The sequence below is a fragment of the Chryseobacterium wanjuense genome (assembly GCF_900111495.1).
In the GTDB taxonomy this organism is placed as follows: Bacteria; Bacteroidota; Bacteroidia; order Flavobacteriales; family Weeksellaceae; genus Chryseobacterium; species Chryseobacterium wanjuense.
This window is the reverse complement of the sequence record NZ_FOIU01000002.1, coordinates 403,701-519,043: the sequence shown is the minus strand read 5'-3', so window position 1 is coordinate 519,043 and position 115,343 is coordinate 403,701. Positions and strand designations below refer to the sequence as shown.

105 protein-coding genes (2 of these 105 cut by a window edge) are annotated in these 115,343 nt (G+C 36.2%); 37 read left to right on the top strand and 68 right to left on the bottom strand.

The window, feature by feature from the left end; all coding sequences use genetic code 11:
• From BMX24_RS14070 to BMX24_RS14040, 7 genes are all read right to left on the bottom strand, one after another.
• Positions 1-470, bottom strand: the 5' end (the start) of a protein-coding gene (locus BMX24_RS14070) for a hypothetical protein (RefSeq protein WP_089793744.1). Its footprint begins 544 nt before the window's first position; the window shows 470 of its 1,014 coding nt (coding positions 1-470); its start codon is at positions 468-470; its stop codon lies beyond the left edge, outside the window.
• A gap of 160 nt (positions 471-630) precedes the next feature.
• Positions 631-1,962: a quinol:cytochrome C oxidoreductase gene (locus BMX24_RS14065; RefSeq protein ID WP_089793743.1), complete on the bottom strand. Its 1,332-nt coding sequence runs from the start codon at positions 1,960-1,962 to the stop codon at positions 631-633.
• An 8-nt stretch (positions 1,963-1,970) separates the two neighbouring features.
• The gene (locus BMX24_RS14060) at positions 1,971-2,672 is read right to left on the bottom strand and encodes a c-type cytochrome (RefSeq protein WP_089793741.1); all 702 of its coding nucleotides are present in this window, start codon (positions 2,670-2,672) and stop codon (positions 1,971-1,973) included.
• A complete protein-coding gene (locus BMX24_RS14055; RefSeq protein ID WP_027381050.1) occupies positions 2,665-3,186 on the bottom strand; it encodes a DUF3341 domain-containing protein in 522 nt (173 codons plus the stop codon). Before BMX24_RS14055 ends, BMX24_RS14060 begins: the two co-directional genes overlap by 8 nt.
• Entirely contained in the window at positions 3,173-4,570 is a 1,398-nt protein-coding gene (gene nrfD, locus BMX24_RS14050) for an NrfD/PsrC family molybdoenzyme membrane anchor subunit (protein ID WP_089793739.1), read from the bottom strand. Before nrfD ends, BMX24_RS14055 begins: the two co-directional genes overlap by 14 nt.
• Before the next feature lie 25 nt (positions 4,571-4,595).
• Positions 4,596-7,655 carry a TAT-variant-translocated molybdopterin oxidoreductase gene (locus tag BMX24_RS14045; RefSeq protein ID WP_089793737.1) on the bottom strand — a complete coding sequence of 1,020 codons (3,060 nt, stop codon included), beginning with the start codon at positions 7,653-7,655 and terminating at the stop codon, positions 4,596-4,598.
• A 22-nt stretch (positions 7,656-7,677) separates the two neighbouring features.
• The gene (locus BMX24_RS14040) at positions 7,678-9,042 is read right to left on the bottom strand and encodes a c-type cytochrome (protein ID WP_089793735.1); all 1,365 of its coding nucleotides are present in this window, start codon (positions 9,040-9,042) and stop codon (positions 7,678-7,680) included.
• A gap of 186 nt (positions 9,043-9,228) precedes the next feature.
• On the opposite strand from BMX24_RS14040, the gene BMX24_RS14035 reads away from it, so the two are divergent.
• Entirely contained in the window at positions 9,229-9,768 is a 540-nt protein-coding gene (locus BMX24_RS14035; protein ID WP_089793734.1) for a sporulation protein, read from the top strand.
• A gap of 182 nt (positions 9,769-9,950) precedes the next feature.
• Here the strand turns inward: BMX24_RS14035 and BMX24_RS14030 are convergent, their stop codons facing one another.
• The 5 genes from BMX24_RS14030 to BMX24_RS14010 all read right to left on the bottom strand — a co-directional run bounded on the left by BMX24_RS14030 (position 9,951) and on the right by BMX24_RS14010 (position 17,147).
• Positions 9,951-11,225 (bottom strand): DUF6080 domain-containing protein, encoded by a 1,275-nt coding sequence (locus tag BMX24_RS14030; RefSeq protein ID WP_089793732.1) that lies wholly within the window; start codon positions 11,223-11,225, stop codon positions 9,951-9,953.
• 83 nt (positions 11,226-11,308) lie between these two features.
• Positions 11,309-12,850: a protein adenylyltransferase SelO gene (locus BMX24_RS14025; protein WP_089793729.1), complete on the bottom strand. Its 1,542-nt coding sequence runs from the start codon at positions 12,848-12,850 to the stop codon at positions 11,309-11,311.
• A gap of 75 nt (positions 12,851-12,925) precedes the next feature.
• A complete protein-coding gene (locus BMX24_RS14020; protein ID WP_089793727.1) occupies positions 12,926-15,301 on the bottom strand; it encodes a penicillin-binding protein 1A in 2,376 nt (791 codons plus the stop codon).
• Positions 15,302-15,307: 6 nt separating this feature from the next.
• Positions 15,308-15,772, bottom strand: a complete 465-nt coding sequence (locus BMX24_RS14015) for a gliding motility lipoprotein GldH (RefSeq protein ID WP_089793725.1) — start codon at positions 15,770-15,772, stop codon at positions 15,308-15,310.
• Entirely contained in the window at positions 15,765-17,147 is a 1,383-nt protein-coding gene (locus BMX24_RS14010; RefSeq protein ID WP_089793724.1) for a PSP1 domain-containing protein, read from the bottom strand. The genes BMX24_RS14015 and BMX24_RS14010 overlap by 8 nt, the downstream gene beginning before the upstream one ends.
• A 274-nt stretch (positions 17,148-17,421) precedes the next feature.
• Between BMX24_RS14010 and BMX24_RS14005 the strand changes: the two genes are divergently transcribed.
• The 5 genes from BMX24_RS14005 (at position 17,422) to BMX24_RS13985 (ending at position 23,379) form a co-directional block, all read left to right on the top strand.
• Positions 17,422-18,654 (top strand): OmpP1/FadL family transporter, encoded by a 1,233-nt coding sequence (locus tag BMX24_RS14005; protein WP_089793722.1) that lies wholly within the window; start codon positions 17,422-17,424, stop codon positions 18,652-18,654.
• Positions 18,655-18,664: 10 nt separating this feature from the next.
• Entirely contained in the window at positions 18,665-20,197 is a 1,533-nt protein-coding gene (locus BMX24_RS14000) for an SGNH/GDSL hydrolase family protein (protein WP_089793720.1), read from the top strand.
• 84 nt (positions 20,198-20,281) lie between these two features.
• Positions 20,282-21,220 carry a ribose-phosphate pyrophosphokinase gene (locus tag BMX24_RS13995; RefSeq protein WP_089793718.1) on the top strand — a complete coding sequence of 313 codons (939 nt, stop codon included), beginning with the start codon at positions 20,282-20,284 and terminating at the stop codon, positions 21,218-21,220.
• A gap of 55 nt (positions 21,221-21,275) precedes the next feature.
• Complete coding sequence (locus BMX24_RS13990) at positions 21,276-21,917, top strand: 50S ribosomal protein L25/general stress protein Ctc (protein ID WP_089793716.1); 642 nt, start codon at positions 21,276-21,278, stop codon at positions 21,915-21,917.
• Positions 21,918-22,158: 241 nt separating this feature from the next.
• The gene (locus tag BMX24_RS13985; protein WP_089793714.1) at positions 22,159-23,379 is read left to right on the top strand and encodes an aminotransferase class V-fold PLP-dependent enzyme; all 1,221 of its coding nucleotides are present in this window, start codon (positions 22,159-22,161) and stop codon (positions 23,377-23,379) included.
• Between the two features lie 722 nt (positions 23,380-24,101).
• On the opposite strand, the gene hemE is transcribed toward BMX24_RS13985, so the two are convergent.
• The 5 genes from hemE to hemA form a co-directional block, all read right to left on the bottom strand.
• Positions 24,102-25,133, bottom strand: coding sequence for a uroporphyrinogen decarboxylase (gene hemE, locus BMX24_RS13980; RefSeq protein WP_089793712.1), 1,032 nt, complete (start codon positions 25,131-25,133; stop codon positions 24,102-24,104).
• On the bottom strand, positions 25,130-25,576 hold the full coding sequence (locus tag BMX24_RS13975; RefSeq protein ID WP_089793710.1) for a hypothetical protein: 447 nt from the start codon (positions 25,574-25,576) through the stop codon (positions 25,130-25,132). The genes hemE and BMX24_RS13975 overlap by 4 nt, the downstream gene beginning before the upstream one ends.
• Positions 25,577-25,581: 5 nt before the next feature.
• On the bottom strand, positions 25,582-26,262 hold the full coding sequence (locus BMX24_RS13970) for a uroporphyrinogen-III synthase (RefSeq protein ID WP_089793708.1): 681 nt from the start codon (positions 26,260-26,262) through the stop codon (positions 25,582-25,584).
• Positions 26,263-26,344: 82 nt separating this feature from the next.
• Positions 26,345-27,256, bottom strand: coding sequence for a hydroxymethylbilane synthase (gene hemC, locus BMX24_RS13965; RefSeq protein WP_089793706.1), 912 nt, complete (start codon positions 27,254-27,256; stop codon positions 26,345-26,347).
• Entirely contained in the window at positions 27,243-28,517 is a 1,275-nt protein-coding gene (hemA, locus tag BMX24_RS13960) for a glutamyl-tRNA reductase (protein WP_089793704.1), read from the bottom strand. The genes hemC and hemA overlap by 14 nt, the downstream gene beginning before the upstream one ends.
• Before the next feature lie 396 nt (positions 28,518-28,913).
• On the opposite strand from hemA, the gene BMX24_RS13955 reads away from it, so the two are divergent.
• The 6 genes from BMX24_RS13955 to BMX24_RS13930 all read left to right on the top strand — a co-directional run bounded on the left by BMX24_RS13955 (position 28,914) and on the right by BMX24_RS13930 (position 35,268).
• Positions 28,914-29,939 (top strand): rod shape-determining protein, encoded by a 1,026-nt coding sequence (locus tag BMX24_RS13955; protein WP_027381028.1) that lies wholly within the window; start codon positions 28,914-28,916, stop codon positions 29,937-29,939.
• A gap of 25 nt (positions 29,940-29,964) precedes the next feature.
• Positions 29,965-30,819 carry a rod shape-determining protein MreC gene (mreC, locus tag BMX24_RS13950; RefSeq protein ID WP_089793702.1) on the top strand — a complete coding sequence of 285 codons (855 nt, stop codon included), beginning with the start codon at positions 29,965-29,967 and terminating at the stop codon, positions 30,817-30,819.
• Positions 30,812-31,318, top strand: coding sequence for a rod shape-determining protein MreD (locus BMX24_RS21360; protein ID WP_089793700.1), 507 nt, complete (start codon positions 30,812-30,814; stop codon positions 31,316-31,318). The genes mreC and BMX24_RS21360 overlap by 8 nt, the downstream gene beginning before the upstream one ends.
• Positions 31,315-33,351 carry a peptidoglycan D,D-transpeptidase FtsI family protein gene (locus BMX24_RS13940; protein WP_089793698.1) on the top strand — a complete coding sequence of 679 codons (2,037 nt, stop codon included), beginning with the start codon at positions 31,315-31,317 and terminating at the stop codon, positions 33,349-33,351. The genes BMX24_RS21360 and BMX24_RS13940 overlap by 4 nt, the downstream gene beginning before the upstream one ends.
• On the top strand, positions 33,348-34,577 hold the full coding sequence (gene rodA / locus BMX24_RS13935; protein WP_089793696.1) for a rod shape-determining protein RodA: 1,230 nt from the start codon (positions 33,348-33,350) through the stop codon (positions 34,575-34,577). Before BMX24_RS13940 ends, rodA begins: the two co-directional genes overlap by 4 nt.
• Before the next feature lie 115 nt (positions 34,578-34,692).
• A complete protein-coding gene (locus BMX24_RS13930; protein WP_089793694.1) occupies positions 34,693-35,268 on the top strand; it encodes a pentapeptide repeat-containing protein in 576 nt (191 codons plus the stop codon).
• Positions 35,269-35,552: 284 nt separating this feature from the next.
• On the opposite strand, the gene BMX24_RS13925 is transcribed toward BMX24_RS13930, so the two are convergent.
• Together BMX24_RS13925 and BMX24_RS13920 are read right to left on the bottom strand one after the other, a co-directional pair.
• Positions 35,553-36,266, bottom strand: a complete 714-nt coding sequence (locus tag BMX24_RS13925; RefSeq protein WP_089793692.1) for a C40 family peptidase — start codon at positions 36,264-36,266, stop codon at positions 35,553-35,555.
• A gap of 340 nt (positions 36,267-36,606) precedes the next feature.
• Complete coding sequence (locus BMX24_RS13920) at positions 36,607-38,802, bottom strand: glutamine synthetase III family protein (protein WP_089793690.1); 2,196 nt, start codon at positions 38,800-38,802, stop codon at positions 36,607-36,609.
• Between the two features lie 629 nt (positions 38,803-39,431).
• Here BMX24_RS13920 and BMX24_RS13915 point away from each other — a divergent pair.
• From BMX24_RS13915 to BMX24_RS13905, 3 genes are all read left to right on the top strand, one after another.
• Positions 39,432-41,123, top strand: a complete 1,692-nt coding sequence (locus tag BMX24_RS13915; RefSeq protein ID WP_089793688.1) for a DUF6909 family protein — start codon at positions 39,432-39,434, stop codon at positions 41,121-41,123.
• A 152-nt stretch (positions 41,124-41,275) separates the two neighbouring features.
• Positions 41,276-41,740, top strand: coding sequence for a DUF1572 domain-containing protein (locus tag BMX24_RS13910; RefSeq protein ID WP_089793686.1), 465 nt, complete (start codon positions 41,276-41,278; stop codon positions 41,738-41,740).
• A gap of 151 nt (positions 41,741-41,891) precedes the next feature.
• The gene (locus tag BMX24_RS13905; RefSeq protein ID WP_089793684.1) at positions 41,892-43,727 is read left to right on the top strand and encodes a M1 family metallopeptidase; all 1,836 of its coding nucleotides are present in this window, start codon (positions 41,892-41,894) and stop codon (positions 43,725-43,727) included.
• A gap of 504 nt (positions 43,728-44,231) precedes the next feature.
• Here BMX24_RS13905 and BMX24_RS13900 read toward each other — a convergent pair.
• The gene (locus BMX24_RS13900; RefSeq protein ID WP_089793682.1) at positions 44,232-44,834 is read right to left on the bottom strand and encodes a hypothetical protein; all 603 of its coding nucleotides are present in this window, start codon (positions 44,832-44,834) and stop codon (positions 44,232-44,234) included.
• 192 nt (positions 44,835-45,026) lie between these two features.
• Between BMX24_RS13900 and BMX24_RS13895 the strand changes: the two genes are divergently transcribed.
• Both BMX24_RS13895 and BMX24_RS13890 read left to right on the top strand, forming a co-directional pair.
• Positions 45,027-45,785 carry a type III pantothenate kinase gene (locus BMX24_RS13895; RefSeq protein WP_089793680.1) on the top strand — a complete coding sequence of 253 codons (759 nt, stop codon included), beginning with the start codon at positions 45,027-45,029 and terminating at the stop codon, positions 45,783-45,785.
• A gap of 34 nt (positions 45,786-45,819) precedes the next feature.
• Entirely contained in the window at positions 45,820-46,404 is a 585-nt protein-coding gene (locus BMX24_RS13890) for a GNAT family N-acetyltransferase (protein ID WP_228404857.1), read from the top strand.
• Positions 46,405-46,502: 98 nt separating this feature from the next.
• Here BMX24_RS13890 and BMX24_RS13885 read toward each other — a convergent pair whose 3' ends face one another.
• The 16 genes from BMX24_RS13885 to BMX24_RS13815 all read right to left on the bottom strand — a co-directional run bounded on the left by BMX24_RS13885 (position 46,503) and on the right by BMX24_RS13815 (position 62,272).
• Positions 46,503-46,934: a nucleoside deaminase gene (locus BMX24_RS13885; protein WP_089793678.1), complete on the bottom strand. Its 432-nt coding sequence runs from the start codon at positions 46,932-46,934 to the stop codon at positions 46,503-46,505.
• A gap of 4 nt (positions 46,935-46,938) precedes the next feature.
• Entirely contained in the window at positions 46,939-47,562 is a 624-nt protein-coding gene (locus BMX24_RS13880) for a hypothetical protein (protein WP_228404855.1), read from the bottom strand.
• A gap of 53 nt (positions 47,563-47,615) precedes the next feature.
• Positions 47,616-48,536, bottom strand: a complete 921-nt coding sequence (locus BMX24_RS13875; protein ID WP_089793676.1) for a helix-turn-helix transcriptional regulator — start codon at positions 48,534-48,536, stop codon at positions 47,616-47,618.
• Positions 48,537-48,609: 73 nt separating this feature from the next.
• Positions 48,610-48,834, bottom strand: a complete 225-nt coding sequence (locus BMX24_RS13870) for a hypothetical protein (RefSeq protein WP_089793674.1) — start codon at positions 48,832-48,834, stop codon at positions 48,610-48,612.
• A gap of 87 nt (positions 48,835-48,921) precedes the next feature.
• Positions 48,922-49,218: a hypothetical protein gene (locus BMX24_RS13865; protein ID WP_228404853.1), complete on the bottom strand. Its 297-nt coding sequence runs from the start codon at positions 49,216-49,218 to the stop codon at positions 48,922-48,924.
• 87 nt (positions 49,219-49,305) lie between these two features.
• The gene (locus BMX24_RS13860; RefSeq protein WP_089793672.1) at positions 49,306-49,791 is read right to left on the bottom strand and encodes a hypothetical protein; all 486 of its coding nucleotides are present in this window, start codon (positions 49,789-49,791) and stop codon (positions 49,306-49,308) included.
• 122 nt (positions 49,792-49,913) lie between these two features.
• Positions 49,914-50,261, bottom strand: a complete 348-nt coding sequence (locus BMX24_RS13855; protein ID WP_089793670.1) for a hypothetical protein — start codon at positions 50,259-50,261, stop codon at positions 49,914-49,916.
• A 438-nt stretch (positions 50,262-50,699) separates the two neighbouring features.
• Complete coding sequence (locus BMX24_RS13850; RefSeq protein ID WP_089793668.1) at positions 50,700-51,113, bottom strand: hypothetical protein; 414 nt, start codon at positions 51,111-51,113, stop codon at positions 50,700-50,702.
• A gap of 19 nt (positions 51,114-51,132) precedes the next feature.
• Positions 51,133-51,660, bottom strand: a complete 528-nt coding sequence (locus tag BMX24_RS13845) for a hypothetical protein (protein WP_089793667.1) — start codon at positions 51,658-51,660, stop codon at positions 51,133-51,135.
• Positions 51,661-51,672: 12 nt separating this feature from the next.
• A complete protein-coding gene (locus BMX24_RS13840; RefSeq protein ID WP_089793664.1) occupies positions 51,673-53,478 on the bottom strand; it encodes a hypothetical protein in 1,806 nt (601 codons plus the stop codon).
• A gap of 72 nt (positions 53,479-53,550) precedes the next feature.
• A complete protein-coding gene (locus tag BMX24_RS13835) occupies positions 53,551-57,342 on the bottom strand; it encodes a hypothetical protein (protein ID WP_089793662.1) in 3,792 nt (1,263 codons plus the stop codon).
• 22 nt (positions 57,343-57,364) lie between these two features.
• Entirely contained in the window at positions 57,365-59,062 is a 1,698-nt protein-coding gene (locus BMX24_RS13830) for a hypothetical protein (RefSeq protein ID WP_089793660.1), read from the bottom strand.
• A 9-nt stretch (positions 59,063-59,071) separates the two neighbouring features.
• Positions 59,072-59,704 carry a leucine-rich repeat domain-containing protein gene (locus BMX24_RS13825; RefSeq protein WP_089793657.1) on the bottom strand — a complete coding sequence of 211 codons (633 nt, stop codon included), beginning with the start codon at positions 59,702-59,704 and terminating at the stop codon, positions 59,072-59,074.
• A gap of 271 nt (positions 59,705-59,975) precedes the next feature.
• Positions 59,976-60,221 (bottom strand): hypothetical protein, encoded by a 246-nt coding sequence (locus BMX24_RS21055; RefSeq protein WP_139176850.1) that lies wholly within the window; start codon positions 60,219-60,221, stop codon positions 59,976-59,978.
• 292 nt (positions 60,222-60,513) lie between these two features.
• Positions 60,514-61,551 (bottom strand): patatin-like phospholipase family protein, encoded by a 1,038-nt coding sequence (locus BMX24_RS13820; RefSeq protein WP_089794704.1) that lies wholly within the window; start codon positions 61,549-61,551, stop codon positions 60,514-60,516.
• 220 nt (positions 61,552-61,771) lie between these two features.
• Positions 61,772-62,272 (bottom strand): M15 family metallopeptidase, encoded by a 501-nt coding sequence (locus BMX24_RS13815; RefSeq protein ID WP_089793656.1) that lies wholly within the window; start codon positions 62,270-62,272, stop codon positions 61,772-61,774.
• A 183-nt stretch (positions 62,273-62,455) separates the two neighbouring features.
• Here BMX24_RS13815 and BMX24_RS13810 point away from each other — a divergent pair, with 183 nt between their 5' ends.
• Complete coding sequence (locus tag BMX24_RS13810; protein WP_089793653.1) at positions 62,456-63,727, top strand: Y-family DNA polymerase; 1,272 nt, start codon at positions 62,456-62,458, stop codon at positions 63,725-63,727.
• A 67-nt stretch (positions 63,728-63,794) separates the two neighbouring features.
• Here the strand turns inward: BMX24_RS13810 and BMX24_RS13805 are convergent, their stop codons facing one another.
• The 4 genes from BMX24_RS13805 to BMX24_RS13790 form a co-directional block, all read right to left on the bottom strand.
• Positions 63,795-64,406, bottom strand: coding sequence for a YdeI/OmpD-associated family protein (locus BMX24_RS13805; protein ID WP_089793652.1), 612 nt, complete (start codon positions 64,404-64,406; stop codon positions 63,795-63,797).
• A 278-nt stretch (positions 64,407-64,684) separates the two neighbouring features.
• Positions 64,685-65,818 (bottom strand): serine hydrolase domain-containing protein, encoded by a 1,134-nt coding sequence (locus BMX24_RS13800; protein WP_089794702.1) that lies wholly within the window; start codon positions 65,816-65,818, stop codon positions 64,685-64,687.
• A 90-nt stretch (positions 65,819-65,908) separates the two neighbouring features.
• The gene (locus BMX24_RS13795; protein ID WP_089793650.1) at positions 65,909-67,450 is read right to left on the bottom strand and encodes a glycine--tRNA ligase; all 1,542 of its coding nucleotides are present in this window, start codon (positions 67,448-67,450) and stop codon (positions 65,909-65,911) included.
• Positions 67,451-67,501: 51 nt separating this feature from the next.
• Complete coding sequence (locus tag BMX24_RS13790) at positions 67,502-67,702, bottom strand: hypothetical protein (RefSeq protein WP_089793648.1); 201 nt, start codon at positions 67,700-67,702, stop codon at positions 67,502-67,504.
• A 489-nt stretch (positions 67,703-68,191) separates the two neighbouring features.
• Here BMX24_RS13790 and BMX24_RS13785 point away from each other — a divergent pair, with 489 nt between their 5' ends.
• Together BMX24_RS13785 and BMX24_RS13780 are read left to right on the top strand one after the other, a co-directional pair.
• The gene (locus tag BMX24_RS13785) at positions 68,192-68,887 is read left to right on the top strand and encodes a pseudouridine synthase (RefSeq protein ID WP_089793647.1); all 696 of its coding nucleotides are present in this window, start codon (positions 68,192-68,194) and stop codon (positions 68,885-68,887) included.
• A gap of 368 nt (positions 68,888-69,255) precedes the next feature.
• Complete coding sequence (locus BMX24_RS13780; RefSeq protein WP_089793645.1) at positions 69,256-70,293, top strand: quinone-dependent dihydroorotate dehydrogenase; 1,038 nt, start codon at positions 69,256-69,258, stop codon at positions 70,291-70,293.
• A 181-nt stretch (positions 70,294-70,474) separates the two neighbouring features.
• Here the strand turns inward: BMX24_RS13780 and BMX24_RS13775 are convergent, their stop codons facing one another.
• Positions 70,475-71,356 carry a hypothetical protein gene (locus BMX24_RS13775; RefSeq protein ID WP_089793643.1) on the bottom strand — a complete coding sequence of 294 codons (882 nt, stop codon included), beginning with the start codon at positions 71,354-71,356 and terminating at the stop codon, positions 70,475-70,477.
• A gap of 27 nt (positions 71,357-71,383) precedes the next feature.
• Entirely contained in the window at positions 71,384-72,628 is a 1,245-nt protein-coding gene (locus tag BMX24_RS13770; RefSeq protein WP_089793641.1) for a DUF445 domain-containing protein, read from the bottom strand.
• Positions 72,629-72,891: 263 nt separating this feature from the next.
• Here BMX24_RS13770 and msrB point away from each other — a divergent pair, with 263 nt between their 5' ends.
• The 3 genes from msrB (at position 72,892) to BMX24_RS13755 (ending at position 74,611) form a co-directional block, all read left to right on the top strand.
• Entirely contained in the window at positions 72,892-73,335 is a 444-nt protein-coding gene (msrB, locus tag BMX24_RS13765; RefSeq protein WP_089793639.1) for a peptide-methionine (R)-S-oxide reductase MsrB, read from the top strand.
• A 129-nt stretch (positions 73,336-73,464) separates the two neighbouring features.
• The gene (locus tag BMX24_RS13760) at positions 73,465-74,229 is read left to right on the top strand and encodes a murein L,D-transpeptidase catalytic domain family protein (protein ID WP_089793637.1); all 765 of its coding nucleotides are present in this window, start codon (positions 73,465-73,467) and stop codon (positions 74,227-74,229) included.
• 1 nt (position 74,230) lies between these two features.
• Positions 74,231-74,611 carry a cupin domain-containing protein gene (locus tag BMX24_RS13755; protein ID WP_089793635.1) on the top strand — a complete coding sequence of 127 codons (381 nt, stop codon included), beginning with the start codon at positions 74,231-74,233 and terminating at the stop codon, positions 74,609-74,611.
• Positions 74,612-74,870: 259 nt separating this feature from the next.
• Here the strand turns inward: BMX24_RS13755 and fabF are convergent, their stop codons facing one another.
• The 11 genes from fabF to BMX24_RS13700 form a co-directional block, all read right to left on the bottom strand.
• Positions 74,871-76,112, bottom strand: coding sequence for a beta-ketoacyl-ACP synthase II (gene fabF, locus BMX24_RS13750; RefSeq protein WP_089793633.1), 1,242 nt, complete (start codon positions 76,110-76,112; stop codon positions 74,871-74,873).
• A 2-nt stretch (positions 76,113-76,114) separates the two neighbouring features.
• Positions 76,115-76,540: a PaaI family thioesterase gene (locus BMX24_RS13745; protein WP_089793631.1), complete on the bottom strand. Its 426-nt coding sequence runs from the start codon at positions 76,538-76,540 to the stop codon at positions 76,115-76,117.
• 7 nt (positions 76,541-76,547) lie between these two features.
• Complete coding sequence (locus BMX24_RS13740; RefSeq protein WP_089793630.1) at positions 76,548-77,816, bottom strand: acetyl-CoA C-acetyltransferase; 1,269 nt, start codon at positions 77,814-77,816, stop codon at positions 76,548-76,550.
• Positions 77,817-77,826: 10 nt separating this feature from the next.
• On the bottom strand, positions 77,827-78,432 hold the full coding sequence (locus BMX24_RS13735; protein ID WP_089793628.1) for a TetR/AcrR family transcriptional regulator: 606 nt from the start codon (positions 78,430-78,432) through the stop codon (positions 77,827-77,829).
• 296 nt (positions 78,433-78,728) lie between these two features.
• Positions 78,729-79,148: an OsmC family protein gene (locus BMX24_RS13730; RefSeq protein ID WP_089793626.1), complete on the bottom strand. Its 420-nt coding sequence runs from the start codon at positions 79,146-79,148 to the stop codon at positions 78,729-78,731.
• Between the two features lie 89 nt (positions 79,149-79,237).
• Positions 79,238-80,104 carry a helix-turn-helix domain-containing protein gene (locus BMX24_RS13725; protein ID WP_089793624.1) on the bottom strand — a complete coding sequence of 289 codons (867 nt, stop codon included), beginning with the start codon at positions 80,102-80,104 and terminating at the stop codon, positions 79,238-79,240.
• Between the two features lie 259 nt (positions 80,105-80,363).
• Positions 80,364-83,051 carry a TonB-dependent receptor domain-containing protein gene (locus tag BMX24_RS13720; RefSeq protein ID WP_089793622.1) on the bottom strand — a complete coding sequence of 896 codons (2,688 nt, stop codon included), beginning with the start codon at positions 83,049-83,051 and terminating at the stop codon, positions 80,364-80,366.
• 84 nt (positions 83,052-83,135) lie between these two features.
• On the bottom strand, positions 83,136-83,468 hold the full coding sequence (locus tag BMX24_RS13715) for a hypothetical protein (RefSeq protein WP_228404851.1): 333 nt from the start codon (positions 83,466-83,468) through the stop codon (positions 83,136-83,138).
• Between the two features lie 55 nt (positions 83,469-83,523).
• On the bottom strand, positions 83,524-84,168 hold the full coding sequence (locus BMX24_RS13710; RefSeq protein WP_089793618.1) for a hypothetical protein: 645 nt from the start codon (positions 84,166-84,168) through the stop codon (positions 83,524-83,526).
• 79 nt (positions 84,169-84,247) lie between these two features.
• A complete protein-coding gene (locus BMX24_RS13705) occupies positions 84,248-84,934 on the bottom strand; it encodes a response regulator transcription factor (RefSeq protein ID WP_027380477.1) in 687 nt (228 codons plus the stop codon).
• Positions 84,935-85,101: 167 nt separating this feature from the next.
• A complete protein-coding gene (locus BMX24_RS13700) occupies positions 85,102-86,649 on the bottom strand; it encodes a sensor histidine kinase (RefSeq protein ID WP_089793616.1) in 1,548 nt (515 codons plus the stop codon).
• Positions 86,650-86,856: 207 nt separating this feature from the next.
• Between BMX24_RS13700 and BMX24_RS13695 the strand changes: the two genes are divergently transcribed.
• Positions 86,857-87,342 carry an SRPBCC family protein gene (locus BMX24_RS13695; protein WP_089793614.1) on the top strand — a complete coding sequence of 162 codons (486 nt, stop codon included), beginning with the start codon at positions 86,857-86,859 and terminating at the stop codon, positions 87,340-87,342.
• A 259-nt stretch (positions 87,343-87,601) separates the two neighbouring features.
• Here BMX24_RS13695 and BMX24_RS13690 read toward each other — a convergent pair whose 3' ends face one another.
• From BMX24_RS13690 to BMX24_RS13675, 4 genes are all read right to left on the bottom strand, one after another.
• Positions 87,602-87,946, bottom strand: coding sequence for a hypothetical protein (locus tag BMX24_RS13690; RefSeq protein WP_089793612.1), 345 nt, complete (start codon positions 87,944-87,946; stop codon positions 87,602-87,604).
• A gap of 49 nt (positions 87,947-87,995) precedes the next feature.
• Positions 87,996-90,038 carry a S9 family peptidase gene (locus BMX24_RS13685; protein WP_089793610.1) on the bottom strand — a complete coding sequence of 681 codons (2,043 nt, stop codon included), beginning with the start codon at positions 90,036-90,038 and terminating at the stop codon, positions 87,996-87,998.
• Between the two features lie 88 nt (positions 90,039-90,126).
• Positions 90,127-90,867: a uroporphyrinogen-III synthase gene (locus BMX24_RS13680; protein WP_089794700.1), complete on the bottom strand. Its 741-nt coding sequence runs from the start codon at positions 90,865-90,867 to the stop codon at positions 90,127-90,129.
• An 11-nt stretch (positions 90,868-90,878) separates the two neighbouring features.
• Positions 90,879-91,640: a DUF4271 domain-containing protein gene (locus tag BMX24_RS13675; protein WP_228404849.1), complete on the bottom strand. Its 762-nt coding sequence runs from the start codon at positions 91,638-91,640 to the stop codon at positions 90,879-90,881.
• Here BMX24_RS13675 and BMX24_RS13670 point away from each other — a divergent pair.
• The 4 genes from BMX24_RS13670 to BMX24_RS13655 are packed head-to-tail and all read left to right on the top strand — an operon-like array spanning position 91,624 to position 94,974.
• Positions 91,624-92,340, top strand: coding sequence for a polyprenol monophosphomannose synthase (locus tag BMX24_RS13670; protein ID WP_089793606.1), 717 nt, complete (start codon positions 91,624-91,626; stop codon positions 92,338-92,340). The two genes, BMX24_RS13675 and BMX24_RS13670, sit on opposite strands and share 17 nt — an antisense overlap.
• Complete coding sequence (locus BMX24_RS13665) at positions 92,337-92,708, top strand: DUF4296 domain-containing protein (RefSeq protein WP_089794697.1); 372 nt, start codon at positions 92,337-92,339, stop codon at positions 92,706-92,708. Before BMX24_RS13670 ends, BMX24_RS13665 begins: the two co-directional genes overlap by 4 nt.
• A 9-nt stretch (positions 92,709-92,717) precedes the next feature.
• Positions 92,718-93,851, top strand: a complete 1,134-nt coding sequence (tgt, locus tag BMX24_RS13660) for a tRNA guanosine(34) transglycosylase Tgt (RefSeq protein WP_089793604.1) — start codon at positions 92,718-92,720, stop codon at positions 93,849-93,851.
• 10 nt (positions 93,852-93,861) lie between these two features.
• Entirely contained in the window at positions 93,862-94,974 is a 1,113-nt protein-coding gene (locus BMX24_RS13655; protein ID WP_089793602.1) for an LptF/LptG family permease, read from the top strand.
• Here the strand turns inward: BMX24_RS13655 and BMX24_RS13650 are convergent.
• Positions 94,968-95,681: a biotin--[acetyl-CoA-carboxylase] ligase gene (locus BMX24_RS13650; protein WP_089793600.1), complete on the bottom strand. Its 714-nt coding sequence runs from the start codon at positions 95,679-95,681 to the stop codon at positions 94,968-94,970. The two genes, BMX24_RS13655 and BMX24_RS13650, sit on opposite strands and share 7 nt — an antisense overlap.
• 86 nt (positions 95,682-95,767) lie before the next feature.
• Here BMX24_RS13650 and rsfS point away from each other — a divergent pair, with 86 nt between their 5' ends.
• The 5 genes from rsfS (at position 95,768) to BMX24_RS13625 (ending at position 100,437) form a co-directional block, all read left to right on the top strand.
• Complete coding sequence (rsfS, locus tag BMX24_RS13645; RefSeq protein WP_027380465.1) at positions 95,768-96,136, top strand: ribosome silencing factor; 369 nt, start codon at positions 95,768-95,770, stop codon at positions 96,134-96,136.
• A gap of 17 nt (positions 96,137-96,153) precedes the next feature.
• Positions 96,154-98,163, top strand: coding sequence for an ATP-dependent zinc metalloprotease FtsH (gene ftsH / locus BMX24_RS13640; protein WP_089793598.1), 2,010 nt, complete (start codon positions 96,154-96,156; stop codon positions 98,161-98,163).
• Positions 98,164-98,300: 137 nt separating this feature from the next.
• A complete protein-coding gene (locus tag BMX24_RS13635; protein WP_170835714.1) occupies positions 98,301-98,882 on the top strand; it encodes an LUD domain-containing protein in 582 nt (193 codons plus the stop codon).
• A gap of 24 nt (positions 98,883-98,906) precedes the next feature.
• Positions 98,907-99,779, top strand: coding sequence for a phosphatidate cytidylyltransferase (locus BMX24_RS13630; RefSeq protein ID WP_089793595.1), 873 nt, complete (start codon positions 98,907-98,909; stop codon positions 99,777-99,779).
• A 4-nt stretch (positions 99,780-99,783) separates the two neighbouring features.
• On the top strand, positions 99,784-100,437 hold the full coding sequence (locus BMX24_RS13625; RefSeq protein ID WP_089793593.1) for a phosphatidylserine decarboxylase family protein: 654 nt from the start codon (positions 99,784-99,786) through the stop codon (positions 100,435-100,437).
• 49 nt (positions 100,438-100,486) lie between these two features.
• Here the strand turns inward: BMX24_RS13625 and BMX24_RS13620 are convergent, their stop codons facing one another.
• From BMX24_RS13620 to BMX24_RS13595, 6 genes are all read right to left on the bottom strand, one after another.
• The gene (locus tag BMX24_RS13620) at positions 100,487-101,119 is read right to left on the bottom strand and encodes a DJ-1/PfpI family protein (RefSeq protein ID WP_089793592.1); all 633 of its coding nucleotides are present in this window, start codon (positions 101,117-101,119) and stop codon (positions 100,487-100,489) included.
• A gap of 8 nt (positions 101,120-101,127) precedes the next feature.
• A complete protein-coding gene (locus tag BMX24_RS13615; protein WP_089793590.1) occupies positions 101,128-101,478 on the bottom strand; it encodes a DUF1801 domain-containing protein in 351 nt (116 codons plus the stop codon).
• Positions 101,479-101,564: 86 nt separating this feature from the next.
• The gene (locus BMX24_RS13610; RefSeq protein WP_089793588.1) at positions 101,565-103,403 is read right to left on the bottom strand and encodes an ABC transporter ATP-binding protein; all 1,839 of its coding nucleotides are present in this window, start codon (positions 103,401-103,403) and stop codon (positions 101,565-101,567) included.
• 202 nt (positions 103,404-103,605) lie between these two features.
• Complete coding sequence (locus BMX24_RS13605) at positions 103,606-104,526, bottom strand: M28 family peptidase (protein ID WP_089794695.1); 921 nt, start codon at positions 104,524-104,526, stop codon at positions 103,606-103,608.
• A gap of 147 nt (positions 104,527-104,673) precedes the next feature.
• On the bottom strand, positions 104,674-105,093 hold the full coding sequence (locus BMX24_RS13600; protein ID WP_089793586.1) for a hypothetical protein: 420 nt from the start codon (positions 105,091-105,093) through the stop codon (positions 104,674-104,676).
• Between the two features lie 76 nt (positions 105,094-105,169).
• Entirely contained in the window at positions 105,170-105,559 is a 390-nt protein-coding gene (locus tag BMX24_RS13595; RefSeq protein ID WP_089793584.1) for a DUF4293 family protein, read from the bottom strand.
• A gap of 146 nt (positions 105,560-105,705) precedes the next feature.
• Here BMX24_RS13595 and rho point away from each other — a divergent pair, with 146 nt between their 5' ends.
• Together rho and BMX24_RS13585 are read left to right on the top strand one after the other, a co-directional pair.
• Complete coding sequence (rho, locus tag BMX24_RS13590) at positions 105,706-107,541, top strand: transcription termination factor Rho (protein ID WP_089794693.1); 1,836 nt, start codon at positions 105,706-105,708, stop codon at positions 107,539-107,541.
• 198 nt (positions 107,542-107,739) lie between these two features.
• A complete protein-coding gene (locus BMX24_RS13585; protein WP_089793582.1) occupies positions 107,740-108,336 on the top strand; it encodes a superoxide dismutase in 597 nt (198 codons plus the stop codon).
• 50 nt (positions 108,337-108,386) lie between these two features.
• Here BMX24_RS13585 and BMX24_RS13580 read toward each other — a convergent pair whose 3' ends face one another.
• Complete coding sequence (locus BMX24_RS13580; RefSeq protein ID WP_089793580.1) at positions 108,387-108,809, bottom strand: DUF6146 family protein; 423 nt, start codon at positions 108,807-108,809, stop codon at positions 108,387-108,389.
• A gap of 48 nt (positions 108,810-108,857) precedes the next feature.
• Positions 108,858-110,048, bottom strand: a complete 1,191-nt coding sequence (locus tag BMX24_RS13575; protein WP_089793578.1) for an endonuclease/exonuclease/phosphatase family protein — start codon at positions 110,046-110,048, stop codon at positions 108,858-108,860.
• 251 nt (positions 110,049-110,299) lie between these two features.
• On the opposite strand from BMX24_RS13575, the gene BMX24_RS13570 reads away from it, so the two are divergent.
• Both BMX24_RS13570 and BMX24_RS13565 read left to right on the top strand, forming a co-directional pair.
• Positions 110,300-113,179, top strand: coding sequence for a carboxypeptidase-like regulatory domain-containing protein (locus tag BMX24_RS13570; RefSeq protein WP_089793576.1), 2,880 nt, complete (start codon positions 110,300-110,302; stop codon positions 113,177-113,179).
• Positions 113,180-113,198: 19 nt separating this feature from the next.
• Positions 113,199-114,596 (top strand): M949_1556 family lipoprotein, encoded by a 1,398-nt coding sequence (locus BMX24_RS13565; RefSeq protein ID WP_089793574.1) that lies wholly within the window; start codon positions 113,199-113,201, stop codon positions 114,594-114,596.
• 128 nt (positions 114,597-114,724) lie between these two features.
• Here BMX24_RS13565 and BMX24_RS13560 read toward each other — a convergent pair whose 3' ends face one another.
• Positions 114,725-115,195, bottom strand: coding sequence for a DUF6702 family protein (locus BMX24_RS13560; protein ID WP_228404847.1), 471 nt, complete (start codon positions 115,193-115,195; stop codon positions 114,725-114,727).
• A 58-nt stretch (positions 115,196-115,253) separates the two neighbouring features.
• On the bottom strand, positions 115,254-115,343 hold the end of the coding sequence (locus BMX24_RS13555) for an LOG family protein (RefSeq protein ID WP_394332541.1). 648 nt of this gene lie beyond the right edge of the window; only the last 90 of its 738 coding nucleotides appear in the window; its start codon lies beyond the right edge, outside the window; it ends in the stop codon at positions 115,254-115,256.

Here is a 115,343-nt window from a genome sequence, read left to right as displayed (position 1 = left end):
ACTCTGTATTGTTCTACGTTGGTGCTTTTAAGTTTTTTTGTTTTGTTGTCGAAAATATACGTGACAATTCCATCGGCATAGCAATTTAACTTGTTATTGACCGTAACATAAGAATTGAAATTACCTTTTAAAGTAATATATTTTGCAGGCTTGTTGTTTTTGATAACGACTGTTTCGATATCTTTTACATTGTCAATAATTTTAATTACATCTTTATCAAAATCAGCATAAGCAAGTGTGGCAACGGGAAAATTATTGTAAACCAGCTGGAATTTTTCCTGTTCCGGCTTTAATGTCTGTTTGTCAATTTTACCATCGATATCCGAATAGGCCAAAATACTTCCGTCTTTTCCGAAAACAGAAACTTTCGGGAGCGGCTTGTTGGTTCTTTCTGAAACGAATGTGATAGTTTGTGCATTAAAGCTGCTAAGAATTAAAACAAATAAGAATAAAAAATAATTTCTCTTCATGACGTTTGTTGAATTTTAATTAAAATCAGAACTTTAATGATAAGACGAATAAAAATGAAAAAGGTTGCCTGAAAAATTTTCTATTATTCACATTATTGCATAAAAAAAGACTGATCATTTTAATAATCAGTCTTTTTCAGTTTTATTTTGTTACAAGTCCTTAGAAAGGATACTCATAAATTTCAGATTCGTGTAAGAATGGGTTTCCTGTAGGAATCAACTTTAATTTTGATAAAGCTGTAAGTACAGTAAACATAAATAATCCCACGATGAACAAGATTGCTCCTAAGATCAAGATAAATACTTCAGGAGTGTTCCAATATGGACCTACTGTTCCAGGCATTACCATGTTGAAGTAATCTAAGATGTGTCCTAAGATAACTACTATAGCCATGGTAGTCACTACTTTATAATTTCTCTTGATGCTGCTGCTTACTAATACCAATAGAGGTAATAAGAAGTTGATGATCAACATCGGTAAGAATGTAGGAGAGTAGTGCTGGAATCTTCCAAAGAAGTAGTTTACCTCTTCCGGAACGTTGGCATACCAATATAGCATGAACTGTGCAAACCATGTATATGTCCAAAGCATACTTGTAGCGAAAAGGAATACTCCTAAATCGTGTAAGTGATTGTCATTGAACTGAGGCAGGAATCCGTTTTTCTTTAAGTAAACACTTAAAAGAATGATTACCGCGATACCACTTGAAAGGCAGCTAACCATTGAATACCAGATATACATTGTAGAATACCAGTGAGGGTCAATAGACATCAACCAGTCCCAAGCCCAAGCTGCAGAACAGAATCCGAAGAATACGATGTATCCTACTGCCCATCTGTAAAGCATTTGATAATCTACTTTAGATTTTGTTTCATCCACTTTCTTAGATTGAGCTTTAAGCTTCCAAGCGAAGAAAGATGCCCCGATTACATATAGGAAAGTTCTAAAAGCATAGAAAGGAATGTTTAAGAACTTTTTCTTTTCAAATAGAATAACGTCGAAATGAGCAGAGTTTGGATCTGTCAAATCCGGATCCATCCAGTGGAAAAGGTGACCATTATGAGTGATATTTAAAATCATCAGAATAATCAAAATTGCACCACCATATGGAATATAAGAAGCGATAGCTTCCATTACTCTTGTAATAATAATTGGCCAACCTGCGTGTGCAGCATGCTGAATACAGTAAAAGAACAATACAGCACAACTAACTCCAAAGAAAAAGACAGCTACAAAGTGCAGCGATGCCAAAGGCTGGTTGTGAACCTGTAGAGTAGCATGCTCAAGGTGAGCAGCTTCGTCCTGAGGACCTACCATTTCGCTTGAATGCGTAGGAGCTGTATGACCGGAAGCATGTACTGCATCCATCATTTCTTTAATTCTGTCTGTACTGATTCCTTTGTTCATAAAGAAACCGATACCGAATAGAACTAAACCTACAACAAGAAGGATTATAGAAGTTGATTTTAATTTTGGTGAAAAACTATACATTTCTTTTCTTATTTTTTAGTTTCGGTAGTAGTTTCAGGTTTTGCTTCTGTTGTCGCCGCTGTAGCTGCTGCCGGTGCTGCTGCTCCTTTTTTGAAGGCGCTCATCACATACATTGCTACTCTCCATCTGTCTCCTGCGTTCAATTGTCCAGCATAAGACCCCATTGCGTTTCTACCGTTTGTTAATACATAATGAACAGATCCTACAGTAATTTCTCTATCAGCATAGTTTGGTACACCGGAGAAAGCTCCTGACTGTACGATTGGTCCCTGTCCATCTCCTCCTGTTCCGTGACAAGCAGCACAAGTTTTGTCGAATAACATTTTTCCTCTCTCGATATCTTTTTCCGCATTAGCAGGATTCAAAGGGGAAGTTGTTATATTTTTCGAAGCGTCATAGCCTGCGTTGTATTCGTCTACATTTTTAGGAAGTAATCCTTCTTCAAAAATACCGTCTTTGTTTTGAGGAACAGAACCTTCTACAGGAGTAAGACCTGTTGCTCCATTATTTTTAACAAAAGCAGGAATTTCGTTTTCATGATCTGAATATGCATCCTGAGCTTTCATCAATGGATCGTAAGCTACGGGAAAGTACATATCCGGGAAATATACTAAAGGTACGTTTTCTTTTGGTCCGCAAGAATTAAGTAAAACTGTTGTTAAACCTAAAATTGCTGTAATTTTTAATACATTCTTTTTCATTTTAAGCATCTTTAACAGTTATTTCTTCAACTCCAGTTTCAATTAGCAACTGTTTTACAGATTCTACATCATCAGTCACAAATTCCATCATGAATTTATCATCCGTTGTTCTCGGATCCGGGTTTTGTGCAGGAGCTCCGGGATACATTTTGTTTCTTACCAAGAAAGTTAATGACATCATGTGAGCGGCACAAAATACCATAAGCTCGAACATTGGTACTACGAATGCAGGCATGTTGTGTCCCCAATCGAAAGCTGGTTTACCACCAATGTTTTGAGGCCAGTCGTGATTCATCACATACCAAGTTAAAGTAGCACCGATTGTTACTCCATAACAAGCATAGATGAAAGCGGCATCAGAAATTCTTGTTTTCTTTAACCCTAAAGCTTTGTCAAGCCCGTGAACCGGAAACGGAGTATAAACTTCGTTGATTGCGATTCCTTTATCGTTGAATGCTTTAACGCCGTTCATTAAATCGTCGTCGTCAGCATAAAGTCCGTATACAATTTTAGTGGTGCTCATCTCCTTCTTTTGCTTTATAAGTTTCACCTGAGATTTTCAAAATCGATTTTAATTCTGCCTGTGCAATTACAGGGAATGTTCTTGCGTACAATAAGAATAATACAGAGAAGAATCCGATAGTTCCTAAATATACACCCACATCAATGATCGTTGGCTTAAACATAGTCCATGATCCTGGTAAGTAGTCTCTTGAAAGGTTGATAACGATGATATCAAAACGCTCAAACCACATACCGATGTTGATAATTAATGCAACAATGAATGTCCAGATAATGTTCGTTCTTAGTCTCTTGAACCAGAATGAAGCAGGAATAATCAAGTTACAAGTAATCAATGCCCAGAAAGCCCACCAGTAAGGTCCAACAGCAGCACCCGGAGAAAGATATGTAAAATCTTCAAATCTAGATCCTGAGTACCATCCGATGAAATATTCAGTTGCATAAGCTACAGTTACCATACCACCAGTCAAGATAATTACGATGTTCATGATTTCGATATGATACATTGTAATATATTCTTCTAAGTGACAAACTTTTCTTGCAACTAACAATAGTGTTTGTACCATTGCAAATCCTGAGAAGATCGCACCGGCAACGAAATAAGGAGGGTAGATTGTAGAGTGCCATCCTTTAATAACCGAAGTTGCGAAGTCAAAAGATACGGTAGTGTGTACTGAGAATACAAGCGGAGTTGCTAAACCTGCAAGAACCAAAGAAAGTTCTTCGAATCTTTGCCAGTGTTTTGCTTTACCACCCCAACCGAATGCAAGGAATGTATAAATTTTCTTAGTCCAAGGTGTTTTTGCTCTGTCTCTGATCATTGCAAAGTCAGGAATCAATCCCATGAACCAGAATACTGTTGATACTGAGAAATACGTAGAGATCGCAAATACGTCCCAAAGTAGAGGAGAGTTGAAGTTCCCCCAAAGAGAACCGAACTGGTTTGGTAAAGGGAATACCCAATATCCTACCCAAACTCTACCCATGTGGATTACCGGGAAGATTGCTGCCTGTACAACCGCGAAGATCGTCATCGCTTCCGCAGATCTGTTTACAGACATTCTCCATCTCTGTCTAAATAATAATAATACTGCGGAGATAAGTGTTCCGGCGTGACCGATACCTACCCACCATACGAAGTTGGTGATATCCCAACCCCAGTTAATAGTTCTGTTAAGTCCCCATGCTCCAATACCTGTTCCGATAGTATAAGCGATACACCCAAATCCATAGATGAATAGAACTAAGGCTGCATATAATGAGATCCACCATAATTTGCCTGCTCTTTCTTCGATAGGTCGTGCGATATCTTCTGTAATATCGTGATAAGTTTTGTGACCAATAATTAGAGGTTCCCTTATCGGAGCTTCGTAATGTCCTGACATTTTTTACCTATTTATTATTTAAACTTTATTTTTCTACTCTGTTTCTTACTTTAGTATGATAGAACACGTTTGGTTTTGTTCCGATCTCCTCTAGTAAATAATATCTTCTGTTAGATGCATATTGCTCTCTAATTGCAGAATCTTTATCATTCATGTCTCCAAATGTCATTGCTCCGGTAGAACAAGCTTTAGAACAAGCAGTCTGGAATTCTCCATCCTTCACTTTTCTTCCCTCTTTCTTAGCCTCAAGAATAGTATTCTGAGTCATTTGGATACACATTGAACATTTCTCCATCACCCCTCTTGTTCTTACAACAACATCAGGGTTTAGTACCATTCTTCCTAAATCATTGTTCATATTGAAATCGAACTTATCGTTTAGGTTGTATGTAAACCAGTTGAAACGTCTTACTTTGTAAGGACAGTTGTTGGCACAATATCTAGTACCGATACATCTGTTGTAAGCCATGTGGTTTTGACCTTGCTTACTGTGTGAAGTAGCCGCAACCGGACATACAGTTTCACAAGGAGCGTGGTTACAGTGCTGACACATTACCGGCTGGAAGATTACATCAGGATTATCGGCAGGGTGGTTCAATGCACCTCCGTCTCCGAACGCAGTTCCGTACAATTCCGGAACAGCCATTCCTTCTTTTAATCCTTCATATACTTCCACTTTTTGTCTTGAAGAGTAGTAACGGTCAATTCTTAACCAATACATATCTCTGGACATTCTGATCTCTTCTTTACCTACAACAGGAACGTTGTTTTCTGCCTGACAAGCAATGATACATGCTCCACAACCAGTACAAGAGTTCAAGTCGATTGATAAGTTGAAGTGAGGCCCATCCGTATCATCGAAAGCATCCCAAAGGTCAATCTTTCTTGCAGGAAGTGCTCCGCTGATCGTATGATATTCCAAAGGCTTATTCCATCCTTTATGTTCGTCGTCGAATGCTACGTTTAAGAAATCAGCCAAAGGAACTTCTTTAGCAATTTCGTAACGTCCCATCAATGTATTTTGAAGCTGGATACCTGCGAATTGGTGATCTTCTCCTGTTTTTTCGATTTTAACATTAGAAACAACTAAGTTAGAACCATCAAATAAAGGATAAGCATTTACACCTGTATCAGCTGTAGCTCCTGAGTTTTTCTTACCATATCCAAGTGCAAGACCTACAGATCCTTCAGCTTGTCCAGGTTGGATGAATACAGGAACATCTTTTATTGTTACTCCGTTTACAGTAAGGTTTACGATAGAACCATCCAACTGCATTCTTGCATTAAGATCGTTTTCAATACCTAATCTTTCTGCATCTTTAGGAGAAATTGTCAAGTAGTTATCCCAAGACATTCTTGTGATCGGATCCGGTAATTCCTGCAACCAAGGGTTGTTTGCCTGAGTACCGTCACCCATTGCGGTTGTAGTATATAATACCAATTCTAGATCAGAAGGTTTGAAACCGCTTACTTCAGCAATAGCCTGTGCAGCATTTCCTCCTGCGTAAGACAATGTCGTAGCATTTGGAGAAACACTAATACCGTTATATAAAGCTTTATTGAAAGAAGTTCCCCCTAAAATAGAAGAAGCACTAGCTTTTAAATAATCATAATAATTATTAGCAGCATTGTTTTTACCATTTTTCCAAACCAATAGAGATTCTTCGATCTGTCTTGATTTGTAGATTTTCTGGATTGTCGGCTGCATTAATGAATATACACCTGTCTGAGGCTCAATATCACCCCAAGATTCCAACCAGTTGGCTACAGGAATTACAGCCTTAGCTGCTTTGTACATTTCATTTTTCTTATCAGCAACAGCGATTACGTAAGGAACTTTAGATAAAGATTTTTTGAAATCTTCTCCTTTGTGGTAAGAATAAATTGGATCTACATTGTTTGCTATTAAAACACCAACCTGACCTGCATTTACCCATCCAAGGAATTCCTGGAATCTTGCTTTATCGAAATCTCTTAGGAAATTAGCTTTACCAGTGAAAGCAACTGATCCTAATTTTTGGTTAATTAAGTGAGCTAAAACCTGAGCACCTTTAGACCCGTCAGCGAATACAACAGCTTTGCTGCCTTTTGCCTGAAGTTCTTTTGCAATTTCAGAAGCAGTCTTGTCTGAAGTACCGCCACCTACGATTGCGTTGTAAACTTCTACTAAAGTTTTGTTTACCTGGCTTGGCTTTAATCTGATTCTTGAGTCAGCATTCGCACCTGTCAATGACATGTTTGATTCCACTTGGATGTGTCTCAACATGTTTTCGCCCGGCTTTCTTGCTGATGCGTAAGATGTTTCTAAGCTTGAAGCATTATAATCTCCTAAGAAATCAGCCTGGAAAGCTACTACCAATTCAGTTCCGTTAAGATCATAAACAGGTAATGCTCTTGTTCCGAAAACTTCCTGAGCGGCATCTAATGCTGCAGCGTAAGGGAACGCATCGTAAGTTACTAATTCAGCTGTAGGATATTTTGCTTTAAATTCAGCGAACAATTTTTTGAAAGTAGGTGAAGCAAAAGAATGTGATAATAACACGATTCTTTTACCTGCTGCTTTAGCTTCATCCAATCCTTTGATAACAAAACTGTCTACTTTATCGAAAGTTTCGTCTTTACCCTCAAACTTAGGTTGTTTTACTTTATCGTTATCATAAAGAGAAAGTACACTTGCCTGAGCTCTTGCGTTAGTTTTTCCTAAATCGCCGGCAGCTGGGTTCGGTTCGATTTTGATTGGTCTACCTTCACGGGTTTTTACTAAAACACTAGCAAAATCAAACCCGTCGAAATATGTTGAAGCGTAATAATTTGGAACTCCCGGAATGATATCGTGCGGTTTTACCACGTACGGAATCGTTTTAATTACCGGAGCTTCACAGGCAGCTAAAGTAACTGCTGCAGTAGAGAACCCTAATAATTTTAAGAAATCTCTTCTTGAAGTACCAGACTCATTCTGTTCCGCATCTCCAAGGAAATCTTCTACAGGAATTTCTTCCTGGAACTCTTTCTGAGCCAGCTTATTGTTTAAAGCCGGATCTTTAAGTTCGTGAATACTTCTAAATTGTATTTTGTTTGAAGCCATTTATACTTCTAATTTTTAGTTATTAATAATGACATTTACCACACTCAAGACCTCCAATTGCATCTACAGTAATCTTACCACCATCTTTAGGGTATTGTTTTTTCAACTTGTCATGTAGATTCTTGAAGTATTCTTTATTATAACCGTTGTTCATATCAACTTCAGTAGTTCTGTGACACTCGATACACCATCCCATTGTGAAGTCATTAGCCATTTGAACAACATTCATTGTGTCAATTTTTCCGTGACAAGCCTTACATACAACATCAATTTTGTTGTTAGGATTCTTTTTGTTGAAAGAATTAATAATAGCCTGCTCACCTGCTACAACGTGTTGTGAGTGGTTGAAGTACACAAAATCCGGCATGTTGTGGATTCTTGTCCATTCTACTGGCTGAGTTTTACCTGTATATTGTTGTTTTGCAGGATCCCAACCTGTAGCAGCATAGATCTTCTGGATTTCTCCGTCATAGAATGCCTTGTCTTTTCCTGGCTCCATGTAATGTGCTGCGTTGTATTCAGAAATTGTTCTGTGACAGTTCATACAAACGTTCATAGAAGGAATTTCAGAAACCTTACCGTATTTAGCACTAGAGTGACAAAGCTGACAGTCAATCTTTTGTTCTCCAGCGTGGATTTTGTGAGAGAAATAAATAGGCTGCTCTGGCTTATATCCTTTGTAAACCCCGATCCACATGATCCAGTTCCAAATTCCGTAAGTCGCTAAAAGAGCAAGGATTGCGATTAATCCTTTACCTACATAATGGTATTTTTGATAGATTTCACTGAAAGATTTTACTCTGGTCTCATTAAGACCTGCTAAGTCTTCAGATTGGCCTAATTTTACTAATTGTCTCAGTTTAATTAAGATCCAAACCAATAACGCTGCAATCGCTAAAAGTGAAATGATTACTACATTCGTTGTTGTAGAGCTTGCCGGAGCTGCCTGAGCATTGTTACCTGCTGGAGCTGCTGTTCCCGCTGCTGGAGCTGGTTCCGGAGCCGGAGGATTAGTTGTGTATGCTAAGATATCGTCAATATCCTTATCTGTAAGATTTGGAAAGACCTGCATCTCAGTCTTATTGAACTTTTCGAAGATTTCATTGGCGTACTTGTCACCAGAAGCTCTTAGTTCTTTGTTGTTTTTGATCCATTTGTGAAGCCAATCTTTGTCTACACCGCCTTCCGTCTTTACCCGTTCTACAACACCCTTCAGAGGTGGTCCTACAACTTGTTTGTCTAGTGCGTGACATGCAGTACAATTCGCTTTGAAAAGTTTCTCACCATTCTTAGGATCGCCGTCTTGCCCGTAAATTGAAGCACTGGTTGATAACAATAAGCCTATTGCGATCAACGTTTGTCTATAATGCTTTCTCCAACTAATCATTTAAATTATCTTATGTTAGTAAAATATTGAACATTCAATCAATTCGGCAAAAATAATATTTTTAACAGGAATTTAACGGTATATCCAAAGGGGAAAATGTCATTTACCGATAATTTGTATTGATTCTAAATAACCATGTTTGGTATAATTTTTTAATTTATATAAATTTGCGGAAACAAAGTTTAAATGAGAAATTTAATCAAAATAATTTCGGTATTATCACTATTTGGGTTTTATAATATTGATGCTCAGCAGATTGTAAAAAAAGATACATTGGCTGGAACAGAACTCGTAATGACTATGGATTCTAAGGTAAACGGTGCCCTGGAAAGCCTTGAGGAGAAATGCTCAAGAACGTCTGGCAGTACGTCTTACAGAGATAATGATGAAGATAATACTTCTACAAAACCGACCAAAATTTACGTTCCGAACAGGGAATTGACGAATGCGGAGATTTGTAGAAAAAATCCAAGAATTTTGGGATACAAAATTCAAATCACAACAGTAAAAAGTAATGAAGAGGCGAATGAAGTGAAGTCATATTTCAGAAAAAGATTCCCAAATCTGAAGGTTGAAACAGATGCTTCCCTAAGACCGAACTACAAAATTCTTGCTGGAAGTTACTTTACGAAGCAAAGTGCAGCGTCTGATTTGGCAAAAGTTCGCGAATATTTTAAATCGGCAATTGCTGTACAATACAGAATTTTCTGTGCAGAGGCAAAATAAAATTTTATTTAAGATAAAAAACAAAAGCTGGGAATTGAATTCTCAGCTTTTTTTATGAAATTAAATCAGAAAAATTCCGAAATTAAATATTTTCAAATAATTACCTCATCGAAAGAGGCGGACTTTAGTCCGTTCCAAAATGTTGAAGAATCAGCTTGGCTTTAGCCAAAACCTGAAAAAAATTAATAATATTTATCCATAAACCAGAAAAATTCTGTCATTCTGAGATAATTATTGGAGACCAAATAAGCGAATAAAATGCAGAAAACAGCAGTCAGCAAACTCAATATTTTAGGTGATTGTCTGTAAGAATAAAACAGCCATCCTAAAAGCAGCGGATAGACAAAAACGAAGTGTCCTCCGTAAATGTAAGAAGTATGCAGTCCAAATTTCATGATGCAATGGATAACAATATCCACCAAAAATGAAATCATGATGACCTGAACCAGTTTGTTTTTAAAATTTTTAAAATAACTCCAAAAAATAAGAACAAGTAAAACTCCAATAAAAATATAAGGTACAACCGATGAATAAACATCCATCACCAGACCTTTATAATTAAAACCCTGCATATTGTGCTTGTCCCGGATGATGAAATTTGAAAATAAAATATTTCCTCCAAAAAAGTAAGAAAGAATCATATCCCAGGTGGGAGTAGATTTTACGTTAGAAAATTTTTCGTACTGTTCATTGGTTTTATTGAAAATATTTTTATACTTAAAATCAATTCGGTAGAGATAGATCGAAACGAAACATACAACGGTAAAAATTGTCCTGAAAACAGCATTTCCGAATTTTTTCCAGCTTTTAAATACATCTTTTTCAAAAGCCACAGGAATGAAAATTTTTGCAATATTGGTAATCGTTATTCCTCCGATGGCAATTCCGGAAAAAGCCAGTGCCAATGCGGGTATTTTCTCTTCTTTTTTTAGTTTTATGGCCGAATAATGATGAAATAATGCCAATAAAAATAGGGTGTAAGTGAAGTTTTCGGGGGTGAATGAAAGTAAAAGGGTCGTTGAAAATGATCCGAAAAATAAAATCAATAATAAATTGAGAATTAACGGAAGCCCAATAATGTTTTTTAAGTATTTAAAAATCTGAAGAACACTCAGACTTATTGCAATATTACTCATCCAGGCTAAAGCAAACCTGAAATTGCCATCCATTTTCCCGTCGGAAAAAAGTAAAGCAAGTTCCCGGATCCAATTGAAAAAATAATAGGAAAAAGGATGTCTTTCGAAACTTCCTCCGGACATGACGATCGATTTATTGTCAAAACTGAAATAAGCATCCCAAGGTATCCTGTTGTCAAAAATAATCTTGTAATGAATGGCAATATAAGATCCCAAATATCCATAACAAACCAAAAAGAAAAGAAAAACGATCAATTCTATTCCGGTTGCCGGGAAAATAAGCTTAAAAAAATAGATAAATTTTGTTTTGAACTTTGACACCTGTTTAAAAGTTTCTGCAAAAATATAATAAAAAACTCACCAATTTTGATGAGTTTTTATGATTGATTTTTAATTTAAAAAAATTAAGAACTGCAGGAAAGCATCGAACATCCCGAAATATCGTCATAATTCGAAGGTCTTTTTACTGAAAAGTCAGGATAAATTTTTTCGTACGGATTTTCTAAGGCATGTGTTAATTTGTTCAGCATGTCTGTTTTTCCTTCATTAATTTCTTCGATGCATTGATACAAAAGATAATTTCTTAAGATAAATTTTGGGTTCGTTTTTCTCATGAGCTCCAAAGATTTTTCCCTCGAAATAATATTTCTCTCCAATCTTGAATGGTAGGTTTTAATGAAATTATCGAGCTGTGATAATTTTTCATCATTTAAAAAAGTATAAGAAACATTTTCAAACTGCTCTCTCAAATCTTTTTGATCATCATATTTTTCAAGTTCATTAAAAAATAAGGTATAATCCAGTTGAAGTTCCTGCATCAATCTCTGCCATTCGATAAAAAACTTTTCATCACTCGTCAGCAGCTGGTCGAATCCGAATTTTTTGCAAAGCATTTTGTCGTGAGATTCCCAGAAATAGCTTCCATAATCATTTAAAATAACTTCCAAAAATTTTTCATCCTGAATCAATGGATGAAGTGCATTGGCGAGCTGCCAAAGGTTCCACTGGGAAATCTGCCCCTGTTTTCCGAAGGCATATCTTCTTCCGGGAAGGTCTGTTGTATTGGGAGTAAAATTCAGATTGTACTCATCCATCATCGAATAAGGTCCGTAATCGATCGTCAAACCAAGAATCGACATATTATCGGTATTCATCACACCATGCACGAATCCGACTCTGTACCATTCAACCATGAGATCGGCGGTTCTCTGGCAAACACTTTCAAAAAAATCTTTGTATTTCTGTGTCCCTTCCGATGTGATTTCCGGATAATAATTTTTAATGGTAAAATCAGTTAACTCCTGTAAGGTTTTGTATTCTCTTTGAGCAGACATCAATTCAAAATGTCCGAATCTGAGAAAACTTTCTGCCGTTCTGATGACCACCGCACCTTTTTCATCCTGCGGATTTCCGTTGTACATCATATCTCTCACTACATTTTCTCCTGTAAAAGCCAGACTTAAAGCTCTGGTCGTCGGAACACCAAGATGAAACATGGCTTCACTCATGAGGTATTCCCGAACAGATGACCTTAAAACAGCCCTTCCATCCGCATGTCTGGAGTAGGGTGTTGCTCCGGCTCCTTTCCATTGGATTTCGGTTTTTTCGCCTTTATTGTTTGTGATTTCTCCTGCAAGAATGGCTCTTCCGTCGCCCAATTGTCCTGCCCAGTTTCCAAACTGATGACCGGCATAAGCGGTGGAATAGGTTTTAATATTTTCTGGAAGCTTGTTGCCTACCAAGAAATCAAGATCTTTTTCTTCAAATTTGCCAAGCCCGATTTCTTCTGAAAGTTTTTCATTAAATGCAATTAATTCCGGCTGATCAAAACCAACGGGAGCAATCGCAGCAAATAAAACCTTAGGAGTTGTTCTCTGCATCGGGTTACCGGAAAAATCTCCGGGAAATATTTTTATAAAAGGTTGTGTGATGTTTTCAATATTCATACTTCAAAGGTATTAATTATAAAAGAAAAGACCTTCCAAATGATTGAAAGGTCTTGTATATTTCTAAAAGAGAATTTATTTATTAAAATCAATTTCTTCCCCTGTATTCAGGTTTTCGTTGACGTTCTCTTCTTTTTTACCTGAATTGTTTTTTGGAGTCGGATCTACCGGTTTCGGATTTTTAATCTCATCGATCGTCTGCAATCCTCCGTCATCACCGTATCCGGCGCCCAGTCCTTTAAGATTGGTACATCCGTCTTTCCATTCCGAAGGTTTTACGAATTTATCATCAGGTGAAATTCCCAGAGTCTTGTCTGCCCAAACTTTTTTCATAAAGATCGCCCAAATAGGAAGTGCCATTTTCGCACCCTGACCTTCACCGGTTCCAAAGAAGTGGGTTGCCCTGTCTTCCCATCCAACCCAGGCTCCTGTAGCCAGTTTCGGAACGATACCCATAAACCAACCGTCTGAGTTGTTCTGCGTCGTACCTGTTTTACCTGCAATTTCAATGTCTTTAGAAATTCCTTTTCTTCCAAGCTCTCCGGAAGCGGTACCATATTGTGCAACACCTTTCATCAATTCGATCATAGTGTAGGCGTACATCGGGTTCATGACTTCTTTCGGCTCTACATTTACTTCCTTAATTACTCTACCGTTGGCATCTTCAATTCTCCAGATCATTTCCGGTTTGTTGTAGTTACCATAGTTGGCAAATGTGCTGTAAGCTCCTACCATCTCGTAGATTGTAATATCTGAAGAACCTAAAGCCATCGGTAAGCTGGTGGAAATTTCTTCTGTTACTCCCAAATCTCTTGCTGTCTGGATAACGCTTTGTGTTCCTGTCATTTCAGCAAGACGTAGAGCAACAGGGTTTTGAGAGTGTGCTAATGCATCTTTCAACGTAAGCATTCCTCCTCTTCCCGGCACGTGATATGTTCCTTTATTAAAGCTTGCATTTGAAACTACGGAACAAGGTGTCATTCCTAATTTCATAATCGCTGTAGCATATACGAAAGGCTTGAATGTAGATCCTACCTGTCTCTTTCCTTGTTTGATGTGGTCGTACTGGAAATGCTGCCAATCGATACCTCCTACCCATGCTTTGATCTCTCCGGTTCCCGGAACCATTGACATGAGACCTGCCTGTGCAATTTGCTTATGATATCTGATGGAATCCCAAGGAGACATTTCAACTTCTTCTTCTCCAGCCCAAGTAAAACGAGATGTTTTAATTGGTTTTTTGAATTCCAGCATGATAGAATCTTCAGAAACTCCTGCTGCTTTCAGCTGTTTGTAACGGCCGGTTCTTTTCATGGCCTGAAGCATCAAGCTGTTAATCTGCTTATCGTTCAGGTAATAGAAAGGTCTGTTTTTTCTGCCTCTCTGTTCTGCATCAAATCTTTTCTGAAGGTCTGTTAAGTGTTCTCTGATCGCTTCTTCAGCGTATTTCTGCATTTTAGAATCAAGAGTCACATATATTTTTAAACCGTCTTTGTAAAGATTTAATTTTTTTCCGTTTTCTTTTTCGTAATCTTTAAGATAAGCGTCGATTTCTTTCTTTAAATAAAACTTATAGTAAGCAGAATAATCATCATTAATATTTTTAATAGGATGATAATCTAAAGTAATAGGAGTAGAAATCGCTTTATCAAAAGTGGCCTGATCGATATATCCCGTTTTCAGCATCTGATCCAACACAACGTCCCTTCTTGCTTTTGCTCTTTCAGGGTTTCTCATCGGGTTGTTTTTCACCGGGTTTTCCAGCATGGCCACAAACATTGCAGCTTCTGGTAACGTGAGTTGAGAGGTTGTTTTATTAAAGTACACTCTGGATGCCATCTCAATCCCGTTTGCATTGTATAAAAAGTCAAACTTGTTGAAATATAAGGTAACAATCTCTTCTTTTGTATATCTTTTCTCAAGACTTACGGCAACTACCCATTCTTTTAATTTCTGGAAAGCTCTCTGCATTTTATTCTGAGAAGCACCACCCGTAAAAAGTAATTTGGCCAACTGCTGGGTAATGGTAGAACCACCACCTCTTCCTCCGCCATAAACAACAGCTCTGGCAACAGATTGCAAATCGATTCCCGAATGTTCTTTAAAACGCTCATCTTCTTTTGCCTGTAAAGCATAGACAAGATAAGGCGGAAGATCTTTATAAATAATAGGCTGCGTTTTTTCTTTTTCAAACTTACCTAATAAAATACCGTCTGAAGAGTAGATTTCAGAGGCAACATAAATGTCCGGATTTTCAAGTTCTTTCACATCGGGCATTTCTCCAAGAAAACCTTGAGAAACAGCAAAGAAAAGTCCTGAAATTCCTAAAACTAAAGCAATGAATCCGACCCAGATGATCTTGACCCATTTTTTCCAAGCGGTATTTTTCTTTTTGGGAGGAAGAGGAAATGTCTTGCCCTTACTTCCTGCGTTTTGTTTGTTTTCTTCCATTTATGGTTACGGTTTAGCCGTTTCTATTTTTACTCCAATGTCTTCGATTCCCGGAAGGTTGTCGTTTCTCATAGCCTGTTTTAGGCCGATTTCATACTTCCCTTTTGCCGGAAACTTGTAGTTCAGTTTATACTGAAATAAAATCTCCTTCGTGTCACCAAATCCTGTACCAAGCCATTCTCCATTCGGTTTTGCCAGCACATAATTTAACGTGTCTGTCTGCTTTTTCTTGCTCTGAAGGTCGGTGAAATTTACAATAAACCTAAGATTACTGTAAGGATATTCATTGTTATTTCTTACAACAAATATAATATTTTTAGGATTTTGCGGATCCGAAATTTCAAGATTATATTTTTGTTCACTTTTCTTATTCCATTTATTATCAACGGAATTCATGATAACTTCTCCTTCCGAAGAAGAATTACAGCTAAAGAAGAGGATAAGTGAGAATAATCCTAAAATTTTACGCATTGTTGTCTTTTTTTGGAGGAAATTTCTTTTTGAATTTTTTCTTATTCGGGGTTGGCTTTTTCTCAGAATCAGAAGGAGCTGCAGCTTCTACCTTTTCCAATTGAGCTTTCGGCTGCTGAGGCTTTTGCTGTTTTGGCTGGTTGTTAGAATTTGCATTTGCCGGTCTTTCCTGTCTTTCGGGTCTGTCCGTACGATTATTATCAGGTCGGCTTTTTTTCTGAGCCTGATTAGGATTGTTCTGATTATTATGCGGTCTGTTCTGATTTTTGTTTTTAGGACCTCTGTTTTTCTTCTCGAATCGGTCTACATTATTCTCCTGAATCAGGTCAATACTTTGGAATGAAGTATCCGGCTGTTTCAATTCTTCGAGAGGAAGTGTCTTTTCGCCTCGTTTGTTTTTTGAGATTAATTTTTTAACCAAATCTATGTCAAAGTCATACCAAGCGATAGAACTTTCTACGTAAGCAAACCACATTTTCTTTTTGAAAACGTCGATTTTTATACAGAAAGCTTTTCCTTTTTCTGTTTCCAACGTGGTTGAAGAAGAAGGGAAATCGCTCAATGCATCGAGATAGCTGTCTAGTTCGTAATTAAGACAACATTTAAGTTTCCCGCACTGTCCGGCCAGTTTCTGAGGGTTGATGCTCAGCTGTTGGTATCTTGCAACGTTGGTATTTACAGATCTGAAATCCGTTAACCACGTCGAGCAGCAAAGCTCTCGCCCGCAAGATCCTATTCCGCCCACTTTGGCAGCTTCCTGTCTGAAACCGATCTGTTTCATGTCGATTTTTGTTCTGAAAGCAGCCGCATAGTCTTTGATCAACTGTCTGAAATCCACACGGTTGTCTGCGGTGTAATAGAAGGTGACTTTCGAAGCATCTCCCTGATACTCAACATCTGTGATCTTCATTTCAAGACCCAGCTTATGAGCAATTTTTCGTGCTTCTATTTTTACATTATCTTCTTTTTTCCGTGCTTCCTGCCAAACTTCCAGATCTTTCTGGTTGGCCAGCCTGTATATTTTTAGGGGAGATTCTTCAGAAAATTTCTTCTTTTTCATCTGAATCTTTACCAGTTCTCCGGTGAGACTTACCACACCTACATCGTGTCCGGGACTTGATTCTACTGTTACTACACTACCTATATGTAATGGGATATTATTTACATTTTTATAAAACGATTTTCTGTCATTTTTAAATCTAACTTCCACATAATCACACCTGTTTGGTGCGGGATTGTTGATGTTAGAAAGCCAGTCAAAAACACTTAATTTATAACTATTACCACAGGTATTTACATTTTCACAGCCATTCGCGGTCTTCTTGGGTCCGCAAGAATGTGCAGAATCGCCGGATGTTTTACATCCACAACTCATATATTATATATTTAATCTTGCAAATTTATGATTTTTATCTTTATCCGGTCGAAAATAATCAAATATTCGGAAACATCGTTGTTTAGTATTAAACAAAAAATAAGATTATTAACTTAAATTTTATTAAAAGTCTCTCAGCTATTGGTTTAAGTCACTTTTCCGGGAAAGTGTTATTTTAAACATAATTTTCTTTGCTGATAATGTTTAAAAATTTATGATTTATTAACAGGCGTAACCAAAATAATTTTATATTTGGGTTATATAATAATAGTCTATGAAAAAAATATTAGTATCAACTGCATTGTTGGCAGGGGTCTTATCTTACGCAGGAGGCTTCAGAGTTTCTCTGCAAGGGGTAAGACAACTGGCAATGGCACATACCAGTGCGCATGCTGAAGATGCAAGTGTGGCATTCTTTAACCCTGCAGGTATGTCATTCATTCCTTCGAAACTAAGCATCGCTGCCGGAGGATTTGGAGCAAGCAATAAAATTACTTTTCAAAACCTGAACACTCTTCAAAGTACTGAAACGGATAACCCTATGGGAACGCCGATCTATGCTGCGATAGCTTATAAACCAATTGATAAATTATCGGTAGGGTTCAGTTTTTCGACACCTTTTGGTAGTACTATTGAATGGCCGAATGATTGGGAAGGGAAAGAAATGGTTCAAAAATTGGAGCTAAAGGCTTTCTATTTCCAACCAATGGTTTCTTATAAATTTAATGACTGGTTTGCTTTCGGGGCGAGCTATATTTATGCAAGAGGAAAAGTAAATTGGGATAGAGCCGTTACCCAATTCGGGGGCGAGCTTAATCTCGATAGCAAAGCAAGCGGACATGGTTACGGATTCGGGTTCTATTTCAGACCAGATCCGAAATTGGATGTGAGTATTGCTTACCGTTCTCCTGTTGACATGAAGGCTAAAAAAGGGAAAGCTACCTTCCAGTTCCCTTCAGCTTCTATTTATCCGCTATTAGGGTTAGATGCATCCGGAACAGACGACTTTAAGGCTACTTTACCTTTAGTAGAAGAATATACGATTGGTTTAACATACAAAATCACTCCGAAATGGTTGGTTTCTGCAGACTTCAACTATCATGGATGGGAAAGATACAGCAAACTGACGTTGGATTTTGCAACAGCTCCTGTTGGAAATCAGGCAGATCCTACAGTTTCAGTTTCACCTAAAAACTTCAGAAACTCTAAAACATTCAGATTGGGAACTCAATATGCATTCACAAATATGATCTACGGACGTCTTGGTGCTTATTATGATGAATCTCCTTATACTGATGAAAACTTTATCCCGGAAACTCCTTCTTTCAATACCTATGTGGTGACAGGTGGGGTTGGATTTAAATTAAAACAATTCGGAGTTGATATCGCAGGTGGATATGCAATGCCTCAGGCAAGAGATGTAAAAAATGCCAATCTTGGTTTCTACGGACAGGCTAAAGCTACGGCATTTTATTTAGGTCTAGGTTTATCTTATAACCCTTTTTAATTGAAAGACTATGAAAAAAATTATAATTTCTACATTCGCTATTTCTGCTCTGCTTTTTACAACGAGCTGCGAAGATGATTTCGATACAGATGTAAAAGATATTGCTGTAACTGCCGGAGAAGCAAATTTTTCCAACTATGTTTCTATAGGAAATTCATTGACATCGGGGTATAGAGATAATGCTTTGTACATCGACGGACAAAATGAATCTTATCCCAATATTATTGCAGGACAGATGAAGCTTGCAGGCGGAGGAAACTTCGTACAGCCTTTAATGGCAGATAACAACGGAGGTTTGATATTGGCAGGAAATGTTATTCAGGCAACAAAACTTTATATTAAATCATTCACAAACGGTTCTCCGGATATCGTAAACGTTAATGCAACGCCTACGACGGATGTAATGAATAAAATTACGGGACCTTTAAATAACTTCGGGGTTCCGGGAGCAAAATCATTCCATTTGGTAGCTCCGGGATATGGAAATCCTGGCGGAATCTTATTAGGAACTGCAAATCCGTATTACGTAAGATTTTCTTCAAGCAATACTTCCACAGTAGTAGATGATGCAGTAGCAAAACAACCTACATTCTTCTCTTACTGGATTGGAAATAATGATGTATTAAGCTATGCAACAAGTGGAGGAATGGGTGTAAACCAAGCAGGAAATACAAATCCTGCAACATATGGCGCTAATGATATTTCAGATCCGAATGTTGTTGCGGGTTCTATCAAGGCTGGTTTAGATAAATTAAAAGCAGGAGGCGCTACAAAAGGAGTGATTGCTAATATTCCTTACGTAACATCGATTCCTTATTTTACAACAGTTCCTTACAATCCTTTGACACCAGCTGCTTTAGGAGCAAACCTTACAACACTTAATACAAGTTTATACGGTCCGTTGAAGCAGGCACTTACGGCTTTCGGGGCAGGAGACAGAATTAATTTGCTTTCTTCTACAGCTTCAAATCCGGTTCTGATTAAGGATACATCTCTTACAGATTTATCGGCTCAGCTTACCGTTGCTTTGACTCCTTCTTTGGGGCTTCCGACGGCGACTGCTTTCGGACAGATTTTCGGACAGGCAAGACAATCAACAGCTGATGATTACATCTTACTTACAACCAGAGCTGTCATAGGGACAACGGCTCCGGGAGCACCTGCACCGGTAAATGTTTACGGAATTTCTTATCCTTTACAAAACCAGCATGTATTAAGCAAAACAGAAGCTGCAGCAGTAAAAACAGCAGTAGACGCTTATAATGCTTCTATTAAGGGATTGGCAGATACATACGGATTGGCATTTGTAGATGCCAACAAAAAAATGGTTGAGCTAAACGGACAATCCGGAATTTCTTGGGATGGTGTAAAATATACCGCAAGATTTGTAACGGGAGGTACTTTCTCTTTAGATGGAGTTCATTTAACAGGAAGAGGCTACGCAATCGTTGCCAATGAGTTTATCAAAGCAATTAATGGTAAATATAAATCTACTCTTCCACAGGTAGATCCTAATAAATATTCGGGTGTGAGATTCCCTTAATATTTAGATAAATAAAAACTTAGAAGCCACAGGAGAAAATCTTGTGGTTTTTTTTTAAATTTGCAAAATCTTTAAAAAGTAAAAATGGCCGATCAGTTAAGTTATCTATTTTGTACAAGGACGAGTAAGGACTTGGCAGAAAAAATTGCCCAATATTATGGGCAGGAATTAGGGAAAATCAACTTTCAGGAGTTCAGCGACGGGGAATTTGAGCCTGTTTTAGACGAATCCGTAAGAGGAGGAAGAGTTTTCTTAATTGGATCTACATTCCCTCCAGCAGACAATTTATTAGAACTTCTTCTCATGATTGATGCTGCGAAAAGAGCTTCTGCTAAAAGTATTACAGTGGTACTTCCGTATTTCGGGCTTGCAAGACAAGACAGAAAAGACAAGCCAAGAGCGCCGATCGGTGCCAAATTGGTTGCAAATCTTTTAACAGCAGCCGGAGCTACGAGAATTATGACGATGGATCTTCACGCAGACCAGATCCAGGGGTTCTTCGAAATTCCGGTAGATCATTTGTATGCTTCTACCATCTTTGTAGACTATATCAGAGACCTGAACTTAGAAAACCTTACCATTGCTTCTCCGGATATGGGAGGTGCAAAAAGAGCAAAAAACTACGCAGGACACCTGGGTGCAGAAGTAGTAATTGCTTATAAAGAAAGAAAAAAAGCAAACGTTGTAGAAGAGATGTTCCTTATCGGGGATGTTGAAGGTAAAAACGTTATCCTTATTGATGACATGATCGATACAGCAGGTACACTTTGCAAAGCTGCAGACATTTTAATGGAAAAAGGAGCAAAATCTGTAAGAGCGATGGCTACTCACGGAGTACTTTCGGGGAAAGCTTACGAGAATATTCAGAACTCAAAAATTCTAGAAGTTATTGTAACTGACTCAATTCCTGTGAAAAATAATTTGTCATCTAAAATAAAAGTGCTATCTTGCGCCCCATTATTTGCGGACGTTATGAAGATGGTTCATGAGCATCAGTCAATTAGCAGTAAGTTTGTTATTTAATTGATTTTCAAAAGTTTGCAAATTAAAATTAAAACAATTTTTTAAATTTTTATAAATGAAATCTATTACAATTCAAGGTACAAAAAGAGAAAGCGTGGGCAAAAAGTCTACAAAAGCTTTACGTGATGCTGAATTAGTTCCTTGTGTTGTTTACGGAGGTGGTGAGCCATTGAACTTCTCTGCTGAAGAGAAAGCGTTCAAAGGTTTGGTATATACTCCTGAAGCACACACGGTATCTATTGAGGTTGATGGTCAAACAATTCCGGCTGTTCTTCAGGATATTCAGTTCCACCCGATTACAGACAAAATTCTTCACGCAGACTTCTATCAACTAGCTGACGATAAGCCAGTTATCATGGAAGTTCCTGTAAGAATCACTGGTCGTTCTAAAGGTGTTGTAGCTGGTGGTGTTTTACGTCAGTCTTTCAGAAAATTGAAAGTAAAAGCTATCCCTGCAAACTTACCTGATGAGGTAGTTGTAGATGTTACTCCATTAAGAATTGGTAACAAACTTTATGTAGGAGGTATCAAAGCTGAAGGATATTCTTTCATGCACCCGGACAACGCAGTAGTAGTTGCTGTTAAGATGTCTAGAAATGCAATGAAAGGAGGTGCAGCAGCAATGGATGATGAAGATGAAGAAGAAGTTGCAACTGAAGGAGCAGCTCCTGCAGCAGAAGAAGCTGCAGCAGAATAAGAATTGCTTATTTGAAAATATTAAAACCTGTCAATTTTGGCAGGTTTTTTTATGCCTAAAAGGTAAATTATAAACACGAAAATGTTAATTTGCTCATCAGCTTTATCTATTACAATTTCATCTATCGAATCTTTCTATCAACTGATAATAATCAACCCTCAACCTGCAACAATCTTTCAAAAAAAAAGCCGTAAATTTGAAGTGTTCTAAATAAGAACGTTTTAATTTAAAAATTTAATAAATGTTTGACATTCAGGAAATAAGAAGTCAGTTTACAATATTAGACAGGCAGGTGAATGGTAAGCCATTGGTTTATCTGGATAATGCAGCGACATCCCAAAAACCCAATTCAGTTTTAGAAGTTTGTCATAAATACTATACGGAGCTTAATGCTAATGTTCACAGAGGAATCCATACATTAAGCCAGTTAGCAACGGAAGAGATGGAACTTTCAAGAAGGAAAATCCAGAAATTCATTAACGCTAAACACGATTTTGAAGTAATTTTTACAAAAGGCACTACAGAAGGATTGAACCTCATCGCTTATATTTTAACCCAAAAATTAAAAAAAGACGATGAAATTATCATTTCTTACCTGGAGCATCATTCTAATATCGTTCCTTGGCAATTGCTTTGCGAAAGGACAGGTGCAAAACTCCGCGTTATTCCGATGGATGAAAACGGAATTCTTCAGCTGGATACATTCGATGAGTTTTTAAGTGAAAAAACAAAAATTGTTTCTGTAAATCAGGTTTCCAATGCATTGGGAATTGTAAATCCTATCGAAGAAATTATTGCTAAAACAAGGAAAAATACAAACGCTTATATCGTCATTGATGGCGCGCAGTCGGCTCCACATTTTACCATTGATGTTCAGAAATTGGATTGCGATTTCTTTGTATTCTCCGGGCATAAAATGTATGCGCCGATGGGAACGGGAATTTTATACGGAAAACAGGAAATTCTTGAAGATTTACCGCCATTCCATGGGGGAGGAGAGATGATTGCAACGTGTTCTTTTGACGGAACAACGTACGCCGGACTTCCTTTTAAATACGAAGCCGGAACACCCAATGTCGGAGGGAATATCGCTTTGGGAGCCGCTGTTGATTTTATTCAGCGAGTAGGGCAGGAGAATATTCAGAATCATGAAAACGCTTTGCTGGAATATGCCCAAAGACATCTCCTGGAGCTGGAAGGCATTAAAATATACGGTGAAAAAGCAAAAAGAACGGGCGTAGTTTCCTTTAACCTTGAAGGTATCGGAATTGCTTCCGACGTAGGAATGATCCTCGACAAAATGGGCATTGCCGTAAGAACGGGACATCACTGTACACAGCCGATCATGGACTTTTTCAATATTGCGGGAACCGTAAGAGCAAGTTTTGCCGTTTACAATACTTTTGAAGAAATCGATGCCTTAATTGAAGGTGTTAAAAAAGCACAGCGAATGCTAAGCTAAAAAAATATTTTAAAAAAATAGTATAAAAATCATCCTGATATTTCAGAGATGATTTTTTATTTGCCTAAATTATTGAAAACGAATATTTTTTAAACCAAAATTCATTTTTAAGTTGAAATAATTACATAAATTTATCTAACCAAAAACAAAAAATGAGCTCAAACAATCGCTCCGATCAGGGCTAGTACAGCAGGAGCGCGACTTCTCTCTTCCTCAGCCATCAAAGGACTCCAGTCTTTAATACAGACTCTAAACATCCAGACAGATTATCATTCTGGAAGGATCCAAGCATAGTATTAGAAAAAGACTATGGTCACAACTAGATGCTTTCAGCCTGACAAACTTTTATGGAAATACATTTAAAGAAAATTAAAATCATTCCAATAAATAGATATTAACGATAAACCAATTTAAAAATCGATACTTAAGAATCGTCATATATGAAGTAAGTGAGAAAACCAAAAGAAGATTTCATTACAGAAATCAACTAATGATTAATTATTTTACTCATAAAAAACTCCCTTTCAATTGCTGGAAGGGAGTTTTTGTTCTATTTTGAACTAAAATTTTTACATAAAGCTTGCGTTAAGTTTGTCATTCCGTAGGAATCTAGGCTTAAAATTTAAATATTATTTTACAAAATACTTTGTTGAGATTCCTCCGGAATGACAAGCATGCTGTAAAATCTGTATCAATCAGTGAAATCTGTGGGAGATGAATAATTAATTATTCGGCTTCCAATCCACCACCGCTCGGATAAACGCTTCAGCATTTTCCAAAGGAATATTCGGCAGAATTCCGTGTCCGAGATTTGCAATATATCTGTCTTTTCCGAAACGGCTGATCATTTCATGAACCATTTTCTTAATCGTTTCAGGAGTAGAATGTAATCTCGCAGGATCAAAATTTCCCTGAAGCGTCATGGTATGATTCGTCAGTGTTCTTGCAAATTCCGGAGTGATGGTCCAGTCAACACCCAAAGCCGAAGCTTTAGACATCGTCATTTCCTCCAATGCAAACCAACATCCTTTCCCGAAAACCACAACATGGGTAAGCGGACTTAATGCTTCTACAATCTGATTAATATATTTCCATGAAAATTCCTGATAATCTGCCGGAGAAAGCATTCCGCCCCAGGAATCGAAAACCTGAACGGCTGCCACTCCTTTTTCAACTTTTCTTTTCAGATAAGCGATCGTGGTATCAGTAATTTTCTGAAGTAATAAATGAGCTGCTTCCGGTTGCTGGAAACAGAAAGATTTCGCTATATCAAAAGCTTTGCTTCCTTTTCCTTCTACGCAGTAGCACAGAATAGTCCAGGGAGAACCTGCAAAACCAATCAATGGAATTTCATTGTCCAGTTTTTGCAAAGTCAGTTCAATGGCATCGAAAACGTATCCTAATGTATCGTTCACATCAGGAACCACAACGTTCTGAACATCCTCCATCGTTCTGATCGGGTTATCCAACCATGGCCCCACTGATTCTTTCATTTTAAAATCAATCCCCATTGCCTGAGGAACTACCAGAATATCTGAAAACAGGATGGCTGCATCCAGAGGATATCTTCTGATGGGCTGCACCGTGATTTCGGATGCGAGTTCAGGAGTCTGACATCTTGTGAAAAAATCATATTTGTCACGAAGAGCAATGAATTCCGGGAGGTATCTTCCGGCTTGTCTCATCATCCAGACAGGTGGTCTTTCTACGGTTTCTCCGCGAAGAGCTTTTAAATATAGGTCGTTCTTAATCATAATTTATTTAAACTGATATTGCCGGCATATTGCTTGCTGACAATAAGTACTTTTGCTGCGCGTGTTGTATAGGAAAGCGTTTCTCCTTCTTTCAATGTGTACGAAAGAACGATATTGCCGTCATCCTTTATCAGGCTGGTGATAGTTAAAATCGGGTTTTTATTGGTCAACGGACCGTATAAGGCAATGGCATAGCTTTTAGTAAAATCGATCTTAGTAGGGCTTCCATTAGGTCCCATTACGGTAGCTGCGCCACACACTTCATCAAATTCTTCCTGAGAAGTTAATTTTTTAAAGGTAACAACATCAGTATTAATGGTATTCTTGATAAAATATCTCTGTGCTTCCGTGTAAGGAACTTGGTGAGATGCATTATTTCCTGTATGTTGTGTGCAGGAAAATGTGATTGTAATCAACAGTAATAAAAGTGCTAATTTTTTCATTTTTTTTATGTTTTTTTAATTGTTCTTCGGATAAGATTCAAAACAGATGCCAATGTATTCTCCTCAGACGTGAAGATCTGTTTTGAGACATATTTTTTTATTTCGCTGGAAGTCGTTTCTCCAATTGAAAATAGCATCATATCATCAAAAGAATTTTGTTTTGCAAAACTACGAACTCCGCTTGGACTAAAAAAAACAGCCGCATGATATTTTTCAGTTATCAGAGGATTGAGTTCTTCCGTATTATAAACGGTAACTTTTTTATACTTAATATTTTGCAGTGGCAGATTTCTGTCCAATACATCCAGTGCCATATTTCCACAGAAGTGAAGAAATTTTTCGTGCTGGCAATGGCTTATAATAAACTTCGAAAGTGTCTCCGCATTTTTCAAAACCTTGAAAGTTCCGAAACCGTGTTTCCTGAGCTCCCGCTTTGTTTTTTCACCGACACAATAGATCTTATTGTAATTTTTTGCTGTAAAATCTTCGTTAGGCTTAAAACGATTTTTAAAAAAGGCATTTACTCCGTTTGCACTGGTAAAAATCAGGGAGTAATTTTTTAAATCAAAAGGATTTACTTTAATAGAATTGGTCTTAATTACCTCAACACAATCAACCAGGATATCTTCTCCTAACTCTTTGGATATGATAGCCTGGTCTATATTTTTGGTAAATAAGATTTTCATGTTTTGTGAACTTGAAGAAGCTTGATGATGAAATGTATTGCAAAAGGCTCATCAGTTTATTAACTCATCAGCCTAAACAGTTTTACTTTATCTGACCTTTAATTTCAGTCATTAATTCTTTTCCTCCGTTTTCAAGAACGATCTTCGCAAATTTTTTGCCATAATTTTCTTCTTCATTATAAACAAAATTTTCGTCGGTTGCGATGCAGTTTTTGCCATCCAGCGAGCAAAGTGCTGCTTTGAAACGGATCTGATCATCAAAAATTTCCGCAAAAGCTCCGATAGGTGCGGTACATCCTCCTTCCAGAGTATTCAGGAAATTTCTCTCAATCTCAACACAGATCTGTGTTTTTTTATGATTAATTTTCCTTACAATATCATTAATCTCCTGTTTGTGAGAGTGCCCTGCAACAGCAATTACACCCTGAGACGGCGCGGAAATCATCATCGGAAGCATTTCATAATCAATGTCCATTTTCATTCTTTTGATTCCTGCCAAAGATAAAATCGTTGCATCAAAATCCTGTTCTTCCAGTTTCTGAAGACGCGTCTGGATATTTCCGCGGATATCCGAAAACTCAGCGTTCGGGAAGTTTCTCAGCCAGAAAGCTCTTCTTCTCAAACTGCTTGTTGCCAGTTTAAGCTCATGAAATTCTTTGTTTCTTGAAGATTCTTTACGGATCAGGACATCCTGAGGGAAATCTCTTTCCAGATGGGCAATCAGTTCAATATTTTCGGGAAGTACGGTAGGTACATCTTTTAAAGAATGCACGGCGATGTCAATCTCGTCATTCAGTAATGCGGTATCGAGATCTCTTGTGAAAACTCCCGTGATTCCTAAAGAATAAAGCGGCTGATTGAGATTTTTATCGCCAGAAGATACGATAGGAACGATATCCGTTAAATAATTATTATTTTGAAGGTGCCTCGCAACTTCTCTCGCCTGCCAAAGTGCAAGTGCGGAATTTCTTGTTCCGATTCTAATGCTTTTCATTGAATTCGTTGTTTGGTTGTTCAACTAATATTTCGTGCATTAATTTACTAATTTCTTCGGCTTTTAACGGATTATCGATAATATATTTTGCAAAACGGTTGGTAATTTTCTGAATCATTTTATCGGAAAGTTCCATGTCCGTGATGTTTATGTATTTATTTTTTTTGTAAAAATTGTGCATTTCGTTGCGTTCCATGTTCTTTAAAACCGCTTTGAAATGGTGAATATTGGGAGCCAGTCTTCTCTTTTTTTCCCATTCGAGGAAGTCTTTTGCAAGCTCTTTAATAATTTTTTCAGCTTTCGGAACTTCTTTTTCCCTTTGCTGGATGGTCTCCTGGATTTGTTTGGAAAGCTCGTCGACATCTATCAATGTTACATTTTCATTTTCGATAACATTTTTGTCTACGTTGTTCGGAATTGAAAGGTCGATCACCAGCGTTTCCTTTCCGTTCGGGAAGTGAGACTTGTTCACGATCGGATGTCTTGCTCCGGTGGCAACAATAAGAATGTCTGTGTTTTTTAGTTCTTGATCAAAATCAGCATAATCAATATGAGGAATATTGTATTTCTCAGAAATTTTCGCTGCCGTTTCCTGAGTTCTGTTGGCAATTTTAATTTTTGGCTGATAAACGTGCTTTACCAAATTTTCAACGGTATTTTGCCCGATTTCGCCAACACCCAAAAGAAGAATATTTTTTTCGGTAATTCTTTTTTGATTGTTTAAAATATAATGAACCGCCGCATAAGAAACGGAAGCCGCACCGTTGGAAATTCCGGTTTCGTTTTTAATTCTTTTCGAAATCTGAATGGCAGAATTAATCGCCCTTTCTAAAAAGGGATTAGAATTTTGTCTCTCTTTTTTGAAACGGTTGTATGCTTTTTTGATCTGTCCGATAATTTCAAAATCCCCGATGATCTGGCTCTCCAGACCGGCTGCCACTCTGAATAAATGGATCAGAGCTTCTTCCTTTGTCAGAATATTGGCAAACTGAAGAAAATCCATCAGATTCACCCCAATCGTTTTACAATATTCTTCGGCTACCAAAAGGTAGTTGGGAGAGGTGGTGTAAATTTCGGTTCTGTTACATGTTGATACCACGAATGCGTCCCCTAAATCTTCATCATGAATTCGGGTAACAAAGTTTTTGATGTTTTCATCAAAGAAGGCAAACTTCCCCCTCGTTTCTACATCAGCCTTTTCGAAGCTAATGGAAAGTACGGCAAAATTCGACGTTTGATGGATGTTGGAATACTGTAACATAAGCAGTCGCAAATTTACGTTTTTTTTCATAAATCGTTTTCTGATAATGTATATGATAATTATCGTGAAAAACTATTTTGGTTTCCTTCTAAATAAGTTTTGAATGAATAAGAAAAGTTAAATTTTTTTGTTAAATTTTAACGGTTCAAGAACATTCGACACAGAAAATGGTTTGTCTTTTATAAATTGTGAAAACTCACACCTTCTATCTTCCCGCTTCCGGCCTGGAAATTAACTTAATTCTGGTTTAAATTAAAGTCTGTAATTGATTAAAGTAAAAGTTAATAAGATCTTGAAAATTTTAATAAAATTTTAACCAAATTATATGCTCGCGGAATTTCTTTGGTTGTCTTAAATTTATATCTTTGTAACTCTTTAAAAAATCAGAAGGAAAATATGAGTTTATTCGATATGTTTACGCAAGAAATTGCGATAGACCTTGGTACTGCCAACACCCTTATCATCCATAATAATAAAATTGTTATAGATCAGCCGTCAATTGTTGCAATTGAGCGTTCTACGGGGAGACCGATTGCCGTCGGTGAGCAGGCAAAACATATGCAGGGTAAAACTCACGAGGATATCAAGACAATCCGTCCGTTGAAAGATGGGGTGATTGCAGATTTCCACGCTTCTGAACACATGATTAAAGAATTTATCAAAAAAATTCCCGGAATTAAAGGGAAATTCATTCAGCCTGCACTTAGAATTGTGATCTGTATTCCTTCCGGTATCACTGAAGTTGAAAAAAGAGCGGTAAGAGATTCTGCTCAGAAAGTAAATGCTAAAGAAGTTCGATTGATTTACGAACCAATGGCAGCAGCTATCGGGGTTGGAATCGACGTTCAAAAACCTGAGGGTAATATGATCATCGACATAGGTGGCGGTACTACAGAAATTGCTGTGGTAGCTTTGGGAGGTATCGTTTGTGACAAATCTGTGAAAATTGCAGGTGACGTATTTACAAATGACATCGCTTACTACCTGAGAACTCACCACAATCTTTACATCGGTGAAAGAACGGCAGAGAGAATCAAAATCGAAGTAGGTTCTGCTGTGGAAGATCTTGATGTTGATATCGAAGATATTCCGGTACAGGGTAGAGACCTTATCACCGGGAAGCCAAAAGAAATCATGGTTGGGTACAAAGAGATCGCTCGTGCATTAGACAAATCTATCATCAGAATTGAAGATGCCGTAATGGAAACTCTTTCTCTTACACCTCCGGAATTGGCTGCCGATATCTACAAAACAGGTATTTATCTTGCTGGTGGTGGTGCTTTATTGAGAGGTCTTGCGGATAGATTACACAAAAAAACCGGTCTTCCTGTATTTGTTGCAGAAGATCCGTTGAGAGCTGTAGTTCGCGGAACAGGTATTGCGCTTAAGAATATGGATAAATTCAATTTCTTAATTAAATAATTCTAACTTTTACGAACACATCTGAATGGGATTTTTGCTGAGATTATTTTCGAAGAATGCTCTTTTTGTCTTCTTTATATTCCTGCAAATTATTGCTCTGGTTCTGATATTCTCTAAAAATGCCATGCAGAAATCCTGGATCGCGGGTCAATCAGCTGCGCTGAACTCTTGGGTTTCCGGATATATTGATGAAGGAGTTTCGTATCTTAAACTAAAACAGATCAATGAAGATCTTGTAGCTCAAAACAAAGCTTTGATGGTCGAACTTTACGGAAGGCAGGGTGCGAAAAACCCTCAGTTCAGAAAAGTTCATGATACATTGGGAGGCGGACAGATCTATACATTTGTTGACGGAGAGATTGTTTTCAACAGCATCAACAGAAGAAATAATTACTTTACAATAAACAGAGGGAGGAGAGACGGCGTATTTCCGCAAATGGGAGTAATGGCTCCTAGAGGTGTTGCGGGAATCGTGATCAATTCTACAGATAGTTACGCGCTGGTTCAGTCGGTTTTAAGTGTCAATAAAATCAGGATCAATGCCGCGCTAAAAAATTCAGGATATTTTGGGACATTGACCTGGAATGGAGACAATTCCAGAGTAATGCATTTGGCAGATATTCCTAAATATGTTGCCTTGAAAATTGGCGATACTGTCGTGACAGACGGGAAGTCGGCAATTTTTCCTAAAGGGGTAATGATTGGTACAATTGCGGGATATTCCGTAGATAATAAAACAGGTTTCTGGGATATCTCAGTAGAATTAAGTGAAAAAATGGGATCTTTGAACAAGGTTTTTGTAGTTAAAAATCTTAAAAAAGCTGAGGTACAAAAGATTCAGGATACAATGCAAGCTGTAATAAAAAAGGAAAATGATTAGCAGAACTTTATTTACGGACATATTGATCATGATTTTCCTGGTTGCATTACAAATTTTTGTACTGAACAGGATCACTTTTTTTGGGAAATACACACCGGTGTTATATCCTGTTTTTGTTATGTTTTATCCTTTTTTTAGAAATAAATTTCAGTTTTTGATTTTAAGTTTTCTGATCGGTTTATCGGTTGACGCGTTCCTCTATTCATGGGGAATCAATGCATTTGCAACAACCCTGATTGCCTATTTCAGAACCTTGATTTTCAGAACATCTACAGATACTTCTACAGATTTCTTTTCATTTCAGTCCCTGCAATGGGCACAGTTTTTACTGTTTTTGTTCTCGAGTATCTTCTTACATCAGCTTTTAGTACAATATATAGAGTTCTTTAAGTTTAGTAGATTTTTTGAAATATTACTTAATGTATCGATAACAAGTATAATTTCATTTATCTTTATCGTTATATATGCATTAATATTTAAAATCAAACAAAAAGTTTGAACACACGTTATTTAAAAATTTTTTCCGTACTAGTAATTGTCGCCTTGATTTTCGTGACGAGACTGGCCTATTTACAATTGTTTACAGATCGTTATGCTTTAAATGCTGCGAATACTTCCATTAAAATCGAATACGTAATTCCTCAAAGAGGAGTGATTTTCGATCGTAATGGGAAAATCCTTGTGGGTAACCAGCCGGCCTATGAAATATCTTTTACCCAGGCTTTGATGAAGCCCGATTTTGATACGCTTGGCTTTTGTAATTTAATGAAAATCTCGAAGACTGATTTCATCAAGAGGATTAATATCATTAAAAAAGAGAAATACTATTCCAAGCTGAATCCGATGACCTTTATGAAGGATCTGAGCAGAGAGGATATTGCACGGGTTCAGGAAATTATCTTTAAATATCCTGCTTTCAGCATTGTGCAAAGACCTCAGCGACAGTACGAAGTTTCCACTTCCGGAAACCTTTTGGGCTATACAAGTGAGGTAAACGAAAGAGAAATTAAAAAAGATTCAACCTATTATTTACCTGGAGATTTCATCGGGAAAACCGGTGTTGAAAAATCCTATGAAAAGGAGCTTCGGGGAGTGAAAGGAATGAAATACATTCAAAAAGACATCAAGCTTCGAAATATAGGTTCTTATAAAAACGGATCTCTGGATAAAGATGTAATTACCGGAAAGGATATTACACTGACTATCGATTACGACCTGCAGAGAATGGCCGAGGAAATGCTGGTGAACAAACACGGGGCAATCGTAGCTATCGACCCAAATAATGGGGAGGTTTTGGTGGCAGCAACCGGACCGGATATCGATCCTAATATTTTCACTGGTCCAAATAAATCTAAAAATTTATATGCTCTTTCAAAAGATACCATTTATGAAAATAAACCGACTTTTGACAGATCGCTTCAGGCAGCTTATCCTCCGGGATCAACCTTCAAATTATTGACGGCTTTGTCAGCAATGCAAATGGGTGTGATGGATGAAAATACCGTTTTCCCTTGTGGCGGCGGATTTTATTACAGAGGATTAAGAATTAAAGGTCATGGTGGTGCAGATCCGCTTATTCCTGCGATTCAGATTTCCAGTAACTGTTATTTTTCTTATGCTTATTTAGCTATTTTAAATAAATACCCGGGAAATCCTTCAAAAGGAGTAGACGAATGGAAGAAGATCATGAGCAGCTTTGGCGTAGGAGAATTCTTAAATAATGACTTTGCCGTTGGTGCTAAAGGCAGAATTCCTTCCGGAGAGTTTTATGAAAAAAGAATGAAGTCTATTCTTAAAGCAAGCGGTTCCAAAAAGGATCCTAAAAACTGGGATCCTTTGGCAACAGGAGCTGTTTTCAACGGAATGGGACAGGGAGATGTTCTGGTAACGCCTCTTCAATTGGCAAACTACGTAGCGGCTATTGCTAACAAAGGTTGGTACTACACGCCTCACATCGTAAAATCAATTGACGGCAAACCAAATCCTGATCCTAGATTTAAAAAGAAACATCAGACTTTAGTTGATAAAAAACACTTCGAACCGGTACTGAAAGGGATGGAAGCGGTAGTTTTGAGAGGTACAGCCCACGGTTTGAAATCAAACGATTTTACCCAATTGGCAAAAACAGGGACAGCACAGGTTCCGCAAGGAAAAGACAACTCGATCTTTGTATTGATTGCCCCTGCTGATAAACCTAAAATCGTGGTGGCTGCCGTGATGGAACACGCCGGATTCGGGGCAACCTGGGCGGGTCCTGCAGCAACGGTAATTGCTGAAAAATATATCACGGGAGATTTGAAGCGTGAGCATCTTTACAAAAAAATGACCTCTTCAAGCTTCATGCCTGAATACAAAAGACAGTGGATTGCCGATTTAAAACGCAAAGGTCTGTATGTAGAACCGAAACCGGATTCTCTGAAACAAAAAAGAATTCAGGATAGTTTGAATTTCATTAAAACGCAGAAAGAAAAACTGCAGAAACAAATAGAAATCGAAACAAAAAATAAAAAATCGAAACCCGTTACGCAATGAAATGGACAGAAGGAATAGATAAATTAGGTCTTGGCTTGTATTTTCTGCTTTGTGTTTTTGCCATTGCAAATATTTACAGTGTTGACCAGAAATTAGGAGAAAAACAATTGATTTTCTTCTGTATTTCTCTGTTTGTCGGGCTCATCATATTTGTCGGAAGAAGTAAATTTTTCGAAAATATGGCGGGGATTATTTATATCGGAGGTGTTTTGCTTCTTATCGGGCTTTTCCCCTTTGGTAAAGAAATTCTCGGACAGAAAAACTGGTACAAATTCGGAAGTTTTACGATGCAGCCGGTGGAATTTGCAAAAATAGGAACCGCTTTGATGGTTGCCAATTATGTTTCCGGACCGGAGTTTAATTTAAGTAATAAAAAATCTCTCTATACAACGTTAGCCATTGTCGGGATTCCTGCAGCGGTAGTTCTTGCCATTCCGGATGTGGGTTCGATGTTGGTTTTTATTGCATTCTTTATTGCTTTGTATCGGGAAGGCCTGAGCGGATTGTTATTCGGAATCGGATTTCTTTTTGCCGGAGTTTTTCTTATTTCATTAGCCATTAATCCAATTTATGTTGCCGCAGCTATTGTCCTGATCATCGGAGGGTGGATCGCCATGAATTATTATAAAATGTCCTGGAATGTTATCTCAATTTCCGGTATTGTTGGTTCTGTGGTTATTTTGTGCGGTCTGGCTTTCGGCTCGCCATACATTTTAGAGAAAATGCCAAAACACCAGAGAGAAAGGATTGAGGTTTTATATAAAGGTGAAAAAGCATTCAGAGATACTTCGGGGTATAACTTATTATATTCTAAAACGGCGATCGGTTCCGGAGGACTTTTAGGAAAAGGCTATCGTGAAGGTTCTGTCACGCAGGGAAAATTCGTTCCGGAGCAGGAAACTGACTATATTTTCTGTACGGTGGGCGAAGAATGGGGCTTTGTAGGAAGTGCGACTCTAATTCTTTGTTATATGATCTACATCGGGCGGATCTATTATCTCGCGGAACAACAGAAATCTACTTTTAATCGTGTTTTCGGGTATTGCTTTGCGTCGATTCTTTTGATGCACTTTACGATCAATTTAGGGATGGTTATGGGACTTTTCCCGACGGTTGGTATTCCGTTGCCGTACTTTAGTTATGGAGGAAGTTCATTGCTGGCCTTTTCGATCATGACTTTTATTTTCTTTAAATTAAATTATTCGGATAAGAACAGTTTGGTGTAAAAAGCTGGAAGCCGGAGGTTGGGTGATGGAAGTTTACAAATATTCTGTTTAATTTTAGCTTAAAATCTGCCTAATCTGCAAAATCAGAGACAAAAAATTTCATCAAAAAAATAGAATGAAACAAGCATACTTCTCAGATCAAACTTTCGAAAACACCGACTTCTCTCAATTTGAAAAAGGCGAATACGAAAACTGTATCTTCCGAAACTGCAATTTTGAGTATGCTGATCTTTCTTTTTCCAGTTTTAATGACTGTGAATTCATCGGGTGTAATTTGAGCATGGCAAAACTCGTTTCAACGGCTTTCCGTGAGGTGATTTTTAAAGAGTGTAAAATGTTCGGGCTTCATTTTGATGATTGCAATGCTTTTGGATTGTCATTTAGATTTGACGGTTGTTCTTTAAACAATTCCATTTTTTATAAAACATCAATTAAAAAAACGGTATTTAAAAATTCAAAATTAATTGAAGTTGATTTTGCGGAATGCGACTTATCCAACTCCATCTTCAATTCCTGTGATCTTTCCGGCGCTGTTTTCGACAATACAAACCTTGAAAAAGCAGATTTCCGAACATCGGTCAACTATTCAATAGATCCTTCTCAGAACAGGCTTAAAAAGGCCAAATTTTCACTTTCCGAAGTCTATGGCCTGTTGCATACTTTCGATATTGAAATTGATAGGAACAGCTAATTTTGCTAGATGCTAAATGCTAGATGCTAGATGCTAGATGCTAGATGCTAGATGTTAGATGCTAGATGTTAGATGCTAGATGCTAGATGCTAGATGCTAGATGCTAGACGCTAGAAGTTAGTATTAGAGATGTTACAATTCCCCTTCTCTGAAGGGGTGGATTTCAAACAAAGTTTGAAAGACGGGGTAGTTACATATACTAATCAAGTAAATTCAAAAACCTCATCACAATAAAAAAACCAGCAAAAAATGCTGGCTTCATTATTTAAATCAATTATTTAAAATTAAAAACTTGTTCCGTTTGATGCGGGAGTTGTAGTTGCAAGGTTGTTGTAAGCTTCTCCGTTCTCATTGATTACTCTTTTTCCGAATCTGTACTTAGGTCCCCAATAAGAGTCATTAAGCGAAGAAATCATTACTCCTCTCGACGTTGCTGCGTGAATGAATTTCACTTCACCGTCTTCAGAAACACTTTCTACAATACCTACGTGAGAAATTCTTCTTCCGTGAGAAAAGAAAATCAGGTCACCTTTCTGAAGGCTCTCTTTCTCGATCTTTTCTCCTTCCTGCGCCTGAGAAGCTGCTACTCTTGGTAAGCTAAGCCCTGCCGCTGCCCCGAAAACGGAAAGTACAAAAGCTGAACAATCGATACCGTTTCTTGTCATTCCTCCATATCTGTAAGGAGTTCCCAGGTACGTTGACGCTTCCGTAAGGATGTTGTCTATGGTTTTATTGTGTCTGATTGATTTTGCAATCTCAGAATTCTTAATGGTATTTTTTGCGTTCGCTAAAGAAGTTGCCTTTTCAGCAAGAAATGAATTGATCAATTGCTGTTTATCCTGCTCCATTTTCTTTGTATCGATAGAAGCTAGTTTGGCATCTGTTTTGTATTCTTTAGTGTAAGTTGCTGGTTTTGATACTACGTAATTGGTAACACACGATTGTAACGATACGGTAGAAACGAAAGCAACTAAATAAAACAAAACTCTTTTCTTCATATATATTTGATTATCCGTGTTAAAAAAGGAATAGTATTTTTCAAAAGCATTACAAAAATATGTATTCCAGCCAAAAGGGCTTGGATATGATTATTATCAGGTTCTATTTTTAACACATTTTAACATATTATTTAAGTATGTTAAAGAAAAACAAACCGCAACCGCCTATTTTTGGTGAGAGTGCGGTTTTTTTTATTAAGGTTTTTTAACATAATAATTGATATTTCCTTTATTAATCATAGTTAAATTTTTAAAACTCCAATTTTCTGCACTGTTAATAAAACAAAAAAAACTCTCCGGAAATACCGAAGAGTTTAACTAATATGGAACTTTACAGATGTTACTTTGTAAATAACATTTCTCTATACTTTGTCATTGGCCAAAGCTCATCATCCACCATCATTTCAAGATCATCAGATGCATCTCTGATTCCATCGAATAAAGGTTTTACCTTGTTACAGTATGCTTCTGCCTGCTTTTGGCTGTCAGATACAGCTTTTGCGGCTTCTCTGGCTTTAATAAGATCTTCAACACCTAATTTGATTTTAGAAACATTCTCAGAAATATTAGTGATCAGGCTCATTTGCTCTTTCGCTAATGTTTTGAATTCTTTGTCTCCGAAAATTTCTTTAAGACCTTTTACATTTTCGATCAATCTGTTTTGATAATTTAAAGCAGAAGGAATAATGTGGTTTCTTGCGATATCACTTAAAACTCTTGCTTCAATATCAATCACTGTAGAATATTTTTCTAATTTGATTTCGTTTCTGGCTTCAACTTCTCTGTGCGTGAAGATTCCCATTTCTTCGTAAAGCGCAAGGAATTTTTTATCCATTTCCTGCTTAAGCGCTTCCGGAGTGGTCTTTAAGTTGTTCAAACCTCTCTTTTTAGCTTCTTTCGCCCAGTCATCAGAATATCCGTCGCCTTCAAACATGATATTTTTACACTGCTTGATGTATTCTCTTAATACGTTGAAGATCGCCTCGTCTTTTTTAAGACCAGTCTCAATTAAAGCATCAACTTCTTTTTTGAAATCGTTTAATTGTTTTGCGGCAATCGTGTTCATTACCGTCATAGATTCTGCGCAGTTTGCAGAAGAACCTACCGCTCTGATCTCGAATTTATTTCCAGTAAATGCAAACGGAGAAGTTCTGTTTCTGTCGGTATTATCCAACAAGATTTCAGGAATTTTTCCAACTACATTTAGTTTTAAATCTGTTTTTTCGTCCGGAGAAAGTTTTCCTTCCGTTACTTTTTCAAGCTCTTCCAACACTCTGAACAACTGGCTTCCGATAAATACCGAAATAATTGCTGGTGGAGCTTCATTGGCACCCAATCTGTGGTCGTTGCTTGCAGATGCGATACTTGCTCTTAAAAGGTCAGCGTATTCATGAACAGCTTTAATCGTGTTAACAAAGAACGTTAAGAACTGTAAGTTTTTCTTAGGATTTTTTCCCGGGCTGAGTAGGTTTTCACCAGTATCTGTAGCTAAAGACCAGTTGTTGTGTTTTCCGCTTCCGTTTACTCCTGCGAATGGTTTTTCGTGGAATAAAATGTGGAAATGGTGCTTGTGAGCAATTCTTGCCATGATGTCCATCAACAAAGAGTTGTGGTCTACCGCAACGTTTACTTCTTCAAACATTGGAGCCAGCTCAAATTGGTTTGGCGCTACCTCGTTGTGTCTTGTTGTTACAGGAATACCCAATTTCATACATTCGATTTCCAACTCTTTCATGAAGTTCATTACTCTTGTAGGAATTGAACCGAAATAGTGGTCATCTAATTGTTGTCCTTTTGCAGGAGAATGTCCTAGCAATGTTTTACCTGTTAATACAAGATCCGGACGAGATTGGTATAATGCTGAATCTACAAGGAAATATTCTTGCTCCCAACCTAAAGTAGGAGTTACTTTTGTTACGTTTTTGTCGAAATACTGCATTACGTTGGTTGCAGCTTCGTCTACCGCGTTCAAAGCTCTTAAAAGAGGTGCTTTATAATCTAAAGTTTCTCCCGTATAAGAGATGAAGATTGAAGGAATACATAATGTAGTTCCCATAATGAAAGCCGGAGAAGTAGGATCCCAAGCTGTATAACCTCTCGCTTCGAAAGTGTTTCTGATACCACCGTTCGGGAAAGAAGATGCATCAGGCTCCTGCTGAATCAATAAGTTTCCGCTGAATCTTTCGATCGCTCTACCACCTTCGATCGGAGTAAAGAAAGAGTCGTGCTTTTCTGCAGTGCTGCCTGTCAAAGGTTGAAACCAGTGAGTGTAGTGAGTCACACCTTTGCTCATAGCCCAGTCTTTCATGGCTACAGCTACCTGGTCTGCAATGTGTCTCTGGATTTTGGTTCCTTTTTTTACCGCATCCATAATAGACTGGAATGCTTCTTTTGTTAAATATTCTCTCATTGTCTCTTCTGAGAAAACATTCTGACAGAATAATTCTGACAATTTTACAGGAACTTCAACGGAGTTATCTCTTCTAAAGTCCTTAAATGGTAAGGTTTCTAACGCTTTGAATCTTAAAGTTGACATAATAAGGTTAATTTTACGGGGCAAATTTACAAAAAAAATGAATCGAAAATATTTTTACCCTAAAAATTTAAGGGGTGATTTTTATTTTAACTAAATTTTAAACAGAGATTTGATTTTTAAGAGGGGTAGGATGGGTTTAAAGTTTAAAATTGAAGGTTTAAAGCTTGAGAATGCTTTGGGATTTATTACTATGTAATATATATATAGTACAATTTACGATTTAATTATACACTTCTATATTAAATAATTGTTTTTTTTGTCATAATTTTTATCTATTTGTCAGGCTGAAAGCATCTCAACAGAATATTTCAAGATCGCCTCGTTCCTCGCAATGACAGTGGTGGGATGAATTCCCCTCCTTTGGAGGGGTGGCGAAAATTTCAAAGAAATTTTTGACGGGGTGGTTTTAAACGGAATCATTTCCTAGTCCCGATTTGTATCCTTTTGCGGTGTTTTCTATAATTGAGAATATTAAATATGAATTTTTAAGATTGCTTCTTCGCTTCACTCATTGCAATGACAAATCAGTAGAGATGACACACAATCATAATATTATGTTAAATCGTTTATTAAAAGATACTTAAAATAAGTTGCAGGGAGATTTTGTATATTTGTGTGAAATTTATTTTATGACAAATTCTAGAGCAAGAGAAACAACGGAAGCAATTGAAAGATTGTATATTTCTATGAGACACCTCTTTTACAGAGGTTTTTTTAAACCTGCCGGTGTTTCGGGGGAGAGCATCAGAAGTTTGTTGAAGACCATCAATCCGGAAATTTATGGAAGCATGAATATTCCAAGTAAATTGGAACTGAATGGTTTGATGTATGTTTTAGACAGGCTTCCGGAGGGAATTGAAGAATGCGCTTTTATTCATCTTACATCAGATGAGGGTTTTGATAAAGGAAGTTTCGAGCCAATTGTACCTAAAAAGAGAAGAAGAAACTGTTACAGAATCGATGAGCACCAGATGAATATCGAAGTTCTTTTGGGACGTTCGGAGATCTATGATATTCTTACTCACTTAACATTTTTATTTATAGAAGCAGATAAAGTTCGCAATCTGGCTTTCATTCAGGATGAAAACTGGAAACCGACACGCGCTTTTAAAATTATCGAAGAAGTAGTAAAAGGCGAAAAAAAATTCAGCAGAAAGGAAAAAGAAGTTGCTTTGATTCATTTATCTTCTTTAATAGGAAGAACTTTTGATGAAACATTGAACGCTTACAATACTTTTGGAGATGATAAGAACCCTGACCGTTTGTTTAAGATCATCTACAACTTAGCGAAAGTAAGTTTGGAAGATGCAAAACAGACAAGAGAAAGAGAAATTCATTTCAGTGCCATATTAAAGGAAAGAGTGGGGCATCACTATTTCGGTGAAAAATGGGCCAATAAAGTGAAAGAAGTTTTATTTGAAAATGATCTTCATATGCGTCCGCTTCATATTATTTCTGCGAACATGCACTCGGTGAAAAATATGCTGTACGCCAACGATGCCTTAAAGAAAAAAGATCCCAAAGAAGTTGATTATAAACTGTACGGGGAAATTTCCGATAAAAAAGAACTTCGCGACAAGGTTTCTAAATATGCCCTTGAAGAAGGGATGATCTATATTAATGACAAGAGTGGAAGTAATATCGATGTACAGATCATTGATCTTAGCAAAACCAATCTTAAGAATACTCCATTCAGCGGAATAAAATTTGGCGGAGACGATGTGATCATGGTTTTCGATTATGCTTTTGGGGAACAGGCCTATGAGGTAATGGACGAATTATTAAGACCTTACGAACATAAAGGTGAAGTTTACATGATGAAAGTAAAATCTGTTTCCATCATGGGTAAAGCGGGAATTCTTGCCGGTGGAAAAGGAGATATTATGATTCCGACTTCGCATATTTTTGAAGGAACAGCTGATAATTATCCTTTTGAAAATGCCTTGAAACTGGATGATTTTAAAGATGATGAATTGAAAGCTTTCGAAGGCCCGATGATTACCGTGTTGGGAACATCGCTTCAGAACAGAGATATTCTCTCTTATTTCATGAACACGTCATGGAAAGCAATCGGTCTTGAAATGGAAGGTGCTCATTATCAGAAAGCTATTCAGGTAGCTTCGAAGATCAGACATCATATTTCACCGGATTTATTTGTTTGCTATGCGTATTACGCTTCGGATAATCCTTTGGAAACGGGAAGTACGCTTTCTTCGGGAGGTTTAGGCCTTACAGGTGTAAAACCGACGTATCTGATTACGTTGAGAATCCTTGAAAAGATCTTACAAAGCGGAAAGAAAGAGGTTTCTTCTAAAAAATAATTTTTAATTTTAATTAAATTGAAAATACAATCCTTCAAGGTTTTTAAAATCTTGGAGGATTTTTTATTTGTAACGGATGGTGAGCCTTGTCAAGGTTTTAAACCTTGACAAGGCTCATTGAAAAATAATTATCTTTAAAAAAATTGAAAACAATGAGTTCAACTTTACAATTAGCCAAAAGATTCAGGGAAGTGTTGCTTGACGGACTTTGGATTGCCAACACAAATTTTAAAGATCAGCTTAAAGACGTCACCTGGGAACAGGCAACAACAAAAATTGGTACTTTAAACACCATTGCCATGCTTACTTTTCATATCGATTATTATATCGCAGGATTGGTGAATGTTTTTGAAGGCGGTAATTTAGAAATAAAAGATAAATACAGCTTCGATCTTCCTCCGATTGAATCTCAGGAACAATGGGAAACACTTTTAAATAAGCTTTGGAATGACGCTAAAAAGTTTGCAAGCTTATTAGAACAAATGCCCGATTCTAAAATGAATGAAGTTTTTGTTGATGAAAAATATGGAACATATCTAAGAAATATCGACGGGATGATTGAGCATGCTTATTATCATTTAGGACAAATTACTTTGATTAAAAAGTTACTGAACTAAACACAAATTACACTACTATTTTCACGAATAACGCGAATTTTATTTGTGTCTGAATTGGTGTGAATATTTGTGATCGTAGTGTTTAAACAAAATAACTCCACATTTGAAGCTATTATTTTAATTACTTATCTTTAAAAAAAATAAATTTTAAATGAAAAAATCGGTTGCAATCTTATTTGCATTTATTATTTCTCAATTTCAGGCCCAGCAAGGAGCTTATTATCAGCAGAGTGCGAAATACAAGATGGATATTGATGTGAACGCTGAAAAATTTACATATCAGGGAAATCAAACGCTAGAATACACCAACAATTCACCGGACGAGCTCAATGTCGTGTATTTCCATTTGTACTGGAATGCTTTTAAACCCAATTCCATGATGGATCAGAGAGTGGCGGGTCAGGGAAAAAACGGTGATTCAAGATTGCAAAAAGATGGAGTTTCTAGATTGGCTTCCATTCCGAAAAACGAAGAAGGAGCGCAAAATATCCACTGGATTAAGCAGAACGGAAAAGATTTAAAATTTGAAATTCAGGAGACGATTATGAAAGTCTATTTGGCAGAACCGATTAAGCCAAATTCAACCACAACTTTCACCATGAACTGGGATGCCGTAATTCCTCAACAGATCAGAAGAAGCGGAAGAAATAACAAGGAAGGCGTTGATATGACCATGACGCAGTGGTACCCGAAAATTGCAGAATATGACTATGACGGTTGGGCAGCTTTTGATTATATCGGAAGAGAATTTCATGCCCCTTTTGCAGATTTTGATGTGACGATTAAAATCAATAAAGATTATGTAATCGGAGCCGGAGGAATCCTTGAAAACCCGACAGAAGTGAAAGGCTATGATGCCAATGCAAAAATTAAAGCCGAAAAAAATAAAGCAACATGGAGATGGACCGCGAAAAATATGCTGGATTTTGCATGGAGTGCAGATAAAGATTATGTGGTGAAAAGTTTTGATGTTCCGCAAGGCCCGAAAGTTTTTTTGGTGTATCAGAATAATGATAAAACAAAAGTTTGGGAGCAGGCTCAGCCTTACATAACCAAATATTTCCAAATCATGAATTCCCACTTCGGGAAATACGTTTATCCGACCTACGCTTTCATCCAGGGCGGTGACGGTGGAATGGAGTACGGAATGTGTACGATGATTTTGGGCGAAGCTAAAGATATTAACGGATTGATGGGTTTAATGGCTCACGAAGGCGCTCACTCATGGTATCAGCAAATGCTCGCCACCAACGAATCGATGAGACCATGGATGGATGAAGGGTTTACAAGCTATGCAGAAACGTATGTCATGTCTCAGCTTTTTCCGGAAGACCTTCCGAATCCTTTTGCCAATTCTTTGAATGCCTACAGAAATTTTATTAAAAAAGGAATTGAAGAACCTGCAGTTTGGCTAGGCGATCATCACGATAACGGAAATTCTTACACCTATGCTTCTTATGTGAAAGGGGAGTTGTATCTGGTGGAGTTGGGCTACATCATGGGAGAGCAGAACTTAGCCGAAACATTAAAGCAATATTATGATCAGTGGAGTATGAAGCATCCTTCTGACAGGGATTTCTTACATATCGCTCAGAAAGTTTCGGGGATGGATCTGAAGTGGTTCCAGAATTATTGGATCAACACTACAAAAACGATCGATTATGGAATAAAAGATGTAAAATATGAAGCCAAATCTACCACCATCACTCTTGTGAATAACGGGCAAATTCCGATGCCGATTGATTTCAGTGTGATGACAACCGATAAAAAAATCGTTACCTATCAGATTCCGATGAATATGACGCATACCTGGAAAGAAAAAGATGCGTACGGAGAATTTAAAACAATGCCTTACTGGCCTTGGACACAGAAGGAATATACCATTACGGTTCCTTATACAAAATCTCAATTGTCCGTTCTGGGAATTGATTTCAGCCAGAGACTGGCGGATGTGAATCTTGAGGATAATTTTGTGGAAGTGAAATGATTAAGTAAAAAGGAGTATGAAAAACATACTCCTTTCTTGTATTGAAAATTGAGAAAGTTTTAACCTATTACCATGGTGAACCGCAATCACGAGCTGATACGATACAATTGACGTTCAGACATGGATTGGCAGGGCAAACAGTTCCCGGACATATTGCTGGGATGCCACTAGGCATGGGACAATATACTTGTCCTCCTTGAATAGCCTTTAAAGATGCTCTCGGTATTTTTTTTAAACTTTTCATAATAAATTATTTAGCTTGTTATTGGTCAATACTGTTCGTATTGTTATCAAATTTATGATTGTATCATATAATTAGATACTATAAATGTGTAAGTGTGTTATTTTATTTAGTAAATGTAATTATACTTCCCATAAATGTGATTAAAGAAACTAATGTGCTAATTTAAATAATACTAAATAGGATAAGTTTTTTTGGTTGCAAACGAACGACTTGTTTTGAAAATAAGAAAGAATTTTCTTTAAAAAAGTTTTAACACCGAATTACTGTATTTCGAATTGCTTTACCATCCAGTGATTGGCGTGGTTTTTAATAAGGTCATTTTTTATTTTTTCATCTTTTGTATTCAGATAGCTGTACACTTTCAATGGAACAGAATCGGGATATTCTTTCAATCCCTGAGCGATCGTTGCTCTTGCCTGATCTTCTTCTTTTCCGCTGTCTAATGCTTCATATTTGTAAATATAAATAATGGCCGGAATTTTTCCGTAAACATCTTTGGTTTCATCTTCCAATAACCTCATCGTTTCAATCTGAAATTCCGGATTAGAAGGTTTTCCCACCATTGCGGTCTGGCTGATGTGCTGCTGATACATGAGGAAAAGCATTAAAATATGAAGGTTTTTCGTATTCTTATCAGAAGCCAGCATTTGGATTTTTTCCACCGTTTCAGCAGTCATTTCATCATTGTCTGCCTGCAAACTTTTATTGTAAAATTCATCGAGAAGATTGTATACCGCTTTGTCATTTTTATCGATATTGGCATCTTTTTTCATCTTTTGAAATAATGTCCTGATGGTTTCAGCAGATTGCGCAAAAGAATGAACACTCAAAAGGAAAAGCAATAATAAGGCAAGTTTTTTCATGGAAATTGATTAATGATTTTTGAATTTTTAAATGTAATGAATTTGTTTTTAAAAGATAAATAATTTTAGAAAGTCAATTTAATTTGATTGATTTTGAAGGTGTTTTTTATTAAAATCATTAATTTTAAACTTTTAAATTAATATAGAATTTCATTTCGATGAATAAGTGAAATTTCTTTTGAAAGTAAATAAATGAATTCAATCGTAATAAACATAGGAAACAGCAATATCAGATTTGGGCTTTTTGATGATGATAATTGTGATATTTCGTGGGTGATCAATACAAAACCTTACAGAACGGCAGACGAATTATACGCTCAGATGCTGATGCTGTATCAAACTTATAAAATAGAGCCTCAGGAGATCAGTAAAATAATTATCGGTTCGGTGGTACCCCAGCTTACGAAAGTGATGAGTTCGGCGATTAAAAAAATTCATGGGATTCTTCCTGTGATTGTCGATCGGAACACACCTTCAGGAGTGGCCGCGAAATCGAAACAGATGGGAACTGATATTTATGCCAATCTCGTTGCAGCCCACAATATGTATCCGAACAGAAAGAAAATTGTTCTGGATTTCGGAACGGCACTTACAGCGAGTTGTGTGGCGGAAGATGGCGAAACTTTAGGTGTTATCATTGCTCCGGGGATTGTGACCGCTTTGAATTCATTGATTAGTCAGACCGCGCAGCTTCCGGAAATCGAGTTGAAAAAACCAAAAACAGTATTGGGATTAGACACCGTTACCTGCATGCAAAGCGGGATGGTATACGGATTTTTAGGAATGGTGGAAGGCTTTATCGACAGAATAAATGAAGAGGTAAAAGACGATTGTTTTGTCGTAGCAACAGGCGGAGTTTCCCATGTCTACAAACCTTTAACAGATAAAATCCACGTTATGGACAGGCTTCATACACTGAAAGGACTGTACTTTTTAGGAAAAGATTTATAATTTAAGGTTAAAGCTGAGGCTGAGGCTAAATTTAATGCTGTTAAATCTCAACCTCAGCCTTAACCTTCGTTTCAACCTCAACACAATGCACAACTTCCCAAAAATAGAAACAGAAAGATTGATTCTCTCTCAATTGAAAGAGGAAGATCTTCCTTTTGTTGTAGATTATCTGCAGGATAAAATTTTCTCTGATCTTACTTCTAATATTCCGTATCCTTACCGTCAGGAAGATGCTGAATTTTGGTTGAAAATGTCAAAAGAAGCTTTTGAAAAAGGTTCGGGATTTACATTTGCGATTCGTGATAAAGATGAAAAAATAATCGGGGCAATCGGACTTCACGATAGAGGAGAAGGGAAGGCCGAATTGGGATATTGGATGGCAAAAACCTATTGGAATCAGGGGTTCGTTACAGAAGCAGCCAAAGCCGTTCTTGATTTTGGATTTAAAGAATTAACATTCAACAAAATTTTTGCGACTCATTTTCTTCACAATCCTGCCTCAGGAAAAATCATGGAAAAAATAGGAATGAAAAAAGAAGAGATTTTACATCAGCATATTAAAAAAGATGGAAAATATTTCGATATTGCTTTGTATTCTGTTTTGAAAAAATTTAATTAAATTTTAATCACTCAACTTCTCGATACGATTTTTTTTAAAATCTACTCGAAGTGACATTGTTCTCCTATCAATTGAGTTCTTTCCAGCGCTTAAGTTAATTAGCGTTTAGATTTAAAAAATTCTTTTACGATTGAAGAACATTCATTTTCCATAATTCCGGTAACAATTTCTGTTTTGGGATGAAGGCTGAGATTTTTATTAATAAAACCTCTCTGCTCGTCTCTCGCCCCAATCACCACCTTTGAAATCTGCGCCCACGAAAGGGCTCCGGAACACATAACGCAAGGCTCCAAAGTAACATACAACGTGCAATCTTTCAGGTATTTTCCGCCCAGAAAATTGGCTGCAGAAGTAATGGCCTGCATTTCTGCATGAGCTGTGACGTCGTTTAATGTTTCGGTAAGATTGTGCGCCCTCGCAATGACCCGATTGTTGGAAACCACCACACAACCGATGGGAACCTCATCTTTTTCCAGTGCAATTTCGGCTTCATTGAGAGCCATCTTCATGAAATATTCGTCGGTAAACATTTATTTATTCAAGATTGATCGTTAAAGGAAGTCTGAAGTGATATCTCACCGTATTTCCTTTGAGGGTAGCGGGAGAAAACTTTTCCGAAATCGAGTACAGGGCAATTTCCGCCTGTCTGTTGAATGTAAAATTATTACCCTGAGCATGAACATTGCTGATGGTTCCGTCTTTTTCTACAATGAAAGCAACATCGGTTTTTACGGTTTTTTCTTCGGCATACACTCCATCAGAATAAAAAAGATTGGCAACTTCCTGTCTCAGCGCATTAATTCCGCCGGGATAATCTGCTGCCTTATCAGTGGTCGTGACCATATCCGATTGATTTTCAGCAGTGGATGTTTTGGTCTGAATTTTATTGAGATCTTCAAGATTTTTTACCTTTAATAAAGCTCCGATTAATGCTACATTTTCTATGCTGTCCATTTTTTTCATAAAAAGTAAAAAATCTTTCTTGATGGCATCTTTGGAAGCAACATTGGGCTCGGTTCTGTATTTTTTCTGAAATTCATTATTAATCAGAACGCGGTGATGGTTGTAATAGTTCTTTACGTTCTTAAACTCCTCTGTCTGTTGTGAAAAACAAAAAGAAGAAATAAGACAAAAAAGGCAAAGAATTAGTGATTTCACTTTGATATATTTATGTAAATGTAATCAAAAAATATGAAACCGGGCGAAACTTTTTAGCTTTCCAGATAACGGTTCAGAGACTCCTGCAGATGGTTGCGGATGTCATCAACTAAACCTTTCGGTTCTAAGACCTGCACTTCTTTTCCGTAAGAAAGAATTTCCTGCATGAAGTCGTAGGTAGGGTGCAAAAAAAACTCAAAAAAGATTTCTTCCGGTGTTTCTTTTATTGAATTCTGAGACTGATGTAGAGGAAAACTTTTGATATATTCTCCCTGATGCCGGCTGCATTTCAGAACAATTTTCTGTGGATTTTGCTCGGTAAGATTCATGACTCCGAAAGCATTTTTAAAATGTTCCCTGAAATTGTAATTGTATTTTTCCCGGAACTTTTTGTCGCTCACATCCAGATAATTAATCCTGTCTAAACCGAATGATTTTAAAGCTTTATCCTTTGTATCGATCGCGATGAGGTACCATCTGTCTTTGGATTCTTTCAATGCCAACGGATGAACTTTTCGGGAAGTCATCAACTTGTTTTTGTAATTGTAATGCTCGAAAGAAACAATTCTCTTGTTCCGGATCGCGAAAAATAGATCATAAAAGTTCTCAACTCCCGTAGGTTTTCTGCTTTCAAAAAAGATAAAATCTGAGAAATCCGGATGAAGATTCAGGGCGTTGCTTACCTGAAAAGACTCAAGTAATTTTTGATTGTATTCATCTACTTCCATTGTGGGGCGGCTCTCAATATAATATCGGTTATCACCCTTTTTCTTGTTATGAATGGAAAGATTAAAAAGATCGGAAATCTCCCGAATATCTCTCTGCAAGGTACGAATAGAGTAGCTCTTGATTCCCGCATCCTGAAATTCGAATGAGTTGAGTAGATAGTCCTCCAGCTGCGAATAGGTAGCCGGAGAACTTTCTAATCTTTTTATAATTAAGGCATATCTTGTCAGGTAAAAATCTTTTTTCATGGATGAATTTTATAAGACAAATATATGAGCTTAATGCGACAAACGGTGTCGTGTTTTGTTTTTGTGGATAAGTTTAATTAACTTCATAAATAACTCCATATTCATTTAATTCTTCAATTACTAAATTAATTTTATCAGAATCTCCATTAATTTCTACCTTATCATACTTTTCATATGAATCTAGATAATTTCCAATTTCTTCAATTGATTGAATTATATTTTTATCTCTAAAATATGATAACACTTTAAGAATTGTAATCCCTTGATTGTACTCTCGTTTGATAGTTATTTTTTTCATAATATTATTTTTTTATCCAAAACATTGTCACTTTTTTTTCAGTAATTACTATATCAACAGGTTTGAATTTATTATTTGTAGCTTTATTTAATCCTTTTCCTGCTGGGGTTGCTTTTGATTGTATTCATCCACTTCCATTGTGGGGCGGCTTTCAATATAATATCGATTATCACCCTTTTTCTTGTTATGAATGGAAAGGTTAAAAAGATCCGAAATCTCACGAATATCCCTCTGCAAGGTACGAATAGAGTAGCTCTTGATTCCCGCATCCTGAAATTCGAATGAGTTGAGAAGATAGTCCTCCAGCTGCGAATAGGTAGCCGGAGAACTTTCTAATCTTTTTATAATTAAGGCATATCTTGTCAGGTAAAAATCTTTTTTCATGATCTAATTTTGTAAGACAAAGATATGGGCTTAATGCGACAAATGGTGTCGTGTTTTATTTTTGTGGAAAGATTTTTTGAGTTTTAACTATCTTCCAGAATCATAATGACTTTCAAAATATGAAGGATGATATTCTAAATTTTCTAAATTTAGATAATGTATCTCTTCTTGCCCACTATGATTATCATTATAATCAGCTTTAAAAATTGAAACAGCAATATGTTCTTTTCCTTCAATAATTTTTTTATCTCCTAAGGAGTATATTGAATTGCTCTTTGACCATTTTTTAGGTTTTGGGGGTGGAATGATATGAATTATTTCTTTATTCAAATTATAAACAATTAAATTGTTAGCGAAATGAAGAGTATTTGAATTTTCTGTATAACGAATTATTAAAAAATTATCCGATACATATGCATTTCCTATATAATCGTCAGATGAAGAAAGTAAACTAAATATTTTATTTTCATAATGCCAACTTATTTCCAAAGGATGTAAAATATTAACATTAGAAACTATTTTAGGATAATGTTGATTATAATATTCATCTCGATATATTACTTTGTATTCCATATCTTTTATAATTAATGCATATCCTGTAAGATAAAATCATTTTTTGCTAAGTTTCTACCACAAATATATAGGCTTAATGCGACAAATAGTGTCGTGTTTTATTTTTGTGGATAAGTTATTATTTAATTATTTTCTACAAAAATTTTAAAATCGTTCAAAAATTTTAAAATTTCATTGTGCGAAAGTTTTAATGTAGATGAACTGGGATCTTTTTGTCCAGCCCTTTGTGCCATCATATCTATAAGCAAAACCCCTTTTTTATTAGCATAAAGCTCTAATTCTTCTGACGACCAATTGTATTCTTTTCCATAAGCCTTTATTTTGGATGCTTCAACGCCATTTATGATATTTTGAATCTTGACTGGTGTCCATCCCCAACTACCAAAATTGCTCAAAATTTTTTTATCAGATGATTCCACACCGTAAACAGTTGTACCATCCCAATCATGTTTTTTAAAACTATAATTCATATTTTTAATTTTATAATAATGGATAAGCGTTTATAATGTTTTATTAGGTTCTTTTTATGTATAATAAATATTCTTCTCTATTATAAGTGTTTTAACCTTCTTGTCTTCCACAGAGAGCTCTATTTTTTCTATTATAATTATTTATTTCAGGGTTTCCGTAAAACCTTCTCATCTTTTATAATTAATGTATATCCTGTATGATAAAATCATTTTTTGCTAAGTTTCTACCACAAATATATAGGCTTAATGTGACAAAAGGTGTCGTGTTTTATTTTTGTGGATAGGTTTTGAAAGTTATTAAATCTGCCAATAGATGAATATTTGGGATCAGTAGTTTTAATATAAAAATATTTTGAATTCGAGATTGTTTCAATAAAAAATCTATAGTCTATGATAGAAGAGCGAACATAACGAAGTTATTAAAAAAATAATATTTGATTAGATTTCTATTGTCTCTATCTTTTTAATGTTAGAAGTTAATTTTTCATATTCATTTTTTTCTACAACATTCAGTTCATCACTATATCGAATAAAAAAATAGTTTTTAGCATTACTTTTTATTGAAAATGCAGCTATTTGATCAATATCTTTATCATAAACTATTGATATTTTATTAACATTTATTACTTCCTCTATAATTGGGACAATATCAATATGGTTGGAAGAATATTCTCCATCAATATGATAGGCATTGTTAATTTTTAAAACGTCTAAACTTTCCTGAGTTGTAAATAATTGATAAGTTTCAATACCTTTTAAAACTATTGAATCTTCAAGCTCATATTTTGTACCTTCTTCAAGGATATTTATTCTATAAATACCGTTAAATGTTTTGTTTTTTAATTTATTCATTTATTGCTGATTTTGATTATTATATTTGGTCCCACATCTTCGCAACCCCTCCAAGTGAATGTTCAAGAAAAGTAACAAATTCTCCATCTAATCTCTGAATTATAATAGCATCGTCTAATTTGCAATATACACAATCCCCTAAAGTCATATATGGACCCTTTCTAACATGTCCTTCTGAAATAACTTTTGATATGTAATCATCAATAACTTTTTGAGTATTTGGATTTGAAACTTTTGAGGGAATCTCAATATTTAACCTTTTTGCTAGTTTTCTGATTTGCTGTGCGTGTTTTCTATATTTCACTAGTTTGTTTTTTCCGAAACTCAACTGCTTAGCAATTTTCTTTAAATCAACTATATAATCAAGCTGATCGTCTATTTTTCTTCCAGCCCTTTTTGCTTCATTTTCTATTTCTAAAAAAAAGTTATCTAATTCTTTCTCTGGAATATCTTCAAATATTTCAACATTATTTCTTATTATAGTACAAAAATTTTCTTCATCTATTGCCTTTGTTGCTAATTTAATACATTTTTTTATATCTCCCATAATACTTATTTTTTAAGAAATTGGACATAAATCAAATACACCTTTTTCGTAACGGGTAGGATGCAAACCTAAACTTTCTAGTTTTTTTCGCGCATTAGTATTAAATAATTTCTGATATGCTTCAATAATAAATTCCTTTAATCTAGAACCTATTTCATACATTTCGTCTATCAGCTTCATAATACCGGCTGTCCCTTTTTCCATGAGTTCTATTAAAGCGTCGAGACCTTCTACCATTTTAGCAAAAGATTTAGCTGTTAATTTTCGGGTAAAGTCAAATGCCTTTTTAGCATCTTTTGTGATACCGCTAATCAAGCCAAAAAGTTCCTGAAATACTCTTCTTGCGACTTCCTCTACCGAAAGAGCTCCCCCGGAAATAACAATACCTATGATTACTTCAATAATTACGGAGATGATAAAACCATAAAAACAACCTAAGTAATATGCAACTTTTACAATGCTTATTGTAAGATTAGATTCAAGTGTTTTTTGTATAAAATGTAATACACATTGTTTGAAATCTATTTTTTCCCAAGCTTGTAAGGCTTCCTCTATTCTCTCTATTAGTTTTGGTAATTGGGTTTCCAGATTTTTCATAAGTGTTTTGTAGGTTATAGATGTATCTACAATCATTTTTATCATTCCCAATAAACTGGCAATTGTATCTACAAGACTATTCCAGATTCCACAGGCAAAGGCATTAATAGAGCGTATCCCTGTTTTTAAGATTTCAGATAGGTCAAAATTTCCTAGGTCATTAATAATGTTTAAACATTTAGTATGTACGCTGCTAAAAGCAGAATAAACAATATCATTTACACCTAATATTCCATTATTTTTTGATCGGAGATTATCTATTTTTAACTTATCAACAATGTATTTATCTATGGCTTTTAGATCATCTGAATATCTTCTTACAATACTTTGTACCTGCTTGTTTAGGGCATCATCATCAATATTATCAAAAGCTTTTTCAGCTTCTTTAGGATAAAATAATGGAGAGAATCCTTTTTCAGCATCTGGATTCCAGCTTTCTTCACTTATTTTTACTTTATTCACATATTCTATGGCTACTTCCAATAAATTACTAAGCCCATCCATGGTAAATTGTGTAAATGCACCGAATGTAATAAAATCAACTACTTTATAAACTCCGGAAATTCCTCTAAGTAATGGGTATTGTGCTTTTCCAAAACGTAAAAGTTCATCTACAAAACCTCGATCTATATCCTGCCCTGTGTTTTCTTTGAAGGCTTTAATAAGAAAGTCTTTGAGGCTTTCATTCTTCTTGACATGAGCATCATAAGTACTTAAAAGACTTTCTTGTACATATTCTCCTACTCGAACCGCACCAAATGTAAAGTCAGTTTTATCTCCTGTATTATCTTCTATAAAAAATAATATTTCTTTTGTTCCGGGTTTGGTAACTTTATATGCTTCTTCTAGTTTTTTCGCACTTTTTGATGTATATATTTTTACACCAAAAGCGAATTTTTTATTTTCTGAATTGGGATAATAATAAAACTCTTCTGATTTTATTTTCATTTCCTCTGGATCTGATCCAACATCAGTAACCGTTTTAACAGAATTGTAATCAGCTGTATGTGAATCCATGAAATAAATTTGCTCAGTAAATTGAGAATTTAAGCTGTTGTCTAAAGGAGCTGATTTTAAAAAAGAGTTTACATTATCCATTCCTCTTTTAGTATTACCATACTTAGGGAAAGTAACATTATTTTTATTTTTAAGAAAATTCTGAAATTCTTCTTGAGGATTATCTGAATAACCTATTTCATTTAAATATTCTTGAAAATTCATTTTTAATAATTTTAAAGATTAATAAAAAAGGCAGAGCTTTACACTCTGCCCATTAATTATGATTCAACAGAATTATTGAAGAGCATCTTTAAGATCAGCTAAAGGAAGCTGGGCTACGACTTCTTTCGGATTATCATCTGTGGTTAATTGAAGGAATCCGTTATTTAATTCGATGTTGTCAACAAATCTGTCATCTCCGGAATTCAGTTGAGAATCTACGATTGAGAATTCAGTTTCTGTAACAACATCTTCAGGAATTTCAAACTCATCAGGATTTTCCTGTGTGAATGGTAATGCGGTGGTGGTTACTAAACCTGCAGAATCTTTCTGAAGAATGTTTAGAGAAGTTGGCAATGTAGTAATCCATGCTTTTCCTTGTTTTAATCCAAGCGGCTCACGCATTTCATCAACAATACTCATGTACATAGGATCTCCAATGACAGGAACTTCGCCACCATTCCAGATTCTTCCCGTTGTCAGGAAGAATTGAACAGCGTCTTCAAATCCAGGATTTACCGTAACAATAACTCTTGCCATACCAGCCTGCAGGAAACTTCTGAATAGCGGATCTGCACTTTCTGATAAGTACATATTCTGCCACTCTTCACGATTTGCCCAATAGTATGGGTAGAATGTATAATCCATAATAGTCCATTCAAAAGCTTGCTCCATAAACTTGGCTAAAGCGGTGTACTGATCAAGGTTTTCATCCAAAATAATACTGAAGTCCTGCATTGCTTTTGCATTGTTGGTAAGATTTTTACCTAATGCGGAATAATCCTGAAGCAAGAAAGCGATACAATTATGTTTAAGAATTACTCTTTCCATATCACGATAGAAGTTAGATAACTTTTCCTTATTCGCTTCTTCCTGTTCTTTTGCAGCGGCTTCCAGTTCTTTTTTCTTCTCCTGAAATTCAGCATAAGCGTCTTGATAAGCAGTGATAATAGCATCAAAGTTTTCCTGTTTCCATGCGTTCATGTAAGCATCGGAAAGTTTGCATGTAACTTCAAAAGTAAAGTTTACAGAATCAATATTATGTCCTTGATACATAAAGTCATAAGAACCTGTAATATTTTGAGGATCAAAATCTGCAATAAGGTCTACAGATTGAGAATACGTTTCTACGATTTGATTGAAGCCTCCTACAAAATTACTTGTAAATAATCTTGCTATTCCTTTTACGTCTTTCTCAAATCCGTACCACATTTTTACATGGCTCGCTTGGTAATTGTCTGGAATGTTGATTGCAATGTGTTGATATTCATTACTTCCATCTAGTTTTACCCAGGTTTTTCCGGTCGTGAATTTTTTGGTCGATTCTATGAGCTCTGTCAGTTTTACATTATAAATGCTGGCCCAATGCTGTAGCTGATCTACGGATGCTGATTTAGGATCTGCCATCGTCCATGGTGCCGGAGAGGTTCTTGGGTCAACAGGAGCTGTCAGAGTTTCAGTAACTGTTGCAGCTGTTGCTAAACGATGTAGCTTTGCAGGCTCGGGAATCATGAATTCAAACATGGTACGTTTCCCGTAGTTGTAAATCTGATTCTTCATTTTCTTATCTACCCATCTGTAAACACCGATTACATGCTTGTCACCATTTCTGTTATCGAAACCATGAGCATTATTTTCTTCGAACTCTTCAATGATTTTTTCAATCCTTTCCTCTGCTACTTTCGTCAAAAGCCTTTCTGTAGCTTTTTCGGTAATTTCTTGAGACTTTGCAATAGCTTGTCTTGTGCTGTTTTCTTTAGAGTTATGACTCGCAAAGCTTCCTCCTACCTGAAACGTTTTATTGTTTCCATAACTGAAATGCGCTTCTGCATTAATATCCTGCTGAATGATATTAGCAACTTCAGACTGCATGTCATTTCTTGTAGTGGTAGTTGTATCGCTTAAAGTTTCTCTCTCAGTAGATTTTGAAGTTGTGGTTTGGATTTCACTTCTTCTTAATCTTCTTGTAGATTTTTGCTTAAACTCTTTTGCCATTACGTTTTCGATATGAGTAACTTCACCCGGAACGTAAGCATGAGTTGTCTGCACTACTTTAAGATAATCTGCAATCCCTAGTCTTTTTACTCCAAAATGTTTTGGGAAAAATGCTCCCGGCTGAGGTGTTTGTCCGCCTTGTTCAGGATTTTCGGGATCTTCAGTTATTTTTTCTTCAGTGTATAAAACTCCTGTGTAGGGTTGATCAATAATTAAATCTGTATATTCTACCGTAGCTTGTTTTCCATTATTAAAGAAAATCTGAATTCTTAATGATCTGATTAATTTCGCAAATTTATCAACCAAAATAGGAGGGAATGTTACTTTATTGTCTACAATACTAATATTTGAATAAGTTTCTTCAAAATTTCCAATATCTGTAGTCGCCAGGATTTTTGCAGAACCTAGTCCCCAAGAGCTGCTTTCCGCCTGGTAATAAAACGTAAGAGAAGCTGGTGTTCTTGAATAAACCGGATTATAACTTGCTTTAAGATAATATGTTCTTGAAATAACTTGAGAAAGGTTACTTCTAGAATTGCTTACAGGAACTAAAACATTTCCAAGGTTTAGGTATTTCTGTTCCTGAAGAGGCGATTTTTGGAATAATTGTTGGATGTTTGCAGATAATTCTTGATCTAATTTTTCAAAAACTTCAACATAGGTATCATAGAAATCAATCATCTCAACAACAACGTTTCCTAATTGTAGTTTTCTATCGGTTAATACCGTAATAATTGAAAAATCATAACCGTCTGCAGGAATTTCTCCACTTTCCAATTCTGTAAAAAGACTGACAAATAATTTTAAAGAATCTAATGAAAGTTTTGTTTTAAAATCTTCAAAATTGAGTTGATCTTTATAAGCAAACTCAAAAGGAGGAACATTTAATGGCTGAAGGGCTTCATACAATTGATCAATTTCCTGTTGAGTCATGTCTTCTGTAATTTGAGACTTTATTTGTCTAATCTGTGAGTTGTAAGCGTCAAACTCATCTTTATATTCTTCCTTATAGGCAGAATATGCTGTTTCTTGAGCTTTATTTTTAGATTTTACATATACAACCTGGATCTTTTCCAATTCAGATTTTAGTTTTGTAAGTCCTTCTTTTTCAAAATTAAGTTTAGATAATTCTGAAATTTTATCTCCCTCTGCTACAAGTTGATGTTGAATAGATAAAGGAATATCAGTTCCGTTAATTACACCATTACCAATCTGGGAAACATTTACTTGGAATGCATTGTTTGTAGAACCCGATCCTCCTGATCCCGGATCAGAGTTTTCCCCTTCATATCCGTCACCGAAAAATTTCATTGGTAAAACAACTCTTGCTTCTAATGCCTTCGCTTTTAAGTCTGTACCATTAATTTTTGTTAATTCTTCAGTTACAGGTAAATTGCAGACATATCCGAAATGAAGTGCTTTTAGAATATGAACCAATGCTTCCTTCACGTAAAAGTTCTTTTCTGTTACCGTCTGATACATCAGATTATCCCATACTGCGGCTACTTTACTTTGGATGCTACTGCTGTTATAAAGGCTTATTGCTGTATTTTCATCTGACAGAGAAAGGGTTTCTCGTTTAGCAATTTTTCTACCAATTTTTAAGGCTTCTGACAAAGCGCCCTGTTCAATAATTAACTCAGATTCATATCCTGTAGAATCAAAGTTTTTTGCCTCACGCTCAAGAGCTTGAAATTTTGCTAATGCAGAATCATTAGGATTTACTTTTCCGTCAAAAACACTAGGTAATGTTGATGGTCTTTGAATGAACCCAAGATTTTCTTTTTTAGTTTCTGTTAATTGTGGATTTCTAAGACTTACAAATCTGAAAAGAGTTTGTGAAGAATTATTTTGTGTGTTTTCTGTTGCCATTTTGTATTTGTGATTTTAGTTATTAGTCTGTTGTTTTAGTGTATTCTAAAGTAAGGGTGAATGAATCCAGAAGGGAAAAATCGTAGTCCGGGAATTTAATAGAATGGATTTTTACTGAATTCATGGCTAGGGTAATGAAGGTTTCAGCCTTCCATTGATTCCCTGCGAAAGCGGTACCCATTGCTTGCCAGTCTGTGAACATCTGATTGGAAACAATCACTTCCATATCTGTAAATGCGGCCGTAATATCAATCTCTCCATCTGAAGGAATTGTATTATAAACAACGGTTTTTTTATAAATTGGTTTTCCGTTGATCCATCTTCCGCCGGTTTTTTCTTCGGTGGATGAATAAGATATTTTTTTATCTACGTATTTTTTCTGAACGTAGCTTTCGTCCTGGTAATAGTCGCCGTAATAAATATTTCCTTTTAACCCGGAGAAATCAGGTTTTGATGAACCTATACCCACATGATCTGAGGAAAGATACAGATCGGTTTTGGTATCACCAATCAGATACATAGTAGGAGTAAGCGTTCCGTCATTTTGAATATCAAATCCTGATTTTTCATTGGAAAGCTTACTGTAGAAACCGAATGAATTTATTCCTGTAGTATCATTTCCCTTGTATTCAATGGATCCTGTTAAAGGCTTATTAGCGTCTGTTCCGGATAGTGGCAGTGCTTCATTCTTATTTTCCCAACCAAAAGTTCCGTCGGGTTTTGCTACAAGATTTTTAGTAAAGCTGCTATCTGCAGAAGGCATTTGACCTGGAGTCACTGAAAGTTTACCATTGATATTTACATATCTGTCATTGAAATCTCCGGAAATTAAGGCATCAGAGACTGTTTTAATAGGAGTTGTAGTGGAGGAGTGTATATATAACTTATTTTGTAAAACAGCATTGCCAAAAGCAGATTGTGCACCAATAATAATATTATTAGTTGAAAGAGTTCCTAATCCACAACCAGAAGAATATCCTAAAATAATGTTCTGGGTTAAATTGTCACCTGAAAATAAACCTGCATAACTTCCGCAAACTGTATTAGCAAAAGCATAATCTGCGCTGCTAAAGGCATTATATCCAAATACGGTATTTTCACTTGAACTTGTGGATTGTGCCATAGAAAAATGTCCAACCACAGTGTTTCCAATTGACCCGCTCTCATTAATCGCCACTGCATTGTTTCCAATTACGAGATGATCAGTGCCTTGTGGTTTTGCTCCTTTTCCAATTGCAATAGTTCCGCCTGCACGATTATTAACATAAGAGGATTCATCACCAATTATAATATTTTCGGCACTTGCTAATCCTCCAAAATAAATGCCTTGTAGTTTAACATTTTCTGTGGTCTCATTTCCTCTTTCTGTTACAGCTTGCAATGTTCCTACATCACCTTGAGTGATATCAACATATCTGGTTCCGGTCCATCTGAAAAGCTTATCGTTATCGGTAGTAATATAAATCTTTCCTTGCTCTCCTTGCGATGGTAAAGCTGAAAAAGAAGCAAACTCTATAACGTCATCAACGTAACTTGGAAGTTGTGTTGCTGGAACTTTTCCTCCAACTATGTCCGCTTTATTAGAAAGATCAATATCAATTTTGTCAGAAGGAATTATTTCATCTTTGTGCCAATAAGAATCCTGCCAATCCCAAAACTGTTCCTGATTAGGAATATCCCCATTTTCGAAGTATTTTTTTATTTCTTGTTTTGTTTTCATAATTAATTTTTATCTATATGTGATTGTTGCTGTTGCAGGGATTCCTGCATTACTTAGATCTAGACCTGCTGGTGCTGAAACAGTTTGTAATGATGGGATGTTAAATGATCCTAAACCTACGGACTGTACGGAAGAAGGAATGTATAAGTTTTTGACGAGAGTTACCCTACCAGAACTAAATGCATAGTCACCAATAGTAATCAGACCTTCATTAAGTATAATTTCTTCTATTGAATCCATTCCATTGATATTATTCCCTTGGTTAGCAAATGCATAAGCTCCAATGACTTTCAAAGTTGAAGGGGTCTCAATACTTTTAATGTTCTGAGAGTGAAAAGCTGAAGGTTCAATTTCTTCAAGCCCTTCATTAAACATTACCTTTACAATTTGATATGGCATTCCTGTATATACATAAGCAGAGTTTAGAATTTTTTTGGTATTCATAGGAACAGTAAGCTGCATGGCAGAACCTTGTAGATTATTGTTAACTAAAAAAGGGACTACTTTTTCAATAGCATCAAGAGAGGTTTGAGGAATTTTCTCATCCTTATGCCAATAAGAATCCAGCCATTCCCAAAAATGCTCCTGTATTGGTTTGTCTCCATTTTCAAAATAGAGTTTTAGTTCTTGTTTTGTTTTCATAAAATTTTGTTTTGGATTAATGAGTTCATTTTAAAGCTCTTTTCAGAGTTGTTCGTAATTTGTTTTTTTAGTGATGTTTCCACTTTTTATACTTTCATTTTTTGTTATTTTTAAGTGTAATTTTTAAACACAGTTCTGGCTGTCCAACATTTTGTGAATGGTGAATTCAAAGGAGTTTTATAAAATTTTAAAAGATGAGCTTTTGTGTTTTATTGACGTCTCAAAGATAATATTGGAGAGCGACAGAACTTGACGTGTTTAAAAATTTAGTTTAATACATACCTTCTTCCAGTAAGTCGTTTTCAAAATCTTCACGGAAGAAGTTCTCAATGTCATTGAGATAGTTGTCATAGTCTATCTCGGCGTTTTCGATGTCGCTCCATTCTATGGTGTAGAGCTCTTCATCGAAGATGGTATCTGGATTGTGATTTGGTGTTTCCATGTTTTGTGCTTGAGGGTTTGATTTAAATTTTGAACGTATTTCAGGCTGTCCAGCATTTATAAATGTTGAATTCAAAAAGTTATTTTTAAGTTTTTAATGATTGTTTTTGTGCTTTATTTTATACTCCAAAGATAGAAGCAGAAGGCGACAAAACTTGACGTGTTTAAAAAGTTTTAGAAAAATTTATCATTTCTTTTTTTCTTTAATTTTATATTCACAAAGCTTGTCATTCCATAAGAATCTTCACATGGGTTTAGAAGACTTTAACCTAGACTTTTATAGAATGACAGACCTTATGATTTAAATTTATAATTATTAATTAATATAATCAAAAAAGCTTATATTGATCAATTATAAGGATAAAAGCTTATATTTTGTTTTTGATTAATTTCTGTACAATCTGATTGAGAACCTCTCTATTATCATCAATATAAGTCAATCCGGCTTGTATTAAATTCTCAATATTCGATCTTTTTACATTATCCATCGCGGGTGAAGCGTTCTTCAACGAAGGATTTAGTCGATAATAATTTTTCTGGTTTCTCAGTCCTAATGTCTGAAACATCTGACAAAGCTGATAATCCACAGTTTCCGCATTTGCAGACATTAAAATATCAATTATCGGATTTACCCAGCCTATTTTTCCGGCTTTTTCCAATTTTTTAAAAGAGTAGGGTCTTGCCTCAATTCCCGTTCCGATGGAAACCACGATCATGTCATTTACATTCGGATGATTGGCTTTTTGATGATTTTTCAAAATTTCTGCAAAAGGAATTTTTCTTGCCTCTGCATAAGCGCACAGTGCGGGATTATTGGCAAACATACCACCATCAATTAAACTAAAAATCTGTCCGTACATCGATTTGATCTGAACCGGACTGAAATACGTCGGTGCCGCTGAGGTCGCCCTGCAGACATCTCTTACATAGAAATTGTCTGTACTTAAATTTGCCTTCCACGAATTGAATAATTTTGCTCTTCTGTTTTCGATATCATAACTTGTTATTAAACATGGTTTTATTAATTCTTTTAATTCTAAATTTCCAAAAAAAGCATTTAAATTTTTTTCAAGTTCCTGTTGGGAAATTTTTTCATTAATCAATCCAAATGGATTTACTAATCGTTCCCAGAAAGAAACCTGGAATATGTCGCCACCTTTTTCAGCATACAATTCTAATCCTTTCTGGATAGAATATTTTGCTTTCCGGTGTTCATCGGGACATAGAATGATAGACGCAATCAGCCCTCCTGTACTGCTTCCCGCAACCAAGTCAAAATAATCTCCAAGTTTTGCGCTTGGGTTATCATAAAACTGCAATTGCTCTTCTATGTAGCGCAGAATAATGCAGGTGATAATTCCCCTGATTCCGCCCCCGTCCAAAGAAAGAATGGTTGTCTTTTTCATGTTGTTTTTACTCATTTTTAAAGAAATCCCTGGCAACTTTAGACAAGTAAAACCAATAGATTTCCGAAGAAATGTCTATTGGTTTTAGCTTATTATGATGATTGCTGTTGGTGTTTTTCCTTAAAGCAAAGGTAGATCGGGGAAGCGACAGAACTTGTCGTGTTAAAAAATAAATTCCCGGAGAAGGGAATTTATTTTGAGTAATAATTGAGTTTTAAATCTATAAAATCACATACCCATCCCTATCCGCCTTCATTTTCAGCAACGTCCTCCAGCTCGTTTTTACCAGACCTTTTTGCGTTACAATATTTTTCTTTTCAAAATGTGGGAGATCTTTGAAGGTTTTCCAGTTCCCGCCCCAGTCCCAGCCGTGTTTTGCGAAAATTTTTACACATTCGTACCAATCGGCGACCTTGTCGTTATCCCAGTCTTTTACGGTGTCCCAGCTTGCGGTTTTTCCGTCGATCATCATACAAATGTCGACTGCTAATCCGTAATTGTGAATGCTTTGCCCGGCTTTGGCGTTGGTTACTTTTTTTGCGTTGGTAATTCTTCCGATGGCATAGAGTTTTTCCTGTTCTTCAAAACTTCTCAGCCCTTGAGTTATTCTCACTTTTGCTCTTCCGGTGAGTGCTTCATCACATTCTTTAATAATCTGTTTTACTTCCTCTCTTACCAAAGGGTGAAGCCTTTCAATTCTTTGTAATGTTACTTTATCCATATCAATTTTTTAGTGTTTTGGAAAGCAAAAATATAGAGTGGAGGCGACAAAACTTGACGTGTTTTTTAATAATTTAACTTAATGATAATCAGTGTGTTAATTATTGTGTTAAAATTTAAATTAACCATAATTTTATACATTAAAAGTTATAATTTTGTGTATTGAAACATTCAGTTTTTAGTCATGTATGCTTTAGTGGACTGTAACAATTTTTTCGTTTCCTGTGAGAGGACTTTAGATCCTACACTGGAAGGCAAACCCGTTGTGGTACTTTCCAACAACGATGGATGTGTTGTGTCCCGAAGCAAAGAGGCAAAAGATCTGGGGATTCCGATGGCGGCTCCAGCTTTTAAATATAAAGAGCTTTTCAAAGAGCATGATGTAAAGAGTTTTTCTGCAAAATTTGAACTGTACAATGCCAGAAGCCAACAAGTGATTGATATTGCAAGCTCATTTGTTGCGGAATATGAAGTGTATAGCATCGACGAATTATTTTTAAACCTCACAGGCTTCAAATACATCAACATCCACGACTATTGTATGGAGATTAAGAATAAGATTAAAACAGAAGTCAATATTCCTGTAAGCATAGGCATTGCTCCCACGAAGACGTTGTGCAAAGTGGCCAACAGAATTGTGAAGGATTTCCCGGGTAACTTCGATGGAGTTTATATTTTAGACACTCCGGAAAAAATCGAAAAAGCTTTAAAATGGCTCAATATCGGTGATGTTTGGGGAATCGGCCGCAGGCTGGCTGTAAAAATGCAGGACAACGGCGTTTATAAAGCCTGGGATTTGCTTCAAAAGCCCGAAATGTGGGTTCGTAAAGTCATGGGAATTCATGGGGTAAGGATGATTAATGAATTAAAGGGAATTCGCCAATTGGAGCTTGACACTCCTTCTCCAAAAAAATCCATTGCCGTTACCCGCAGTTTCATGGAAATGCTCACTAAAAAAGAAGATGTACGCGAACGGGTAGAAACTTTCGGAATGTATTGTTCCGAACGTCTGAGAAAGCAAAATACCTGTTGTAAAATGGTTACGGTGTTCGTACAGACAAACCGTTTCCGAAAAGATCTTCCGGAATACAGAAATGCCATAACCCAGATTCTTCCCAATCCGACCAATTCTTCGATCCTGATCGGCAGGGTAGTGAACGAACTGTTTGAAGCGATCTTTAAAGAAGGTTTTCATTATAAAAAAGCTGGAGTGATCGTTAATGATTTTGTTCCTGAAGATCAACGGTTAATTAATCTTTTCGAAGAAGATACCCAAAACCAACATCTTCCGGTGATGAAAGCAATGGATGCGATGAATAAAAAATTCGGAAAAGATAAAGTCCGCCTCGGAAGTATGAGCGGAGAAAATACATACGGACGCAAACAGCTGTCCCCGGAATACGAAGCTTTCCTGAAAAATAATACTTTAAAAGAAGCTAATTTCCGCTTCCACTAAAATTTTAGTTTAAATATTAAAATTTAACAACTCAAAACTTATCACTCATCATTCATAACTCAAAAAATTACTTTTTCTCATACTTCCAGTTTCTGCCTTTGCCTTCGGAAATCCATTCTATGGCCTGCTCCATTCTTTTATTTCTTGTGGCTTCGGTTTTTGCCTCGGTGATCCAGTTGATGTATTCTTTACGAAAAGATGGAGAGCCTTTTTCGAAAACTTCCCAGGCTTTTTTATTGTGCTGTAAGACTTCTTTAAAATAGTCAGGAATCGGGGTTTCCGTTTTTGAAGGGACGGCTTTTTTCATCGTTACTCCCATATCCGTAAGTTCCATCGCTTCAAGGATCGCTTTTTTCAACAGAGGTTTTGCAGGAAGATCTTCCATTTTGGTAATTTTTCCCAAACTGAACATCGAACTTTTTTCGGCGTTCGTTTCCAGCTCCTTTATCGTTTTCATTTCCCCATGTAGCCAGAACCCCATACTGCAATATTGCTTGAAAGAAGTGATCGAGCAGAGAATTTTACCTTTATACATGAAGGTTGGAAATTTCCATTTGATGGCTTCTTCCGCATCTGGGCAGACTTCATGAATCGTTTCACGAAGATATTGTAAAATAGGTTTTGCAAAATCCGGGGATTTTTCAATGTATTCATCAACTTTTGTGTCGTATTTTTCCATGACTTTTAAATAAGGATAATTTGAAATTTGATTAAAATTAATTAAAGTCTGTTTAAACTAATTGAAAATTAACTGTAAAAGATGCAAAAGCTATTATTGAACTATTTAAAGTTTAACTACTTTGAAAACAAAAGCCTTCAAAAGAATAAAAATCAAAGATTTTTAAAACTTATCTATTCTTATTTTCAGTGTAATAATGAACTTAAATAACCAATGTGTCAGATCTTTTGTCTCTTTTGTGGTTAAAAAAAATTTAAACAAGTTCTAAAAATAATAATTTATGCAAAAAGCTTCACCGTTTCATTTACTAAAAATTTTACCTGATCCGGTCTTCCACGGTCATTTTTAGGGAGATTATTGTAGCTTCCGGTTCTTACGATCACCATCTGATGCTCAGGAATCATGACAATGTACTGCCCCTGTAAACCTAGGAAATAATAATGTTTAATAGGATTATCATTGTTGATCCAGAAGCCCATTCCGTAGATTTCTCCTGATTTTTGAGTCGGCGTCCGCATTTGTTCGATAAAATCGAGATTTAAAATTTGTTGGTCTCCAACTTTTCCGTTATCCAAAAATAGCTGTCCCAATTTCGCAAAATCCCTCGCATTAGAATGGATGCAGCAATAGGTTTTCTCCATGCCGCTTTCATCGGTGCTCCATTCTGCGTTTTGCTCCATTCCCAGCGGAATCCAGAATTTTTCTGATAAATAACTGGCCAAAGACTGATCAACAGCTTTTCTTACCGCAAAACCGAGCAATTGCGTCGAACCGCTCTGGTATTCGAATCTGTTTCCAGGATTTTCTTTAAAGTTCCTTGAAAAAGTAGCTTTCATCAGGCTTTTCCCATAATAAGCTTTAGCATTGGGAAGAAAAGGATTTTTGTAATCTTCATCCCAGTTTAGGCCGGATTCCATCTGAGCCAGATTTTTCAGGGTTACCTCTTTTCCGAATTCTTTGGTATTAAATTCATCAAAATAATCTGAAAATTTATCATTAATATTTTTGATCTTTCCTTCTTCCAGAGCTTTTCCCAGAAGCATTACCGTCACAGCTTTTGCCATTGAGAAAGAATTGGTTTTCGAAAGCTGATGATAGCCTTTCCAGTATTGTTCATGCACTAATTTTCCGTTTTTAACAACCAGAAAAGAAGCGGTATTGGAATGAATTAAATCTTCAACGATATTTTTCGGTAACTCTGTTTTGTTGTATTCTGGAGCTTCTTCCCACAGTTTTGGGCTTTCTGTAGCGATGAGGTTGCTGGTGAAAAATTTTCCGTCATCAATATTTGCGCTTGTCTTCCCCCGAAGGTATGTTTTGGAAATCCCGCTGAAAAGATATCCGTAGCCTAACAGATAAAACAGAAGTGCCGCAAGTATGATGAAAGTGAGAAAATAAATAAGAATTACCATATAATTGATCTTAGAAACAAATTTAAAATAAATTTGATAAGGAAATTCATTCAAACAAAAATAAAGCCTCGATTTCTCAAGGCTTTTTATCTATATTTTAGAAAGTAAGTTTCTGAAGTTTGTTTTTTCGTCGATGATTCTTCTCAACTCGGAAACAGGAACTCTTTCCTGTTGCATCGTGTCTCTATCTCTGATAGTCACAGTGTTATCTGTAAGAGAATCGTGGTCTACAGTGATACAGTAAGGTGTTCCGATCGCATCTTGTCTTCTGTAACGTTTTCCGATCGCATCTTTTTCTTCGTAGAATAGGTTGAAATCATATTTCAGATCGTTGAAAATATTTTCTGCATATTCTGCCAGACCGTCTTTCTTCATTAATGGAAGAATAGCTGCTTTAATTGGCGCTAAAGCCGGAGGTAAGGATAAAACTGTTCTTTCCGAACCATCTTCTAATATTTCATCTTTCAGGCAATGAGAGAATATGGAAAGGAACAATCTGTCTAAGCCTACAGAAGTCTCCACTACATAAGGAACATAACTTTCATTTCTTTCAGGATCGAAGAATTGAAGTTTTCTTCCTGAGAATTTTTCATGAGCTTTCAGGTCGAAATCTGTTCTGGAGTGAATACCTTCCAGTTCTTTAAACCCGAATGGGAAATTAAACTCAATATCAGCTGCAGCATTCGCGTAGTGCGCCAATTTCTCATGATCATGGAATCTGTAATTATCATCGCCTAAACCTAAGGCTAAGTGCCAGTTAAGGCGTTTTTGCTTCCACTGTTCGTAGAATTCAAGTTCCGTTCCCGGAGCAACAAAGAACTGCATTTCCATTTGTTCGAATTCGCGCATTCTGAAAATAAACTGTCTTGCAACGATCTCATTTCTGAACGCTTTCCCGATTTGTGCTATACCAAAAGGAAGTTTATGACGGGAAGTTTTCTGTACATTTAAGAAATTAACGAAGATCCCCTGCGCCGTTTCCGGTCTTAGATAAAGATCCATCGCAGAATCTGCAGAAGCTCCCAGTTTAGTCCCGAACATCAGGTTGAATTGTTTTACTTCCGTCCAGTTTTTAGAGCCCGTATCCGGATCAGCAATTTCCAATTCTTCAATTAAAGCTTTTACATCGGCAAGGTCTTCATTTTCTAAAGATTTTGCCAGTCTAGAAAGAATAGCTTCTCTTTTTGCGCGATATTCCAACACTTTTGGATTGGTCGCTTCAAACTGAGCCTTATCGAAAGCATCTCCGAATCTTTTCGCTGCCTTTTCGATTTCTTTTTTCTCCTTATCTTCAATTTTAGCACAGTAATCTTCCACCAAAACGTCTGCTCTGAAACGTTTTTTAGAATCTTTATTGTCAATCAATGGATCGTTGAAAGCGTCTACGTGACCCGAAGCCTTCCATGTTGTTGGGTGCATCAGGATCGCCGAATCGATACCCACAATATTTTCGTTAAGCTGTACCATCGCTTTCCACCAATATTGTTTGATATTATTTTTTAGTTCGGCACCGTTTTGTCCATAATCATAAACAGCGGATAAACCATCGTAGATCTCACTCGAAGGAAAAATAAAACCATATTCTTTAGCGTGAGAAATCACTTTCTTGAAAACATCTTCTTGCTTTGCCATAATTTTTTTAACGTCTGAAGTGCAAAAATAATGTTTTTTATCGGGAAAATATTAATATCGGTAAGAACCTACATTAGATACAGTTATTAAAAAGTATCCGCCCAAACCGGCAATCAAAAAAATAGCAGCAATAACAAATAAAGTTATCCTTATTATTTTATGTTTTTTAGGATCTGTAGCAGCTAATGTAAGCGCAGCCATAATGATAGAAATGATTATTAGTGATTCGAAAAAATTAGAATATTCTTCCATAATTTTAGACTTAATTGTCTTTTTACGAATGTAAAGAAATTTAATGAGACCCTTGTCAAAATCTAAGGAATTAAAGTTTTTCAGGAGCCGGGAACCTGCTTTCACTACTCGCTATTTTTTGTTTTTGGCGAAGCGGCGGAGCCGCTTCGCCAAAAACAAAAAATGAGCTCAAACATGCCGTTCAATCAGGGCTAGATCAGTCGGGAATTTCTATTTTTGTGATAACATTCAAACCTAACGGGTTTCCAAAACCCGTTAGGTTTTTACTTACCAAAGCAAAGAAAAAATTAAAAATCAATCACGATTAAAATAATGAAAAATTCTTGGTAAACTTTGCTAAGTGAAACGGCTCTGCGAACATAAAAAAAAGCAAACTTATTGGAAAATGACTTTGCGAACTTTGCGTCAAAAAAAATTACTGTAAAAACGGACATTCAAAAATTAACAAAGACTTTTATCGAATAGATTTGAAATTTCTAATTTTGCCGAATGTTAGAAATTCTTTATCGCGACGAACATCTTATTGCCATCAATAAACCCAGCGGATTATTGGTTCATAAATCTTTTTATTCCGGAGAAGCAGATACTTATGCTATTCAGGAATTGAAAAAGCAGATCGGACAAAAAGTTTTTCCTGTACATCGATTAGACCGAAAAACTTCTGGTGTTTTGCTTTTCACTTTAGATAAAGAGACTTTGAGGGCAATGAGTGATCAGTTTGCGACACGAGAGGTCGAAAAAAAATATCTGGCCATTCTTCGTGGCTGGACAAAAGAAGAGGAAACAATTGATTATGATTTGGTTAATGAAAATGAAGTCAAACAAAATGCCGTTACCTATTATCATCGTTTGCAGACTTCGGAAATAGATTTACCTTTTTTAAAACATCAGACTTCGAGATATTGTTTGGTAGAAGCCATTCCTGAAACGGGAAGGTTTCATCAGTTGAGAAAGCATTTTAAACATATTTTACATCCGATTTTAGGGTGTCGAAAGCATGGCTGCAATAAGCAAAACAAATTGTGGCTTCAAACATTTAGCATCAACAAAATGACGCTTCACGCCCATCAATTGGTTTTTAATCATCCTATTTCTAACGAAAGAATTACGGTAAATGCCACTATAGATGATGAGTTCAAAAGAGTAGGGGATATTTTGAATTTTGATTTGAGTTCGTATTCTTAGCTTTTTATGTTTTTTTATTACCAACACGTTTGCCATCCTGGAAGAATCTAAGCATAGTATGAGAAAATCAGATGAAAAATTTGAGTCTAGATTCCTACGGAATGAAAAACTTTGCGTTATTTCATAATGTTGAAATAAACGACAGTAACCCTAGCCCCGATTGAAATGAAAATCCTTTTTTGCAAAAAAAGATTGAAATGGAAAGCGGGAAAAAGCTCCTTAATATTAAAATGAAATCTTTGTGCCAAAAAAATATCTCTCTGATTTTATATTTTATAGATGATGCTTATAAAACATTTTTACATAAAATATCATAAGCTAAGTCATGATTAATTTTAAATTGAGTATTTTTGTAAAACTTTTTTTTAATGTACAAGTCGCTCATTCGTCCGATCCTTTTCAAATTTGATCCCGAAGAAGTTCATCACTTTACTTTTTCGATGCTTAAAAATTTTGGATTTCTTACCAAATTATTTTTCCCAAAACCTATTGAAGACAAGCGTCTGGAAAGAGAAGTTTTCGGATTGAAATTTAAAAATCCTGTAGGATTGGCAGCCGGTTTTGATAAAAATGCTGTGTTGTTTAATGAATTGGGAGATTTAGGTTTCGGATTTGTAGAAATAGGAACGGTAACGCCCAGAGCGCAAGCTGGAAACCCTAAAAAAAGATTATTTCGTCTGATAGAAGATGGTGGAATCATCAACAGAATGGGCTTCAACAACGATGGTCTTCAAGCTGCGATCGAAAAGCTGAAAGGTAACAAAGGGAAAATCATCATCGGTGGAAACATCGGAAAAAATACGGATACAAGTCCGGAAAATTACACCCAGGATTATCTGGATTGTTTTGAAGGGCTACATCCTTACGTCGATTATTTCGTACTGAATGTAAGCTGTCCAAATGTGGGAAGCCACGCTAAATTGGAGGATGTAGAATATCTTCGTGAATTAATTACTGAAGTTAAAAAAATCAATCAGTCAAAAGCTGTACAGAAGCCTATTTTACTGAAAATTGCTCCAGATTTGAATAATAATCAGCTTGATGAAATTATCGAATTGATTGCCGAAACAAAAATTGACGGAATTGTAGTTTCCAATACTTCGGTAAACCGGGAAGGTCTGAAAACGCCACCTGAAGTTTTAGAACAAATTGGAAATGGCGGTCTAAGCGGAAAACCTATCCGTGAGAGAAGTACAAAAATGATCAAATATCTTTCTGATAGAAGCAACAGAGCCTTTCCGATCATCGGTGTTGGCGGAATTCACTCTGCAAAAGATGCGATAGAAAAACTGGATGCAGGAGCGACTTTGGTTCAATTGTACACAGGATTTATCTACGAAGGTCCGGAATTGATTAACGATATCAATAAGGAGATTTTAAAGAGAGCAAGCCGTTTACCAAGATAATTTTCATACAATGAATATTATAATCTTAGTTTTACTCACCGTATTTTTGATTCCGCTGTTGAAATTTTTGTTTCCGGGGACGAAAGAAATGAAAATAGGAACGGAAGATTTTTATCCCAATCTTTTTAGAAAAATATTCAGGAAAAATAAATAAAGAGAGTGTAAAATACTCTCTTTATTGTTATCTCAATTTTTTTACAGAAGCATTCTTCACATCAACCGTCAAAGTATAAGCCGGAGACGTCGTGTTCTTCTGGATATTGAATTTTAATATTTTAGAATCTTTGCTTTTTGTAAACTTGGTGTCGTAAATATTTTCCAGACAGCTTTCGGTAAGGAATTCTTCATAACTTTTATAGTTCCAGTCTTTTGTGAAATACAAAACACGGTAGCCTTTTTCTCCATCGCTGGCTCCGCACATTCCACAATAATTAAAGTTGGAAGGTTCTTCAAAATACAGCAAAACCCGGTTTCCGGTTGAATCTGAAATATAGGAAATCAACTCATTTCCACCGGCTGCATTTATGAAATCATAGGTATTTATCCGTTTATTATTCGGAATACTGAGGTAATTATTGTAGCGGTAAATTCGAGTGTCTTTGGTGAATAATTTGGCAGAAAGGGTTTTGTTGGCAAAGTGAAAATTTCCTGAAACATCTTTTTTTGAATCATTTCTGTCAAAAATCAGACTTTCTTTAGACTTTAAAGTTTTTGCGATGCTGTCTGACTTTTCAATGAGATCGCGGGTTATTTTTTCTTTAAAAGCTTTAGACGCCTTTTTTTGTTTATCACCAAAGTTGAAAAGATACAGATTGCCAAGATTATAAACTCCGGTCAGCGGAATTTTCTTTTGATATTTGTCGTAATAATACCAACCATCTACAAAATGCTGATACTGATGGCAATCAACAATGCCACTGAATTTCAATTGAAGGGTAACCGGAACACCTGCAATTTCTCCTTTAAAAACCTGAGATGAATCTGTTATTTTTTTTAGTTCAACTTTCTGACAGAGGAAAAATGTTAAGTTTAAGCAAAATAATAAAGTAAGGATTTTTTTCATGGTTGGTTGTAGTTTGGTTTAAGTTTTTCAGAGGAAAAAATGAGCGATGGTATAAATAAGCAGTCCGACCAACCCGCCGACCAATGTTCCGTTGACCCGAATAAACTGAAGGTCTTTACCAACTTCCAGCTCCAGTTTTTCACTTAATTCTTTTCCCTGCCAGTTTCCAACGGTAGAGCTGATGAGGTTGCCGAATTGATGGGTGTTTTTCAGAATATATTTATAAGCCGTCACACGAACCCAATGATCTATTTTATTTTGAAGATTTTCGTCTGTTTTTAAATTTTGTGAAAATTCATTCAGGTTTTTAGAAATATAATTTTTTAATGAAGAGTTTTTTTCCTGTAGTTCTTTCGTTAAGGTTTCTTTAATGGAAATCCAGATGTCGATGGAATACTCGTCTAATTTATCCCCTTTCAGAAGGTCATTTTTAATGGTCTTGAATTCATCATCCCATTTTGGATCTTCTTTTAAATCTGTTGAAAATTCATGAATTTTTTTGGTAATCAGCATTCTGATTTCGTGTTCAGGATCTTCCTCAATTTCTTTGAAAAAATCTGCAAGCCCGCTGGCAATTTTATCTGCAATTTTATTATCAACAAAAGCCGGAATAAAAGAATAACTGCCTTTCTTCACGCGGTCTTGGATCATTTCATCGTTTTCAATGATATAATTTTTTATCTGCGAAGAAAGATTGGTGATGATTTTCTGATGATCGTTTTTTTCTAAAATATAATTGATCCCGTTTCCGACAATTTTATTGAGCTTAATATTATCGGTCATATCCGTCACTTTTTTACTGATAAATTCGCTTACCGTAGAATCATCCAGTTTATTCAAAATATCTAAAACAATATCCGAAAGATTTTTAATCAAAACCTCCTGATTTTTTTCTTTTCCCAACCATTCTCCAACGAAACCGGAAATTTTTATTTTCTGAATGTAAGGTCGGATATTCTGTGGCGAAAGAAAATTATTCACCACAAAGCTTCCCAGATTGTCGCCTAATCTCTGTTTGCTATTTTCGATCAGATTGGTATGCGGAATCGGTAATCCGAGCGGATGCCGGAACAGGGCGGTTACGGCAAACCAGTCTGCCAAAGCCCCCACCATCGCTGCCTCAGAAAAAGCACGCACATAGCCGATCCAGTGGGAATCGTTATTCTTTTGGAGAATTGTGGTAATCACAAAAATCACCGCCATCAGTAGAAATAATCCGGTGGCGAATGCTTTGTATTTTCTTAGCTGTTTTCTTTTTGCCTCATCATTCATATTCTCAAATTTAGTAAATTTGGTTGTGAAGTTTACTATTTAATTCAACCACAAAGATTCAGGGAAAAATTTAAACACATTAGAACATTTAAGAAGATTTAAATTTTAAGTTTAAAAAGATCACGTAAGAAAAAATCAAAGATTTTTTTAATGCTAAGGCTTTCTTCTTTGTAATAAAATTTAATCTTAGGGAAACTTATGTGTTAATCTTTAATTTTATAGTTGAATTTAAATTAATGATCAAAAATATTTAAAATAATTCTATGGAAAACGAAGCAAAAAACAATCCATACTATTCCAAAACAGATGCAAAAAAACTCGATATTTCCAATGAAGAATGGAAAAAAATCCTAGCTCCGGATTTGTACGCGATTTCGAGGGAAGCTGCTACAGAACGAGCTTTTACAGGAAAATACAATGAATTTGATGAAGTGGGTGAATATTACTGTGCCGTTTGCGGAAATCATTTATTCCGCTCGACTTCAAAATTTTCCAGCAGCTGCGGATGGCCAAGTTTTTTTGAAGCAGATAAAGAAGGTGTCTATTATAAGAGAGATTTAGCATACGGAATGGATAGGGTAGAAGTGCTCTGCAAAAGATGTGATTCGCATTTGGGACATGTTTTTGATGACGGCCCGAAACCTACAGGATTGCGGTATTGTATGAACTCGATCAGTCTGGAATTTGTACCGGATTCGCAAAAATAATTGTGCTTTAATTCACAAAATCAATAAGTTAAAGTTTCTTAATTAGCGTTAAACTTTCTTCCATAATAACGCCTCGATAATTATGTTTTTATAAATTTGCTGACTCAATTGGATTTAACATAATATTGAATGAAAGGATTTTATAGCTTATTAGGTATTGTTTACATGGTAACTACATCATTCTATTTGTCTCCAAAAAAGGCAATTGTAAAGAATGAAATCAGTACAAAAAAAATTGAAAGATTAACCGACACGAAATCTGAGACGACCACTGAAAATAAGGTGTCTTCATCAGAAGAATTATATAGATCTATTGCATTTGAACCGGGACATGAACTTAATGAGGAGGTTTTTTTTAAGGCTTTAACAGGTTTTGAAAATCTGAAAAAAGCAGGATTATTAAAACAAGACTCGCATTTATTGACTATCTGCGATTTTTCTATGTCTTCCAACTCAAAAAGACTTTGGGTAATTGATACGGAAGAAAGAAAAGTTTTATTCAATTCACTGGTAGCTCACGGGAAAAATACAGGGGAAGAATTTGCCACGAATTTTTCAAATACCGACAGCTCACTTCAAAGCAGCTTAGGATTTTATATCACAGATGCTACGTATGATGGTGATAACGGATATTCGCTGAGATTACTGGGAATGGATAAAGGCTTTAATGATGCAGCCTACAGAAGAGCAATCGTGATGCACGGTGCAGATTATGTAAGCGAGGATTTTGCAGCGATGCACAAAAGGATAGGAAGAAGCTGGGGTTGTCCTGCGGTTCCGAGGGATCTTACGCAGCCCATCATTAATACAATTAAAGGAAGAAACCTTCTTTTTATTTATTACCCTGATCAGAATTACCTTTCCAAATCGGAATGGTTGAAATCTTCAATTTAAAATGAAAGACAATTCGGAATTTATTTCTGCGGTAAGATTATTTAATGATGCAGATGGATCATGTAGGTTTGAAAAAGGAAAACTTCCTCTTTTAAAACCAATGAATACCACTACTTTTTGGCTCAACAATAAAACTGAAGAATGGGAAAGGGTAGATCATCCGGCTCCAAGAAGGCAATATGTCGTGACTTTAAAAGGAAAGATTAGGTTTAAGGTGACCGACGGTTCAACGTTTCTTATAGAACCCGGAGTTATCCTTTTAGCTGAAGATGTGGAAGGAAAAGGCCATAGCTGGGAAATAGAAGACGGAGATCAGTGGGAGAGGCTTTATATTCCTCTTGCAGAAAATGCAGAAAGTTTTTTTATTGCAGATTCAATGTAGAAAATTATTCTGAATTAAAATTATTTAATTGATATTCTCAAAAAAAGCAGTCAAATTTTTGACTGCTTTTTTATTTATATTAATTATTGATCTTTCACTAATTTTTCCGCTACAATTGTCATTCTGACGAAGGAAAAATCTAAAACTGATTATAATTAAGACTATTGAGATCCTTCAAGGTTGACAAACAGAGCGGCTGTCTTTACGCAAACATCTGCAAAACCTACTCAATCTGCGAGAAATTAAAAGAGATTAAAGATTAAGAAAACTTCTTAAAAATCAAAGTCGCATTATGCCCTCCGAATCCAAAAGCATTACTCAAAGCATAATTAATATCCTTTTCCTTAGCTTCTCCAAAGACAATATGAATATCCTTCGGAATATTTTCATCAATATTGTGAAGGTTAATCGTGGGTGGAATAATTCCATTTTCAATTGCCTTAATTGAAAGAATTGCTTCCGCTGCGCCTGCTGCACCCAATAAGTGACCTGTCATTGATTTTGTAGCACTGATATCAAGGTTTTTGCTTCCTTTAAATAATTTATTAATACCATTCAATTCCACCAAGTCTCCCATTGGAGTAGAAGTTGCGTGAGGATTAATATAATCAATATCATCAGTATTAATTTCCGCTTCTTTCAAAGCCAATTGCATTGCTTTTATCGCTCCAACTCCATCCGGATGAGGCGCAGTCATGTGATACGCATCGGCTGTCATTGCGGCTCCCACCAATTCTGCGTAGATTTTTGCTCCTCTTGCTTTGGCGTGTTCGTATTCTTCCAAAATCAAAGCTCCTGCGCCTTCTCCCATTACAAAACCGTCTCTGTCTGCATCGTAAGGACGACTTGCGGTTGCAAAATCATCATTTCTTGTAGACATTGCTTTCATAATCGAGAAACCTCCAATAGAAGCCGGAGAAATCGCAGCTTCAGAACCTCCGCTCACGATTACTTTCGCTTTTCCTAAACGGATATAATTGAAAGCATCCATTATCGCGGTATTTCCTGTTGCACATGCTGAAATCGTGGTATAATTTATTCCCTGAAGTCCAAACTTCATAGAAATCATTCCGGAAGCCATATTCGCAATAAATTTCGGAACGAAAAACGGATTAAATCTCGGTGTTCCGTCTCCTGCAGCGAAATTCATCACTTCACTTTCAAAAGTCCACATCCCGCCTTGTCCGGTTCCCCAGATTACTCCGGTGTCGAAAGGATCCATATTTTCCAGTTCGAGCCCGGAATCTTTCAATGCTTCCGCTGTAGAATACATTGCATATTGTGAAAAAAGATCACTTTTTTTGATTTCGTTGTGTGTTAAATGAACTTTTGGATCAAAATTTTTAACCTCACAAGCAAAATGTACTTTAAATTTTTCTGTATCAAAATGGGTGATGGTATTGGCTCCGCTCACTCCGTTGATACTGTTTTGCCAGAATTCTTCAACATTATTTCCCAAAGGCGTCACTGCGCCAAGACCTGTAATGACAACTCTTTTCATACTTAATTATTGATTTTGAATAAATTAGAGGTTCCTCTCGCAATTAAGCGTGTTTTGTCTGCGTTCCATATTTCGCATTGCGCGTTTACAAATTGCTTACCTCTTTTAATGATTTTAGTTTCCGCTACAATATTATCATTTTCTTTTGCAGTTGAAAAATAATCAATGACATTATTTATGGTGGTGACGAAAGAATTTTCGTTTAAAGAAAACATCGTAGCGCCAATGACATCGTCGATAATGGCAGCCGTAACCCCTCCGTGAAGATTTCCGATCGGGTTCAGCCATTCCGGTCTTATGGTATACTGAAATTCCAGCTGACCTTCTTCTGCAGAAAGGATGATGGGATTCAGCCATTTCATGAAAGGCGATGGCGACTGGTCAAATTCTTTTCCGATGAATTGTTTTAATTGTGCTAATCTATCCATATTCAGTTTATTTTTCCAAAATCATCGTTACCCCTTGTCCGCGAGCGGCACAGATGGAAATGAAACCTTTTCCGCTTCCTTTTTCATGTAAAAGTTTAGCTAAAGTTCCGATAATTCTTCCTCCTGTTGCGGCAAATGGATGCGCTACAGCGAGACTTCCGCCTTTTACATTTAATTTATTTCGATCGATTTTTCCTAAAGCTTTTTCCAACCCGAATTTTTTAGCCAAATCATCGTTTTCCCAGATTTTTAATGTGGCTAAAACCTGCGCTGCAAACGCTTCATGAATTTCATAATAATCAAAATCTTGCAGATTCATTCCGGCTTTTTTCAGCATTCTTTCTGTTGCAAAAACGGGAGCGAGCAATAAATTTTGTTTATTTTCAACATATTCAATTCCTGCAATTTCAGAGAACGTGATATAGGCTAAAATCTCTAAATTATTCGCTTTTGCCCATTCTTCGCTTGCCAGTAAAACCGCAGAAGCCCCATCGGTAAATGGTGTTGAATTTCCGGCTGTCAAAGTTCCGTTTTGCTTGTCGAAAGCTGGTTTTAATGTTGCTAATTTTTCCAAGCTTGTATCTCTGCGAAGATTGTTGTCTTTGTCTAAGCCATAAGCCGGTGTAATCATATCATCAAAAAAACCTTCATCATACGCTTTTGCCATATTCTGATGACTTCTAAAAGCCAATTCATCCTGATCTTCACGGGAAATCTGGTAATATTTTGCCGTAATTTCTGTGTGTCCGCCCATTACCAAGCCTGTTTTCGGTTCCTGACCTTTGTAGGGAATCGGCATCCAATCTTTCAGTTTCGGACTTAATAATTGCTTAATTTTTCCAAAAACGGATTTTTCTTTATTGGCTTTTAATAAAGCTTTTCTTAATCTCGGTGAAGATTCAAAAGGAATATTGCTCATGGCTTCAACACCACATGCAATTCCACTTTCAATTTGTCCTAGAGCAATTTTGTTTGCGATGTAAACCGCTGCTTCAATTCCCGTATCACAAGCCTGTTGCAGGTCGCACGCAGGAGTTGCAGGGTCGAGAGAAGTGTTCATGACGGTTTCTCTGATGAGGTTGCTCTCAGAAATATGTTTAATCGTCGCTCCTCCGGCAACTTCACCAAGAAGTTTTCCTTTGAGGTTGTAGCGATTGATCAAGCCATTTAATGTAGGAAGCAGTAAATCCTGATTTCCTTTGTCTGCGTAAGCTGTATTCATTCTGGCAAACGGAATTCTGTTGTATCCGACTATTGCCACTTTTTTTGTTTCCATAGCGTGAAGTTTATGATGGAAGTATGTTTAATTCTTTGTCAATCATGTGAGTGATTTTGTCTAAGGCAAGGTTTAAAAATTTCTCATCTCCCGTAGTTTTAGATAATAAAATTCCGCCCTCGAGAAGCATGATGAAAATAGAAGCATATTCCTCAGCATTAGCTTTTTCATTTAAATCTCCATTTTTCTGACCTTGAATAATAACCGAAGAAATTTTTCCAGACCAATCTTCAAATGATTTTTTAACCTGATTTTTAAGAGTTGGAAAGATGTCGTCGGATTCTGTTGCAGCGTTCATCAACGGACAGCCGCCGTTTGAAAAAACCGAACGCCAGTTTTTTCTGTAAAAGTCTACAAAAGCATGAAGTTTTTTCATTGTTGTCGGAAATTCGTCACTGAAAGATCGCGACATGCTTTTACTCAAGACTCCTGAATTGTATTTGTAAACCTCAATTGCCAATTCATCTTTGTTGGCAAAGTTTCCGTAAATGCTTCCTTTCGTCAGATTCGTAGCCTGTGCAATATCAGATAAAGTCGTGGAAAGATAACCTTTGGTGTTAAACAAAGAGGCTGTTTTCTCAATAATGAATTGTTTAGTCTTTTCTGCTTTTGACATTTTCAACTGATTATGATGCAAATATACAAAAATATACCAATCGGTATATTTTATTTTACAACTATAAATTATCTGTTTAATCTATTGAATTAAACCATTAAGATTTGAATTAAGAAGTTTAGATTAATTAAGGTGAATCTTTGATTTTAAGTTTTGGCTAAAGCCAATTTGATGGTTTTGAATGAAAAAACGGGCTAAAGCCCGTTCCTATTGATGATATTAAGATTTTAAATAATTTACGTAATATGAACTTAATACTCTTAACTTCTTAATTCAAATCTTAATGGTTCAAATTCTTAGTTAGCCAAAGTAGCCTCCAAAGTAATCTCAAAGTTGAAAGCTGCGCTTACAGGACATCCTTCTTCTGCGATTTTAGCATATTTTTGAAATTCTTCTTCTGAAATTCCCGGAACTTTTGCTGTTAAAGTCAATTCAGATTTTGTGATTTTTCCGATGTTCGGGTCTAGAGTGATTACAGATTTTGTTGTTAATTCTTCAGGGGTGAATCCTGCCTGAGAAAGTTCTGCGCTCAGTTTCATTGTGAAGCATCCTGCGTGAGCTGCTGCCAACAATTCTTCCGGGTTTGTGCCAACTCCGTCTGCAAAACGGCTGTTGAAAGAGTATTGAGTCTGATTTAATGTAGTGCTTTGAGTAGTGATGTGTCCGTTTCCTTCTTTGATGGTACCGTTCCAAACGGCTGTTGCGTTACGTCTCATAATGTTTTGTTTTTTTGTTGTTTAATATTGTTATTTTTGATGTTACAAAGGTATGTCGGAAATCATGCAGGATAAATAGATAAAAAGACTTAAATATTGTACTTTTTTCCCGAAGTGTAATTTTTCTTGAAATTTGTCGGTGTACTTCCGATTTTATTGGTGAAAAGTCGGTTGAAATATGCCGGATCTTCATAGCCAAGATCGTAGGCAATTTCTTTCACAGGTTTATCTGTATAAAATAAAAGTCTTTTGGCTTCCAGTAGAATTCTATTAATGATAAACTGATTCGGAGATTCAAGATTTAAACTTTTAAATTTATGGGTTAATGTTTTTGGAGCGATGTGGAGTAGATCTGCATAATCTGCCACATTATGTTTTTCCCTGAAATGAATTTCCAGATGCCGGCTGAAATCACGGAAAACATCCAATTCATTGCTTGGGATTTTTATCGTATCGTTATCGAGATTCTGCTTTTTCCATTTTCTGGTAGCGCGGATGATGATCTGTTTTACGTAGGTTCTGATCATTTCCTCGGCAGAAGAATCTTTCCATTCCAGCTCATCTTTGATGCTTTGAAACAAATTTTTTATGATAAGATTTTCATCTTCATCAAGCTCTACAAAAGGGATTTCAAATACATTATGAAAAAGAAGTCCGTCACAAGCCACTTCTTTATCATGAATCTGGATGCAGTAAAAATCGCGGTTGTAATATAAAAGATTAGATTCTTTACTTCCTTTTTCAACCTGTAAATGTTGATTGGTAAGAAAAAATAAAGCCGGATTTTCTGTTGAATACTGTTTAAAATCTACCGTCAGTTCATAGCCTTCCGGAACGTAGAAAACTTTTATTTCAGATTTGTATCGAGTGTCTTTAAGGGTTTGAAGGTTGTCTTCAGAAAAAATTTCGAAGCCCAGTTTCTTGTAATGATCTTCAAAAATAAGCGTTTGCGACATAGATTTACTTTAGCATAAAGGTACAAAAAAGCATGGCTTCTTAATTATTAAATTATTGAAACCATGCTTGTGTTTTATAACAAAAGAGATAAATATTTTTATAAACACATGAGCCACATAAGAAAATATAAGCTTGGAAAATAGTAAGTTCACATAAGAAGAAAATCAAAGATTTTCAAAAAACTGATGTGTTCTTTTTTGCAGTAATATTTTAACTTTAAATAACTAATGTGTTAATATCTTTTATGTCTCAATTACATTAGAAAGTCACATCCAATCCAATATAAAAATTCGCTTTCATAATCGGTGCATACACCATTCCGCCATCAAAATAATTTCCAAAAGGGTTTTTAAAATCAACAATTGCGTTTTTTTGATAGTAAGAAGTCAGATTCTCGCCGCCTAAATAAGCTCTGATTTTTTTATTGAAATTTCTTGAAATCTGTGCATTTAAAATTGCATAAGATTGAGAATACGTTGGCAACTGAAACTCTTCAGGATTCGATGAGGTGTCTGGAAGTCTTTGCTTTCCTACTAAATTTAAAGTCGTGTCAAAACTCCAAAATCCACCTTTATTATTTTTGTTGGTTGAATAAGCCAGATTCACAAAACCTCTGTGCTTCGCCATAAACGGAACTTCACGTCTTCCATCCAGATAATCTGCCTGAACATCATAATATTTGTAAGCCAATCTTACATCAAAATTCTTAAAAGGCGTAAAATCCCACTGCGTTTGGAAAGAATTGGCGAAAGATTTACCTTCTAAATTATAGAAAGTCAATTGCTGAGGTGAGCGGTCTAAATCCACCATCACCTGATCCTGGAAATCTGTTCTGAAAAAGTCTGCAATGATCGTAGATTTTCTTCCGAAGATTTTAAATTCCTGTTGTAAACTTGCTCCGTAATTCCATGCTATTTCTGGTTTTAAACCATAAATATTTCCGCCATTCTGCAAAATCTGTATATTTCTGTTTGATGCAAAATATTGCTGACTTTCCGCAAAAATATTCGCAGTTCTGAAACCTCTTCCGGCAGAAAGTCTTAAAATAGTTTGTGGTGTGAAATCATATTTAAAATTCAATCTTGGGGTAAACTGAGTTCCTGCCAGATTGTGAAAATCGACTCTTGCTCCTGCTACCAAAGTATATTTTAAGCCTGTCAAAGTGTATTCTGCAAAAGCTCCGGGAACAATTTCGTTTCTTTTAAAATTCGTTGTTAAGTACGTTTCGTCATAACCGTCGTACATAAAACTCGCTCCAGCTTTGTATTTATGATTGGTATTTCCTAAAATACTTTCAAAAATCAAGTTTGAATAATACGTTTGCTGCTTTCCTGAATAATTTCTCAATCCAAAAAAGCTATCTTGTTGATGATAAGTATATTGGTTCATCCAACCCAAGCTTTGATAAGGCTTTCCTTTAAAAACATAGCCTGTTTTATTCCAAACCTGAAATCTTAAGATATCAATTCCAACGCCGTAAAGTGATTGTTTATCCTGCGGAATTTTTTTATCGAAACCGATTTGTCCGGAAGTTCTTTCGTCCTTAATAAAATTAATTCCAAAATGCGAACCTAATCCTGACTTCTCCAAATCATTGTAATTCAATAAATAAGCTGCATTTAATTGAGTTCCTTTCGGTCTGTCGAGAAATCCGTCGTCATTCATGTCTGTATCTCCGAAGGTTCCGTTTCCGTGAAGGAGAAAAGTTTGTGACCATTTATCGTTAATTGGCGCGACACTGGTGATATTCGCTTCGGCTCTTCCGTTAAAATCAGAAAATAAATTCAAAGAAGTTTCCGGTTTTTCCGCATTTTTCAACAATTCTGTGTTGATTTGCCCTGTGATACTTTCATAGCCGTTGGTTACCGTACTTCCGCCTTTTGTCAGCTGAATGCTTTCAATCCATCTTCCGGGAATGAAATTCAGCCCATAAGCTGAAGCCAACCCTCTGATTTCAGGCAACAATTCTTTCGTTAAGCTCGTATATTTTTGGTCTAAACCCAGCATTTTCAATTGCTTTGTTCCGGTCACCGCATTGCTGAAAGAAACATCGACCGTTGCATTGGTTTCAAAACTTTCGGATAAATTACAGCAAGCAGCTTTTAACAGTTCTTTTTTATCAATATTAAAAACAAGACCTGCGTCCTTTTTGCTTAAAACCGTTGATCCTTTCGTTCCACTTACTGTAACGCTTTCTATGCTTTTTTCATGATCTTCATGATTTTCATTGGCAGCATTGTGATCAATATGATCTGTATGTTCAGCTGTTGTGCCTTCTTCTAAATGAACTTTAGGATTCGCTTCTCCAAAAGGAATTTCTCTGTCGTAAAGACAGCAAGCAGGAAGGTTTTTGTAAGTATTATCGCTGGATTTGTACTTTTCATTGTCATGACCAACGTCTGCAATTTTCTTTAAAATTTTATCTGAAGATGTTTTTTTCGGATCAAAATTTAAAGTGACCATCTGCTTTTCTGCACTCCATTCTGCGGAATCTGCTCCGGCGTCTTTGGCTGCTTTTTCAATTCTTGCTTTACAAGATTTGCAGTTTCCTTTTACATAAAATTCATTCTCTTTTTTCGAATGATGATCGTGGTTTTCTGCAACAGACATCTGCAAATCTCTGTCGTAATGGCAGCATCCTGGAAGCGCTTCATACGTTGCATCGGTTGCTTTATATTTTTCATTGTCATGACCTGCTTCAGCGACTTTTTTTAAGATATCATCCGTTGAAGTATGAGTGTCTGTTTCTAAGGTTAACGTTTGTGAATCAATAGAATATCTGGCTTCTTTTGCGCCTGCTTTTTTGGCTGTAGTCTCGATTCTTTCTTTACACATCTCGCAGTTTCCCTTTACTGTAAACTGGCTTTTAGAAAGATTTTGAGCAAAAATAAATTGTGCAGATAATAAGAATATACCAAGAGTAATCCTGGAAATATATAATTTCATTTTGTTTAAAAATTTTAGATTAATTGAATTTGATGTAACAGTTTAACAATCATAGATAAACTGATACATGATTACATTTTTTAATTAACCTATTTTCGGCGGCTGCCAAATCTCTTTCAAACGATCTGAAATATACGGATCTGAATATTGAAACTGTAAGTTTTTATTGGATTTGTAATATGAATACTCTAACTGTAAACTCTTCGAAAAAGGAGTTTCTATGAAGGTGTAACAAGCCACACAGCTTGAACAGCAATCGTCGTTGCAAGAAGATTTTTGTTCTTTTTTGTTGTGACTGTCTTGAGAGTGCTGGTGGTGATCGGTTTTGCAGCAATCCATTCCGGATTCGGATTTACAACAGTTTTCCTGTGAAATCTGAGCATAGAAATTATCTTTAGGAATTAAAAAAATCCCCAAACAGAAAACAATTGCTATGATCTGAAATAGTTTCACGGATGTAAAAATACAAAAATTATGGTAATGCTTCTCCTACTTTTACGGCACAATTATGCCATGGCTCTCCATGAGGAGGGTTCACTGCAGGTTTCGGACCAGTGGGAGCGGGTGCTGGAGCCGGAGTATTTTGAGTGACAGTCTGCACTGGTTGTGGAGCCGGAGCAGGCTTACTGTTCAAAGGTTGCCCGACAGGAATATCACATCTATGACCTGGTTCTCCGTGGGGAGGATTCATTCCTTTTGCTGTTTTTATCGTTTTTGCTTTTCCATTATTGTCAACCTGGAATTTTCCGGGCTGCAGAGCATTCGGATCGATTTGTATCGTCTGACCTTGGTTGGCATTTACCGTTACGTTTTGAGTTCCTTGCTGTTGGGCAGGAGCGGGCTTGCTGTTCAAAGGTTGTCCAACTGGGATGTCACATCGGTGTCCCGGCTGTCCGTGAGGAGGGTTCATTCCCGGAGCAGTCGCAGTTGCTGCCGTAGGATTTTGTGTGTTCTGAATTCCCGCCTGATCCAAAAGGGACGGTTTTGGCGTGTTATTCACAGCAACATTCGGTTGCTGAATGGCGGCTTCCTCCTCTATATAAGTGGCTCTTTCGTCTTTTTTGCAGGAAATGGTAAGTATTGAGATGGCAATAATGCCTAAAAATGTATTCTTCATTATCTTCTGGTATGAAACAAAATTAGCAAAACATTTTTAATTGTTTTGCTAATTTTACATTTATAATGTTATTTTGAAATTAATTCTTAACTAAAAGTCTGAATCCTTCGCCATGAACATTGATAATTTCCAACCCTTCGTCGTCTTTCAACAGCTTACGAAGCTTGGCGATATAAACGTCCATACTTCTTGCTGTGAAGTAGTTTTCTTTTTTCCAGATTTTCCTTAAAGCCAGATCTCTCGGCATGAAATCGTTTCTGTGGATGCAAAGAAGCTTCAAAAGTTCGTTTTCTTTTGGTGAAAGCTTGTATTCGTTGTCGCCCACTCTCAATTGTCTAAGCATGGAATCGAAGAAAATATTGCTGATCTTGAACTGCTCCTGCTCTTCGTTTTCCAACGTAGAGCTTCTCTGAAGAATTGCTTTGATTTTATACAAAAGTAATTCCGTATCAAATGGTTTTGTGATGTAATCATCCGCGCCCAACTGATAGCCTTTCAATATATCTTCTCTCATATTTCTTGCCGTAAGGAAAATAATGGGAGTATTTTTATCTATTTTTTTTACGTCTTCTGCCAATGAAAACCCGTCTTTTTTAGGCATCATCACGTCGAAAATACAAATGTCGAATTCATTCTCCGTAAATTCTTTTAATCCTTGTTCACCATCTGTGGCAAGAGTAACTTCGAAATTATTTATCGTTAAATAATCCTTCAACACTGCCCCGAAACTTTGGTCGTCTTCTACTAATAATATTCTGTTGCTCATAGTTTTAAAAAATTAAAAATTAAAATTAAGAATGAATCCAGTCACTCTTTTTTCTTCTATATTTTGTTTATTGGTTAATATTTTATTATTGATAAGTGATTAGCATTAAATTTTAAAATTACAAGACATTTAGTCTGGTTTATCACTTATCTTTTTTATCATTTATTTTAGCTCATCGGCAATTTTATGGTAAACGTACTTCCTTTTCCTTTGTGGGAGTCTACAATAATCAGCCCTTTATGAAGCTCTACAATTTTTTTCACGTAAGAAAGTCCTAACCCTTGTCCTTTTACGTTGTGAATATTTCCGGTCTCTTCTCTAAAGAATTTCTCGAAAATTTTCGTTTTATTCTGGGTTTCCATTCCCATTCCTTTATCGGAGATTTCCATTACATAATAATGTCCTTCATTTCTTGTTTTTATTGAAATTTCAGGGGCTTCCGGCGAATATTTATTGGCATTGTCCAAAAGATTCACCAGCATATTGGAAATATGAAATTCATCAATTTTGAAAATATAATCCGTAGCATTAAATTCCTGCGTAAGCGTTCCGTTTCTTTGCTTAACAATCAGATTAAAAGATTCCGTTGTCTTTCTGATGAGTTCTCTTACGTTGGTTTCCTTTAGGAATAATTTTACTTCATTACGCTCAAGCTTAGACATGTTCAATACGTTCTCCACCTGTTTTTTCATCCTCAGATTTTCCTGCTTGATCAATTCTGAATAATATTTTACCTTATCAGGATTGGTGGCAATTTTATCATTGGCCAAAGAATCTGTTGCTACCGAAATCGTCGCTAGCGGAGTCTTAAACTCGTGAGACATATTGTTGATAAAATCTGTTTTTACCTCTGCCAGTTTTTTCTGCTTCATCATATAATTAATGGAAATAATGTAAATTCCCAAAATTGTCAATAGCGAAAGGAAAGTTCCCAACAGCATCGGCCAGTTGTCCTTTGCCAAAGAATATTCTTTCTTAGGGAAAACCAAAGCCAGACTGTAGAGTGTTCTTTCTTTCTGGTCTGTAAAAAGGGGATAACTGTAGGTGTTATAGTCCTTTTTTTCTTTATAATCTTTATTGACAACGCTCGTCAGTTTATTATTTTTATCAATAATTCCGTAGCCGAATTTTGCACTGATGCCTCTTATTCTTAATTCTTTTGTAATAACAGAATCCAGAACTTTTCCGTCCACTCTTTTTGCGATAGGAAGGTTGTTTCCGTAGACTTTAGCAAATTCTTTTACCGTGTAATCGCCACTTTCGATGTCGTGATTGATTTCAGCGGTCAAAAGCTCGCGGTTGGTCGTATCTCTTTTTATTTTATAAGCCGCTTCGTCCGTGTATAAAGTGGTGAGCTTTATAGAATCTCCTTTCTGGGAGATGGGAAGCTGCGTTTTTTCAATAATATTTTTTGAATAGATGATCTGTCTCTGGGTTCCGGAATCTTCTACCTGCTGAATCGCCGTTAACGATGGCTGATTACTATTGGCTACAATATTATCCCTGAAACCTCTGAAGTTTTGGTTTAAATATTTGTCAGTCTCTATTTCATTAATATTCTTTGAAATGCTTTCTAAAGCAGAATACGTTTTGTTTGAAAAATCCTGCTCAAGGGCACCATAATAACCTTTCAGCCAATAAAACTGGAGCGTAACGAAGACAATCAGTGAAATTGTCATAAACACCGAGATTATTGGGATGAATTTATTATTCATTTACTTTATTTTATGAGTTTTTTAAAAAAGTGAATGTTAAAATTAATTATTTTAAGACTTGATAAACAAAAAACGAGCCAAAAAATTGTATAATTTTTCTTAAAAGAGTGATTTTTAACATTTATTTATAAATTTTAAATTACTTGTCATATGAAAAGATGCGTACCACAATAAAGAAGTAGCTTTGTTTTAAACAAAATTATTATTATGGAATCGAATATCATTTTTAACAAAGATTTTGAATCGAACACTGTATATGTTATGAAAATTTATCATGCAGATGTTTCAAAAGTATGGAATTATTTCACCAAAGCTGAATTGTTGGATCAGTGGTGGGCTCCAAAACCATGGAAATGCGAGACAAAAAAACAGGATTTCAAAGAAGGCGGCGTTTGGCTGTATTCAATGGTTGGCCCGGAAGGTGAAAGGCATTATGCCCAGGTGAAATACCGTGAAATCATGGAACACAGGAGTTTTGACGGCACCGATACATTCTGTGATGAGAATGGTAATGTAAATCCTGATTTTCCGGAAGCGAAATGGCTTTTTGGTTTTACCGGAGTGGAGGAAGGAACGAAAGTAACGGTTAATATTCATTTTTCTTCTACAGAAGCGATGAAACAATTGTTGGAAATGGGCTTTGAGGAAGGTTTTAAAATGGGATTGAATCAGTTGGAAGAAATTTTAAAATAAACATTAAACACGAATATCACTAATTTTTCACTAATAAGAACAAGATTTTATCAATAAGAACGGACAAATAATCCTGACCTACGTCGAAGGAAGCCCGTTTTTTAATTTAAATAAATCTAATTGGTTTTAGCCAAAACTTAAAATCAAAACAATAATCTTAATTAAACTGAACTCCTTAATGTAAATCTTAATGGTTTCATTTATCAAAACAAAAAATGGAAAGTAAAACTACTCTCCATTTTTTTTATTTTAAAACAAATTAAATCAATTCTTCATCCTGAAAATATTGAATAATTGCTTTTTTCATTAGAATTTGTTGTTCATTGGGTTTTAACTCGGGAAGTTCTTCCAGGGGTTCAAAATGCGGATATCCGTCATCATCATAATGCGAGAATTTGTAATATCCAAAAGGTTCCAACAATCTGCAGACTGCGATATGAAGTAAGTTGACCTTATCATCTTTCGTGTATTTCTGTTGACCGCTCCCCAATTCCTGAAGACCTATTAAAAACAAATATGTTTCAATAGGAGCATTCTTTTCCGTATCAAAATTTTCAATGAAAAATTGTTCTATTTTTTGCCAATATTCAGCTTCGTTAATCATAATTTGTAAATGATAATTGATAGAATTTTAAGTTAATTAAACCAAATGGTTATTTTTTATCAATCATAAGCAAAAATGCATATTCCAGCGCATCTTCCTTCAAAGATTCAAATCTTCCGCTCGCACCGCCGTGTCCTGCACTCATGTCGGTTTTGAAAATTAAAATATTATTATCTGTTTTTAATTCTCTCAATTTGGCCGTCCATTTTGCAGGCTCCCAATATTGAACCTGCGAATCGTGCAAGCCTGTTGTGATCAGCATATGCGGATAATCTTTGGCTTCTACATTGTCGTATGGCGAATAAGATTTCATATACTCATAATATTCTTTATCGTTGGGATTTCCCCATTCATCGTATTCTCCGGTTGTTAAAGGAATCGTCTCATCCAGCATCGTTGTAACCACATCCACAAAAGGTACCTGAGCCACAATCCCGTGGAATAAAGCCGGTTCATAATTCACTACCGCACCTACAAGCAATCCTCCCGCGCTTCCGCCCATGGCGTAAAGGTGTTTTGATGAGGTATAATTTGCTTTAATTAAATGTTTTCCGGCATCAATAAAATCAAAGAAGGTATTTTTCTTAAACAGCATTTTTCCGTCTTCATACCATTCTCTTCCCAGATATTCACCCCCTCTGATATGGGCAATGGCGTAAATAAATCCTCTGTCTAAAATCGATAATCTCACATTCGAAAAACTGGCATCTACAGTGTGTCCGTAGCTTCCGTAACCGTATAAAAGCAGCGGAGTATCTGCAGATCTTTTTGTGTCTTTGTGGTAGACCAAAGAAATCGGAATTTTTGTTTCTCCATCTCTGGAATCTGCCCAGATTCTTTCAGAAATATAATTTTCAGGGAAGAATTTCCCGCCCAGAACTTCCTGTTGTTTCAGAAGTACGGTGGTTTTTTCTTTCATATTATATTCGTATGTCGAACTTGGCTGCGTTAATGAAGTATAGCCGTAACGTAAAACTTCCGTGTCAAATTCTAAATTAACACCAATATACGCCGTATAAGTAGGATCTGAGAAAGGCAGATAATAGGATTCCTGAGTCGTTTCGGCGATAATTTTTATCTGCAGCAGCCCTTCTTCTCTTTCTTCAAGCACAAGATAATGTCTGAAAATTTCGAAGCCTTCCAATAATACTTCCGGACGGTGAGGAATAACATCTACCCAGTTTTCCATTCCGCAGTTATTGATTTTCGTTTTTACGATTTTAAAATTAAATGCGTCGTCTGCGTTGGTTATGATATAGAATTCATCTTCATAATGCTCTACGGAATATTCCAGATCGTCGATTCTTGGCTGAATGATCGTCCACTCTGCAAAAACATTATCTGAAGGAATAAATCTGTGTTCATCGGAAATCGTACTTGAGCTTGCAATGAAAATATATTCCAAAGATTTTGTCTTGAAAACATTCACATCAAAAGTTTCATCCTCTTCATGGAAAATCAAAATATCTTCCGAAGAATCTGTGCCCAGTTTGTGCCTGTACACCTGAAATGCCCGCAAGCTTGCATCTTTTCTGATATAGAAAACATGTTCGTTATCATTTGCCCAAACTGCTTTTCCGGTGGTATTTTCAATGGTATCAGGAAGAATTTCTCCTGTTTTTAAATTTTTAAAATTAATCGAATAAATTCTGCGGCTTACATTGTCACTTGAAAAAGAGGCAAGCTCATTATTCGGGGAAACGGCAACGCTTCCTACTTCAAAATAGCTTTCACCCTCCGCAAGAATATTGACATCTACAACAATTTCTTCTTCGTTGTCTAAGCTTTTATATTTTCTGCAAAAAATAGGGTATTCTTTTCCTTCTTCATAGCGGACGATGTACCAGTATTCATTAAAAAAGTACGGCAAAGATTCATCATCTTTTTTATAGCGGGCTTTCATTTCCTCAAAAAGGTCTTCCTGAAGCTGCTCGGTATCTTTCATTATAAAATCTGCGTAAGCATTTTCTTCTTCCAGATATTTGATGACTTTGGGATTTTCTCTTTCATTAAGCCAAAAATAATTGTCAATCCTTTTATCTCCGTGTATTTCGAGTGTTTTTTCTATCTTTTTTGCTTGTGGAGCTTCCATTCAATATTAATTCTTGTTCAAATTTAGTTAAAAAAAAACCATCTTTCCTTACTTGAAAAGACGGTTCTTTTATATTTTGTATTAAAGTTTACTTGTGAAGCGCTTTAATATATTTTTCCAATGCCATGGTCATAGACGGAGTTTCCTTTGTAGGAGCCATTAAATCTACTTTTAATCCTGCTTCTTCTGCTGCAGCTAACGTTGTGTTTCCGAAAACACCGATTTTAGTTTCCTCCTGCTTGAAGTCCGGGAAATTTTGTTGTAATGACTTAATTCCTTGCGGGCTGAAGAAAATCAGCATATCGTAATCTTTAATGGTAATATCCGTAAGATCGCTGCAAACCGTTCTGTACATGATGGCTCTTGTCCAGTCTACATTTGCTGTATCCATTGTTTTTACGATATCCGGGCTCAACACATCCGAAGACGGAAGGAGATATTTCTCAGTCGGGAATTTTTTGAAAAGAGGAAGCAGATCCGAGAAGTTTTTCTCCCCAAAACTGATCTTTCTTTTTCTGTAAACAATATGTTTTTGAAGATAATTCGCAATGGCTTCAGACTGGCAGATATACCTCATTGTATCTGGCACAGTGAATCGTAGTTCTTCCGCTAATCTGAAGTAATGGTCTATCGCATTTTTACTCGTGAAAATAATTCCGGTATATTGCGTAAGATCAATCTTCTGTGTTCTTAGTTCTTTGTTGTCAACTCCTTCGACGTGGATAAAAGGACGGAAATCAATCTTTATCTTTTCCTTCTTCGCAATATCCAGGTATGGAGACGACTCGCTAGGTGCTGGTTGAGAAACCAATATAGACTTTATTCTCATCATTGACTTTATTAAAAAAATAATAATTTCCAAAGCAACAAAAGTGGTGCGATTTGGAGGGTGCAAATATACAAAAATTTATAATACCATTTTTCAGGTAAGATGTTGTTCTTGTGAAATAAATAGAAAAAAACCTTGAAAATGAAGACGAAAGAAAAGAATATTAAATAGTATAAAAACATTTTATTTCTGTCTATCGGGAAATAATAGTGGGTTACACATAAAATTATTAACAAAAATGACAGAATGAAGTAAAATTTTGTAGAGGTAAAATAAAAAATAGACCATCTTTTGCCGTCACCTATACTTTGGAAAAATAAAAATCCTAAAGTTGATTTTATTAAGTAAAAAAATACAATTGCTATTAAACAAAACCCAAATTTATTCAGTTGATACCCTAAAATATGCAAATCTGCAATATATTTTGGCACAATAGGTATGTATTGTGAGATGAGAACCGACAATGTAAGCACTGTCACACAGGAAGTGATCACCCAGCTCGGCAGGTTATTGCTTGCATCGAAATATTTTTGAAGCAGAAAGTCTTTCAGGTTGGCCTCTCTTTCTATGACATTCATCATAAAAAGGTATAAAAAGATGCAGCCCAGCAATATAAAGATCACCCAATCGTTGTTCTCAGGTATTCTTATATGATTTGTAATATTTTGTGATAACGGCAACGGAATGTTTTTTGCAAAATTATAGATTATTTTGTATAAAATAAAAAGGTTAAATAAACTATCTTTGCAAACTGAAATGAAAAAACTGGTCATAATCCCAACTTACAACGAAAAGGAAAATATTGAAAATATTATTTCCGCGGTTTTTGCATTGGATGATGACTTTCATGTTTTGGTCGTGGATGATACGTCTCCCGATGGAACGGCAGAAGTAGTAAAAGACCTGCAGAGAAGGTTTCCGCACTATCTTCATTTGTCGATAAGACATGTGAAAGACGGTTTGGGGAAAGCATATATTCATGGTTTTAAATGGGCAATTGAAAACCAATACGATTATATTTTTGAGATGGATGCCGATTTTTCTCACAACCCGAATGATCTGCCGAAATTATTTGAAGCATGTAAAAATGCAGATATGGCGATCGGATCACGTTATTCTAAAGGAGTAAACGTGGTAAACTGGCCGATGGGAAGGGTTTTGCTGTCTTATTTTGCCTCAAAATATGTAAGATTCATTTTAGGTCTTCCGATTCACGATACAACGGCAGGTTTCGTTTGTTTTTCAAGAAGAGTATTGGAAGAAATAGGTTTGGATAATGTAAGGTTAAAAGGTTATGGATTTCAGATTGAAATGAAATTCAGGGCTTTTAAAAAAGGATTCAGAATTGTGGAAGTACCTATTATTTTTACAAACAGAATTTTAGGAGAAAGCAAAATGAATGGAGGAATCATTCATGAAGCGGTTTTTGGAGTTTTAAATTTAAAATGGAAATCAATAATCAACAGGTTATGAAAAAGCTGATCTTCATTTTTTTGTTAATTTTTGTCGTTTCCTGCGGAGGAGATTATATCGACAAGCCTAAAAATCTTATCCCGAAAGATCAGATGGCGGAAATTTTGGCCGATTTATCGATCAATGATCAGGCAACGTTCATGTATCCGAATTCAAATCTGGAAGCGGGAACAAGATATGTCCTTAAAACACATAATGTAAAACCCGATGATTTTGTTCAGAGCTTTAAATATTATGTAGTTAAAGAAAAGATGAACGGAATTGCAGAAGAAGCACAAAAAATAGTATTGGAAAAAGATCCGAAAGCGGACAAATATGTAAAGGAGAAACTGAAGAAGAACCAGAATTTGCCGACTTTCGCAAGATAATTTTTAAAAATGCAGAAATTTTTTACTATAGAAAAAACCTCGGAGGGGAAGGCTAGAGCAGGAGAACTTACCACAGATCACGGTAAAATCCAGACGCCGATTTTTATGCCTGTAGGAACTGTTGCCAGCGTAAAGACAGTTCACCAAAGAGAATTAAAAGAAGACATAAAAGCCCAGATTATTTTGGGGAACACGTATCATTTATACCTTCGTCCGGGCATGGAAACGATGCAGGATGCAGGAGGTTTGCACAAATTCATGAACTGGGATCTTCCTATTCTTACGGATTCGGGAGGTTTTCAGGTGTTTTCCCTGGCAAGTAGCCGAAAAATGTCGGAGGAAGGAGCAAGATTCAAATCTCATATCGACGGAAGTTATCACATGTTTTCTCCGGAAAAATCAATGGAGATCCAAAGACAGATCGGAGCCGATATTTTTATGGCTTTTGATGAATGTGTTGCTTATCCTTGCGAATACAATCAGGCCAAATTATCAATGGAGCTTACGCATCGCTGGTTGAAAAGATGCATCGAATGGACTGAAAATAATCCTGAATTATACGGTTACAAACAAAGACTTTTCCCTATTGTTCAGGGATCAACCTATTCAGATTTAAGAAAAATTTCTGCTGAAGTAATTTCTGAAGCCGGTGCGGAAGGAAATGCCATCGGAGGACTTTCCGTAGGGGAGCCTGAAGAGGAAATGTACAGAATTACGGATGAGGTTACCGATATTTTACCAAAGGAAAAACCAAGATATTTAATGGGAGTGGGAACTCCGTGGAACATTCTGGAATCCATCGGTTTGGGAATCGATATGATGGATTGTGTAATGCCGACGAGAAATGCAAGAAACGCCATGCTTTTCACTTGGAAAGGCGTGATGAATCTTAAAAATGAAAAGTGGAAAAAAGATTTTTCGCCTTTGGATGAGTTTGGAACAAGTTTCGTAGATAAAGAATATTCGAAAGCATATTTGAGACATTTATTCGTTTCTAAAGAATATTTGGCCAAACAAATTGCTTCAATTCATAATTTAGCGTTTTATTTGGATCTTGTAAAAGTGGCCAGAGAACACATTATGGCAGGAGATTTCTACGAATGGAAGAATTCTGTGGTTCCGGTGCTTAGACAAAGACTTTAAAATAGGATTTATGTTAAAAATTATAGACCGATATATCGTAAAAAAATATCTTGGAACATTCAGTTTCATGCTGATATTGCTGTCTATAGTTGTACTCGTGATCGACGTTCAGCAGAAAATCCCGAGAATCGAGAATGCTACGGCGATCGATGCAAAGCTTAATCTGACGTATTTTTTGGTTCATTTCTACCCGTTCTGGATCATCAACCTGGTCATGACTTTCCTCTCAATTCTGGTATTCATTTCGGTGATTTATTTTACATCGAGAATGGCAAATAATACGGAAATTGTTGCCGTCATCAGTAGTGGTGCGAGTTTCCATCGCTTTGCAAGACCTTATCTTTTAACATCTTTGTTTATTGCAACGATCTCTTTGGGAGTCAATCACTTTGTGCTGCCTTGGGCAAATATCCAGAAAAATCAGCTGGAAGCGTATACTTATAATGCGACCAACAAGGAAAAGGTTTTAGGAACGGCTCCTGTTTCTGCACAGTTGAGCAAAACAGAATATATTTTCATTAATTCCTGGAATAAAAGGGAAAAAAGAGGTTCAGGATTTGTCTATCAGAAGTTTGATAAAAACAGAAGATTGACGTACGAACTCAAAGCCTCAGATGTTACTTGGGATAAAGATAAAAAACTGTTTGTCTTAAATTCTTACGCAGAAAAAACAATCAATAAAAACGATACGGAGAAGCTTGCCAATGGCTTTGATTTAAAGAAAAGCTTCGGACACAATCCGGAAGAGCTTTTCCCGAACGAGCTTTTAGGACAAAATAAAACCACTCCGGAACTTTTAAAATTCATCAAAAGAGAAAAGGAAAAAGGAAACAGCAACCTGAATGCCCATCTTAATGAGCTTCATCAGCGGACAGCGATGCCGATTTCCATTATCATCCTGACGTTTTTGGCGCTTTCTCTTTCTTCACAGAAAAAACGTGGAGGATTGGGAATTAACCTGGCTTTGGGGATTTCCCTGGCGTTCGTTTTCGTATTTTCATTCGAAGCTTTGAAAGTAGTTTCCGAAAACAAAAGCATATCTCCGGCATTGGCGATGTGGCTTCCGAATATTGCTTTTTTCCCGCTTGCAGCGTATTTATACCTGAAAAGAGCGAATCAGTAAAATAGTTTTATTTCTTTGTGATAAAATGAGCAAATTCCGTCTTCGAGTTCGATCCAGAGTTCTCCTTTTTCGTCGGCGTATCTTATGATGCCATTTTGGCGCGTTTTGTCCAGTTCAAAAACCGAAATCTCATCTTTCCGGAATAAATGGGCATTAAAAAGTCTCATAATTTCTTCTTCGGAAGGGATATTCTGAAGTCTTTTGATAAGAAAATCATTGAGGTTTAAAGTGAATTCTTCAAGGTCGAAATGTCTGCCGGTCTGCGTTAAAAGTGATCCAGCATTGGAAATTTCATCAAAATCTTCCTGCAAAATATTGAAGCCGGCTCCGATGATGAAATAATTATTTTGGTTAATTTTTTTCTTTTCAATTAAAATTCCGACGATTTTTTTATTTTTAAGAATAATATCGTTCGGCCACTTTATTTTTACATCGTTTTCAGTCAAATTGGCAAGATAATCCCTGATAACGATTGCGGTATAATAATTGAACATGAAATCTGAAAGCATGAAGTGCTCCGTCTTTACAGCCAAGGTATAAGCTAAATTTTTTTCAGCGGTTGAAGACCACGTATTTCCGTACTGACCGCGGCCTTTGGTTTGATTGAATGTATACAAAGTAACAAAATCTGAATTTTCATAAAGTAAAAACTTTGAAATTTCGTCATTAGTAGAAGAGCATTCTTTCAGGTAAAATAGTTGACTCATTTAAGAAAACTTTAAGACTTTCGGGGCTCAAAAGTAAGGCTAAAGTAAAAGAAAAACAATAAATTTGCAGATTATAGTATTTTTTAATGAATAAAACAGCAGAAAAACAAGAACTATTAGATAAAATCGTTGAGGCTATTCAGGATGTAAAGGGTGAGGACATTATGATCTTTGATCTTTCAAACATTGAAAACTCGGTAGCAGAGACGTTTGTGATATGTAGCGGAAATTCCAACACGCAGGTAGCCGCACTGGCAGGAAGTGTTGAGAAAAAAGTGAGAAACGAATTAAAAGAAAGACCTTGGCACGTAGAAGGTACAGAAAACGCAATGTGGGTTTTGGTAGATTACGTCTCAGTGGTAGTTCATATTTTTCAAAAACAGGTACGGGAGTACTATGATATAGAGGAACTTTGGGGTGACGCTGTCATTACAAAGGTTGAAAATGAATTTTAAAATTTTAAAAAGTATAAATGAACAATAAAGGATTCAACTGGTTTTTTCCGATTGCGATCATAGCTCTTTTGTTATTTTTTGTCCCAAATTTTTTCGGTGACAGCAGTGCAAAGACTATTGACGAAGATGGTTTCTTCAAAGAAATGCAGGCGGGAAAAGTTCAGAACATTATAATTTACAAAGATACTGAGAAGGCTGATGTGTTTCTTACACAGGCTGCAAAAACGGCAATGGTAAGCAAAACCAAAGAAAATGACCCGCTTTCTGCATTCTCAATGGCTCCAAAAGCAGATTTTACTGTTAAATATGGAGATCTTCAGCTTTTCCTTCAAAAATTTGATCAGGTAAGAGCCGCAAATCCGGCCATTAAAACAACCAAAGATTACGGTGCAGGAAAAAGTCCGTTTATGGATATTCTGGTTTCTGCATTGATCTGGATTGCTATTTTAGGATTATTCTATTTCCTTCTTTTCAGAAAGATGGGCGGTGGCGGAGGTCCCGGTGGACAAATTTTCTCTATCGGAAAATCCAAGGCTAAGCTTTTCGACGAAAAAGAAAGAATTCAGGTGACATTTAAAGATGTTGCCGGTCTGGAAGGTGCTAAAGAAGAAGTTCAGGAAGTAGTAGATTTCTTGAAAAACTCAGAAAAATATACAAAGCTGGGAGGTAAAATTCCTAAAGGTGTTCTTTTGGTAGGCCCTCCGGGAACGGGTAAAACGTTATTGGCGAAAGCTGTGGCGGGTGAAGCCAAAGTTCCTTTCTTCTCGCTTTCAGGTTCAGATTTCGTGGAGATGTTTGTTGGGGTAGGAGCTTCCAGAGTAAGAGACCTTTTTGCGCAGGCTAAAGCAAAATCTCCTGCGATTATCTTCATCGATGAGATCGACGCAATCGGGCGTGCAAGAGGAAAAAATAATTTCTCCGGCGGAAACGACGAAAGAGAAAACACCCTGAACCAGCTTCTTACTGAAATGGACGGTTTCGGAACAGATACAAACGTTATCGTAATGGCGGCAACCAACAGAGCTGATATCTTGGATAAAGCCTTGATGAGAGCAGGACGTTTTGACCGTTCGATCTATGTAGACCTTCCGGAATTACACGAAAGAAGACAGATTTTTGATGTTCACTTGAAGAAAATCAAACTTGATGATACAGTAGACAGAGAGTTTTTAGCAAAACAAACTCCGGGATTCAGTGGGGCAGATATTGCCAATGTTTGTAACGAAGCGGCATTAATTGCAGCAAGAAACAACCATACTTCAGTAAATAAACAGGATTTCCTTGACGCTGTAGACAGAATCATCGGTGGTCTTGAAAAGAAAAATAAAGCCATCAAACCTTCTGAAAAGAAAAGAGTAGCTTATCATGAAGCAGGACACGCGACAATTTCATGGCTGGTAGAGCACGCTTCACCATTGTTGAAGGTGACTATCGTTCCGAGAGGGCGTTCGCTGGGTGCAGCATGGTATTTACCGGAAGAAAGACAGCTGACTACTACAGAACAAATGCTGGACGAGATGTGTGCAACATTGGGTGGTAGAGCTGCAGAGCAGGTGATTTTCAACAATATTTCTACAGGGGCGCTTTCTGACCTTGAAAATGTAACGAAGAGAGCTCAGGCAATGGTTACGATCTACGGGTTGAGCCCGAATATTGGTAATATTTCTTACTATGACAGCTCAGGTCAGTCGGAATATTCTTTCGGAAAACCTTATTCTGAAGAAACGGCGAAGAAAATTGATATCGAAATTAAAGCAATTATCGAAAATCAATATGACAGAGCGGTTCAGATCTTAACGGAAAACAAAGACAAGCTGGATGCTCTTGCAAGCAAGCTGTTGGAAAAAGAAGTGATCTTCCGTGAAGACCTTGAAGAAGTGTTCGGAAAGAGAGCCTGGGATCCGGAATTAACGGAAAAACCAGTGACCAATACGGTAGGAGAACAAGCTGAAACGATTGTTATTAAAGACAAAGAAAGAGAAGAGGAAAGTGAAATTCAGGCTCCTGAAAGCCCGACTCAACTTTAAAATTTCTTTTTTAAATTAAATAAATAAACCTGACAGTTCCAAAATTGTCAGGTTTTTTCATATTTATAGACATATTTTTGGATTTCTATTTGATTAATTTTATATTTTTGTATAAAGTTGACTAAAAATAAATTGATTTGAATTTATTCAAGAGGATTGTAAGCAAACTGACGAACCAGCCTGAGGAAGAAGAATCTCAGAGCCTGGAGAAGCTGGGGGATTCGTTGAAAAATGCGGATCTCGACTATAAGTTTGCCCAATTGTTTACGCATTCGGGGGGATTTTTCAATTATTGTGCAGATGAAGCGGAGGCTCTACAGACTTTAAATCAGATTATCAAAATAGAAGGAATCAACAAAGTTTTTTGCTGGGATAAGGATCTTCAGAATTTTTTGAATGTCGTGAAATCTCCTTATACTGCAGAATTACAAACTGACAATGATGCGGCTTTCATCACCTGCGAATATCTGATCGCCTATGATGGAAGAATTATGCTTTCCCACAACAATATTCTTCACTACCATTCTTCGAGGCTGCCTAATAAAATTATCATTATGGCTAATGTTTCACAGATTGTCAACAACCTGAACGATGCGATGGGTAAGATAAAACGAAACGGGAATATAAAGAATCTTACTTCTATCAGCGGAAGCCAATCGAAGCTCGATACCTCTTCCCATGCCAATACGAAACTATTTTTATTGCTGCTTGAAGATTAAGCATCAACTTCTAAACTTAAAATTTTGGACAAAAATCTCATTCAAAGAACCCTATCAGGAATTGTTTACGTTGCAATCATTATTCTTTGTACAACTCCGCTGGGAGCACAACTCATCAACAGTATTTCACCGGATCTCGTAAAGCAGGAATATCTGTATTATGGCTTGATAACGCTTTTACTGGGAGTCGGTTCTTGGGAATGTTTTAAAATAATGAAATTCGGGAACGGCTACGAAAGGTGGATCGTGCTTCCTTTAATTATTTTCATTTTTTTTATTTTTTCTAAAAGATATTTCCACTTCGATTTCTTTTTTGATTTTAGGATAAGTGAGATTCTGGCGATGCTTTTAATTGTTATCGCTGTAGTCACTTTATTTAAATATCCGAACGAATTGTACTACGACAGCGGAAAACTGATTTTTACGGTCATTTATGTGGCTCTGCCGTTCTGTTTTGCGTTGGGACTGCCTAAGTTTTCAAGATTTGACGACCGTTTTTCCCTGGAAGTCCTTTTCCTGTTTATATTAATCTGGAGCAGTGATACATTTGCTTATCTTACCGGGAAATTCTTCGGGAAACATAAAATGGCTCCTAAAATTTCGCCCAAAAAAACCTGGGAAGGATATATTGGCGGAGTAGTTCTTACTTTAATTTTATCTTATTTTATCGAGCAGTATCATCCGGATCTTCGGGGAAACTGGATTGTAGTAGGATTTTTGGTAGCAACATTTGCTCCGATAGGAGATTTGGTAGAAAGTCAGCTGAAAAGAAATTTCGGTGTGAAAGACAGTGGAAACCTTATTCCGGGGCATGGCGGAGTATTAGATCGACTGGATAGTTTTTTAATCTGCGTTCCTGTCGTATATTTGTACTTTATTTTAGAAAAATTTATTTAATCTCATGAAATTACACAGAGAATCGAAAGGAACGATTACCGTAGCAACCATACTTTTCATCGTGTTGGGTGCGTTGGCTATTTATTTTCTTGAAATGTGGTCATTGGTGATCATTCTGCCATTATTGGTAGTGTACAGTTTAATATTCTGGTTCTTTAGAGTTCCGGATCGTGATATTTTGGAGCATAGAGAGAATGTGATTGCTCCTGTTGACGGGAAGGTGGTAATGATCAAAGAAGTGGAAGAGGATGAGTTCATCAAAGGAAAAGCCATTCAGGTTTCTATTTTCATGTCTCCCCTTAATGTTCATATCTGCAGATATCCGGTTTCAGGGAAGGTTATTTATAAAAAATACCATCCGGGAAAATATCTGGTAGCTTGGCATGAGAAATCTTCTACAGAAAACGAAAGAACAACCGTAGCAGTGGAAAGTTTAACGAATCATCAGGTGGTTTTCAGGCAAATTGCAGGATACGTTGCCAGAAGAATTGTTTTCTATTGTAATGAAGGTGATGAAGCGAAAGCGGGACACGAATTCGGGTTTATCAAATTCGGTTCGAGAATGGATGTTTTCCTGCCTTTGGATACGGAAATTATCTGTAAGATCGGTGACATTACAAAAGGCGGTCTGGATGTGATTGCAAGAATGAAAGATTAAGATTAAAAATTAAATCAAACATAAAAAAGAGGAAACATTGTTTCCTCTTTTATTTTATAAAATCCATATTGGCGCTGCGGTTGTACACCATAGTTTGTGCGATTTCTTCGGCGACTTCTTTTCCACTGATCATCTCGATGATATGGAGTGCAACATCAAGACCTGAGGTAATTCCTGCGCTTGTTAAAAATTTACCGTCTTCAGCATATCGTACTTTCTCTACGACCTTTATTGTGGGGTTTTGCCTTAATAAATCAAGAGCCAGATGGTGAGTGGTTGCAGATTTTCCGTCGAGGATTTTTGCTTTGGAAAGAATTAATGAACCGGTACAGATGCTTACCGTAAGCTTTGTATTTTGATCTTGTTGAATGATCCAGTTAATAATATTATCATTATTGCAGATCTCGGAAATTGTAGCCACGGCTGCTCCGGGAATAATTAAAATATCCGCCTGCGGAGCGTTTTCAAAAGAATAACTAGCCTTCATGTGTATCGTTCCGCCCTCAGAAGGGACGAGCTGACTGGTTTCAGAAACGGTATAAAGGTTATATCTATTGTCGAATCTGTTGGCCTTTGTGAATACATCTATCGGACCATTGAGATCCATAGCTTCTACCTGGTTATAGATTAAAAAACCGACATTGATTTTAATCTCAGGATCAAAATTCATTTTGTTCATCATTGTATTTTTTATGCTTTAATATATTGTTTTACTTCATTAATCAGCTTTAAAATCAATTCCACAGGCAAATCCTCATTCATATCAATTAAAAGGATTTTAAACTTCTTTCTGTCCTCCTGGAGTAGCTGTGGATCATCAAGCCTGTCACCGTGGTAAAAACTTACGTAATGTTTTTTATATTTTTTACTATAATAAAAATAACACAGCATTTTCTTTTTATACTTAAAAAAAGGTAAGCCAAAACTCAATGTTTCAGTAATATTTTCCGTATCGGATTCCAGTATTTTTTTGCGTAAAAAAAGAAGAGTACTTCTATCAGGCTCTTCAATTCTGTAGAAATACTCTTGTATTGGGTTCATTTTTAAATTTTTTTACTTGGCTGATGGATGCTTGAGGCAGGAGGTTTTGGTGTGAGGGTAAAACTCCAAGCTTCCCACCCTTTGATTTAATCGAAATTCTGTAGCTCAACAAGCTTGTGATACATTCCTCTTTTTGCGATAAGGTCGTGGTGAGTTCCCTGTTCTACAATCACTCCTTTTTCCATCACTACGATCCAGTCTGCTTTCTGAATGGTTGAAAGTCGGTGGGCAATCACTAAAGATGTTCTGTTTTCCATCATTTTTTCCAGTGCATCCTGAACAAATCTTTCCGATTCTGTATCCAAGGCAGAAGTTGCTTCATCCAAAATCATAATTGGCGGATTTTTCAGTACCGCTCTTGCGATAGAAACCCTTTGTTTCTGCCCTCCGGAAAGTTTTCCGCCATCATCCCCTATATTAGAATCATATCCTTCAGGAAGATTGGTGATAAATGAATCTGCATTTGCGATTTTTGCCGCTGCTATCACTTCTTCTCTGGTTGCATCCGGTTTACCCATCAGAATATTATTGTAAACAGAATCGTTGAACAATACCGATTCCTGTGTTACCATTCCCAATAGCTGGCGGTATTCTTTTAATTTTAAATTTTTAATATCAATACCGTCAATTAAAATTTCACCTTCAGAAACATCATAGAATCTTGCCAAAAGATTTGCAATGGTCGTCTTTCCACTACCACTTTGCCCGACAAGAGCAACGGTTTTTCCTTTCGGAATGATCAAAGAAAAGTTCTTCAGGATGGTATGGTCTTTATCGTAAAAAAAGCCGATATTATTAAATTCTATCTGATTATTAAGGGTAGAAATTGTAACAGGATTAGCTGCCTCATCAATTTTCACATCAGCATCAAGGATATCCAATACTCTCTCAAGAGAAGCTTCCCCTTTCTGAACATTTCCGATGGAAGTCGATAAACTTTTTGCAGGAGGCAGAATCTGGAAGAACATTCCCAGGAATACCAGAAAATCTGCCGGAGAAATAGATTGTTCTACGATGATTTGTTTCCCGCCGTACCAAGCGATAATTAAGAAAGTGATCGATCCTAAAAATTCGCTCATCGGAGAGGCCAATTCCTTCTTTCTTCCCAAGCTGATAGAGCTGTTGATCCATCTTTGCATCGATTGCGAGAATCTGTTGCCCATGATTTTTTCAGCATTGAAAATTTTAATCACTTTTGAAGATTTCAATGTTTCATCTACAATGGAAAAAATAGTTCCCATTTCATGCTGGGCTTCATGAGAATTCTTTTTCAGGCTTTTTCCTACCAATGCGATCATTGTTCCCATTACAGGCAGTACGAGCAGGGAGAAAAGCGTCATTTCCGGACTTAAAAAGAATAAGGTAAGCAACGTACTGATCAACATAAACGGAGCATTGATTAATTCTATCAAACTTCCTAAAATATTGCCTTCTACTTCACCCACATCATTTGACATACGGGACATTAAGTCACCTTTTCTACGTTCTGTAAAAAAGGAAACAGGAAGCGAAAGTATTTTGTTGTACATCGCACTACGAAGGTCTTTCGTAACGCCTACACGATAATTAATCAACAGAAAAGATCCTAAATAACGGAATAAATTTCGCAATAAGAACATAAAAGCCGTCACAATACACAGCCAGGCCAAAACTTTAAGGGCACCGTGTTCTGTTACCAAATTCTGAACATAATAGTTGGAATATTCTTTCAGATAATTAAAAAAATCTGTAATGTCTCCCGAATACTCAGGAGCTTTTTCATATTTTTCTGGTTTTATAGTTCCGAAAAGCATTCCCAACACCGGCAAAATCGTTCCCAAAGATGCAATCTGAAATACAGAATACATGATATTGAAAAATAAACTTCCGTAGATATATTTTCGATGAGGTCTTGCGAACTTTAGTATTTTAAGATATTGATTCATTCAATGAAAAAATTGGATAGCAAAATTACGTAATTTAAATGATAAGACGTTTTAATGGTCTTTTTACTTTCTGTAATATGTTTTAGTTCTGCTGTTTTTGTTACAATTTTTAACGAATCAAATGCTTTTAATTCAGTTTTAAAGATTTGTAAAAGAAAAAACCACCGGGAAATGGTGGTTTTGCTGTATGATTAAAATTTTATTAAAATTCCACTTTCTCATTATATTTCGGTGTAAAATTCTTTGGTGTCAGTTTTTCCAACGTCTTTCCGAAATTATTCACGATCTGTGTTAAATTATCAAAATCTACAACATGAAGATCATCGCTTTCATTATGATAATGAGTTGCTTTGGTCATATCAACCGTTGAAAAAGAATGGGCAATAATTTTCTTTTTCACAAAATTCACGTTGTCAGATCTGTAGAATAATTGTTCCGAAGCATATGGATCAGGATTAATTTTTAAACCATTTTCCGCATTCTTGTTAAATAATTCATCCAAATCAGAAAATTCGTTACCAGTCATGAATAAAGCATTTTTCCCGAATGCAGATTCCGTTGCCACCATTTCAAAATTGAAAAGAGTGGTAAGGTTATTATAAATTTTATCTAAATTTTTATCCTGGGAAATCGCTTTAGAACCCAGCATCCCTTTTTCTTCCCCGTTAAAAGCCATGAAAACCATAGAAAATTCCGGTTTTTTGTCTTTAAAATAATCAGAAATTCCTACCAAAGTTGTAATTCCGCTTGCATCGTCATCGGCTCCGTTGTAGATGTTGTCGTTTGCATTATTGCTTGTTCCGATGTGATCGAAGTGTCCCGAGAAGCCCAGGAATTTGTCTGTTTTTCCTTTCTTAATTCCACAAACATTATACGCCGTTTTTCCTTTATAATCAAATGGAACCAAGTATGAATTTCCGGTACAGTATTCTAAATCGTTTTCTTTAAAAAGTTTTGCAATATAGTTGGCTGCATTTTCATTTTCCTGTGTTCCGATTTCACGGCCCTTCATTTCATCCGAAGCCAGTGTCGCCAGAACAGTCTGGATTCTTTCTTTCGAAACTTCCTGTGCAAAAGAGAAAATGGAGAATAGCGAAAAGGTAAGATAGGTTAGTTTTTTCATTTTAAATAAAATTTTAGATAATCTGTCGCAGGTTAAACGGAAATGTTGCATTTAAATTTTCTTTTTTACCAAATTGCCTTGATCCTTGTCAAGGTTCAAAACCTTGACAAGGATTACTGATTTTAAATCTCTTAGGGATTTGGCAAATCAATTATCTTCATCTAAGTATTTGGAAAATGCAATTTTTCTCCCCCTTTTAATAATGTAAAGAGTATCTGCTTTTGCTTTTTTAATTACCTTATAAGGAGGTTTTGTTTGTCTCCAGTTAAAAACGATCATGTTTTCAAAATTAGAAGGCTCATCCTCCAGAAATTCTATTCGTTCATCATTCCGTTTTGCTTGAATTACATAATGATAAAGACCAGGCTTATACGTTTTGTTATTCACCTCGAATAAATATCCTATTTCCAAGCTTTCATTTACATTGGCATTGATTTCTGCATCATAAAAGCTTGGCTTTTTATCATCTTCTTTTTGTCTACTTTTATCTAGAAGAGGCAAAATGATAAAACCACTGGCTAAAAATCCAATAAGAAAAAGAACTTTACTGAAATTATTTTTAATCATCACTTAAATGTTTTTTGTAAAAATAAAAAACAGCTCCTAAAAAGAAGCTGTTCTCACTCAAAAAATCGTTGTAAGGTTATCGAAGTCTGTCTACAGATTTTACGAGCCTCTCATCTTTCTTGATATAGATGTTTGCAATAAACAAACAAATAATCGCGATCAACGGAAAAATTGGCTCAATACCCTTCTCAGGAATCTGAATTCCTCCGGATAATTTTAGTAACCAGTAAATCAATACACCAATCAACAAAGCGTTTATAATGATGCTGATATTATTCAGCAAAATTTGTCTTTTTCTGTTTTTAAAGCTGAATACACTCAGTAATCCAACCAAAACTAGGACGATACAGCCTATATTCAGCACAGGAAAACTGTCGGAAATGATAACATCTTGCCCTGTAACGAACAGAAACACAGCAGCTAAAACTGCCAAAAAAGTCCATATAGTCTGTATTCTTTGTAGCATTGAATATTAAATTCTACGCAAAAATAATATAAATTTTGCACAATTCAAAAATAAGTGTAGATTTGCATTATACGAATGTACTTGAAAACAAAAGTCACCGGACTTACTTTTCTTATTCACAATTAATTACATTTTTTACATTAAATATGTTTAACATTGAAACGTTAAGGTCAAAATCCGTAACGGAACTGACTAAAATCTTAAAAGATTTGGGCGTTAAAGTTGCAAGAAACAGCAATGAAAATGACAAAATCTTTGCAATTCTTGACTTTCAGGCTTCAAATCCTAAGGTGGCGAAAGATTACTTCAACGTCACAGAAACCCCTATGAATGGTGAAGAAAAAGAGGCAGAAAAACCTGCAAAGGCTCCTGCCAAAAAACCAGCTCCGAAAAAAACGGCAGCCAAACCGAAAGCGGAAACCAAAACTCCGACAGATATAAAACCACAAGCTGAAGAAAAACCTAGAGTAGAGGCCACAGAACAAGTTTCTGAAGAACCTAAGCCGGCAGAAGTAAAAGCTGAAACTGCAGAAGAAGCAGCTGCATCTGCGGCCAAGAAAAAAAGGAAAAGGGTTTCAGCGACAAATACAGCAAACACAGAGATGTCGCAAGAAAGACCAGAAGCTCCTAAAAACACAGAACCTCAGGAATCTGCTCCGGCAGAAGAAAAACCTGCCAACCCTCAGCCACAGCAGGCCAGACCTCAAAAAGGACAACACAACAATCCGCACAACGCCGGAAATCAGCATAAAAATCAGCACCAAAACCAAAACCAGAATCAAAACCAAAATCAGAATAAGCAGCAGCAACAGCAGCAACATTCTGAAAGGAATGAGGAGCAGCACCATGAAAAGAAGGAATTCAACTTCGACGGAATGGTAAGCATTGAGGGGGTTTTGGAGATTTTACCTGATAATTACGGATTTTTACGTTCATCAGATTTCAGCTATATTTCGTCACCGGATGATGTGTATGTTTCTACGGCTCAAATCAGGAATTTTGGATTGAAAACCGGAGATACGGTAAAAGGTATCGTAAGATTACCAAAAGAAGGCGAAAAATATTTTTCTTTATTAAGACCAACTGAAGTTAACGGACGTGATCTTGCTTTTATTAAAGACCGTGTTGCTTTCGAATATTTAACACCGCTTTTCCCTGAAGAAAAATTCAACCTGGCAGGAAAAGGATCTACCATTTCTACAAGAGTTGTGGATTTATTCGCACCGATTGGGAAAGGACAGAGAGCAATGATTGTTGCCCAGCCAAAAACGGGTAAAACAATGTTGCTGAAAGATATCGCCAATTCTATCGCTGCCAACCACCCTGAAGTATACATGATGGTTCTTTTGATCGACGAACGTCCGGAAGAGGTTACCGATATGGAAAGAAGTGTAAATGCGGAAGTAATAGCATCTACCTTTGATGAAGCGGCAGAGAAGCACGTGAAAGTAGCCAACCTTGTTTTAGCAAAAGCTCAAAGAATGGTGGAATGCGGACACGATGTTGTTATTTTATTAGATTCAATCACAAGATTAGCAAGAGCGTACAATACTGTAACTCCTGCATCTGGAAAGGTTCTTTCGGGTGGGGTGGATGCCAACGCACTTCACAGACCGAAAAGATTCTTCGGTGCTGCAAGAAAAATTGAAGGTGGTGGATCTTTAACCATTATTGCAACAGCACTTATCGATACAGGTTCTAAAATGGACGAAGTGATCTTTGAAGAATTCAAAGGTACGGGTAACATGGAACTTCAACTAGACAGAAAAATTGCCAACAGAAGAATTTATCCTGCCATTGATTTGGTAGCTTCGAGTACTCGTAGAGATGATTTACTTCTTGATGAGGTAACTTCTCAGAGAATGTGGATTTTAAGAAAGTATCTTTCTGAAATGAATCCTGTAGAAGCCATGGAATTTGTTGACAAAAACATCAAAGGAACCCTGAATAACGAGGAATTCCTGATGTCTATGAATAAATAGAATAACTTAATTTGTTTATTATACAACCCTTTCAGAGTTTCAAACTCTGAAAGGGTTTTTATTAGAAGATAAAAGCGAGAAGTCAAAGTAATATCAAATCAAACCATCAATGTTAAAGATTTATTAAAGTAATCCTCATTCTTTGAAGATAGGTTTATTTATGGCTAAATTTGAATAATAACATTAAAAATAATAATTATGTCATTTGAATTACCAAAACTAGGATATGCTTACGATGCATTGGAACCAACTATTGATGCAAGAACAATGGAGATCCACTATACAAAGCATCACCAAGCATATATCGACAATTTAAATAATGCTATTAAAGGAACTGATCTGGAAGGTAAAACGATCGAGGAGATCTGCCAGACCGGAACTGATAAACCTGCAGTAAGAAATAATGGAGGAGGACATTTTAACCACACTTTATTCTGGGAAATTTTAACTCCGGGAGGAAGCAAAGAACCTGTAGGAAATGTAAAAGCTGCTATCGAAAATTATGGCGGTTTCGACAAATTCAAAACAGATTTTTCTGATGCTGCTAAAACAAGATTCGGTTCAGGATGGGCATGGCTAATCAAAAATGCTGACGGCTCTGTTTCTGTTTCTTCCACTCCGAACCAGGACAACCCATTAATGCCTGTTGCAGACGTAAAAGGTACTCCGGTTTTAGGAATCGACGTTTGGGAACACGCTTATTATTTAAACTATCAAAACAGAAGACCAGATTATGTTGCTGCTTTCTTTGAAGTGGTAAACTGGGATAAAGTTGAGGAATTATTCAACAAATAATTTTTAACTATTATAAAATGAAAAGGTTCAGAATTGCTCTGAACCTTTTTTTAATATCTTGTAACGTCACTCCCCGAAAGCCCGTTCATTCTCAAGCCATACTTCCAGTTCACGTACGCAAAAACTTGATATAATTTATACTCAAATTTTATCCCGTAATTTTCTTTGGGATCATAATCGATCGAAGATTCTATGATATTTCTATATTTTCCGGAAAAATAATAAGAATTCCATTCACTTACCAAAAGGGTATTTTTTGTTTTTAAATATGATTCCGAATATTGACTGATAGGTTTTGCTATGGCATTGAGAAAATAATCAAACTGAGTATCAATCACCGTAAGATCCCATTCTCCGTCTTCATTTTTTGAAGGTTTCATCTCTGATTTCTCTTTGTCATTTTTAGGTTCAGTCTGCGCTGAACAATTGAAAGATAAAAGAGAAACAATTAATATTAAAATTAAATTTTTCATACTATGAATTTACATAAAAAAAGCACTCAAAAAGAGTGCCTGAAATTATTATGGTTCTTTCTGGAGAACTACAAAGGCCGGAAAATGGTCGCTGTATCCTCCCGTAAACTGATCGCCGTTCCAGGATCTGAAAGGATAGCCTTTGTAATTTCCTTCTTTATTTACTAAATAAGGAGGGGCAAAAATTTCCGCTTTATAAACAGAATATTCTTTTGTCACCTGATCCGAAACCAGGTTTTTCGAAACAATAATCTGGTCAAACAAGTTTGGAGCATCCTGATAAGCTAATGAAGCCACCCCTTTTTTGTATAAAGGATACATAAGATTAAGGTAAGGTGTATTATCGCTTAAATCTTTCGGGCTTGGCTGAGCTTTCAGATAATTTTTTAAACTTGAACTTACAGGATCATCATTAAAATCGCCCATGGCAAACAATTTTGTTGAAGGATCTGCTGCTCTTATGCTGTCCATTTGCTGTTTCAGTAAAGCTGCCGCTGCATTTCTTTTCGGTAACGAGATGGCTTCACCTCCTCTTCTAGAAGGCCAGTGATTCATGAAAAATGCTACTTTTTCGTTATCCAAAAATCCGGTTACTACTAAAATATCCCTTGTATATTCTCTTTTCCCATCGTCACCGAAAACTTTCAGTTCTTTTTTCAATGAATTGGTGGGTGTAAATCTTCTTTTCTGATAAATTAAAGCAACATCAATTCCCCTGTAATCATAAGAATTGTAATGAATGATTCCGTAATCGTATTTTTTTAAGGCAGGTTCTTTTACCAGATCTTCAATCACCTGTCTGTTTTCAACCTCGATTAATCCAACCACGGCGGGAGCTGTTTTTGTGTATTGAGCACCCATTTCAGAAATTACTTTGGCTTCATTGGCCAGTTTTGCTTTGTAAATCTTGGTATTGTAATTTTTAGGGCTGCTTGGTGTGAATTCGTCGGATCCGCTTTGGTATCTTACCGCTTTTTTCCCTTTTAAAGCTTCATCGCTCCAGGTACCGTCATATTTTTCTGCTTCCAGGAATTTGATGGAGTCAAGAGGAATGCTTCTGTGAAAAGCCGGATTTTTTATGTCTTTGGTTCCGTCGATATAATCTGCTGAGCGTATCGTATCCCAAAGATTTTCTACATTCAAAAAACCTACGGTGGCTACTTTTCTCAGTTTTCCCTGTTGTTGTGAAAAGGCCATAATCGAAATAATAATGGCCAATAAACTCGAAAATTTCTTCATCCTTTTAGAGTTGTTTTAATATTAGTTAATCTGCAAATTTACTTTTTTTTTATTCATACCATTTTAAATATTTGTAAATTTATAGGGTGGAATGGCTGTAATTTTTATATAATCATTCTTAAAAGTTTGCAATGTTAAGAAAAAATAACGTGAAAAAAGTTGTTAATTACAAAATTTGACTAAATTTGCGTCCCCAACTTTTAAACTGTTGAAAATTAACAAGAAAAGTATTTAAAAAAATAAATATACTCATGATTAAAAAACTATCATTAGTCTCTTTATTTACTTTGCTTCCAGCTTCATATTATTTTGCGCAGACCACTGTGTTTGCGTATCTGAAAGATGCAGACGGAAAGCCTGTAGAACGGGCAGAAGTAGATTTGAAAGGGAATGACAATGATGTAACGGCCGACAAAATCGGATATTTCCAATTTGTAGATTTACAGCCGGGGCATTACCAAATTGTGATTACGAAACCGAATTACGAAACCAAAGTAATGGAGTTTGACGTAGCCAATGAGAAGAAAAAGGATCTAGGGACAATTACCTTATATTCTACACTTACAAGCGCGGATCAGGGTTTAGCAATTATTGACGGTGATGGTGATGATGATGAAAGCAGCAACAGCCAGGTTTCTACTGTAGGATTATTACAATCTTCACAAGATGTATTTAGCAGGATCGCGGCGTTTGATTTGGGATTTTATTGGTTCCGTCCGAGAGGGATTGATGGTAGATCCGGAGAAACCATGATGAATGGTGTTTCTATGGTGAAATCTGATAACGGAAATGTAGATTTTAGCAACTGGGGTGGTCTTAACGAAATTACGAGATATCCTGAAATTGCTTCCAACCACTCTCCGTCTGAGTATGCTTTCGGTGGAAACAGCGGTGTTATTTATAAAAATACAAAAGCGAGTGAATATAGAAAAGGATTTCAGTTTACTCAATCTTTAACCAACAGAAACTACCGATACAGAACATCTTTACGATACAGCTCAGGAATGAGCAAAAAAGGATGGGCATTTACTTTAATGGGAGCCAGAAGATGGGCTGAAGAAGGAATCCAGGAAGGTACTTTCTATGACGCATACGGAACTTATCTGGGAGTAGAGAAAAAGTTTAGTGATAAACATACGATGACTTTCAATTTCATCGGTTCTCCTTACAGAAGATCTACGGCAAGCCCAAGTACTCAGGAAGTATATGATTACAGAGGAGTACATTACAATTCATATTGGGGATGGCAGGATGGAGAAAAGAGAAGTGAAAGGGTAAGAAGAGGATTCCAGCCGATTTTCCAACTTCAGGATTTCTGGAAAATTAATAAAAACTCCGGTCTTTGGACAACAGCTTCTTATCAGTTTGGTAAAGACAGGGGCTCACGTTTGGATTGGAATGGCGTTTCAAATCCATCTCCAACCTATTACAGAAACTTACCAAGTTATTATATTAACAGTATTATGTATAATGTTGTTAATAATCCGCTCTTTACCCCGGATCAATTTACTACCCTAATTGACGGATACAATACCAGTCTTAATAGCTGGGTCAATGGAGATCCGAATGTTACCCAAATCAACTGGGGCAGATTGTATGCCAACAACCAGCAAAATGATGTGGTAGATCAGCAGGAAATGGCTCGTTTGTACGGATTAAACGGAAGACGTTCTAAAGTTTATTTGGTAGATGATGTAAGTGATGATAAAATTTTCAATGCAGGAACTCATTATACGTATAATTTCAACGATCGGACGAAGTTTATTCTAAACGTTTCTTATCAAAACTACAAATCAGAACTTTACCGCGAGATGAAAGATCTTTTAGGTGGAGATTATGCAATTAATGTAGACCCGTTCAAAGAATCTGCAAAACCAGGTTCTACAGGATATTACAATACGCTTGATCCTAATGTTCAGGTGAAAGTCGGAGATCGTATGACTTACAACTATATCCTTAGAAGACAGGAAGCAAAAGTAAATCCGGGATTAAAATTCTCAACAGGAAACTTCGATATTTTTGTTTCGGCTTTGGCAGGATATTCTTCTTCAAACAGAGAAGGTTTATTTAAACATTATTTATACGAAAATTCTTACGGTAAAAGCAAAGATTTCAACTTCTGGAATTTTGGTTTGAAAGGGCAGATTGTATATCGTATCAATGGTAGAAACTTCCTGGTGTATAACGGAGCAGTGTACAATCAGGCGCCGTTCCTGGAAGATTTGTTTATTAATCCTAGAGTAAATGCTTTAGTGAATCCTAATATCAAAAGTACAGTATTTACAGCAAATGATTTAAGCTACGTGATCAGTACGCCTTTCCTTAAATTGAGAGCGACAGGATATTTGGTAGATACTCAGAATGAAACGAATGTACAAAGATTCTTTGCAGACGGTATCCAGTTGAACAATACAAATCCGGACGGATCTGTTTCTCAGGTTCAGAGTGCATTTGTAACTCAGGTGATGTCTAATGTGGAGAAAAGAAATATGGGTGCAGAATTAGGCGTTGATGTTAAAATTTTACCGACGTTATCTGTACAAGGGTTGGCAAGTTACGGACAGTTTGTATACCGCAATAATCCTGATGTTTATTTGGTATCTGATGCTTCAGGAAGTAACGTTACTTCATTCGGAAAAGCTTATATCAAAAACTATAAACAGGGAGGAACTCCTCAGCAGGCATTCTCTTTAGGATTCCGTTACAACAATCCTAAATACTGGTGGGTAGGTGCCAATTGGAATTATCTGGATGATAATTATCTGGATCCTGCTCCGGCTTTAAGAACGAATAATTTTATTCAAAATGTATATTCCAGCACACCGTATCTGGGACTTACCGAAGCGGACGTAAGAGATATGCTGAAACCTGTGAAGCTTCCTTCTTCATTTTTCTTAAATGCTAATGCAGGTAAATCTTTTGTTTTTGGTAAATATTATTTATTAATCACAGCATCTGTTAATAATATTCTAAACAACAAAAAATACATTACAGGAGGTTTCGAGCAGACCAGAGAAACAAAAGCAATGGATTTTGCAATGGATTATTATAGCCCAACTCCTTCTTTTGGTCCAAAATATTGGTATACTCAAGGACGTTCATATTTTGTTAACTTACAATTTAGATTCTAATAAAAAATAAAAAACAACAATGAATAATATCGCTAATTTTTTAAAAACGACATTTTTAGCAGTAGGAGTACTGTCTGTAGTGTCTTCTTGCGTGAAGAACGACGAGTGGGAAACACCTCCTATCGAATGTTCTAATAAATTTCCTGCGCCCAACATTTCAATGGCAGATTTTGTTGCGCAGTCTCCTGCTACAGGATTCAAATTGATTACTACAGATCAGATCTTCGACGGTTATGTTGTTTCTTCAGACGAGCAAGGTAACTTTTATAAAACGATTTCTTTTCAGGATAAAACTTCAAATCCTACTGTAGGTTTACAGATCGAAGTAGATAAGGCAAGTAATTTTGCAGACTTCCCGGTTGGGGCGCACATCAGAATTAATGCAAAAGGTCTTCGTTTAGGAACAGACAGAGGAGCTATTAAATTAGGTTCTGAAGATCCTATCTATGCCATCGGTAGAATTCCTCAGGCACTTGTAGGAAGATATATGTCTGGAGTTTGTGGCGGAAATGGTCTGGATATCCAGGCAATTGTACCAACGCCACTTGCTTCTTTGGCAGATGCGAAAAATCCTGGTCTTATCAACACATTGGTGACAGTTCCGGATGTTCAGTTCAATATTGCTGAAATTTATCCTACTGTAAAGAAATTTATCGATTATGATGCGGCAGGTCAAGGATTAGACACTGATAGAAATATCGAAGATAAATTAGGAAACGCTACGGTTATCAGAAACTCAGGATTCTTTAAAACAGGAGGTGAATTGCTGCCAACAGGAAACGGAAGCTTAACTTTTGTAGTAAGCAGATACAATACATCTTGGCAAATGCTTATCAGAAGTATTTCTGATATTAAATTTACAGGGGCTAGAGTAGATGCAACTCCGCCAAAAGGAGGTACGGCCATCACATATTCAGGGTCTTTCCTTGAAAATTTTGAAAGCTATCCTACTTCACCGGCTAACCTGGAAGTGTATCCTAAATATGTTAATGATCCGGTATTAGGAAACAGATATTGGCAGTTGAAAACTTTCAGCGGTAATAAATATATCCAATTAGGGGCAAACTCCGGTTCAGGACCTTATGTAACTTATTTTGCGGTACCGGTTGACTTTACAGCTGCTAATACATTGAAGTTTGACGTAAATGTAGGATTCTGGAACGGTAATGCTTTGAAAGTTTATTATACAACGAACTATACGCCTCTTGGAGATATTACACAAGCTACGAAGACGGATATTACATCTGCATTTACAATTCCTCAGACCCCTACAAGTGGATATGGTGTTTTAGCTCCGGCTGGAACGTATAATATTCCTGCTTCATTAACGGGGAACGGATTTATTTTATTCGAATACACCGGAAACGGAAGTGGGGTGACTACTACAATTCAGTTAGACAATATTCAGGTTCAGTAAGAACTTGAATCTTTATAAATAAATTGGCTGTCTTTCATTAGGCAGCCATTTTTGTTTTAATTAAATAAGTTTTAAATTAAACAAAAAACCACCGCCAAAGCAGTGGTTTATATTAGTATTAAATTCTTTTAAAAAGAAACTTCATTCACCTCTTTTCCCCGTTGGAAGTTCATGGTTTTCTGACTTCCTTTATACGCTATATTTACCAGATTAATCTGTTTAGGAAAAGCGCTTAGAAGAATCGTGTTCTTAATCTTTAAGGTATTGATATCCGAAACACCTCCGGCTTCGAAATATACCCATACCGTTTCTCCGCTTACCTGACTTCCCGTGAATGTTATTGTCTTCGGAGAGCCATTGACGTACACATCAAAATTATTATTTACATATTTTTTTACCTCTGCTTCGAATCCTGCTGTATTAGGATTTATTTTAATGGCATCGGAAATATGGTTTGTATTCATTTTCGTGGTGAACTTCAATGTCTTGCTTCCGTCTATATAATCCACTTTCGTCATTGAAGAGTAAAAGTCTACATACGTAAAACTCATTAACATAAAAAATGTTAAAATTCCTGATATATATAAAAATTTTTTCATTTTAAATAATAGATTTGCAATCATGCTTGTTTGTTTTAAGTCACAAATAATATGCCAATTAAAAATTAACGTTTACAGAGTACTTATCATAGAACGCTTTGATGTGTGCCACTGCCTCGTCAGCTGTGTCTACCACACGATAAAGTTC

Coding starts and splice junctions, on each gene's coding strand:
- BMX24_RS13845 (WP_089793667.1), bottom strand. CDS start 51,660: ATGGGAGATATAAAAAAATGTATTAAATTAGCAACAAAGGCAATAGAT.
- BMX24_RS14045 (WP_089793737.1), bottom strand. CDS start 7,655: ATGGCTTCAAACAAAATACAATTTAGAAGTATTCACGAACTTAAAGAT.
- BMX24_RS13815 (WP_089793656.1), bottom strand. CDS start 62,272: ATGGATAAAGTAACATTACAAAGAATTGAAAGGCTTCACCCTTTGGTA.
- BMX24_RS13695 (WP_089793614.1), top strand. CDS start 86,857: ATGGAATCGAATATCATTTTTAACAAAGATTTTGAATCGAACACTGTA.
- BMX24_RS13820 (WP_089794704.1), bottom strand. CDS start 61,551: ATGAAAAAGACAACCATTCTTTCTTTGGACGGGGGCGGAATCAGGGGA.
- BMX24_RS13610 (WP_089793588.1), bottom strand. CDS start 103,403: ATGAATCAATATCTTAAAATACTAAAGTTCGCAAGACCTCATCGAAAA.
- BMX24_RS13615 (WP_089793590.1), bottom strand. CDS start 101,478: ATGAACCCAATACAAGAGTATTTCTACAGAATTGAAGAGCCTGATAGA.
- BMX24_RS14065 (WP_089793743.1), bottom strand. CDS start 1,962: ATGTATAGTTTTTCACCAAAATTAAAATCAACTTCTATAATCCTTCTT.
- BMX24_RS13955 (WP_027381028.1), top strand. CDS start 28,914: ATGAGTTTATTCGATATGTTTACGCAAGAAATTGCGATAGACCTTGGT.
- BMX24_RS13770 (WP_089793641.1), bottom strand. CDS start 72,628: ATGAATGATGAGGCAAAAAGAAAACAGCTAAGAAAATACAAAGCATTC.
- hemE (WP_089793712.1), bottom strand. CDS start 25,133: ATGATTAAGAACGACCTATATTTAAAAGCTCTTCGCGGAGAAACCGTA.
- BMX24_RS13865 (WP_228404853.1), bottom strand. CDS start 49,218: ATGAAAAAAGATTTTTACCTGACAAGATATGCCTTAATTATAAAAAGA.
- tgt (WP_089793604.1), top strand. CDS start 92,718: ATGCAGAAATTTTTTACTATAGAAAAAACCTCGGAGGGGAAGGCTAGA.
- BMX24_RS13830 (WP_089793660.1), bottom strand. CDS start 59,062: ATGAAAACAAAACAAGAAATAAAAAAATACTTCGAAAATGGGGATATT.
- BMX24_RS13840 (WP_089793664.1), bottom strand. CDS start 53,478: ATGAATTTTCAAGAATATTTAAATGAAATAGGTTATTCAGATAATCCT.
- BMX24_RS14000 (WP_089793720.1), top strand. CDS start 18,665: ATGAAAAAAATTATAATTTCTACATTCGCTATTTCTGCTCTGCTTTTT.
- BMX24_RS13855 (WP_089793670.1), bottom strand. CDS start 50,261: ATGAATTATAGTTTTAAAAAACATGATTGGGATGGTACAACTGTTTAC.
- BMX24_RS13885 (WP_089793678.1), bottom strand. CDS start 46,934: ATGTTTACCGACGAATATTTCATGAAGATGGCTCTCAATGAAGCCGAA.
- BMX24_RS13915 (WP_089793688.1), top strand. CDS start 39,432: ATGACAAATTCTAGAGCAAGAGAAACAACGGAAGCAATTGAAAGATTG.
- BMX24_RS13745 (WP_089793631.1), bottom strand. CDS start 76,540: ATGGATAGATTAGCACAATTAAAACAATTCATCGGAAAAGAATTTGAC.
- BMX24_RS13790 (WP_089793648.1), bottom strand. CDS start 67,702: ATGGAAGAATATTCTAATTTTTTCGAATCACTAATAATCATTTCTATC.
- BMX24_RS13985 (WP_089793714.1), top strand. CDS start 22,159: ATGTTTGACATTCAGGAAATAAGAAGTCAGTTTACAATATTAGACAGG.
- BMX24_RS21360 (WP_089793700.1), top strand. CDS start 30,812: ATGATTAGCAGAACTTTATTTACGGACATATTGATCATGATTTTCCTG.
- BMX24_RS13655 (WP_089793602.1), top strand. CDS start 93,862: ATGTTAAAAATTATAGACCGATATATCGTAAAAAAATATCTTGGAACA.
- BMX24_RS13975 (WP_089793710.1), bottom strand. CDS start 25,576: ATGAAAAAATTAGCACTTTTATTACTGTTGATTACAATCACATTTTCC.
- BMX24_RS13595 (WP_089793584.1), bottom strand. CDS start 105,559: ATGCTACAAAGAATACAGACTATATGGACTTTTTTGGCAGTTTTAGCT.
- BMX24_RS13620 (WP_089793592.1), bottom strand. CDS start 101,119: ATGATGAACAAAATGAATTTTGATCCTGAGATTAAAATCAATGTCGGT.
- rsfS (WP_027380465.1), top strand. CDS start 95,768: ATGAATAAAACAGCAGAAAAACAAGAACTATTAGATAAAATCGTTGAG.
- BMX24_RS13860 (WP_089793672.1), bottom strand. CDS start 49,791: ATGGAATACAAAGTAATATATCGAGATGAATATTATAATCAACATTAT.
- BMX24_RS14025 (WP_089793729.1), bottom strand. CDS start 12,850: ATGAATATTGAAAACATCACACAACCTTTTATAAAAATATTTCCCGGA.
- BMX24_RS14055 (WP_027381050.1), bottom strand. CDS start 3,186: ATGAGCACCACTAAAATTGTATACGGACTTTATGCTGACGACGACGAT.
- BMX24_RS14020 (WP_089793727.1), bottom strand. CDS start 15,301: ATGGAAGAAAACAAACAAAACGCAGGAAGTAAGGGCAAGACATTTCCT.
- BMX24_RS13580 (WP_089793580.1), bottom strand. CDS start 108,809: ATGAAAAATTTAATTTTAATATTAATTGTTTCTCTTTTATCTTTCAAT.
- BMX24_RS14005 (WP_089793722.1), top strand. CDS start 17,422: ATGAAAAAAATATTAGTATCAACTGCATTGTTGGCAGGGGTCTTATCT.
- mreC (WP_089793702.1), top strand. CDS start 29,965: ATGGGATTTTTGCTGAGATTATTTTCGAAGAATGCTCTTTTTGTCTTC.
- BMX24_RS13905 (WP_089793684.1), top strand. CDS start 41,892: ATGAAAAAATCGGTTGCAATCTTATTTGCATTTATTATTTCTCAATTT.
- fabF (WP_089793633.1), bottom strand. CDS start 76,112: ATGAAAAGAGTTGTCATTACAGGTCTTGGCGCAGTGACGCCTTTGGGA.
- BMX24_RS13930 (WP_089793694.1), top strand. CDS start 34,693: ATGAAACAAGCATACTTCTCAGATCAAACTTTCGAAAACACCGACTTC.
- BMX24_RS13585 (WP_089793582.1), top strand. CDS start 107,740: ATGTCATTTGAATTACCAAAACTAGGATATGCTTACGATGCATTGGAA.
- BMX24_RS13800 (WP_089794702.1), bottom strand. CDS start 65,818: ATGGTAATTCTTATTTATTTTCTCACTTTCATCATACTTGCGGCACTT.
- BMX24_RS13740 (WP_089793630.1), bottom strand. CDS start 77,816: ATGGAAACAAAAAAAGTGGCAATAGTCGGATACAACAGAATTCCGTTT.
- BMX24_RS13720 (WP_089793622.1), bottom strand. CDS start 83,051: ATGAAATTATATATTTCCAGGATTACTCTTGGTATATTCTTATTATCT.
- BMX24_RS13910 (WP_089793686.1), top strand. CDS start 41,276: ATGAGTTCAACTTTACAATTAGCCAAAAGATTCAGGGAAGTGTTGCTT.
- BMX24_RS13575 (WP_089793578.1), bottom strand. CDS start 110,048: ATGAAGAAATTTTCGAGTTTATTGGCCATTATTATTTCGATTATGGCC.
- BMX24_RS14010 (WP_089793724.1), bottom strand. CDS start 17,147: ATGAGTTGTGGATGTAAAACATCCGGCGATTCTGCACATTCTTGCGGA.
- BMX24_RS13920 (WP_089793690.1), bottom strand. CDS start 38,802: ATGTCAACTTTAAGATTCAAAGCGTTAGAAACCTTACCATTTAAGGAC.
- BMX24_RS13685 (WP_089793610.1), bottom strand. CDS start 90,038: ATGGAAGCTCCACAAGCAAAAAAGATAGAAAAAACACTCGAAATACAC.
- BMX24_RS13925 (WP_089793692.1), bottom strand. CDS start 36,266: ATGAAGAAAAGAGTTTTGTTTTATTTAGTTGCTTTCGTTTCTACCGTA.
- BMX24_RS13810 (WP_089793653.1), top strand. CDS start 62,456: ATGTATGCTTTAGTGGACTGTAACAATTTTTTCGTTTCCTGTGAGAGG.
- BMX24_RS13805 (WP_089793652.1), bottom strand. CDS start 64,406: ATGGAAAAATACGACACAAAAGTTGATGAATACATTGAAAAATCCCCG.
- msrB (WP_089793639.1), top strand. CDS start 72,892: ATGGAAAACGAAGCAAAAAACAATCCATACTATTCCAAAACAGATGCA.
- BMX24_RS13730 (WP_089793626.1), bottom strand. CDS start 79,148: ATGAGACGTAACGCAACAGCCGTTTGGAACGGTACCATCAAAGAAGGA.
- BMX24_RS13665 (WP_089794697.1), top strand. CDS start 92,337: ATGAAAAAGCTGATCTTCATTTTTTTGTTAATTTTTGTCGTTTCCTGC.
- BMX24_RS13875 (WP_089793676.1), bottom strand. CDS start 48,536: ATGAAAAAAGATTTTTACCTGACAAGATATGCCTTAATTATAAAAAGA.
- BMX24_RS13850 (WP_089793668.1), bottom strand. CDS start 51,113: ATGAATAAATTAAAAAACAAAACATTTAACGGTATTTATAGAATAAAT.
- BMX24_RS13990 (WP_089793716.1), top strand. CDS start 21,276: ATGAAATCTATTACAATTCAAGGTACAAAAAGAGAAAGCGTGGGCAAA.
- BMX24_RS13690 (WP_089793612.1), bottom strand. CDS start 87,946: ATGATTAACGAAGCTGAATATTGGCAAAAAATAGAACAATTTTTCATT.
- BMX24_RS13705 (WP_027380477.1), bottom strand. CDS start 84,934: ATGAGCAACAGAATATTATTAGTAGAAGACGACCAAAGTTTCGGGGCA.
- BMX24_RS13600 (WP_089793586.1), bottom strand. CDS start 105,093: ATGATTAAAAATAATTTCAGTAAAGTTCTTTTTCTTATTGGATTTTTA.
- BMX24_RS14015 (WP_089793725.1), bottom strand. CDS start 15,772: ATGCGTAAAATTTTAGGATTATTCTCACTTATCCTCTTCTTTAGCTGT.
- BMX24_RS13560 (WP_228404847.1), bottom strand. CDS start 115,195: ATGAAAAAATTTTTATATATATCAGGAATTTTAACATTTTTTATGTTA.
- hemA (WP_089793704.1), bottom strand. CDS start 28,517: ATGTTACAGTATTCCAACATCCATCAAACGTCGAATTTTGCCGTACTT.
- BMX24_RS13650 (WP_089793600.1), bottom strand. CDS start 95,681: ATGAGTCAACTATTTTACCTGAAAGAATGCTCTTCTACTAATGACGAA.
- BMX24_RS13570 (WP_089793576.1), top strand. CDS start 110,300: ATGATTAAAAAACTATCATTAGTCTCTTTATTTACTTTGCTTCCAGCT.
- BMX24_RS13625 (WP_089793593.1), top strand. CDS start 99,784: ATGAAATTACACAGAGAATCGAAAGGAACGATTACCGTAGCAACCATA.
- BMX24_RS14035 (WP_089793734.1), top strand. CDS start 9,229: ATGAGAAATTTAATCAAAATAATTTCGGTATTATCACTATTTGGGTTT.
- BMX24_RS14040 (WP_089793735.1), bottom strand. CDS start 9,042: ATGATTAGTTGGAGAAAGCATTATAGACAAACGTTGATCGCAATAGGC.
- nrfD (WP_089793739.1), bottom strand. CDS start 4,570: ATGTCAGGACATTACGAAGCTCCGATAAGGGAACCTCTAATTATTGGT.
- BMX24_RS13780 (WP_089793645.1), top strand. CDS start 69,256: ATGTACAAGTCGCTCATTCGTCCGATCCTTTTCAAATTTGATCCCGAA.
- BMX24_RS13825 (WP_089793657.1), bottom strand. CDS start 59,704: ATGAAAACAAAACAAGAACTAAAACTCTATTTTGAAAATGGAGACAAA.
- BMX24_RS13835 (WP_089793662.1), bottom strand. CDS start 57,342: ATGGCAACAGAAAACACACAAAATAATTCTTCACAAACTCTTTTCAGA.
- BMX24_RS13895 (WP_089793680.1), top strand. CDS start 45,027: ATGAATTCAATCGTAATAAACATAGGAAACAGCAATATCAGATTTGGG.
- BMX24_RS13785 (WP_089793647.1), top strand. CDS start 68,192: ATGTTAGAAATTCTTTATCGCGACGAACATCTTATTGCCATCAATAAA.
- BMX24_RS13890 (WP_228404857.1), top strand. CDS start 45,820: ATGCTGTTAAATCTCAACCTCAGCCTTAACCTTCGTTTCAACCTCAAC.
- BMX24_RS13795 (WP_089793650.1), bottom strand. CDS start 67,450: ATGGCAAAGCAAGAAGATGTTTTCAAGAAAGTGATTTCTCACGCTAAA.
- rodA (WP_089793696.1), top strand. CDS start 33,348: ATGAAATGGACAGAAGGAATAGATAAATTAGGTCTTGGCTTGTATTTT.
- rho (WP_089794693.1), top strand. CDS start 105,706: ATGTTTAACATTGAAACGTTAAGGTCAAAATCCGTAACGGAACTGACT.
- BMX24_RS13970 (WP_089793708.1), bottom strand. CDS start 26,262: ATGAAAATCTTATTTACCAAAAATATAGACCAGGCTATCATATCCAAA.
- BMX24_RS13680 (WP_089794700.1), bottom strand. CDS start 90,867: ATGAGAATAAAGTCTATATTGGTTTCTCAACCAGCACCTAGCGAGTCG.
- BMX24_RS13725 (WP_089793624.1), bottom strand. CDS start 80,104: ATGTCGCAAACGCTTATTTTTGAAGATCATTACAAGAAACTGGGCTTC.
- BMX24_RS13870 (WP_089793674.1), bottom strand. CDS start 48,834: ATGAAAAAAATAACTATCAAACGAGAGTACAATCAAGGGATTACAATT.
- BMX24_RS13565 (WP_089793574.1), top strand. CDS start 113,199: ATGAATAATATCGCTAATTTTTTAAAAACGACATTTTTAGCAGTAGGA.
- ftsH (WP_089793598.1), top strand. CDS start 96,154: ATGAACAATAAAGGATTCAACTGGTTTTTTCCGATTGCGATCATAGCT.
- BMX24_RS14060 (WP_089793741.1), bottom strand. CDS start 2,672: ATGCTTAAAATGAAAAAGAATGTATTAAAAATTACAGCAATTTTAGGT.
- BMX24_RS13755 (WP_089793635.1), top strand. CDS start 74,231: ATGAAAGACAATTCGGAATTTATTTCTGCGGTAAGATTATTTAATGAT.
- BMX24_RS13700 (WP_089793616.1), bottom strand. CDS start 86,649: ATGAATAATAAATTCATCCCAATAATCTCGGTGTTTATGACAATTTCA.
- hemC (WP_089793706.1), bottom strand. CDS start 27,256: ATGAAAAGCATTAGAATCGGAACAAGAAATTCCGCACTTGCACTTTGG.
- BMX24_RS13605 (WP_089794695.1), bottom strand. CDS start 104,526: ATGAAAAAACTAACCTATCTTACCTTTTCGCTATTCTCCATTTTCTCT.
- BMX24_RS13760 (WP_089793637.1), top strand. CDS start 73,465: ATGAAAGGATTTTATAGCTTATTAGGTATTGTTTACATGGTAACTACA.
- BMX24_RS13995 (WP_089793718.1), top strand. CDS start 20,282: ATGGCCGATCAGTTAAGTTATCTATTTTGTACAAGGACGAGTAAGGAC.
- BMX24_RS13775 (WP_089793643.1), bottom strand. CDS start 71,356: ATGAAAAAAATCCTTACTTTATTATTTTGCTTAAACTTAACATTTTTC.
- BMX24_RS13670 (WP_089793606.1), top strand. CDS start 91,624: ATGAAAAAACTGGTCATAATCCCAACTTACAACGAAAAGGAAAATATT.
- BMX24_RS13735 (WP_089793628.1), bottom strand. CDS start 78,432: ATGTCAAAAGCAGAAAAGACTAAACAATTCATTATTGAGAAAACAGCC.
- BMX24_RS13710 (WP_089793618.1), bottom strand. CDS start 84,168: ATGAAGAATACATTTTTAGGCATTATTGCCATCTCAATACTTACCATT.
- BMX24_RS13900 (WP_089793682.1), bottom strand. CDS start 44,834: ATGAAAAAACTTGCCTTATTATTGCTTTTCCTTTTGAGTGTTCATTCT.
- BMX24_RS13675 (WP_228404849.1), bottom strand. CDS start 91,640: ATGACCAGTTTTTTCATTTCAGTTTGCAAAGATAGTTTATTTAACCTT.